The following is a 115,343-nucleotide window of genomic DNA, read 5'->3' as shown; positions in this document are numbered from 1 at the left end:
ATTCATTATCTTCGTTAAATTCTTTAGAAACTTCAATTGCGTGATCATTTCTAGCCCAGTTACGTCTAGCAACACCACTCATTACGTCCCAAGTAAGTGAAAGTTTGATGATTTCGTCAACCATTTCAGATCCGTCAAGTACTAGACCAAATCCACCATTGATTGATTTACCAATACCAACTCCACCACCGTTGTGAAGAGCAACAAGAGACATACCTCTTGCACAGTTACCTGCGAAACATTGAGTAGCCATGTCAGCCATTACATTAGATCCATCTTTAATGTTAGATGTTTCTCTGAATGGTGAGTCTGTACCAGATACATCGTGGTGGTCACGACCCATCATAACAGGACCAATCTTTCCTTCTCTAACAAGTTCGTTGAATTTAAGAGCAATGTCAACTCTACCCTTAGCATCTTGGTAAAGAATTCTTGCTTGAGTACCAACAACTAATTGGTTCTTTTCAGCGTCTCTGATCCAGATATAGTTATCCATATCTTGGTATCTTCTGTCTTTATCTATACATTCCATTGCAGCGTGGTCAGTTGCAATTAAGTCTTCGTGTTTACCACTTAGGCAAACCCATCTGAATGGTCCATATCCATAGTCAAATAGAAGTGGTCCCATGATGTCTTCTACATAAGAAGGCCAAATGAATCCGTCTTTGTCGTCTTTACCGTTCTTAGAAACTTCTTTAACTCCAGCATCGTAGATAGCCTTTAAGAAAGAGTTACCATAGTCGAAGAAGTAAGTTCCCTTAGAAGTAAGGCTCTTGATAACATCAAAGTGTTGTTTAAGAGTTTCATCAACAAGTTCACGGAATTTCTTGATGTCAGTTCTTAAAAGTTCAGTTCTTTCTTCAAAAGTAATTCCTACTGGACAGTAACCACCATTGTATGCGTTGTGGCAAGAAGTTTGGTCAGAAAGTAGGTCAATATGGATGTCATTTTTGTCCATATAGTGAAGAAGATCAACGATATTACCGTGGAAGGCAATAGAAAGAGCTTCTTTCTTTTCAAGAGCATCTTGAGCAAGCTTAACAGCTTCTTCAGGAGTTTCAGCAAGTTTCTTGATCCATCCTTGTTCAAGTCTAGTTTCAATTCTTGAAATATCAACTTCAGCGATGATAGAAACAGCACCTGCGATATCTCCGGCTTTACCTTGAGCACCACTCATTCCACCAAGTCCAGATGAAACGAATAATTTACCAGCTAAGTTATCTTTTTCGCCAAGACCAAGTTTTAATCTACCAGCGTTAAGAATAGTGTTGTAAGTTCCGTGAACAATACCTTGTGGTCCAATGTACATCCAACCACCAGCAGTCATTTGTCCGTAGTTAGCAACTCCCATTTCTTCTGCAATTTCCCAATCGTCAAGATTGTCATAAAGACCAACCATTAGACCGTTAGTGATAATAACTCTTGGAGCATTTTTTCTTGATTTAAATAGTCCAAGTGGGTGACCAGATTCCATAACAAGAGTTTCATCATCGTGCATAATTTCAAGATATTGTTTGATTAAGTTGTATTGCATCCAGTCGTGACAAACTGAACCAGTTTCTCCATAAGTTACAAGTTCATATGGATATAAAGCAACTTCAAAGTCTAAGTTGTTGTCAATCATTACTTGGAAAGCTTTTCCGGCTAAGCAATTTCCCTTGTATTCATCAATTGGTTTACCGTAAATTCTTCCTTCTGGTCTGAATCTGTATCCGTAGATTCTTCCTCTAGTAGTAAGTTCTTCTAAAAATTCAGGAATTAATTCTTCATGATATTCTTCTGGGATATATCTTAGAGCATTTCTAAGAGCAATTTTAGTTTGATCCTTTGAAAGTCTAAATCCTCTATCAGGAGCTCTTCTAATTCCTTGTTCAAAAGATTTTTTTTCTGGAAGGTTTTTGATTTGTACCTTCATAATCTTTTGAACGTCTGCGTTATGATTATTTATCACTTTTATCAACCTCCATTTATTAGACATTATAAATTAAAACTTTTAAAAAGTAAATACAAAGGGAAATTAATTTCCTGATTTTTTTATTTTTATTTATAAATGTTTTGTAAAAAAGTAAAAAGAATGTGATATTTGCTAAATATAGAGCAAGTATCACAATTATAGATGATTGATTTATCACGATAACTCATGAAATGAATCGTTTTCAAAAATTCCATATAATTATATAAAAATTAAAAAAATTATGTCATTTTAGGAAAATTTAGTATGAAAACTGAATAAAAATTTGTGATAGAATAAGAAAAAGAAGTAATTTTTTATAATTTATAAAGGAGTATAAATGGAATTATATGAAATATTTTTTTAAAATTCTCGTCTTTTTATTTGCAGCTTTTTTGATCGGTGTATGTCTAGACTATTTATTTGTTATCCAAATTTTTTCAAAAAACACTATAGAAGTAACTTTAATAGTTTTTTTTGTAATTATAATTGAGAAATTAAATAAAGTCTTGGAAAAACTTGAGAAAAATGAAAAGTATAAAGAAGACAAAGATAATGATTATAGAGACCCTAGTAAATAAAAAAAATAGTTAAATATAATTATATATCAAATAGTTTATAAACAATTAACATAATTTAAAACAAGGATTTTTGAAATTTTATTTTAGTGTTTTTTCTTTATTTTAAAATTTTCTTGGGTATAATGAAAATATAATGGATGTAAAAATTAAGGAGGAAATATGAAAGCGGATAAAATTTTAGTTAATCTTGATCAAGTTTTTTCACCTAAGGATATAGGTAGACCTCTAAGAGGCGAAGAAATGAATGAAGCCGAAATTTTAGAAAATGCTTATATCGCAATTAAAGATGGCAAAATTCTAGAAGTTGGCGAAGGAAATGGCTACGAAAATCTAAAAGATGACAATACAGAAATAGTTGATCTTACTGGAAAAGTTGCAACTCCAGGTCTTATAGATGCTCACACTCACCTAGTATATGGTGGAAGTCGTGAAAATGAATTTGCAATGAAGCTTAACGGTATGGAATATCTTGAAATTCTTGAAGCTGGTGGAGGAATTCTTTCTACATTAAAAGCTACTGAATCTGCAAGTTTTGATGAACTTTATGACAAGACAAGAGATCTTCTTGAACACATGCTTGTTCACGGTGTGACTACTGTTGAAGCTAAGAGTGGTTATGGTATTACTCTTGAAACAGAACTTAAAGAACTTGAAGTTCTTGAAAAATTAAATAAAGATTTTCCAACAGAACTTGTGAGAACTTTTATGGCAGCTCACGTAATTCATGAAAAATATAAAGACAATTCTGATGAATATGTGGACATTGTAATTGACATGATGCCAGAAGTTGCAAAGAGAAATCTTGCAGAATTCTGTGACGTATTCTGTGAAAAGGGAGTATTTACAGCAGAACAATCTGAAAGAATTTTGACAGCTGCAAAAGAACATGGCTTTAAACTAAGAATTCACTCTGATGAAATTGAAAACATTGGTGGTGTTGATGTAGCTGCAAAAGTCGGTGCAGTTTCAGCAGAACACTTAATGGTAGTAGATCAAGAAGAAATTGAAACTCTATCAAAGGCAAATGTAATTGGAAACTTACTTCCTGGAACAACTTTCTCATTAATGCTAGACACATATGCTCCAGCAAGAAAGATGCTTGAAAAGGGAATGGCAATTACACTTTGTACAGATTCAAACCCAGGATCTTGTCCAACAGCAAATCTTCAATTTATCATGCAACTTGGATGTCTTGAAATGAAGCTTACTCCAATTGAAGTTTACAATGCAGTAACTATTAACGCTGCTTATTCAGTTGATAGAGCTGAAACTATTGGATCTTTTGACAAGGGCAAGAGAGCAAATATTACAATTTTTGATGCCCACAATATTGATTACACACTTTACTTCTTTGGCACAAACCTATGTAAACAAGTTTATGTTGATGGAGAATTAGTGGTTGAAGACAGAAAATTAGTAAAATAATTTCAGGAAAATAATATAGAAATTGAAATAAGGGAGCTCCAAGCTCCTTTATTTTTTTACAAAGCTAATCTAAATTTAAAATATATTTAAAAGAAAATAATAGCTAGATGAAATTATTAAATAGAAAAATAATAATTCACCAATTAAAAAAATGTATTATGAAAACTTTATCCTAAAGAATTTATCTTAATAATGAAGAAAAAATATCTTTTAGAATAATCGGAGCATAAAAAAGAATGTAGTTTTATTGTAAATAGCATATTAAAAAAACATTATAAAATACAATTTTTCATCGCTTTTAACTAAGACCAAATAAGAGGTAAAGCATACTCTATGGCAAAGCTAGACATCCACAATACTGTATTAAATTAGCATGTAATCAAGTTAAGTTATTGTATAAAATTAAGTGTAAGATAAAATTCTTTATAAAATATAGTTGACTTATATCTTCCAGTAGAGTAAGATTAGCTTAGAAAACATTTTCAGCGATACAAAAATTTCACATAATGTATCGCCGGCATATTAAATTTTTTATGGTATGCTCGACAATATGTTTTAAGGAGGTAATTATATGAAGAACGACGGTCAAAAAGCTGTTAGACTACCTAGTTTTTTCGAAGCAATACTACCTATTATAACAATGGTAGCTCTAATGGTATATGTTTTCAAATTCAGTGATGAGGCTTATGACGCAGCTCACATGCCACTAATCATAGCACTTATAGTTACTGTAACTATTGGTGTAATTTGCGGACATACTTTTGAAGAAATGTTGTCTGGTATTATTGACAGAATAACAGCGACATTGGATGCAATTTTAATTTTACTTACTGTAGGTCTATTGGTATCATCTTTCATGATTTCAGGTACAATTCCAGCTCTTATCTATTATGGACTTGACTTTTTATCACCACAAACATTCCTACCAGTTGGTTGCTTACTTTGTGCAGTAGTTGGTTGTGCATGTGGTTCATCTTGGACTGCAACAGCAACTGTAGGTATTGCATTTATGACAATTGGTACTGGTCTTGGAATTAACCCTGCATTAACAGCAGGTATGGTAATATCTGGAGCATATGTTGGAGATAAATTCTCTCCACTATCTGATACTACTAACCTTGCAGCAGGTGTTGCTGGAACAGGTCTATTTGACCACGTTGCAGCTATGGTTTCTACAACTGGTCCTGTTTTCTTAATATCTCTTATTATTTATACTGTTTTAGGTATGAATATTGCAGGCGCTGGATATGATCCAACAATTGCTGATGGTATTAGAGAAGCAATCGCAGGTAACTTCAACGTTAACCCACTAGTTTTACTTCCAATTCTAGTTATTGTTTTAATCATGGTTCTTAGAATTCCTGGTCTTCCAGGCGTACTTGGTTCAGTTGCAGTTGGTATTATATTTGCTCTTATCTTCCAACAAAGATATTCAGTAGCAGATTTATTCTCAATCCTTCACTATGGTCCATCAATTGAAACAGGAAATGAATTCCTTGATGGTGCTCTTGCTAAAGGTGGTATGGATAACCAAATGTGGACAATCAACCTTATTATTCTTGCAGTATCCTTTGGTGGTGCTCTTGAAAAATGTGGTATCGTTGAAAAATTATTTGGTGGAATTAAGACTAAAATCAACTCTGTTGGTGGAATCGTTCTTGCTACAATGCTTACATCTATCTTCTGTGACGCAGCAATGTGTGACCAATTCCTAGGAATCGGTGTTCCTGCTCCTCTATATGATACAAAATATGATGAACTTGGTCTTGCAAGAAACATGTTATCAAGAACACTTGAAGATGCTGGTACTCTTTGGGCAGTAATGTTCCCATGGACAGCTTGTGGTGCTTACCAATTTAGAACACTTGGTGTTAACCCACTTGCATTCTTCCCATTTGCATTTGTTAACTTACTAAACCCAATTTACGCTTGCGTAACAGCATTTGCTGGTAAAAATATATTCTGGGCTGACGGATCTTATACAAATCTATTTGGTAAGACTACAATGAAGAAACAAGCTAAATCTCCAGAAGCAGCTAGAGAAATAGCTATGGCAGCTCTTGAAAGAAGAAGAGCAGAAGGAAAAGCTCCAAAACTTAGTGCTTAATTAAACTTTCCTCACTAATATTTATAGAAAGAAGTGATTATGTGTCAGAGATAAAATTGCCTTGGGATGATGACAGCGAAGCGATTAAATACGAATATGTAAATCCAAGAAAAACATTTTCTGAAAAATATGCCTATGTAGTCACTTCCGTATTAATTATTTTGGGTATTTTCACACAGTATAAGCTAACTCTTCTCTTGGCACTCTTATTATTGCTCTCACTACTTACAAAAAAGTATGTTGCAGTAACAAGTAAGGGTCTTGAGATGTGTAATGATATGAAGATCACAAAGACCAACGAAATTTGGGAATGGTCAAAAATCGATGCAATTACTTATGAGAAAAAACCTGCTGAGCCAGGTAAAATTCTTCTTTATTTTACTAAGGGAGATTTGACAAGAAGATTCTTCTTTAAAGAAGAAGATAAAGAAAGAGTTTTTGATCTAGCTCACAAATACAACAAAAAAATAAAGATTTACGATGCCCATGAATACAAAGAAAATCTAAAGAATTTCAAAAAAGAATTGAAAAAAACTAAGAGAAGATGGCAAAAGTAAATTAAATTTTTAAGAGGTTTCATTATGAAGCCTCTTTTTTGTTTGTAATTTTTTGAGAAAGAAATATATATTAAATTTAAGTTAAGATAATTATTGTAAAAGAAATTATTAAAATAAATCTAGATAAAAAATTTGACCTTTCTATTTAAAAATTCTAAATGTTGAATTATTTACTAATTAATTATAGAATTATCTTTGTTAAGAGCATTTTATTTCTAATAAAAAGCTGAGTTAAAATAAAATTTATTGAGAGAAATTTAAATAATTGTGAGATTATTATTTTAAATATAAATATTAGACAACTGGATTTTTAAAATTAAGAACATTTTTAGCAATTTTATTAATAAGAAGTTGATTTATTGAGAGAATTTGATTTATAGAAATTTTTAATCTCTTTTAATTTTTAATCTTTTTTAAAGACTTAGACACTACTTTTATGTAAAGACAGAGGATGATTTTATGAAATTTAATTACAATGACTATCCTTATCCTTCAACAAGAAGAGTTATTTTTGGTAAGAATGGAATGGTTGCCACATCTTCAGCTTATGCTACAAGTGCAGGAGCAAAAATTCTTTTAGAAGGTGGAAATGCCATTGATGCAGCTCTAGCTACTTCTATTAGCTTGCCAGTAGTTGAGCCAACAGGAAATGGACTTGGATCCGATATGTTTGCTTTAATTTATTTTGAAGGAAAGCTTTATGGCATAAATGCTAGTGGAAGAAGTCCTGAAAATATTTCTATTGAAAGATTAAGGGAAAAGGGCTATGATAAAATGCCTAGCTGTGGAGTGAATGTAATTAACACACCTGGATTTATTGGCGGTTTCATGAAAATTTACAAGGACTTTGCCACTGTGGGTCTTGATAAAATTTTTGAATCTGCAATTTCTTATGCAGAAGAGGGTTTTGCAGTTACTCCGCAAATTGCCAAACTTTGGGGAGAAAGTGTAGACAAATATAAAAAATTAAATAGAAGTGAATTTGATGAGTTTTTTAAAACTTTTACTATGAATGGAAGAGCTCCAAAGGCAGGAGAAGTTTTTAAATGTCCTGACATGGCAGAAACTCTTAGAGAAATAAGAGATAGCAAGGGAGAATCTTTTTATAAGGGAAATCTGGGACAAAAAATTGCAAAAGAAGTTGAAAGACTTGGAGGTTTTTTAAGTTTAAAAGATTTAAAAAATTATGAAGCGAGATATGTCAAGCCAATTTCTACTAATTATAGGGGAATAGATATTTGGGAAATCCCACCTAATGGGCATGGGATTTCTGTCTTGATGGCATTAAATATTTTATCTGAAATGGATTTAAAGGATAGAAATGATCCACAGACTCTTCATAAAATTATTGAAGCTATAAAATTATCTTTAACTGATGCAAAATCTTATGTGGCAGATCCAGAAAAGATGAAAATAAAAATTCAAGAACTTTTATCAGATGAATATGCGGATAAAAGAAGAAGTGAAATTAAGGATTTTGCAATTCTTCCAGAGCCTTACAAGATAAATTCTTCTGACACAGTTTATTTTGCCACTGCAGATAAATATGGAAATATGGTTTCCATGATTCAGTCAAACTATGCTGGATTTGGATCTGGTATTGTTGTGCCAGGAACTGGGATTTCTTTAAATAATAGGATAGAAAATTTTTATTTTGAAGGTGGACTTGTAAATTCACTTGAAGGAGGAAAACTTCCTTATCACACAATAATCCCTGGATTTATGACTAAGGATAAGGAGGCTCTTGGAGCCTTTGGCATTATGGGTGCCTTTATGCAGCCTCAAGCTCATGTTCAAGTTTTGACTAATATGATAGATTTTAATTTAAATCCTCAAGCAGCCCTTGATGCTCCGAGAATTATGTGGACTGAAGGCAAAAAAATTCAAGTAGAAGCTGACTTTGACCCTAAAATAATAGCTGAACTTAAAAATTTTGGTCATAATGTTGAAATAGTAAATGATTACAAAAGCATGGGTAGAGGTCAAATTATTTTGAAGAAAGACGACGTTTATATTGGTGGAACAGAAAAGAGAACGGACTCCAATATTTTTTCTTTTTAGTAGGTGATTATGTGAAATTTAAAATTCATTCAGAATATAAACCCACAGGGGATCAACCTCAGGCTATTGAAAAATTAGCTGAAGGTATAAAAAAAGGCTACAAGCATCAAAATCTTTTAGGTGTAACTGGTTCTGGAAAGACTTTTACTATGGCAAATGTTATAGAAAAAGTTCAAAAACCAACTCTTGTTATTGCCCACAACAAGACTCTTGCTTATCAATTGTGTTCAGAGTTAAAAGAATTTTTCCCAGAAAATGCTGTGGAATTTTTTGTATCTTATTATGATTATTATCAACCAGAAGCCTATGTTCCTGGGACTGATACTTTTATAGAAAAAGATTCTTCAATCAATGATGAAATAGATAAACTGCGCCACTCTGCGACTATGTCACTTTTTGAGAGAAAGGACGTAATTATTGTTGCTTCAGTTTCTTGTATCTATGGTTTAGGAGACCCAATTGACTATGAAAAATTGGCGATTTCTCTTAGACCTGGCATGATTAAGGATAGAAATGATGTCATGAGCAAATTAGTTGACATCCAATATGTGAGAAATGATTATGAATTTAAACGTGGAACTTTTAGAGTTCGTGGAGATATTTTAGAAATTTTCCCAGCTTCATCATCAGAAAATTCTATTCGTGTAGAATTTTTTGGAGATGAAATAGATAGGATAACAGAAGTAAATGCCTTGACAGGGCAAGTTTTAAATTATCTAAATCACGCCTATATAACTCCTGCGTCCCACTTTGCAACGTCAGAAGAAAAGGTAAAGAGGGCTATTGTGACAATAGAAGAAGAACTTGAAGAAAGATTAAAAGTTTTAAAGGATCAAGAAAAACTTTTGGAAGCTCAAAGACTTGAACAGAGAACGAGATATGATTTAGAAATGCTATCTGAAATGGGATTTTGTTCTGGAATCGAAAATTATTCTAGACACTTGTCTGGAAGAGAGCCAGGTTCAAGACCTTATACTCTTATAGATTATTTTCCAAAAGATTTTCTCACTATAATAGATGAATCTCACCAAACAATTCCACAAATTAGAGGTATGTATAATGGAGATAGAGCTCGTAAAGAAACTCTTGTGGATTATGGATTTAGACTGCCATCAGCCTTAGATAATAGACCACTTAGGTTTAATGAGTTTGAAGACATGATGAACCAATGCGTCTATGTTTCAGCAACGCCAGGACCTTATGAATTAGAACATACAGAACAAGAAGTTGAACAAATTATTAGACCTACTGGACTTCTCGATCCAGTAATTGAAGTTAGACCAATTAAAAATCAAATTGATGATATTATAAATGAAATTAATGGAGCAATTGAAAGAGAAGAGAGAGTTTTAATCACAACCCTTACAAAGAGAATGTCAGAAGATTTATCAAGACATTTAAAAGAAATTGGGTATAAAGTAACTTACATGCACTCTGATGTAGATACTTTGGAAAGAATGAAAATAATAAGAGATCTTAGACTTGGAAAAGTCGATGTACTTGTTGGGATAAACCTCTTGAGAGAGGGGCTGGATTTGCCAGAGGTTTCTAGGGTTTGCATTTTAGATGCAGACAAGGAAGGTTTCCTTCGTTCTGTCACATCACTTATTCAAACTGCAGGACGTGCAGCGAGAAATGCTGAGGGAAAAGTTATTATGTATGCAGATACAATAACTCCTTCTATGAAAGTAACTATTGACGAAACTTCTAGGAGAAGGAAAATCCAAGAAGAATACAATAAGGAACATAATATTACTCCAAAAACTATAGTTAAAAGTGTTCGTGAGGTAATAAATACCGCCATTGCTGCAGAAGATAGCATAGACTTTGAAGATATAAAAGACGAAGAAAATGAATTTACTAAAGATGAAATTAACGAAATGATAAATGCCCTAAAACCTGAAATGTATAGGGCAGCAGAAGAACTTGATTTTGAAAAAGCTGCTGAAATTAGGGACAAGATAAAGGATTTAAGAGAGAAGAAAAAATCTGCAATCCTTTAAAGAGGTGTTATATTGAAAGACGAAATAATAGTAAAGGGAGCTAGGGTCAACAACTTAAAAAATGTTGATCTTAATATTCCTAGAAATAAATTTGTAGTTTTTACAGGACTTTCTGGATCGGGCAAGTCTTCCCTTGCCTTCGATACAATTTATGCAGAAGGTCAAAGAAGGTATGTTGAATCACTTTCTTCCTATGCAAGACAATTCTTGGGACAAATGGATAAACCAGAAGTTGACTATATCGAAGGTATGAGTCCATCTATTTCTATTGATCAAAAAACCACATCAAAAAACCCAAGGTCAACTGTAGGGACAGTTACAGAAATTTATGATTATCTAAGACTTTTGTATGCAAGAGTCGGTCATGCCTTCTGTCCAGAATGTGGAAAAGAAATTTCTTCTTATACCATAGATCAAATGGTAGATGAAATTATGAAACTAGATGAGAGGACGAAAATTCAAATTCTATCTCCTCTTGTAAGGCATAGAAAGGGTCAACACAAAAAAGTTTTTGAAAAAATAAAAAAAGAAGGCTTTTTGAGAATTGTAGTTGATGGAGAAATGCGTGATATTGGCGAAGAAATTGAACTTGAAAAAAATAAGTATCACGATATTGATATTGTAATAGATAGAATTATTATAAAGGAAAAAATAGAATCCAGACTTGCTGACTCCTTAGAAATTGCCACAAATTTAAGTGATGGAATAGCTAAAGTAAATGTAATTGATGGGGATGACATGATTTTTTCTACAAAATTCGCCTGTCCTCATTGCAATATAATTATAGAAGAAGTTACTCCAAGATCATTTTCCTTTAATTCTCCTATGGGAGCCTGTGAGGAATGTAAGGGTTTGGGATTTTCTAAAGAAGTTTCAAAAGATTTAGTTATTCCAAACAAGGAACTTTCAATAGATGAAGGTGCCATTGCCTGCTATTCTAACTCTAAGGGAACTTATTATTATGAAATAATTTCTCAAATTGCTAAAAAATTTAATTTCTCAACTAAGGAGCCTATAAAAAATGCACCAGAAGAATTTTTGAATGCAATTTTTAATGGCTATAAGGGAAAGTTAAACTTTTCTTTTAATTCTTATTTTTCTGGAGAAAAAAAATATTCAGGAGGATTTGAAGGAATTTTAAAAAATCTAAAGAGGAGATACACTGAATCAAGTTCTGACAGAATGCTAGATAAAATTGACGAATTTATGGAAGAAGTTCCTTGTCCAAAGTGTCATGGATCAAGACTTAGAGATTCATCTCTTGCCATAAAAGTTGGAGGATTAAATATTTTTGAGTTGACAGAACTTTCTATAGATAAATCCCTTGAGTTTTTTAACAACTTAGAATTTACAAAAAATGAAATGATAATTGCAGAAGAACTTTTAAAGGAAATAAAATCTAGACTTGAATTTTTAGTAAATGTGGGTCTTGAATATCTTTCCCTATCTAGAATGGCTGGGACCTTATCTGGTGGAGAAGCACAGAGAATTAGACTTGCAACTCAAATTGGTTCTCAACTTGTTGGTGTAATCTATGTTCTCGATGAACCAAGTATTGGACTTCATCAAAGGGACAATGCAAAACTTCTTGAATCACTTAGAAATCTTACTGATATTGGAAATACACTAATTGTTGTTGAACATGACGAAGACACAATGTTTGCTGCTGATGAAATTGTGGATATTGGACCTCTTGCCGGTGTAGGTGGTGGAAGGATTGTTGCACAAGGAACTGCAGAAGAAATTATGGATGTTCAGGAATCCATTACTGGAGCATATTTAAGTGGAAGAAAGAAAATTGAAGTTCCCAAAAAAAGAAGAGATTATACTGGTAAATCTATAAAAGTTATAGGAGCTAGTGAAAATAATTTAAAAAATGTTGATGTAGAATTTCCTCTTGGACAATTTGTATGTGTAACTGGTGTTTCTGGATCAGGTAAGTCCTCTCTTGTAAATGAAATTTTATACAAGAGCCTTGCTCAAAAAATAAATAAATCTAGGATAAAACCAGGGAAACACAAGGCCATAGAAGGCTTAGATAATATTGATAAAATAGTTGATATAGATCAATCTCCAATTGGAAGAACTCCAAGATCAAATCCTGCCACATACACAGGAGCTTTTGATATAATAAGAGATGTCTTTGCAAATACTAATGAAGCAAAGATGCGTGGCTATAAAAAGGGAAGATTTTCTTTTAACGTCAAGGGTGGAAGATGTGAAGCCTGCAAGGGTGATGGAATCTTAAAAGTTGAAATGCACTTTTTATCTGATGTCTATGTGCCTTGCGAAGTTTGTCACGGAAAGAGATACAATCGTGAAACCCTTGAAGTTAAATACAAGGGCAAAAATATTTACGATGTTTTAGATATGACAGTGGAAGAGGCAATTGACTTTTTCCAAAATCATGAGAGAGTTCTTAGAAAATTAGAAACCCTAAGAGATGTTGGACTTTCATATATAAAACTAGGTCAAAGTTCTACACTTTTATCTGGTGGAGAAGCTCAAAGAATAAAACTTGCAACAGAACTTTCTAAGAGAGCAACAGGTAGAACTCTTTATATTCTAGATGAACCAACTACTGGACTTCATTCAGAAGATGTAAATAAATTAATAAAAGTCTTGGAAGAACTTGTAGACAGGGGAAACACAGTCATTACAATTGAGCATAATCTCGATGTAATAAAATGTGCCGATCATATTATTGATCTTGGACCTGAAGGTGGAGAAGGTGGAGGACAAATTTTATTCACTGGAAGACCTGAAGAAATAGTTAAGTGCAAGAATTCTTATACAGGACAATTTTTAAAGGATAAATTGGAGGGCTAATTTGAATAAAATAAAAAAAATAGGAGTTTTTATTTTGGCTGCAAGTCTTTTGCCAAATTTTGTTTTTGCCAAAGGCTTTGTAAGACAAAATAATTTTATGGATAAAGCTGGAGTCGAGAGAAGAGATGAGTTAAAAAGATGGCAGGCTAAGATGAATCTTCCTGTAACTGGTGATTTAAATGAAAAGACAAATCAAGCTCTTCATACAGAAAATTATGAAGTTTATGATATGGTCACAAATCCACCAACTAAGGGAAACTGGATTGTTGTAAATAAATCTAGAAGAACCCTAACTCTTTACAAGGGAGATAAGTCTATTGGAAAGTACCCTGTAACTCTTGGGACAAATGCAACACCAACACCATCTGGAAAGGGAAAAATTCAAAACAAACACAAAAATCCCGCTTGGGGTGGCATGGGAGGAAAGTACACCCCAGTTGCAGCAGATGATCCAAAAAATCCACTTGGCGAAAGATGGATGGGAATAAGATTAAGTGGTTTTAACGGATATGGAATTCATGGAAATATAAAACCTCATCAAATTGGAGGCTACTATTCCAATGGTTGTATTAGACTATTTAACTACGATGTGGAAAATTATGTTTTTCCAAATGTAAATGTTGGAAATCCAGTTTGGCTTGGAACAGATAATGAACTTGAATCTTGGGGAGTTTATCAATATTCAAGAGTAAAGAAAAATAACCCTCCTGAAGTTAATAAAGCTCTTCCAAAAGAAAAACCGGCTGAAGAAAAAATTATAAATCCAATAGAAGAAACTCCAGCAGAGGATCTTTTAGAATTTTAATTTAATAAAGTGGACTTAAAACATTGAAATTCGTTGTTTTTTGAGTTATAATGTTTTTTAAAATTAACGAAAAAGTTATAGAGAGCTACTTTTGTTAAAATAGGAGGAAATTATGAAAAAGAAATTTTTAAATATTGCTATTATTGCAATAACAGCCCTGTTATTATTTGGCTGTGGTAAAAAAGAAGAAAAGGCAGATGAATCTGCTAAAGAAGCTGTTAAAGTAGAAGTTAAAACTACTGGACCTACAATTGACGCTATTAAAGAAAAAGGAAAATTAGTTCTTGGAACATCAGCAGACTTCCCACCAATGGAATGGACATCTTTCCAATCAGGTAAAGAAGAATTTACAGGTGTTGATATAGCACTTGCACAAGCAATTGCTGATTCACTTGGAGTTGAACTTGAAGTTAAGAACATGGCTTTCGAAGGACTTCTTGGTTCTCTTAAAGCAGGCGACGTTGACATAGTTCTTGCAGGAATGGGTGCTGACGAAGAAAGAAAGAAACAAGTTGATTTCTCTGAAGAGTATTCACAAGGTAAACAAGTTCTACTTGTAACAGAAGAAAATAAAGACAAGTACAAAACTTTTGATGACCTTAATGGAAAAATAATTGGTACACAACTTGGATCACTTCAACACAAGTTTGCAACAGAAAAATTTGGTGATAACTGCAAGGGATTTGACCTAAACAATGTTATAATCGAACAACTTAAAAACAAATCAATTGATGCAGCTTTCTTATCAGAACTTCCTGCTAAACAATTTGCTTCAATCACTGAAGGATTTGTTATTTTAGAAGACTTAGGAATTCCAGATGAAAGTGGATTTGCAGTAGCAGTTAAAAAAGGTAACGACGACTTGACAGCAGCTGTCAATGAAGTTGTCAAAGGATTAAAAGATTCAGGCCAAGTAGAAAAATGGTTTGATGAGTATATTGAATTATCTAATAAAGAGGCAATGAAATAATTAAATATTCCCTACATTAAAATGTGGGGAATTTTTATTTTATAAAATTAAAAAATAAGGGGAAAAAATGGGAATTATGAATCAATTTGCTTTCTTGGAGAGATACCTTCCAACTTACTTAAATGGAGCCATAACAACTATTGAACTTTCAATAATTGGTGTCATTTTAGGTTTTACACTTGGGGTTATCCTTGCTCTAATGAAAACATCAAAATTAAAAATATTAAATATCTTATCAAGTGTTTATATAGAAATCGTAAGAGGAACACCAATGCTTGTTCAAATAATGATTGTGTATTTTGGACTTAAAAAAATTATTCCAGAACAATTTACACTTTTAACTGCACCAATGTTCTTGTGTTCTCTTTCCATATCTTTAAACTCTGCAGCCTACATTGCAGAAATTATAAGATCAGGAATATCTTCAGTTGACTTTGGACAAATGGAAGCAGCAAGATCTCTTGGACTAAACCAAAAACAAGCAATGAAAAAAGTTATTATGCCTCAAGCTATAAAAAATATTCTTCCAGCTCTAGTAAATGAATTTATTACACTTATAAAGGAATCTTCAATTACTTATACAGTGGGAGTTGGAGAATTGATGTATGCCGGAAAAACTATTTCTTCAGGTACTTATCAACTAGTAAAACCCTTTATATTTGTAGCTGTAATTTATTTCATTATGACCTTTAGCCTTTCAAAGGCTTTGGGACTTTTAGAAAGGAGACTTTCAAATGATTAAGGTAGAAAATCTTACAAAATCCTTTGGTGAATTAGAAGTCCTAAAGGGAATAAATCAAGAAATAAAAGATGGAGAAGTTGTTGTTGTAATTGGACCGTCAGGGTCTGGTAAATCAACATTTTTGAGATGCTTAAATCTTTTGGAAACTCCAACAAGTGGCAAGATTTATGTGGACGATGAAGAAATAACATCTAAGGAAATTGACATAAATAAGGTTCGTGAAGAAATGGGAATGGTATTCCAATCCTTTAACTTATTTAACAATTTAAATATCTTGGATAATATTACTCTCGCTCCAACACTTGTTAAGAAAATGGAAAAAGAAAAAGCAGAAACAAGGGCAAAAGAATTACTTGAAAGAGTTGGACTTCCAGACAAGGCTGAGTCTTTTCCAAAATCACTCTCTGGCGGACAAAAACAAAGAATTGCAATAGCAAGAGCTCTTGCAATGAATCCAAAGGTTATGCTCTTTGACGAACCAACATCAGCTCTTGATCCAGAAATGGTAGGAGAAGTCCTTGACATAATGAAGGACCTTGCAAAGGAAGGAATGACTATGGTAGTTGTAACTCACGAAATGGGATTTGCAAGAGAAGTTGGCGACAGAATTTTATTTATGGATGGCGGCTATATTGTAGAAGAAGGAAGTCCAGAAGAAATTTTTGGAAATCCACAAAATGAAAGAACAAAAGACTTTTTAGCTAAAGTTCTTTGATTTAAATATTTTTATAGAGATGGCTTAGGAAACTAAGTCATTTTTTATTGCAGTTTTTTATCGTGTATAATATTTTTTAATGATATAATTCCTTTAAGGAGTAAGCGTGATGAAGCCACAAATAAAAAAATTAATTATCCTTTTTGCGATTATATTTTTACTTCTAATATTCTTTGGGAAAAGTAGCTTCAAGTCCTACAGTGATATACCAAAAGCTTTAGATCAAGAAGAAGTAAATATTGATAATGAAAATTACGAATCCAATAAAAATTTTAGAATTTTAGAAGTAGCCAGTGACAAGAAGAAACAAATGGAAGAGAGTCTTGGTTATGAAATAGCAGAAATAAAACATATAAGACTTATTGATGAGGATGACTACGCAAAAAAAGAAGTGGCCAATAAAGAAGCATATACAATTGAAAATATTTCAGAAGTTAAAAATGCAATAGAATTTAGTGGAAGAGATGTCTGGGAGTTAAACTATAAGAACAAAGAGTATAAAAAAGCTGGAATTAAAATAGGAAATAAAATTTTAAAAAATGATTATATGGTGGATCTTCCCATGGACCCAAAATTAATTTCCAATGCCTTAGTCTTCGATGTGGAGAAGAAAAATAAAATTGACTTAAATCTTGAAATAAAAGTTGAAGGAAAAACTTTTGCCACAGTTAGCCTTTTTCCTGAAATAAATTACTATGAATTTGAAATACATAAAGAGAAAGAAGAGAAGTCAGTAGGAAGTGCTAAAAAAGTTGTGGGAGCTTATTTAATAGTAAGAAAGGAGCAAATAAATGAAATCTAGAGACAAGTATATTATAACTGGCGTGGTCTTAACTGTTTTATTAATAATATTTTTACACTTCATGCCACTTTTGGACCTAAAAGTTACATCATCTTATAAAAATCATTTAATTGATTATGTGAAGGGTGACTTTACAATGACAATTGCCTTTGCTATTTCTGTAGGACTTATTGTCTATGGACTAATAAAGAAAGATTAAGATAAATTTTATGACTTAGGGGACTAAGTCATTTTTTTATGTAAACTTTATTCTTAAAAGAACAAGATAAGGTTAATATAGATTAAAATGAATAACTAGAAAAAATATGAATTTTTGTAAATAAATATTAAAAATTTTAATAAATTTGTAAAATTATAATAAGTTACTGTAAATTGTAAAATCAGACAAACATGTTATCAAGAAAACGTATTAAAACATTGTATTTTTTTAGTGAATAGAGTTTTATTTTCTCTAAAATTATTGACAATGATTTATATTTAGAATAAAATCTAGTTAGAAAACATTTGCAAAGTTATTTAACTAGCAAGTGCAGGAAAATTTTTTAGCAACTACTTTTCAAAGGATGACATGATGTTTCATCTTTATAATATTCTTTTGAATTAGTATGTTAGATGTAATGAATTAAAAGAAAGGGAGTACAATTATGAACAAAGTAGTATTAACAGGTAATGATCTAGACCTTGAACAATTAGTAGCTGTAACAAGAAATCACGTAAAAGCAGAAATTGATGAAAAGGCAATAGCTGACGTAAACAAATCAAGAGAATATGTAGAAGAAATCGTTGAAGAAGAAAGAGTTGTTTACGGAATCAACACAGGATTTGGTTCTCTATCAAGAGTAAGTATCTCTAAAGAAGATTCAGCTCAATTACAAGAAAATATCATCAGAACTCACGCTTCTGGTTTTGGTAACCCACTTCCTGAAGATGAAGTAAGAGCAGTTATGCTTATTAGAATTAATTCACTTTTAAAGGGAGTTTCTGGTATCAGACTTTCTACTATTGAATTACTTCTTGAAATGTTAAATAGAAACGTAGTTCCATTTATTCCAGAAAAAGGATCTCTTGGAGCATCTGGAGACTTAGCACCACTTGCACACATGGTTCTTCCAATGCTTGGACTTGGAAAAGCTTACTATGAAGGAGAACTTCTTCCAGGTAAAGAAGCTATGGAAAAAGCAGGACTTAAACCAATCGCACTTGCAGCTAAAGAAGGACTTGCACTAATTAACGGTACAACAGTTCTTACAGCAACTGGAGCACTTGCAACTTATGATGCACTTCAACTTTCTAAGATTGCTGATATCGCAGGAGCTATGGCTTGTGAATCTTCAAGAGGAATCATTGACGCATTCTGGGAAGAACTTCACACAATTAGACCACACGCTGGATCACTAAAGACTGCTGAAAATCTAAGAAATATTCTTGAAGGTTCAACTTATGTAACTCACACAGCAGAACTTAGAGTACAAGATGCTTACACATTTAGATGTATGCCACAAATTCACGGAGCTTCCAAAGATACTCTTGAATATGTAAAAGAAAAAGTTGAAATCGAACTTAACTCTGCAACTGATAACCCAATTATCACTCACGACGGTAAAGTAATTTCTGGTGGTAACTTCCACGGAGAATTAATGGCTCAACCATTTGACTTCTTAGCAATTGCAGTTTCTGAACTAGGTAATGTTTCTGAAAGAAGAATTGAAAGAATGGTTAACACTACACTTTCTGGAATGCCTTCATTCCTAGTAAAACACCCTGGTCTAAACTCAGGTTTCATGATCACTCAATACGCTGCAGCTGCATTAGCATCTGAAAACAAAACTTTATCTCACCCAGCAAGTGTTGACTCTATAACATCTTGTGAAAACCAAGAAGACTTCGTATCAATGGGTAACTGGGCTTCTAGAAAAGTTAGAGAAGTTGTTAAAAACACTGCAAGAATTTTAACTACTGAACTTATGATAGCTGCTCAAGCTCTTGACTTTAGAATGGAAATGGAAGAAAACAAATTTGAACTTGGTAAAGGTACAAAAGCTGCTCACGATGTAATTAGAAACCAAGTAGCATTTATCGAAGAAGATAAGAATATCGAAATTTACGAAGAACTTGAAAAAGCTCAAGAATTAATAAGCACTGGAAAACTTCTTGAAGAAGTAGAAAAAGTTGTTGAACTTTAAAAAAAACGTAAAATAATATATAATGTAAGAGGAAAGAAAGTAATTAAGTAATCTATATTAGGAGGAAAATCAATTGAAAAGAGTAATGTGTATTCCTAACTATTCTGAAGGTAGAGACCTTGAGAAAGTTGAAAAAATCACAGAATGTTTTAGAGCAAAAGAAAATATTAAGTTAATTGACTACCAACCAGATGCTGACCACAACAGACTAGTTGTTGAAGTTATTGGTGAACCAGAAGCTGTTATCGATGCAGTTTTAGAATCTGTTAAGGTTGCTTCTGAAATAATTGATATGTCTACACACAAGGGTGCTCACCCAAGAATGGGAGCAGTTGACGTTATTCCATTTGTTCCAGTAACAGAATGTACAACTGAAGAATGTGTTGAATACGCTAAAAGAGTTGGTAAAGCAATAGGAGATATGGGAATTCCTGTTTACCTATATGAAGATGCTGCTTCAACTCCAGCAAGAAAGAACCTTGCAAAAGTTAGAAAAGGACAATACGAAGGATTCTTCGAAAAAATCAAAGAAGAAGAATGGAAACCAGACTTTGGTCCTCAAGAAATGAATGTTAAATCAGGAGCTACTGCTGTTGCAGCAAGATTCCACCTAGTTGCATTTAACGTAAACTTAAACACTAGCGATTTAACTATTGCAGATACAATTGCAAAGAAAGTTCGTCACATCGGTGGAGGACTAAGATTTGTTAAGGCTATTGGTCTTGAACTTGAAGAAAAAGGTCAAACTCAAGTATCAATGAACCTTGTAAACTTTGAAAAAACTGCAATTTATCAAGCTCTTGAAATGATTAAATCAGAAGCTAAGAGATATGGCGTAACTGTTGTTAACACTGAACTTATTGGACTTCTTCCACTACAAGCTCTAGTTGATTCAGCAGCTTACTATATGCAAATTGAAGGATTAAAATCAGAACAAGTTCTTGAAACACTATTAATTGAGGAGTAATTTAATATATGGCATTTAAAACAGATATACAAATAGCTGACGAAGCTACAATGCTTCCTATTGAAGAAGTTGCTGCAAAAGTAGGCTTCGAAAAAGACGATCTTGAACAATATGGTAAATATAAAACTAAGATTTCTTGGGATGCAATTAAGAGAATTGAAGAAAACAACGAAAATGGTAAATTAATTCTTGTTTCTGCTATCTCTCCAACACCAGCAGGTGAAGGTAAATCAACAGTTTCTATTGGTCTTACTCAAGGTCTTAATAGAATTGGAAAGAAATCTGCAGTAGCACTTCGTGAACCATCTCTTGGACCAGTTTTTGGTGTTAAGGGTGGAGCTGCAGGTGGTGGATACTCACAAGTAGTTCCTATGGAAGATATTAACCTTCACTTCACAGGAGATCTTCACGCAATGACAGCTGCAAATAACCTTATTTCTGCAGCTATCGATAACCACATTCACCAAGGAAATGCTCTAAGAATTGATTGTCGTCAAATCACTTGGAAAAGAGTACTTGACATGAACGATAGAGCTCTTAGAAATGTTGTTATTTCTCTTGGTAAAAAAGCTGATGGATTCCCTAGAGAAGACCACTTCATGATTACAGTTGCTTCTGAAATCATGGCAGTTCTTTGTCTATCAGAAAACATCGAAGACTTAAAGAACAGACTAGCTAAAATGGTTATTGGATACAATCTTGATGGAGGTCCTGTAACTGTTGCTGATCTTGAAATCCAAGGTGCAGTAGCAATGCTTCTTAAAGATGCATTAAAACCAAACATGGTACAAACTCTTGAAAATACACCAGCATTTATTCACGGTGGACCTTTCGCTAACATTGCTCATGGATGTAACTCAATCCTAGCTACTAAACTTGCACTTGCAACAAGCGATTATGCAGTTACAGAAGCTGGTTTCGGTGCTGATCTTGGTGCTGAAAAATTCATGGACATCAAATGTAGAAAAGCAGGTCTTGCTCCAGATGCAGTTGTAATTGTTGCTACAATTAGAGCTCTTAAAATGCACGGTGGAGTAGATAAAAAAGAATTAAAAGCTGAAAACATTGAAGCTCTTGAAAAAGGATTTGCTAACTTAAGACGTCACGTTGAAAATGTTAGAAAATTCGGAGTTCCAGCAATTGTTGCAATCAATAGATTCGCAGACGATACTGAAGGCGAAATTGCAAAATTAGAAGAACTTTGTGCTGAACTAGGCGTTAAGATTTCACTTTGTGAATGTTTCGCTAAGGGTGGCGAAGGTGCTGAAGATCTTGCACATAAAGTTGTTGAACTTATTGATGAAGAAGAATCTAACTTCAAGCCTATTTATGATGAAAATGACAGCATCGTTGATAAAGTAAACACAATTGTTAGAGAAATCTACAGAGGTAGACAAGCTAACTTCACAACAGCTGCTAAAAAACAAGTTAAGAAAATAGAAGAAATGGGTCTTGACAAACTTCCTATCTGTATTGCTAAGACACAATTCTCATTCACTGATGATAAGAATATAGTTGGAGCACCTACAGACTTTGATATTGAAATTCAAGATGTAAGAGTTTCTGCAGGAGCAGGATTTATAGTAGTTCAAACATCTAACATCATGGTTATGCCAGGACTTCCAAAAGTACCAGCTGCTAACAAGATGGATATCGATAATGACGGAGTTATCACTGGATTATTCTAATTCACAGGAGGAAAAATGCTTAAAGATTTAAATATAGTAGAATTCGCTGACGAAACTGCTTCAAATTCACCAGCACCTGGTGGTGGATCAATTGCTGCACTAAACGCATCAATGGCAGCTTCACTTCTTGCAATGGTTGCAGGTCTAACTATTGGCAAGAAAAAATATATGGACGTTTCTGACAGAATGGAAGAACTTCAAGCTGAACTTTTAAAATATAAAGATGCTTTTGTTGATGGTATTGATAGAGACGCTAACTCTTTTAACGGAGTTATGGACGCTATGAAACTTCCAAAAGAAACTGAAGAAGAAAAAGCTAAAAGATCCGAAAAGATTCAAGAAGGTTACAGAAATGCAATTGATGTGCCTCTAGGACTTGGAACTAAGGTTACTGAACTTTATGATTATGCAAGAGAACTTGCAGAAAAAGGTAACTCAAATGCAATTACAGACGTTGCAGTAGCTTTACTAAATATTGAAGCTGCAGTTCACGGAGCTTTCTTAAATGTAATCATTAACCTAAACTCTCTTAAAGATCAAGATTACAGACATGAACTTGAAGAAAAAATGGAAGCTACAAGAAAGATTGTAGAAAAAAATCACGCAGAAATTATGAAAATAGTAGATGAAAAACTAGCATGATTTATCTTTTAGTCGATGTTGGATCAACTTATACAAAATTACATTTAGTGGATACAGATGAGAATGTGATTTTGGCTAGTGCTTCAAGTTACACTACTGTGGAGACTGATGTGAGAGAGGGCTTTAATAAAGCTTATAAAAAATTAAGAGAAATCTCTGATGTCGAATATGATAAAATACTAGGTTGTTCTTCAGCATCAGGAGGGCTAAAGGTAATTGCAATAGGTTTTTCAAAAAATCTAACTACTGACGCTGCAAGACTTGCGTCATTATCAAGTGGAGCCAGAATATTAAATGTTTATTCCTTTGAACTTAAAGACGAAGAAGTTGAAGAAATAAATAATTCTGGAGCCGATATCATAGTTTTGTGTGGTGGAACTGACCACGGCAACAAGGAAAATATAATCTACAATGCAAAAAAACTTGCAAAGGGATCGGTAAAAATTCCAGTTGTTGTGGCTGGTAACATTGATACTCATGAAGAAATAAGGGACATCTTTTTAAAAGCAGATGTCCCTTGTGACTTCACAGAAAATGTTATGCCAACGACAAACACGATAAATTATAGACCTCTCAGGGAAACAATAGGAAATCTTTTTATAAAGACTATTGCCCACGCTAAGGGAATAGATAAATTGAGTCAAGATTTTGAAATACTTCTTCCAACTCCAGTTGCAGTCCAAAAAGCCATGTCTGTCTATGCAAAATATCTTGATAAAGTTATTTTATCAGTAGATATTGGTGGAGCAACAACAGATATTCACTCAATAGGCAAGACTTATTATGGAGAAGAAAATGTCATCTCACCTCCCATTGATGAGCCTTATGAAAAGAGAACTGTTGAGGGCGACATGGGAATGAGATATTCTGCCACTGCTCTTTATGAGTCAGTTGGGGAAGAAGCTTTTTTAGACTTTGGAATCAAGGATGCTAAAGAAAAAACAGACTTTCGTTATAATCACACAAATTATATTCCAGACAATGAAGAAGATTTGTATTTTGACAATGTCTTGTGCTATATTGCAACTCATACTTCCCTTATGAGGCATATTGGTCACATTAAAAAAATTAAAACAGCTACTAGAACGATTTATGAACAGTATGGAAAAGATTTGAGACCAGCAGAAATGTTTATTGGGACTGGAGGATCTCTCATTAATTCTAATGAACCTAAAAAAATTCTCTCAGCCATAAAAGATTTAGAAGATAAATATTTGATAAATAGAGATGTAAAATGCTATTTAGATAGCGATTATATCCTATCTTCTGCCGGTTTAATTTCTACTGTTGATGAAGAAGCTTCCTACAAATTATTAAATAAATATTTAAAAGAACTATAAATTTAAAAGAAGTTGCCATTAGTTTGACAACTTCTTTTTTTATATTTAATATTAAATAATTTTGAGGAAAAAATATTTTAAATTAAAAATACAAGAAAAATTTAAAAATTAGTAAGAATAATAAAATTGAAAAATTATTTGTAAAGTTGTATTATCAAAATAGATAAGTTTAAAAAGGAGAGATGACATGAAAATAAAAAAGATACTTTTATTGACTATCTTATTTGCACTTCTTCCATGTTTTGTTTTTGCAGAAGATTTTAAGAGTATTAAAATTGATGCCACAATTGATAAAAATGGAATTGCAAAAGTAAATGAAGTTTGGCAAATTGATGAGGACAATAAGGATTACACTGAAAGATATAAACTAATAAACAATTTGCAGGGTATAAAAATTGAAGATTTTTCTGTCAATGCTCTTGGAAGGGACTTTACAGAAATTAGTCCATGGAATATAGATTCAAGCTTTGAAGAAAAAGCCTATCACTATGGCCGAATTGATAGAGAAGACGAAGTTGAACTTACTTGGGGAATTAGTGAATTTGCTGATAACACTTATAACTTATCTTACACAATAAATCCAATAGTAGTGGGATTAAATGACAGCGATATGTTATTTTTTAAATTTGTTGGAGATAACTTTGATCCAAAACCTAAAAATGTAGATATAATTATTAAAGGCTTTGAAGATTTTAATGACGTAAAAATGTGGGGTTTTGGCATGGAAGGAGAAATCCACAATGTAGATGGAGTAATCCAAATGAAATCCTCTGGCTATGTTGATTATGCAAGTGTCATGCTAAAATTCCCAAAGGGATATTTTAATACAGCTTATAAAATTGATAAAAACTTTGATGATTATGCAAATATGGCGGCTGAGGGCTCTCATTGGGAAAATAGAGAAGGAGAAGCTTACGAAAAGCCTATGTCTACAGGAGAAAAAACTGCCCTAGGAGGAATTTTTGCAGCAGTAGTGGCAGTAGTTTATTTTGTAGCAAGGGCTGTAGGTCTATCCTTTAATAAGAGAAAAATCCAAAATAAAAAGATTCTTCCAAAAACAAAGGATTTAAAAGGAGAGTACTATAAAGAAATTCCTTATGAGGGACCTATGGAAGACTTGGCATATTTTATAGCTGAAGCTTATCTAGTCACAGGAGATTTAGTTGGAAATTATATAAATGCCTTTATTTTAAAGTGGAATTTAGAAGGAGCCATAGAATTTGTAGAAGAAGGAAAGGGCTATTCTAACAATAAGATAAAAATTTTAAAAAGCCCTGAAAACATGGGACCAATGGAAGAAGAACTCTTTGATATGATTTCTGCAGCCAAAGAAGAAAATGATAAAGAATACATCACAGCAAAAGATTTCAAAAAATATGTGAGAAAACATAGAAAAGAAATGGAAAATTATTACGAAGAATTCCAAACATCTTCTATTAGAAATCTTAGAGAAAGAGGATACTTAGAGGACTATGTCTATGAAAAGAAATTCCTAGGATCAAGAAGAACTGGCAAAGAACTTCGAGTAACTGAAAAGGGAAAAGTTCTCTACGAAAATCTAATTAAGTTTAAAAATTATCTAAAAGACAATCTAGAGCAAGTTACAGAAGAAGTGGAATTTGAGAAGTGGGAAGAATATCTAATTTATTCATCAATCTTCTTCTTAGACAAGGAGTTTGTAGAAGGAGCAAAGGCATATCCAGCTTATGTCAATAACTACGCACTTTATAACACACATATATTGGCAACGAGAAATTTCTCCAAAAAAATCAATCAATCTTATCAAAGCGGATCTGGATTCACTAACGGAGGAGTTGGAGGCTCAACTTCTGTAGGAGGTGGAGGAGGATCCTTTGGTGGAGGCGGCGGTGGCGGTCGCTAATAATATTCATCTCTAATATAAAAAGAAAGACAGTTTCATTATAGAAGCTGTCTTTTTTTATAGAAATATATTTAATTGAAATATTAATATTTTATCTAAAAATAAAGAAATACACTAAATAAAAATATTCAATATAAATAATTACTTGTAAGAATATAAATGTGTATAGTTTGTTTTTGGAATAAGTCGTAATTTGTTTAAAATTATATATATTCATTGCAAAGTATACTAGGCTAGTTAAAAGAATTAAATACATATAAATGTTAGGAGAAAATATATTTGCAAATTCCAAGTGGTATTTATCTGGAATTAAAAATACCATGGGAGTTAATACAATGGCAGATATCATGTATAGAAAGATTCCCTTATCGCTCTTTTTTTCTTCATCATAAAAATAATAAAAAATCATAAATAATATAAGCGTTAAAATTAATAAATAGGACTTATCAAAACAAAATGCCAAGGTAAACATTACAAAATCTATATTTTTAAGTGTTTTTGATCTATAGTTAGAATCACTTTTTTCTCTTTCTGTTAAAAAATTGAATATAATAAATCCAAGAATAAATAGTAATAATATAGTTAATTCGGGATTCATAATTAATCACTTCCTTAAATTTATAAGATTAGTAGATTCCTATCATAATTAAAATTATTTATAAGCTCCTTATATGTAGTGATAAATACCTGATATAGGAAAAACTAAAATTTCATTAAATCTTCTACAAATATTGTAAAAAAGAAAAAATACCCTTGTCAAGAAAATAAGAAAAAATATTTATTATTCTATTTATCTACAGATTACGATAAAGTATAAAAACAATAGTAAAAGCACATAAAAGACTGCTATTTTCTGGATTTTTTAGAAATTTTTATTATTTTTTGGATTTTCTAAATATAAATTATCAAGTTTTCATAAACAAGTTTTTATAAATTTAGTGAAAAAGCTTTTTAATGCATTGAGTAGATGTACACTTTTTGGGTAATTAAAAAGTAGGCTATAATTTTGTAATTATTTTTTTAGGAGGTATAAAATGGCAGACGATAAGAAAAAAATGGACCCAACAGCTAAGAATAAGGCCGGAGATCCAATGCCAAGTAGAAATCAAAATGTAAATGATGATCCTACACTTAGACGTGCAGGTGGACAAGTAGTTGATAATGACGAAGATTCCATGACTGCAGGTATGGATGGTCACCTTTCAGTCCAAGATTTGTGGTTATTTGAAAAACACGCTCACTTTAATAGGGAAGTCATTCCTGAAAGAAGAATGCACGCCAAGGGCTGGGGTGCTTGGGGTGAATTTACTGTAACTCACGACATCACAAAATACACTAAGGCAAAACTTTTTAGCAAGGTTGGAAATAAGTGTAAGGTATTTTCAAGAATGTCAACAGTTGCTGGAGAACGTGGAGCAGCTGATGCAGAACGTGATATTCGTGGATTTGCAGTTAGATTTTATACAGAAGATGGAAACTGGGATGTAGTTGGAAATAATACTCCCGTATTTTTCTTCAGAGATCCAATGAAGTTTATTGATTTAAACCACGCTGTCAAGAGAGATCCAAAGACTCACCTAAGAAGTCCAAACACAAACTTTGATTATTGGTCATCTCTTCCAGAATCTTTACTACAAACAACTATCATAAACAGTGATAGAGGTATACCTTCTTCCTTTAGATATATGCACGGTTTTGGTTCTCATACTTATTCTATGTATAATGAAGAAGGCACAAGAGTTTGGGTTAAGTTCCACTTTAGAAGTCAACAAGGTATTTTAAATTATACTGACCAAGAAGCTGAAATGGTAAATGGTAAGGACAGAGAATCTTCAGGTCGTGACCTTTATACAGCTATTGAAAATGGAAATTATCCAAAGTGGAAATTATATATCCAAGTTATGACTGAAGAAGAAGCTGAAAAACATCCGACAAATCCTTTTGACCTTACAAAAATGTGGTTAAAGAAAGATTATCCACTTATTCCTGTGGGAGAATATGTTTTAAATAAAGTTCCAGATAACTTCTTCCAAGATGTTGAACAAGCTGGTTTTTCTCCTGCAAATATAGTTCCAGGAATTGCACTTTCTCCAGATAGAGTTCTTCAAGCTAGAGCTTTCTTCTATTCAGATGCACAAAGATATAGACTTGGAGTTAACCATCACCAAATTCCTGTAAACTCACCACTTGGTGTAAAACATCCTCATGATTTCCACAGAGATGGACAAATGAGAGTTGATGGAAATAAGGGTGCAGAACTTCACTATAGACCAAATTCTTATGGCGGATGGCAAGATGATCCAAGCCTAGAAATACCACATGATAAAGGTGGAGAAACTAAGAGATACGATTATAGGGCTGATGATCACGACTACTTCACACAACCTGGCATGTTATTTAATAGGATGACTGATGAACAAAAATTAGTTTTATTTGAAAATACTGCTAGAAACTTAGGCGACTCAACTATGCAAATTAAGCACAGATATATAAGAAATTGCTATGCAGCTGATCCTGAATATGGAAAGGGCGTGGCAAAGGCTCTTGGCATAGATATTGATACAGTTGACTTAGAAATGCATGAAGCTAAATCTCGTGAAGAATTGGAAAAATTAAATGCAAGGGATCAAGATCTTAATTATCCAACAGAAGCTGCAGAACCAGAATCTGCTAAGGACCTTCCACCAGAAGGAAGAGATACAAATGCCAAAGATCCGACAACATTAATTGCTTGGGAAGATGACCCATACCTACTTTGATAAGGAAATAAATTAAATAATATTAGAATTGCCTCTTTTATGAGGCAATTTCTTTAGGAGGTTATAGGAAAAATGAAAATTGTATCTTATAATGTTACAAAAAAATGCAACCTCTATTGTGAACATTGCTATAGGAATTCTAAAGAAGATGTGGATTTGTCAGATGAGCTATCTACTGAAGAGGCAAAGGAAGTCTTTAGAGATATAAAAAAAGCTGGCTTTAATATGCTTAAATTAAGTGGTGGAGAACCTTTAATGAGGGAGGATATTTTTGAACTTGCAGAATTTGCATCCAGCCTTGGTCTTTATACCTGTATGGGAACTAATGGGACTCTCATAGATGAAGAAAATATAGGACTTATAAAAAAGTATATAAAATCCCTTGCCATTTCTATAGATTCGAGAGACAAAAATATTCACGATTTCTTTAGAGGATATGAGGGAGCCTTTGAAAAAACCATGAGAGGTATAGAGATTTTAAAAGAAAATGATGTTAAGTTTCAGATAAACACCACTATCTCTAAAATTAATTTAAAGGAAATAAAAAGCCTTTTAGATTTTGCAAGTGAGCTAGGAGCATCTTCAGTACATGTTTTATTCTTAGTTATGACAGGTAGGGGAAAAAACTTAGAAAATGTCTACCTAACAAAAGAAGAATATACAGAAGCTATTAAGGAAGTTTTGGAGTACGAGTCAGACTTATTTATAAAGCCTACTTGTGCACCCCAGTCAACAGTCATGGCAAAGAAATTAGATTTAGATCCAAGAGTAAAAAAGTCATGCATAGCAGGTACAAGTTATTGTAGCTTGGTATACGACGGCAGGGTGAATATTTGTCCCTATGCAGAAGTAGAGGCTGGCAATGTGAAAGAGGATTCTTTTTATAACATTTGGAATAATAGCGAGGTCTTTCAAAAACTTAGGGACCCTTCATATTATAAGGGAAAGTGTAGAACTTGTAATTTTAATAATATTTGCGGTGGATGCAGGGCAAGGGCCTATGCAAATACTGGAGATTATTTAGAATTTGATAATTATTGTGTTTTAGGTGATTAGATGAAAAAATTTAGACTGAAAGATTGGGTTTTGATGGGTCTTTCTCTGGCAATGATGATTGTTGTTGGTAAAATCCTTTATACTATATCCTTGAGTTTACCAATACCTTCTTCAAGAGTCCTTATGACGGCGCCCGCTTTCTCCTTTATATATACAGCAACAATTTTAAAAACTAGAAAAATTGGAACTGTATCCTTAATTTCTTTGTGCTATGCGATTTATATGCTTAGGTTTTCTGTTTTTGGAGCCTTGGCTGGACTAGTCAGCGGAGTATTAAGTGATATTTTGACTTTGATAATCTTTAAAAATTATGATAAAGATAGTAATATATTTTATTCTGTACCAACAAAAAGTGCTTTTGGCGTTTGGACTTCCTTTTTCATAGTAAAGTTATTTGTACCACAATCAAGATTTGTGCAAGCAGGGATTATTCCAACTATTATAGTCACAATTATAATATATTTTATTGGATATCTTGCCTCTAGATATACTTTAGAAATCTTTTCAAAAAGGATTGTTAGGGCATGAAGAATTTAAAAGTAATCGAAAAAGATTGTGCAAAAGATTTAGAATTAAAGAAAAGAAAATACATACTTTCTCATGATGATGAAACAGGAGAACTTTTTGTTGAAATAGTGGATAATCTAGATGATTTTACAATGAGTGAAGAAAAGGATGAAGTTTTTGGATATTGGGAAGATAAATACTTTGTATTCCAATGCTTCCTAGACAATGAGAATTCCAAATTTTCTACAAAGGCAAGGTTTATAATTTTCAAAGAACATTTACAAAACTCACTTCTTGCAATTGTACAAGCTGAGAGAAAATTAAATTTTTCTGATACAGATATTTATGTGAAGGAAATTTATAAGTCCAAAGATGAAAAATTTAATATAAGGCTTGTAGAGAAAACTCTAAGAGATTATGTCTATAAAGATGATAGATCCTATGTAGAATATAGAAGAGGATTTGATTATAAGTCTTTAAAAAATATTTAAGATAAAGTGGAATAAAATTTCCACTTTTTTATTTTGTAAAAAATTCTTATTAATAAATAGTAGATTTTAATTAAATAAAGTTTTCATAATCTTTAAAAAACACTATAAATAGTGTAAAATAACTGTAAGGAGTTTTGTCGTGGAATATTGGGATGTTTATAATAAAAATGGAAAATGGAAAAGACGTGTCATTAGAAAAGGCGAGCGTCTTAAAAACAGCGATTACCATTTAATAGTAGAGGGATGGATTTTAAGGGACGACGGACAATTTATTATCCAAAGAAGAGCTCTTGAGAAAAAATCTTTTGCTGGAATGTGGTATTGTTCTGCTGGTGGCTCTGTCATTTCTAGAGAGACCCCAAAAGAAGGTATGGTTCGTGAATTTAAGGAAGAACTTGGAGTTGACATAAGAGAAGAAGAACTCAAGTTAAAAAGAATTATTACTGAAAAAAACACAATATTCTATATCTTTTTAGTGAGAAAAAATATTTCTCTTGATGAAATTGTAATGCAAGAGGAAGAAGTCATGGATGTTGATCTTGCAAGCGTGGAAAAGATTCAAAAAATGATTAATGACAAAACTTTTATAGGACTTGATTACTACGAAAAATTTTTCAGAAGTATATTTAAATAATCGTCTCTATTGAGGCGTTTTTTTATAGGAGGATTTATGAAATTATACAATACTCTAACGAGAAAAAAAGAAGACTTTGTGCCAATTAAAGAAGGAGAAGTTGGTATATATAATTGTGGCCCAACTGTCTACAATTTTATTCATGTTGGAAATGCAAGACCTCTCGTTGTATTTGACACTTTGAGAAGGTATTTTGAATATAAGGGAATGAAAGTTAAATTTGTAGTTAACTTTACAGACATAGATGACAAAATGATAAACAAGGCAAATGATGAAGGTGTTGAAGTTTCTGATATTGCCAAGAGATATATAAAAGAATTTAAAAAGGATGCAGTTGGACTTCACCTATATGATTATGAAACCTTAAACCCTAGAGCAACAGAACACATAAATGAAATTATTGATTTTGTACAAACTCTAATTGACAAGGGTGCTGCCTATGTATCTAATGGAGATGTTTATTTTGACATCAGCCATGCAAAGGACTATGGCAAACTTTCAAAGAAAAATATTGAAGATTTAATTTCTGGTCACAGAGTTGATATCAATGACAACAAGAAAAATCCAAGTGACTTTGCACTTTGGAAAAATAAAAAAGAAGGGGAACCTTTCTGGCAAGCACCTTGGGGTGAAGGAAGACCAGGTTGGCACATTGAATGTTCAGTTATGGCAAAGACACTTATTGGCGATAACATTGACATTCATACAGGTGGAGAAGATTTACAATTCCCTCACCACGAAAATGAAATTGCTCAATCAGAAACATGTAACGACGTTCCTTTTGCCAATTATTGGTTACACAATGGAATGATAACTGTGGACAATGAAAAAATGTCAAAATCTAAGGGAAACTTCTTCACAGTTAGAGAAATTTCTGAAGAATTTGACCTGGAAGTTTTAAGATTTTTCCTTTTGACAACTCAATATCGTTCACCAATTAACTTCTCAAGAGAAGTAATGGAACAAACAAAGAATTCTAGCAAAAGACTTTATAATGCCAAGTACAAACTTGAAGATGCAATAGAAAAAACTGAAATAGAAAAAATCACAGAAGATGAAGAAAAATTATTTAAGTCCTTTGACAGACACGTTGAAAAATTTGAATCTGCCATGGAAGATGATTTAAACACAGCTGATGCAATCACAGCTATATTTGATTTAGTAAAAGATATAAACTTAAATCTTGATGAAAATTCTTCTAAAGAAGTTCTAGAAAAAGCCCTAGATCTTTTAAAGAAACTTACAAGAGTTCTTGGAATTATGGAAGAAGAAAGAGAAGAAATTTCAGACGATATTGAAGAGCTCATCAAGGAAAGAAATGAAGCTAGAAAAAATAAAGATTTCGCCAGAGCAGATGAAATCAGAGATGAGTTAAAGAATATGGGAATTGAAATTGAAGATACGAGAAGTGGAACAACTTGGAAGAGAATTTAAATTTTTTAGAAATTAAAGATTATAGTGAAGCTGAAGTAAGAGAACTAAGCCCTTTGACTCTAGCTTATATAGGCGATGCTGCCTTTGAGATTTTAGTCAGAAGTAAAATTTTAGACCTTAGAAAAAATCCAAACAAGCTTCACAGAGAGAGCATAAGATATGTAAGGGCAAAGGGTCAAAGAGAACTATTTGAAAAGATAGAAAATCAATTGACAGAAGAAGAATATAAAATATTTAAAAGAGGTAGAAATGCAAAATCTCACACTGTTCCCAAAAATGCAGATCCCATTGATTATAGGATTGCAACAGGAGTGGAGGCTCTCTTTGGTTATCTCTACCTCTTAAAGAGATATGAAAGAATTAGGGATTTATTTAAGGAGATGACTAAATGAAGGTAAAGATTATTTCGCACACAATGGATCCAGACAAGACCATTGCAGCAGCAGCAAAACTTTGTTATTCAAGAGTAGGTGTAGAAGAAATAACAGAAAACTTGACAGAAGAATCTACTGAAAAGTTTCTAAATAGACTCATGTCTTTTTCTCATCTTTCACCCCTTGAACACGTCAGCTTTACCTTTGCCATAGAAGGAGTTTCAAGGACTCTTACTCATCAGTTAGTAAGACACAGACTTGCATCCTATTCTCAACAATCACAAAGGTATGTAAAATTAGATTCTTTTGAGTACATTATCCCACCTCAAATTGAAAAAAATGAAGAAGCTAAAAGAATATTCATAGAAGCTATGAAAAGAGATCAAGAAGACTATGACAAATTAGTTGATATTTTAGTAGAAGAAAATGCAAGACCTTTAATCCAAGAAGGAATGGATGAAGAAAAGGCGAAGAAGGCAGTGGAAAAAATGTCCATAGAAGATGCGAGATATGTATTTCCAAATGCTTGCGAAACAAAAATTGTTGTTACAATGAATGTCAGAACTTTGAGACACTTCTTTACAGTTAGATGTTGTGAAAGAGCTCAATGGGAAATAAGAGAACTCGCAACTGAAATGCTAAGACAAGTTAAGGAAGTTGCTCCACTTTTATTTAAAGACCAAGGTCCAGCTTGCGTATCAGGTCCATGCCCCGAAGGCAAAATGACTTGTGGCAAGGCAAAAGAAATTAGAGAGAAGTTTAAGAATTTATAATGAAATATATTTATGGAAGAGGCCCCGTTATGGAGGCCATAAAAAATGAAGAAGTAGAAAAAATTTATGTAGGAAAAAATGCCAGTGGATCTATAAAAAAGATTCTTGGCATGGCAAGAGATGCAAAAATCCCTGCGGTCACTAGTGACAATGAAAAATTGGAAGAACTTGCTGGCACGAAAAACCACCAAGCAGTAGTTGCCCTAGTAAGTGATTTTGAATATATTGAACTTGAGGATTTAATCAAAAAGTTAAAGGATAAAGATGATGCCAAAATATTTATCCTAGATAAAATAGAAGATCCTCACAATTTTGGAGCAATTGCAAGAAGTTCTAATTTCTTTGGAGTTGATGCAATAATTTTTCCAAATAGAAGGGCTGCTACTGTGAATGACACTGTTGTAAAATCTTCTGCAGGTGCAATTTATGATATTGATGTAGCCAAAGTTTCAAATATTTCACAATCAATGGACAAATTAAAGGAAGCAGGATTTTGGATTTATGCGACAGACCTTGAAGGCGAGGACATTAGACAGTGTGACTTTTCTGGAAAGACAGCCATAGTTATAGGTAATGAAGGAAAGGGAGTTTCAAAAAATGTTTTGAAAAACTCTGATAAGATTATAACTATTCCAAATTTTTCTGATTTTGATTCTTTAAATGCCTCAGTTGCAGCGGCAATTGTCATGTATGAGATGAAAAGATAAAAAATATTAGATAGAGAAGAAGAATGAGAAGGCGGATAAGTAGATATAGGAGAGATACAAATTATCTCTTTGTTGATGGATACAATATTATAAATTCCTGGCAAAATTTGATAGATTTAAAAATTATATCTCTTGAAGATGCGAGAAATGAATTAATAGATATTATGATAGAATTTTCTCACACGACAAAAGAGCATATTATCCTAGTCTTTGATGCCTACTTAGTAAAAAAATCTGGAGGCAAGACCTATAAGAAAGATGGGATTGATATTATTTTTACTAAGGAATTTGAAACTGCAGACCACTATATTGAAAGGCAATTAGATAATATTGGCAAGCTAACCAATGTTCGTGTTGCCACTTCTGATAATGTGGAGCAACAAATTATTTTATCGCGTGGGGGAACAAGGATTTCTGCAAGAGAACTTGAAGCTGAGGTAAATAATTCAAAAAATAAAGTAAATCACATGGCAAAAAAATTAAAAGAAGAAAAAGTAACTGCTCTTGATGATGATATAATTCATAAACTCAAGATTTTAAGGCAGGATATATCTAATAAAAAATAGTTAGGAGGTTTTTAAATGAGATGTAAAAATTGTGGACAAGAAAACTCTGACGAATCTCTATTTTGTATGAAATGTGGTCACGATTTGAGAGAAGATGATGATTTTTCTAAAACTAAAAAAATTCATAATGATCACGATTATTATAGGGAAGATGATGAAAATATTGTTAAAAACAATTCCTTTAAAGATGATTCTATGGGCTTGAAACAAAAGGGACTTGTCTTCGGTCTAGTAATTGTTGGCTTAATAGCTTTTTCTTTAATATTTAATTTTGGATTTAGTAAGTACAAGTATAGCAAGTTGGAAAATTCTGCAAAAGCAAATTTAGAAGCCAAAAATTATAAAGAAGCTAGGGAAAAATACAGCCAACTTTATGAAAAATCTTCTGATAAAAAGTACTTAGATGAAATTAATAAAATTGATAGTGCCATCCAAAATAAAGAGCTTTTAAATAAGGCAAATCAAAATTATGAAGCAAAGGATTTTGAAAGTTCCCTTGCAAAGTTAAAAGAAATTAAAATTGATGAAGATGATGATGAATTAAGTGAAAAGGTAAATTCTTTAATTCAAAAAAATTATGCTGGAATTAAATCTGAAATTTCGCAACTTAAATCTAGCAAAAATTATGAAGGAGCAATTAACAGATTGAATTCTTATATTTCTGTTGATCCTGACAATTCAGAATTTAAGAAAATGATTGAAGATATAAATTTAGAGAAGACAAATAGCGATAAAAAAGCAGCAGAAGAAAGTGAAGCAACAAAGCAAAAAGCAAGAGCAGATGAATTGGAAGCACAAATTGCAAGATTAAGGAATTCTGAAGCATCTAATTTAATTGGAACTTACCAATATGTAACTTCAAGTAAGGCAAATGTAAGAAGTGGACCAGGATTTGCTTATGGAGTTTCTTTTGTCTTATACAAGGGCGATGCAGTTTATGTATATGACACAAGAAGAGCAAATGGAAGAACCTGGTGTAATGTTGGAAATGGTTGGATAAGTTATAGAACTTTAAATGGTGAAGCAAATTGAAAATTTTGAGGCAGTCCCAGGACTGCTTTTTTTATGAAATAAATCTTAATAGGATTTTATTTTAAGTTTAAAAATTTTCGTATAAAGGCAAAAAAAATCTACTGAAAAACTCAGTAGATTTCTATAAGTATGGAGGCGACAACCGGATTTGAACCGGTGATAAGGGTGTTGCAGACCCGTGCCTTACCACTTGGCTATGTCGCCATAACAACATTAGTATAGCAGACTATAAAAAAAATTACAAGTAAAAATATATAATTTTATGAAAATAGTGAAGTTGCTTTTGAAAAAATCCTTTGAATAGTTGAGTTTCTAGGATATTATAAGTGTAGAAGGATTTTTCTTAAAATTTGAAGGAGGAAAAATGAAATTACTTATTTTAGTTGATAATAAAAATGCCATTGCAAAGGATGGAGAACAAATATTATTTGTGGATAATGATCTTCACATGTTTAGAGATTATACAACAAATAATATTATTGTAATGGGTAGACACACTTTTGATAGCATCGGGAAGCAACTTCCAAATAGGATTTCTGTGGTATTTACACGTTCTGATAGAAAGGACAAAAAGGATCTATTCTATGTTGATTCTATAGAAAAGTTAGAAAATATTATGAAAAAATATCCAGAAAAAGATGTTTTTGTAATTGGTGGAGCTGAAATTGTAAAACTTTTATGGGACAGAATAGATGAACTTATTGTGACAAGAGTTGACACTGTAGTTGAGGGAGCAGACACCTTCATTCCGGAATTTGATGATTTTAAGTTAGTTGATAAAACTGAAATATCTGACCCAAATTATAAAGTTTATCATGAAAAGTGGATTAGAGAAAAATGAAAATTTTAGTTGTAGAAGATGAAGAAAAACTTCTTCAGTCGATAAAGGAAGGTCTTGTTCATTCAGGTTATTTAGTTGACATATCATCAGATGGTGACGAGGCTTCTTTTATGGCATTTAGTAATGATTATGATTTAATTATTCTAGATATAAATCTTCCAGGGAAAAATGGTTTTGAAATTTTAAAGGAAATAAGAAAGAGAGATAGTGAAGTTAATATTATAATGCTAACTGCCCTTTCAGATATTGACGACAGAGTTCGTGGACTTGATCTTGGAGCTAATGATTATATTGTAAAGCCCTTTCACTTTGATGAACTCAAGGCGAGAATCAGATCGCTTCTCAGGAGAAAAACTTCTATAAGAGATTCTATAATTAGGTCAAATGGAGTAGAGTTTGACACAGTGAAAAGATCTTTTTACATTGATAAAGAGCCTTTAAAATTGACAGCAAAAGAAGCTGGAATTTTGGAATATTTATTTTTTAACTTGGGAAGATATGTAACTGCAGAAGAGTTGATGGAACATGTCTGGAACGATGAAGTTGACTTGTTTTCCAATGTGGTGAGAGTTCATATGTCTGCCCTTAGAAAAAAGTTAAAGAATAAGCTGGGAAATAACATAATAAGAAATGAAATTGGGAAAGGCTACATTATTGATGACTTGGATGAAAAAAATTAAAAATTTGAGAAAGACACTTGTCTTTAAACTTATTTTTTCCATTATTTTAATTTTTATAATAATGACTGCCACATCAAATTATATTATTGGAAAGTACCAAGAGAAAAGAATTCTTGATATTGGCGAGCAAATTATTGTTGAAGAAAATAAAAAAACTGCAAAAGAAGATTATTTTATTGTCCTTGAAGATGCAAAATTAAAATCCACAAGAGAAATAAAAAATTTTTCCTTAATAGTTATTGGCATGACAATTTGTCTGGGATCTCTTTTTTATTATTTTCTACTTACAAAACTCCTTGGACCTCTTTCTGATTTGAAAAATAGGGTTCTTGAAGTGGATATAGATAACATCAAGGCAAAAGAGTCAATTTATATGGAAGGAGAATCTCAGGAGATTGAGGACTTGTCACTTGCTTTTGAGAAATCTCTTGATAAGATCTATTCTAGTTATGAAAGGGAAAAATCTCTTTCCTCATCTATAGCTCATGAGCTAAATACACCAGTTGCCGTTATGAAATCATCTCTTGAAATTTATCTTATGAAAAACAAGGTGGATGATCTTGAGCTTCATGAACTTTTGGAAAATTTTGATGAGAATATAGATAGGATTTCAAAAATTATTGAATCTCTTTTATTTTTAAATAGAAGAGAAAATGCAGTTTTGAGAAAGTTTGACATAAAAGATTTAGTGGATGAAATTGTTTTTGACCTAGAAGATATGGCAGAAGAAAAAAATGTAGAAATTATTTCGAGAGTAGACAATAATATTATCTATTCCAGCGACATCTTGCTTGAAAGAGTTCTTTATAATCTTGGCAAAAATGGAATAATTTACAATAAAGATGGTGGAAGTCTTGTTTTTGATTTTTATGAAGATGATAAAAATTATTTCATTAAGATTAGTGACACTGGCATTGGAATAAGTGATGAAGATAAGGAAAAAATCTTTGATTTATTTTATAGAGTTGATGGATCTAGGAGCAGAAAGACTGGTGGCTATGGCATTGGTCTAAATCTAGTGAAAAATATTATGGAAAAATTAAAGGGTGAAATAAGAGTAAGGGATAATATTTCTGAAGATAAGGAAAAAATTGGAAGTGTAATTGAAATTATTTTGCCAAAGATAAAAGAAGAGACCCTGTGAGGTCTCTATTTTTGTTTAGTCTATTTGATTTATAAATTTTTTGGAATTTAAAGGAAAAATTCTATAAAAGGGATGGGACCTTATGCTTTTAAACTTAATAGGACCAAAATATCTTGAGTCTACAGACCCTCCAGGATTTCTGTTGTCGCCAAGTACAAACACTTCATCATCTTTTATTTCGAAAGATGAAGTAGGAGATAAGGTGTAGGGTTTTTCTGCAAAATATTTTTCTTCTAAAACTTCTCTGTTTATATAAATAGAACCATCATAAATTTCAACTTTTTCACCAGGAAGTCCAACAATTCTTTTTATATACATCTTATTTTCAGAGGGAGCTTTAAAGACAACAATATCTCCCCTTTTAAAATCCTTTTTAAATCTATAAAGGGAGCTAGATAAAATTATGTCATTGGGTTTTACTGTGGGATACATTGAAGTTTGCTGAACTCTAACTATATTAAAAAGAAAAGTTCTTATTATAAGGGCAAGTAGGATTGCAATAATTATTACTTTTATGTAAGATAAATCTTTTTTCACTATTTTCCTCCTTTTTTCATAAATTTTTATTTTATTATAGCATTCTCCACAAATTTATGTAAGATGAGCTTTTCGTGTTATAATGTTTTTGGTGAAAAAATGATAATTTTAAGAAATATAAAAGTTCCCTATGATAAAGATCAAAGCTTTTTGAGGGAAAAAATTGAAAAAGAAATTAATAAAAAAGATTTTTCTTATAAGATTTATAAAAAATCTCTTGATGCCAGAAAGGATTTGAGTTTTGTCTATCAAGTCTTAATTGATTTAGAATTAAAGGATATTGACAAAAAGACTCAAAAGAGATTAAAAAATAATATTGCCGAATTTCATGAAGAAAAACTAAATGCTAAAAATAAAAACAATATAAAAACTGCAGTTATAGTTGGAACTGGACCTGCAGGACTTTTTGCCGCCTATTTACTTTCAAAAAATGGCGTAAAAGTTACCCTGATTGAAAGGGGAAAGCCCGTAGATGAGAGAGTAAAAGATATTGATATGCTTCACGAAAAAGGGATTTTAAATGAAGAATCCAATGTCCAGTTTGGCGAAGGAGGAGCAGGGACTTTTTCTGATGGAAAATTAACTTCTCGCTCAAAGGACAAGAGAGTTTCTCAAATTTTTGATATTTTTGTGGAAAATGGTGCGCCAGAAGAAATTCTTTATGAGCAAAAGCCACACATTGGGACAGACATCTTGCGTGGCGTCATAAAAAATATGAGGCGTGAAATTGAAAATTACGGTGGGAAATATAAGTTTCAGGAAAAATTCTTAGATTTTGAAATTGATAATGGTAAAATCAAAAAAATTATCACAAATAAAGAAAGTTACACTGCTGATGCCTATATTTTTGCAATAGGAAATTCTGCAAGAGATACTTTTGTGACTCTTGATAAGTATTCTCTAATTGAAGACAAACCCTTTGCCCTTGGATTTAGGATTGAACATCTGAGAAAAAATATTGAACTTGCCCAATATGGATTACTTTCAGAAAAACTGCCAGCAGCCAGCTACCAATTAAATGTTACAGATAAGGATGAAGAACATTCAGTTTATACTTTTTGTATGTGTCCAGGTGGCTATGTTGTAAATTCATCTTCTATAAATAATCAGCTTTGTGTAAATGGCATGTCTTACCATGATAGAGATGGAAAAAATTCTAATTCTGCTGTTGTTGCAAGTGTTGATGAGAAAATTTATGGAAAGGGAAATTTGGCAGGCATGGATTTTCAAAATAAAATTGAGAAAAAAGCTTATGAAATGGGTTCTGGCAAGGCACCAGTTCAAAGAGTAAAGGACTATTTAGAGGGAAAAGTCACAGAAGAATTAGGTGAAGTTGTGCCGACTTTTAAACCGGGCTATGTTTTTGCTGATTTAAACGAAATATATCCTGATTCAATTAATCATGCCATAAAAAATGCTTTAAAGATTATGGACAAGAGAGTCCACGGTTTTGCAGCTGATGATGCAATTTTAACTGGTGTGGAAACAAGGACGTCTTCTCCGATTCGAATTGTGAGAGAAAATTATAGAAGTAAAAAATTAAAAAACCTGTATCCCATTGGAGAAGGAGCAGGCTACTCTGGTGGAATAGTTTCATCTGCCCTTGATGGAATTAAGTGTGCCATAGAGATTTTGGAAGGAGATAAAAAATGTTAAATATAGTATTTTATGAACCGGAAATTCCCTTTAACACAGGTGCTATTGCAAGAACTTGTGGACTTACAAAGACAAGACTTCATCTTATAAAGCCTCTTGGATTTGAAGTTGATGACAAACATCTAAAAAGAGCGGGATTAGATTATTGGCATCTTGTGGACATAAATTATTATGATTCCTATGATGAACTTTTAGAAAAATATCCAGATGGAAATTTTTATCTTGCCAGCACTAAGGCAAAGAAAAAATACACAGATGTTAATTTTAAGGATGAAGATTTTATAGTTTTTGGTCCAGAAACTCGTGGTTTACCAGAAGATTTGATTTTTTCAAATTACGATATGGCAATAAGGATTCCCATGTTAAAGGATTATGGCAGAAGTTTAAATTTGTCAAATTCTGCAAATATAATTTTATTTGAAGCTTTAAGACAACTTGATTTTTTAGACTTGGAATAAATTTTATTAGCTTAGTTAAAAAAGTCAAAGTAGAAAGGATTTATTGTGAAAGAAGTAAAGATCTCCGTAAGAAATTTAATAGAATTTGTCAAAAGATCTGGCGACATAGACAGGAGATTTTTTTCCAATAAAAGGGCAGTAGAGGGAATAAAGGCTCATCAAAAGGTGCAAAGAGAATACTCAAAGGATTTTTTAACAGAAGTTTTTTTGAGAACTCATGAAGAAATTGAAGGCATAAATTTCACTGTGGAAGGTCGAGCTGACGGAATCCAAGTGAGTGATGAAGTTACTGTTGATGAAATTAAGTCAACTACAAGAGAACTCGAGGACTTGAAAAAGGAAGAAAATATAATGCACTGGGCACAGGCAAAGTGCTACGCATATATTTATGCAAAAGATCATGAACTTGATGAAATAAATGTAATGCTAACATATTTTCAACTTGAAACAGAAGAAACCCTAAATATTAAAAAGACTTTTAATTTTGGTGAACTTAGAGATTTTTTCATGGGAACTCTCGTGGAATATCTTGAGTTTTCCAAGAGAATTGTGGAGTGGAAGGACACAAGAGATGAGTCTATAAAAAAATTAAAATTCCCCTTTAAGTCTTTTAGGAAGGGACAAAGAGAACTTTCGGTTGCTGTCTATAACACAATTGACAATGAAAACAAATTATTTGTGGAAGCACCAACAGGTATTGGAAAATCAATCTCTACAATTTTTCCAGCAATAAAGGCAATGGGAGAAGACAAAATCGACAAAGCCTTTTATCTTGTGGCAAGGTCAACGGGGAAAAATGCCGCAAAAGATGCACTGGAAAAATTGTTAAATAAAAAATTGAGATTAAAAGTTACAATTGTCACAGCAAAAGACAAAATTTGTTTAAATGACAAGCTAGCCTGCAATCCCAAAGATTGTCCCTATGCCAAGGGGCACTTTGATAGAGTCAATGATGCAATAATAGATATTTTTGATGCCTGTGACAATTTCACAAGAGAAAATATAGAAAAATTTGCAAGACTACACATGGTTTGCCCCTTTGAATATCAACTTGACCTCTTAGATTTTTCTGATTTTATAGTATGCGATTACAATTATATATTTGATCCAACAGTTTATCTAAAGAGATTTTTCGAAAACTCTATGTTAAGATTTAGTCTTTTAGTGGATGAGAGCCACAATCTTTTGGAAAGAGGCAGAGAAATGTACTCTGCAGAAGTTTCTATTGAAGAACTTGAAAAATTAAGAGGACTAATCCCCAAAAAGAGGAAAGCTGCGAGAAGACACTTGGCAAATGCCATAGATGAGTTTTACAAACTTGACAAGAGAAAAATTTTTTATTCCTACGATTCTTTTCTTGCATTTAATGGAGAAATTGAAAAAGCTGTTTTTTCTATGAACGACTTTTTAACTAAGGATAAGGAAGAAGAGTCCTATGAAGATGCCCTTGATATTTATTTTTCTCTCTTTAATTACATAAAAATTTTGGAATACTACAACAAGGATTTTGTTTCCATAAAAGAAGAAAATCTAATAAAAATAAAATCCCTTGACATTGCACCAATTTTTAAAAATATTTTAAGAACGCCTAGGTCTTCTGTTTTCTTTTCTGCAACCTTAAATCCCATAAAATATTATGGAAAACTTTTGGGAGCAGATGAAGAAACTTCTTACTATAAAATAGATTCTCCCTTTGATCCAGAAAATCTTTTAGTTTTGAGAAATAATAAAATTTCCACAGTATATAGAGATAGAGAAGATTCCATCGAAGAAATAATAGAAAATTTAAAGGATTTTTCAGATGATGATGGAAATTACATTTTTTTCTTCCCCTCATATTCTTATATGGAAGCAGTTTACGAAAAATATGTAGAAATTGATAGAGATGTAATTAAACAAGAAAGAGAAATGACCGAATTTGAAAGAGAAGAATTTTTAAATAATTTTACTTTCTCATCTTCTACAAGAGCCTTTGCTGTTATGGGTGGGGTTTTCTCTGAAGGAATAGATTTAATTGGTGAGAGATTAAGAGGTGTTGCTATAATAAGCGTTGGTTTACCTGGACTTTCTTACGAGAGAAACATTTTAAAATCACATTTTCAAAAGAAATATTCCATGGGTTATGAGTACGCTTACATTTATCCCGGCATGATAAAGGTAATTCAGTCAGCTGGAAGAGTTATAAGAACAGAAGATGACAGGGGCAAAATTTTATTAATAGACAAGAGATTTTCAAGACAAGATTATAATTATTTGTTGCCAAATCATTGGAGGATTTTTGACTTTTGCGACTTAAAGGAAATGGAAAAAATTATAGATAATTTCGAAGAGGGTCAAAAGCTTAAAAATTAGAGAAAATTTATAATAAATAACTTTACAAAGTTTGACATTTGTGATAGTATTACTTAGTAAATTAGAAGGAGCCAAAGGCGGCTCTTTTTTTTAGCACTGGAGGTGTTTTTATGGCAGATAGAGTAGTACTTGAGTGCACACAATGTAAAAACAGAAATTATGTGACATATAAGAACAAGAAAAATACTACTGAAAGATTGGAACTAAAGAAGTATTGTAAATTCTGTAAAGAACATACAACTCACAAAGAAACTAAGTAAGGAGGATTTATGGCTACTAAAGCTACAGCTAAGACTGAAGAAAAAAAAGGCGGTCTAGGTAGATATTTTAGAGGTGTGAAATCTGAATTCAAGAAAGTTGTATGGCCTTCTAAGGATACTGTAATCAAATATTCTATAATAGTAATTGTAGCAGTTATACTGTCATCACTATTACTATTAGCATATGATAAAATTATAATGTTTTTATTTGGTTTTATTTATTGATTGGAGTGTTATAGTTGGATACACAAGAGCTTAACAACAATGAAGCTTCAAAATGGTATGTAATACACACTTATTCAGGTTATGAAAAAAAGGTAAAGGCAAATATGGAAGCCATGGTTCACAATCGAAATATGGAAGATGTCATCTTTGATATTAGGATTCCTATGGAAGACTATGTTGAAACAAAAGACGGTGTTTCCAAAGCTAAGGAAAGAAAGATGTTTCCATCTTATGTCCTTGTAAATATGATTATGAACGACGAAACATGGTATCTTGTTAGAAATACAAGAGGAGTAACAGGTTTTGTTGGTCCAGCATCTAAGCCTGTGCCACTAACTGATGAAGAAGTGTTACTACTTGGAGTTACTGATAACAAAGAGTTATTTGATAATTACGAGATAGGGGAGTTAGTCAAAGTTATAAATGGACCTTTCAAAGATTTGGTAGGCAAAATTGACGACTTCAATTACGACAAAGCAAAAGTTAAAGTTTGTATCTCAATGTTTGGAAGAGATACGATTGTTGAATTAGATTTCAATCAAATTATTAAAGAGTAAGATATGTGTGGGAGGGTAAACCCGCATTACCACAAGGAGGAAATAAAATGGCAAAAAAAGTCATAGCATTAGTAAAATTACAAATTCCTGCTGGGAAAGCTACACCAGCTCCACCAGTTGGTACAGCACTAGGACCTCATGGTGTAAACATCATGCAGTTCACAAAGGAATTTAACGCAAAGACTCAAGATCAAGCAGGTATGATTATTCCTGTTGTTCTTACAGTTTATCAAGATCGTTCTTTCACTTTTATCACTAAGACTCCACCAGCTGCAGTTCTTATTAAGAAAGCTCTTAATATGTCTAAAGCAAGTGGTGAACCTAACAAGAAAAAAGTTGGAAAATTGACAAAGGCTCAAGTTGAAGAAATAGCTAAAACTAAAATGCCAGATCTTAACGCAGCAAGCATTGAAGCTGCTATGGAAATGGTCGCTGGTACAGCTAGAAGTATGGGTATAGAAGTAGAAAGATAAGTGGGAGGCTAAGCCGTAGGTACCACGAAGGAGGTAAATATGCCAAAAAGAGGTAAAAAATATCAAGATAGCGCTAAGCTAGTAGATAGATCAAATTTATATGACGTTAACGAAGCTCTTGACTTAGTTACAAAAACTGCTAAGGCAAACTTTGATGAAACAGTGGAACTTGCAGTAAGACTTGGTGTTGATCCAAGACATGCTGACCAACAAGTTAGAGGTACTGTAGTACTTCCTAACGGAACAGGTAAAGAAGTTAAAGTACTTGTTCTTGCTAAGGGAGAAAAAATTAAAGAAGCTGAAGCAGCAGGAGCTGACTACGCAGGTGGGGAAGAATACGTAGAAAAAATCCAAAATGAAAACTGGTTTGATTTCGACGTAATTATTGCAACTCCAGACATGATGGGTGTAGTTGGTAAAATCGGTAGAGTTCTTGGACCAAAGGGACTTATGCCAAACCCTAAATCAGGTACAGTTACATTTGATGTAGAACAAGCTGTTAAAGAAGTTAAAGCTGGTAAGGTTGAATATAGAGTTGACAAAGCTGCTATAATCAATGTTCCAATAGGAAAAGTTTCCTTTGGAGTAGATAAACTTGCTGAAAACTTCAAGACTATTTCAGATGCTATTATTAAAGCAAAACCAGCAGCTGCAAAGGGTCGTTATTTAAAATCAGTAACAGTTTCATCAACAATGGGACCTGGAATCAAAGTTAATGGTTCAAAATTAATGGAAAAATAAAAACACCAAATATAAATAAAACCCCTCAACTTCTCATGAAGCGAGGGGTTTTTTTAGGACTTAAGTTTGTAAACTTAGGTTTTTTTATGAGAAATAAAAAGAATGGTAAAAAATTAAGGGATTTTAATTTCAAAAAATACTTGCAATTTGTAGAATAAAAACTTATAATATTGAAGTTGATTTAAGTATTTTACGGTGGTTACCGAAATTTTCAGGTAGTTTTTATCTGATGCTAAAGTTTACGACTAAGAGCCTTTTATATGCCTGATGTGGCAGATAAAAAGCGAAAAAGTAACTATTACGCTCAGAGTTTTTACAAGAAAAAATCAGCAAATAAAAAGCATCAACACCACGAGATTGCAAAAGTACGAAGGTTATCCTTACGACCGACAGCAGTCTTTTTTGTTGGTCGGATACCCTTCTAATATTGCAAAATATTAAGGAGGTGTTAAAATGCTAAATCAAAAGCTGACTTGGTTTAAATTAACAAGAGCAGGATTAATTAGTATTATTTTAGGATCTATGATTGAGGCTTTTACAGTTGTAAACATTCATATCCCATCTCAAATTACAGAAGGTGGAATCCTAGGACTGACCTTATTATCATATAAGACTTTTGGTATAAACCCATCAATCCTAAGTCCAATAATGGATGTTATTTGTATTATTATTGGAATAAATATTTTTGGAAAGGCATTTTTAAGAAAGACCTTATTAGCTTCCATATTATTTGCTGTTTTTTATAAAATATTTTCCCTTATGGGACCAATAATCCCTAATCTTTACAGCTGTCCACTTTTGGCAGCTATAGTTGGAGGTATTGGCATTGGACTAGGTTGTGGACTTGTAGTATCTCAAGGAGGAGCCACAGGTGGAGACGATGCCCTGGCCCTTGTAGTGTCAAATAAGACTAAGATGAATATTTCTTACGCCTACTTACTAATGGATGTAATAGTCTTAGTAATGTCATTAACTTATATTCCATTTACTAGATTAATTTACTCGCTAATTACTACAACAGTATCATCTGTTTTAGTAGGTCAATTTGAGATTAATCTTAGTAACTCGGTAGAAAAAACAAATCTTTCCGTTTAAAAATTTATTTTAAAAGAGTGTTTTCCAAGTTTATATAAAAAAGTGGCTTGACTACTTTTAATAACATAAATAGTGCATGATTGGAAGTAATTTCTATCTTGCACTAATTTTTATTGTAATTAACTAAGATGCCGAAGTTCTTTTGGGTTTAAAATTTATGAAAAATTAAGTCTTAAAAGTTGAAATGTTTGTAAGATTGTGGGTGAGACTATAAAAAAGAAAGAATTTTTCGAATTCGTATTCCTAAACAAATTCTTAAGATTTATTATAGAGGAATAATAAAGTCAAAAGTTGAGAAAAATATTTTAAAGTATTATTAAAAATAAAAACACCAAATATAAATAAAACCCCTCAACTTCTCATGAAGCGAGGGGTTTTTTAAGGACTTAAGTTTATAAACTTAGGTCCTTTTTTAATATAAATTTTTATAGCTTTTGTAGGTCACGAGTTAAGAACTTTCTCAATAGGAATATTACAAAAACTGTAACAGCAAAATCAATAGATAGAAATGATGCGTTGTAAGTTATAGAATAAATCCAAGAGTTCATTCCAGCGGGTGTGTATTGACTAAAGAATACTACACCTGATAGGACGTGACATACAAATCTTCCTAAAATTCCTACAAAAGATCCAAGCAAAATAGTTTTAATAGAATGAGTTTTTTGGAATTCATCTTTAAAAAGACCTGCAAGGCCTAAAAATCCATAAGCTAAAGGATAATCTAAGATAGCTTGAACGGGATGGTAAATACTGCCACCTAGTACAATGGAAAGAACTCCATAAACTGCACCAACAACAAAACCCTTAATAGGTCCATATCTTAGGGCAAAAATAATTAAGGGAATCATCTTGCCTGGAGTGATGGATCCACCATTGGGTAGTTGGTAAAGTTTAATAGTTCTTAGAATTAGTGCAAGAGCTATGCAGACAGCTCCTTCAACTAACATTTTCGTTGTCCAATTTTTTGTTTTTTGCATAAAAAAATACCTCCTTTGCACATACTTAAAGAGGTTTAGACACTTCCCTCCACAAGCATTACCTTGATTGGTTTAAGGGTATAATCTCAGCCGCATGGCACCCCTAGTGCACATTCCATTATATGATATTAAAAAAAGTATGTAAAGGAGAAAGGAACTTATAATATTTATAGTAGAAAAAAAGAAGACAAAAAAAATCTGAAAAAAATAAAAAAAATATTGACAAAGCACAAAAGACTATATATAATACTTATGTTACTAAGCCGCAGACAGTAGGTGGCAATGCCATAAATCCTACCGAGGTTTGAAATTCGGATTTATTTGATTTTCACATCTCACGGCGGCGTGAGATTTTTTTATTTTGGGGGTGACAAATTGAAAGAAGAAAAATTACAATCAAAACAAGCCCTAGTTGATGAAATTAAAGAAAAGATTCAAGGAGCACAATCTATAGTTCTTGTAAACTACAGAGGATTAACAGTTGAAGAAGTAACTGAACTTAGAAAAAAATTCAGAGAAGCAAATGTTGATTACAGAGTATACAAAAACACAATGATGAGACGTGCTTTTGAAGAATTAGAAGTTACTGGTCTTGAAGAATTCTTAAAAGGACCAAGTGCTATTGCTTTCGGAATGGAAGATCCTGCATCAGCAGCAAAAATTTCATCTGAGTTTGCAGAAGAACATGAAGCATTAGAAATCAAAGCAGGATATGTTGATGGAAAAGTATTATCACTTCCAGAAATCGACGCACTTGCTAAATTACCATCTAAGGAAGTACTTGTTGCACAAGTTCTTGGCGGCTTAAATGCTCCAATCCAAGGATTCGCAAATGTACTAAATGGTACTCTATCAGGTTTTGCAAGAGTTATTGCACAAATCGCAGACAAGAAAGAAAACGAAGCAGCATAATGGTATGCTAAAAAATTAGAATTATTAAATTTACGGAGGAATAAAATGTCAGAAAAAGTAGAAAAATTAATTGAAGAAGTTAAAGAACTTACAGTATTAGAACTTTCAGAAGTAGTTAAAGCTCTTGAAGAAGAATTCGGAGTATCAGCAGCAGCTCCAGCAGCAGTAGCAGCAGCTCCAGCAGCAGCAGGTGCAGCTCCAGCAGCAGCTGAAGAAAAAACTGAATTTGATGTAATCCTTGCTGAAGCAGGACAAGAAAAAGTTAAAGTAATCAAAGTTGTAAAAGACATTACTGGACTTGGACTTAAAGATGCAAAAGCAGTTGTAGACGGAGCTCCTAAAGCAGTTAAAGAAGGCGCTTCTAAAGAAGAAGCTGACGAAATCAAAGCTAAACTTGAAGAAGTTGGAGCAACTGTAGAAGTAAAATAATTTAACTAAGTTAAATTTTAAAGAGACTGTCCCTCAGGGGACAGTTTTTTTGTAATTAGAATACCCCTGGTTAGACCAGGGGTTCAATTTAGCTTTAGCGATGAAAAACTAATAAAAAAAGACCTCCATGTTAAAATAAATTGTGGTTTACCAGAACACAAAAATAACAGGAGGTTTTTTATGAATTTAAATCATACACATAGTCTATCACATACAAAATGGAATTGTAAATATCATGTAGTGTTCGCTCCGAAATATAGAAGAAAAGTATTTTACGGAAGCAAAAGATTAGAAATAGGTGCAATATTAAGAGAGCTTTGCAACTGGAAAGGAGTTAACATAATAGAAGCAGAAGTTTGTCCAGATCACGTGCACATGTTGTTAGAAATACCACCAAAATTGAGTATATCTAGTTTTATGGGATTTTTAAAAGGCAAAAGCAGTATTATGATATACGATAAGTGGGGTAGCTTAAAATACAAATACAGAGGAAGGCAATTTTGGTGCCGAGGATACTATGTAGATACAGCAGGAAAAAATACAAAAGCAATAAAAGAGTATATTCATAACCAACTTAAAGAGGATGAATTAAGTGGTCAGATAACAATGGACAACACAGACCCCTTTAGGGGTTAGCTAGTAGTAATTGCAAGTGGTAAACCACAAGCGTCCTTGAGACGCAGCTAGCAAAAAAGGTCCTTTGGACCGCAAAAGCAAAACCACCGGCTACGCCGGTGGATTTTTATTATGCAATTTTTTATGATATTTCATCCTACATTAGGATAATTTTTTGCTTCTGATAGTTATCTGCTATTCTCATGAGAAAGAAAATTATTTTATACATAATTTTTATAATAAATTTTTACACTAAAAAACCTGCCAAAAGGCAGGTTTAAACTTTATTAATTATTTTCTTTTAATTGATCTTTTTCAAAATCCCATTTGCCCTTGGGATCGGCATATCTTATAAAGATTGATCCAATTGCAAAAAGTGCTAAAATTGCTTGGTACCAAAGGAAGGGAATAATTTCCATTGGTGCCACAGACATTTCTCCCAGTTCCTTTGTAAGTCCTGCAGCAATTAATATTTGTGCTCCATAGGGTATTACACCTTGCATAACGCAGGAGAAAGTGTCAAGAAGAGCGGCTGATCTTCTTGGATCGATTTCAAAATCATTTGAAATTTCTTTTGCAACTGGTCCGTCTATTATTATTGCAACAGTATTATTGGCAGTTGCTGCATCAGTTAAGATTGTAAGTAGGGCTATGGATATTTCGGCGGATCTTCTTCCTCTGGCAAAGTTTCTTATTTTTTCTACAAGCCATTCTATTCCACCATTTTTTGAAACCATATATGAAAGTCCACCAGTTAGCATTGACAATAAAAATATTTCAAACATTCCTTCGAAACCTGTGAATATATTTTGGGCAAAGGTCATTAAAGTTAGACCACCACAAGCTATTCCAATTATTCCTGAAAGTATAATTCCGCTTGTCAAAACTAAAAAAACATTCATGCCAGATATTGCTGATATTAAAACAAATAAATAAGGGATAATTAAGATAATATTATATGGCAGTTCATCCATTGTAGGAAGTTCATCGGGTTTCCCGACGATTAATAAAATAATAAAAGTTATTATTGCGGCAGGGAGTGCCATTTTTATGTTTGCTCTAAACTTATCTTTCATTTCAACATTTTGTGTCCTAGTTGCTGCAATAGTTGTATCAGATATTACTGATAAATTATCGCCAAACATTGCTCCTCCTACTAAAGATCCAAGGACTAAGGCAAGTGGAAGATTTCCCTTTTGAGCAAGTCCAACTGCTATAGGACCAACAGCAGATATTGTTCCCACAGATGTTCCAGTTGATATTGATATAAAACAGCCTATTAAAAAGATTCCACCAGTGATAAATTGTAGTGGAATTATTGATAGGGCAAAGTTGACGACAGAGTCAACACCACCTGATGCCTTGGACACTGTGGCAAAAGCACCTGCTAGAACATAGATAAGACACATTATTATTATATTTTCGTCGCCACAACCTCTTACAAAGTCGTTAAATTTATCGTCGACGCTTCCCTTGAACATAATAAAACTAAGTATAATTGCTGGCAAAATACAGACTGGAGCTGGCACTTGATAGAAAGCCATTTTAACTCCCATGGCATTTAGAATTGAGCCTGTTGCCATATAAACCAAGACAAAAACTGCAAAAGGAAGTAGAGCTGCACCATTTGCCTTAGTTTTTTTATTGTTGCTATCCATTTTTCCTCCTAATTAAATTTTATGTAAATTTCACATATAAGATATAAATAAACAAAGATAATTATAATATTAATAAATTCTTTTGTGAAGTCTTTTAGGGTATTTTAAGGGCTTTTTGATGAAATCTCATAAAACTTCTCTGACAAACTTTTTTTAATTTATTTCTTACTATATAATAAAAAATGTTACTCTAATAGTAATTTTTAAAATTTAAATAAAACATTAGATGGGATTGTGATTTTTTGAAGAAAAATAAAAACTTAAAAGCAATAGCAGCTGTGGCACTCACCCTAATTGGTTTTTTATTTGGACAAGATCAACTAAAGAGTTTTGACAAAAACTACAGTGGAGAATTTTTAAATAAATTAGAAGAATTATTAGATATATTTGGAAATAAGTATGAAGTAAAAAATTCTAGCATCTATTATAAAATTGATAAAAATCCACCACAATTTACTGAAGAAGATTTAAAAATGGGACCAGATTATTCTAAATTTTCTGAATTAGATGAATTAAATAGGGTTGGTCCTGCCAATGCTTTAATAAGTAGGGATTCAATGCCTAGAGAAGCCAGAGGAGATATTTCTAAGGTTTATCCAAGCGGTTGGCACCAAAAATTTTATAAATTTGTAGATGGTGAGGCTGTTTACAATAGATGTCATTTAATTGGATATCAACTTACAGGAGAAAATGCCAACTGGAAGAATTTAATGACAGGGACTAGATCTTTTAATGCTAAGGGAATGCTTCCCTTTGAAAATATAGTTGTGGCATACATAAAAGATACAGGAAAGAAAGTTAGATATAGGGTTACACCGGTTTTTGTGAATGATGAATTAGTCGCAAGAGGTGTCATTATGGAAGCTTACAGTATAGAAGATGGTGGAAAAAAGATTAATTTCAGGGTTTTCGTCAAGAATATTGAAGAGGGAGTCCAAATAGATTATAAAACTGGAAGGACAAGATTAGCTAAAAATAAAGGATTAAATTAAATTTCAAGATAGGGAAATTTAAAATTCTTCTAGTAATAATAAAACTTAATAAAAGTTTTTGAAAAGCCAAATTTTTATGGCTTTTTATTTTTGTAAAAAATATTAAAAGAAAATAATAAACTTATTGACACATATATAACTTATGTTATAATTCCTTAGGACAAAAAGGAGAATGAAATGAGACTTAGAAAAAAACATTTTGCAATACCTGAAATGAATGAAAATCCCTATGTCTATTTTAATGGACAAGAAAATAAGGGTAAATGGAAAGAAATATTTCAAAATGACAATCCCATCTATTTAGAAATCGGAGCTGGGAAAGGTACATTTACAATAGAATCAGCAAAAAGAAATAAAGATATAAATTATATAATGGTAGATATAGAAACCAATGCGCTTATTTATGCTACTAGAAAAATTCTAGATGAAAAGTTAACAAATGTGAGGGCAATGCCAATAAATGCAGAAAACATCTTAGATTATTTTGAAAAAGATGAACTCGATAGAATATACATTAACTTTTGCAATCCTTGGCCAAAATTGAGACACAAAAAGAGAAGGTTGACTTATCCAAGATTTTTGGAAAAATACAAGATAATCTTAAAACCAAAATCTCAAATTTACTTTAAGACAGACGATTTAGAATTATTTGAAGAAAGTTTAGATTATTTTAAGGATTCTGGATTTTCCACATTAATAGAAGACTTTGATATGAAGTTGGAAGAATATCCACAAAACATAGTTACTGAATACGAAAGCAAATTTAGAGGTCTAGGTGAAAAAATTAAATTTGGCGTATTCGAACATTATGTTAACTAAAATTTAAATAGCATTGACAATAAAACTCTTGAAATATATAATGAATTTCAGGAGTTGAAGAAATGGATATAAATGAAATAAAAGAAAAAGTAAAAAATGGCTATGAGATCACAAGAGATGAAGCAATAGAAATTTACAAGTCAGATTACGAAGAATTAACTGAGGCTGCAGACGAACTTAGGAAACATTTTTGTGGAAATGACTTTGATATATGTACAATAATAAACGCAAAGAGTGGAAAATGTTCTGAAAATTGTAAATTTTGTGCCCAATCAGCCCACTATAACACACATGTCAAAGAATATGACCTATTGGATAAAGAAACAATTGTAAATGATGCCTTGGACAAATACAAAAGAGGTATCCCAAGATATTCAATGGTAGCAAGTGGAAAGTCACTTACAGATGAAGACATAAATAACATTTGTGATATAACAAGAGAAATATACGAAAAAGCACCTGGAATAAGAGTGTGTCTATCTGGAGGTTTGATTTCTGAAGAAGGATTTGAAAAACTAAAGGATGCAGGTATTAAGAGAGTACATAATAACTTAGAATCATCAAGAAACTACTTTAAAGAAATATGTACTACTCACACATACGATCAAAAGATTAATACAATTAAGGCAGCTCAAGAAGCTGGCATGGAAATTTGTTCGGGTGGATTAATTGGATTGGGAGAAAGCTTTGAAGATAGAATAGATATGGCAATGGAATTAAGAGAACTTGGAGTAAAATCTGTTCCAGTAAATCTTTTGAATCCAATAAAGAATACACCCTTAGAAAATATGGAAAAACTATCTATGGAAGAAGTTAATAGAACTTGTGCCACATTTAGATTTATATTAAAAGATGCCTTCATAAGGCTTGCAGGTGGAAGAGCCTTAATGGAAGAATATGGTAAATCTGCCTTTAAGAGTGGGGCAAATGCTACAATATCTGGAGTATTATTGACAACTGAGGGTCCATCTATAGAAGATGACATAGAAACACTAAGAGAATTGAATTACGAAATAAAGGCAATGTAAAAAGAAATAAGAAGTGTAAAAAAACTTTTAAAAATTCTTTATAAAGTATTGACAAAGAAATCTAAAAATAGTAATATAAAACAGCTGTAACAAATGCAGCTGTTTTTAATTTTTTAAAGACAAAAAAGATTTAAAAAATATAAAAAAACAGTTGACAGATAAAGATCAAGATGATAATATATAGAAGTTGTCACTTGAGAGGGCAGCAAGATTACTGTGAAAGTTAAGTAAAAACAATTTAAAAAAATTGTAAAAATTACTTGACAAAGAAAAATCACGGTAGTATAATAAACAAGCTACTTCAAAAGTAGCGATTGAAACTTGATAATTAAATAGTGTGAAGATAAACAATTCGTGATTAGAATCACAGATTCTTAATATTAAGAATCACAAGCAAACCAGATATTCGTTTAGTTTTGAGAAAACTAATGAGTCATACAAATTTTTTAATTGAGAGTTTGATCCTGGCTCAGGACGAACGCTGGCGGCGCGCTTAACACATGCAAGTCGAGCGATGAAACTTTAACAGATCCCTTCGGGGTGAAGATAAAGTGGATTAGCGGCGGACGGGTGAGTAACACGTGAGTAACCTGCCTCGGACATTGGGATAGCCTCGGGAAACCGGGATTAATACCAAATGAAATCAAAGATACACATGTATCAATGATCAAAACTCCGGTGGTCTGAGATGGACTCGCGTCCCATTAGCTAGTTGGTAAGGTAACGGCCTACCAAGGCGACGATGGGTAGCCGGCCTGAGAGGGTGAACGGCCACATTGGAACTGAGAAACGGTCCAAACTCCTACGGGAGGCAGCAGTGGGGAATATTGCACAATGGAGGAAACTCTGATGCAGCGACGCCGCGTGAACGAAGAAGGCTTTCGAGTCGTAAAGTTCTTTTATATGGGAAGATAATGACGGTACCATAAGAAAAAGCCCCGGCTAACTACGTGCCAGCAGCCGCGGTAATACGTAGGGGGCTAGCGTTGTCCGGAATCACTGGGCGTAAAGGGTTCGCAGGCGGAAATGCAAGTCAGATGTAAAAGGCAGTAGCTTAACTACTGTAAGCATTTGAAACTGCATATCTTGAGAAGAGTAGAGGTAAGTGGAATTTTTAGTGTAGCGGTGAAATGCGTAGATATTAAAAAGAATACCGGTGGCGAAGGCGACTTACTGGGCTCATTCTGACGCTGAGGAACGAAAGCGTGGGTAGCAAACAGGATTAGATACCCTGGTAGTCCACGCTGTAAACGATGAGTGCTAGGTATCGGAAGAATTCGGTGCCGCAGTTAACACATTAAGCACTCCGCCTGGGGAGTACGTGCGCAAGCATGAAACTCAAAGGAATTGACGGGGACCCGCACAAGCAGCGGAGCATGTGGTTTAATTCGAAGCAACGCGAAGAACCTTACCAGGGCTTGACATATAGAGGACCTACTTAGAGATAAGTACTCTTCTTCGGAAGCCTCTATACAGGTGGTGCATGGTTGTCGTCAGCTCGTGTCGTGAGATGTTGGGTTAAGTCCCGCAACGAGCGCAACCCCTATCTTTAGTTGCCAGCATTTCGGATGGGAACTCTAAAGAGACTGCCGATGATAAATCGGAGGAAGGTGGGGATGACGTCAAATCATCATGCCCTATATGCCCTGGGCTACACACGTGCTACAATGGAAGGTACAAAGGGAAGCGAAATAGTGATATTAAGCAAACCTCAAAAAGCCTTTCTCAGTTCGGATTGTACTCTGCAACTCGAGTACATGAAGATGGAGTTGCTAGTAATCGCAGATCAGAATGCTGCGGTGAATGCGTTCCCGGGTCTTGTACACACCGCCCGTCACACCATGGAAGCTTGTAATACCCGAAGCCTGCGAGCGAACCGTAAGGAAGCAGCAGTCGAAGGTAGGATAGGTGACTGGGGTGAAGTCGTAACAAGGTAGCCGTATCGGAAGGTGCGGCTGGATCACCTCCTTTCTAAGGAAAAAAATCTTCACACTATTTTAATTATATATGGGGGTATAGCTCAGTTGGGAGAGCGCCTGCCTTGCAAGCAGGAGGTCAGGAGTTCGAATCTCCTTATCTCCACCAAACCGACACGCTAAAAGCGTTAAGGTTTAACAAGAATCGCAAAAGCGATTTGAACCATAACAACTTAAAAACTAATCAAAATTTCTTAAACAAACAATTAAACTGGAAATAAACAGAAATGTTTATTAACAAAGGTCAAGTTAAAAAGAGCACTAGGTGAATGCCTAGGCACCAAGAGGCGAAGAAGGACGTGACAAGCTGCGAAAAGCTGCGGGAAGGAGCAAATATCCAATGACCCGTAGATATCCGAATGGGGAAACCCACCGTAAGGTATCCTATAGCCAATCCATAACTATAGGAGGCGAACCAGGTGAACTGAAACATCTAAGTAACCTGAGGAAAAGAAAGAAAACTCGATTCCCTGAGTAGCGGCGAGCGAACGGGGAAGAGCCCGAAGTGTAAAAAGAGACAATAGCCAGCCGAATAATCTGGGAAGACTAACCAAAGAAGGTAAAAGTCCTGTAGGCGAAAGCGAAGATATCCGACACAAAAGAGTACCACGGAACACGAGAAATTCAGTGGGAATATGGGGGGACCACCCCCTAAGGCTAAATACTACTTGGTGACCGATAGCGAACAAGTACCGTGAGGGAAAGGTGAAAAGAACCCCGGAAGGGGAGTGAAATAGAATCTGAAACCTAGTGTTTACAAGCAGCGAAAGTGGTAAACATCACGATCGTGTACTTTTTGTAGAACGGGCCAGCGAGTTACGATTATTAGCAAGGTTAAGCATTACAGATGCGGAGCCGAAGCGAAAGCGAGTCTAAATAGGGCGAAAGTTAGTAGTTGTAGACCCGAAACCGTGTGATCTATCCATGAGCAGAGTGAAGTTGAAGTAAAATTCAATGGAGGCTCGAACCGGGTAACGTTTAAAAGTTATCGGATGACTTGTGGATAGGGGTGAAAAGCCAAACGAACACGGAGATAGCTGGTTCTCCTCGAAATAGCTTTAGGGCTAGCCTCTAGTTAACGTGAAAAGGGGGTAGAGCACTGATTGGTCAAGGGGCATGCATATGTTACCAAGACCTATCAAACTCCGAATACCATATCATGAACTAGGGAGTCAGACTATGTGGGATGAGCTTCATAGTCGAAAGGGAAAGAGCCCAGACCATCAGCTAAGGTCCCAAAATTATAGTTAAGTGGGAAAGGATGTGGAGTTACTGAGACAACTAGGATGTTGGCTTAGAAGCAGCCACTCATTTAAAGAGTGCGTAATAGCTCACTAGTCAAGTGACTCTGCGCCGAAGATAACCGGGGCTAAACTATATACCGAAGCTATGGAACGTCTAACGTTGGTAGAGGAGCAATGTATGAAGGATGAAGCAGAAGTCGTAAGGCACTGTGGACATCATACAAGAGAGAATGCTGGCATGAGTAGCGAGAGGTGAGTGAGAATCTCACCCGTCGAAAACCCAAGGATTCCTGAGCAAGGCTCGTCCACTCAGGGTAAGTCGGGACCTAAGGCGAGGCTGAAAAGCGTAGTCGATGGACAACAGGTTGAAATTCCTGTACCGATACAATCATTAAAGGAAGTGGGGACGCAGAAGGATAATAAGAGCGCCCAGTTGGTGAGGCGTGCAAGCGCAAAGTCTGGAAAGTAGGCAAATCCGCTTTCCGAGAAGGATGAAGCGTAATGCGGATCGAAAACAAGTAGAGAAGCTTATGACTCCACACTGCCGAGAAAAGCCACTACAAGAGAAGTATCGCCCGTACCGTAAACCGACACAGGTAGGTGAGGAGAGAATCCTAAGACGAGCGGAAAAACCTTTGTTAAGGAACTCGGCAAAATGACCCCGTAACTTCGGGAGAAGGGGAGCCCCTGTAAAAGGGGGCCGCAGTGAAAAGGCCCAAGCGACTGTTTACCAAAAACACAAGTTTCTGCTAAGTCGAAAGACGAAGTATAGGAGCTGACACCTGCCCGGTGCTGGAAGGTTAAGGGAAAAAGTTAGCGCAAGCGAAGCTTAGAACTGAAGCCCCAGTAAACGGCGGCCGTAACTATAACGGTCCTAAGGTAGCGAAATTCCTTGTCGGGTAAGTTCCGACCCGCACGAAAGGTGTAACGATTTGGGCACTGTCTCAACAAAGGATCCGGTGAAATTGTAGTAGCGGTAAAGATGCCGCTTACCCACGACAGGACGGAAAGACCCCGTGGAGCTTTACTGTAGGCTGAGATTGAATTTTGGGATTAAATGTACAGGATAGGTGGGAGACAAAGAATTAGGTACGCCAGTATCTAAGGAGTCGCCATTGGGATACCACTCTTTTAATGCTAGAATTCTAACCTAACCCCATGAACCTGGGGAAGGGACACTCTCAGTTGGACAGTTTGACTGGGGCGGTCGCCTCCGAAAGAGTAACGGAGGCGTTCAAAGGTTCCCTCAGCACGGATGGAAATCGTGCGAAGAGTATAAAGGCAGAAGGGAGCTTAACTGCGAGACCAACAAGTCGAGCAGATGCGAAAGCAGGACTTAGTGATCCGGTGGTACCGAGTGGAAGGGCCATCGCTCAACGGATAAAAGCTACCCCGGGGATAACAGGCTTATCTCCCCCAAGAGTCCACATCGACGGGGAGGTTTGGCACCTCGATGTCGGCTCGTCTCATCCTGGGGCTGAAGTAGGTCCCAAGGGTTGGGCTGTTCGCCCATTAAAGAGGCACGCGAGCTGGGTTCAGAACGTCGCGAGACAGTTCGGTCCCTATCCGTCGTGGGCGTAGGAAATTTGAGAGGAGCTGTCCTTAGTACGAGAGGACCGGGATGGACAAACCGCTGGTGTACCAGTTGTACTGCCAAGTGCATAGCTGGGAAGCTAAGTTTGGAAGGGATAAGAGCTGAAGGCATCTAAGCCCGAAGCCCCCCTCGAGATGAGATTTCCCTCGAAAGATAAGACCCCTTGAAGAAAACGAGGTAGATAGGCTCAAGGTGTAAGCACAGTAATGTGTTCAGCTAGCGAGTACTAATAGGTCGAAGACTTGACCAAGAGAGTTAAGGAAGATTAGTTTTTAAGTGAAATCTGGTGAGAATAGGACAATGGACACACCTGTAACCATACCGAACACAGAAGTTAAGCATTAGTCCGCTGATGGTACTTGGTTGGCAACGACCTGGGAGAGTAAGTTATCGCCAGTAAGGGACAAAAGTCCCCAATAGTCTTAGGTAGCTCAATGGTGGAGCAACCGGCTGTTAACCGGTAGGCTGTGGGTTCGAGTCCCACCCTGAGAGCCATAAAAAAGATAAGCCGGGGTGGCGGAACTGGCAGACGCACAGGACTTAAAATCCTGCGGTGGTTAAACACCGTATCGGTTCGATTCCGATTCTCGGCACCAAAAATAATAGTAGCCGGGTAAAAATGACGCGGGATGGAGCAGTTTGGTAGCTCGTCGGGCTCATAACCCGAAGGTCGGAGGTTCAAATCCTTCTCCCGCTACCATAAAAATTTATAAGGCCCTGTGGTCAAGCGGTTAAGACACCACCCTTTCACGGTGGTATCCCGAGTTCGATTCTCGGCAGGGTCACCAAAAAACGGACGCATAGCTCAGTTGGGAGAGCATCTGCCTTACAAGCAGGGGGTCATAGGTTCGAGCCCTATTGTGTCCACCAAATTGGGCCTGGTAGTTCAGTTGGTTAGAATGCCAGCCTGTCACGCTGGAGGTCGTCGGTTCGAACCCGATCCAGGTCGCCAATTAAATTTTTATAGCAAATTTTTATAAAATGTGTTATATTAATTAATAACTAATTAAGCTGGTGTAGCTCAATTGGTAGAGCAACTGACTTGTAATCAGTAGGTTAGGGGTTCAAGTCCTCCCACCAGCTCCAAAAAAACTTATAGGGACTTACATGGAGGAGTTCCCGAGTTGGCCAAAGGGGACGGACTGTAAATCCGTTAGTTTAACTTTCAGTGGTTCAAATCCACTCTCCTCCACCAAAATTTAATAAATATTTACTTATGCGGATGTGGCTCAGTGGTAGAGCATCGCCTTGCCAAGGCGAGGGTCGCGAGTTCGAATCTCGTCATCCGCTCCATTTTTTTATATGTATCCTTAGCTCAGCTGGATAGAGCGTCTGGCTACGGACCAGAAGGCCGGGGGTTCGAATCCTCTAGGATACGCCAACAAAAAAACTTGTAATTTTTATTACAAGCTTTTTTTTACCTTATATTTATGCAGGAGTGCTGGAATTGGCAGACAGGCATGTTTGAGGGGCATGTGCGAGAAATCGCGTGAGGGTTCAAGTCCCTCTTTCTGCACCACAATTTTTAAAATACCCAAGTTAAATTGTATTTCCTAGAAATAGGATAAAATGGCAATTCAACTTGGGTGTTTTTTATTTATTTTAAATTGAAAATCTATATTTTTATTATTTCCTAAAATTTTTACACCAATTTTACACCATTTAACTTATATAAAAATAATTAAATGGCATTTAAAACGTGAAAATATTTTATTTTAAATATATGAAAAACTGACCCCATAAGTTGAGATTTAAGCAACTTAAAGTGGTCAGTTCATTTTGATTGTAATTAATAAAGTACATCTTTTAATTAATAAGTTTCATCTTTTAATTATATTTTGCCTACTTAATTCTAATTCTAATATTTTTTTACACAATTCTTTTTGATTTTCAAAGATATGATCTCTATAATATAAAATTAAAATCTTGGAAGGACTTTTTATTTCGCTTTTATTATTTATTTCAAAGGGTAATTCTTTTTTTAATAAATAAAAGCATTTATTATTTTCATCGTAAAGTCCATCATCTGTATTTATTTTTAGGGTAAAAGTTTTAGTATATTTTTCTAAATTAATGAAAGATTCTTCATTAGTTTGATTTAGTATTTCAAGAGTATAAATACTATTTGTCGCAAAATAATCTTTATTATAGGATGTTTTTCCACTAATCTCTATTATATTTCCCAAGATTTTAAAATTTTCCATAAAAAATACTGAATCTGAGATATCTATTCTTATTTTATTTTTTAAATCTTCTCTAAAGCTCTCATCAAGTTTTACTAAATTATCAATGCTGTTAAAACTGTATTCAATAATTTTTCTCATAGCATTTTTATCGCCTTCTATATAATTTTTAAAAAGGCTTTTTATTTTTATTCCTTGGTATTCTTTTTTATTGTTGTCAGATTCTTTTATAAATTCTTTAAGCAAGTTTTTATTTGAATGAGAAGGGAGTTTATATATAAAGTTGTATTTTTTTGATATTTCTTGTAAGTCAATTAGTTCTAGATTAACTTTTTTTGAAAAATAAAAGTCATATTTTGTTTTTAAAAAAGGTAAATCAAAGGATTTACCTGAATAAGTCACAAAGTTTTTACCTTCAATAAAAGGGACAGCTTCCTTTAATAATTTTTCCTCGTCCTTAAAGTTTTCCACATAAAAAATTTTAGCTATTTTAGAATTTTTTTCGAAAATAGTTATACTTATAATTGAATCAAGTTCTTTTGAAAGTCCTGATGTTTCTATTTTTAAATAATTTCTTTTAGGGGGAGAAATTTCTCTTTCTAAAATTTTCACATTATCACCAATATAAGTATATCATTAAAATTTTAAGTTTATTATTTTTTTATCTATAAATGGCGTCTTTGTTAGAAATAGACTTATAAATCATGTTATAATATAAAATTAGTAGAAAAGTTTAAAATAGATAGAAGGAAGATATATGATTTATTTAGATAATTGTGCTACGACAAAACCAGATAAAGAAGTTGTTGAAGTAATGATGAAGGCTCTTACTGATGATTTTGCCAATCCATCATCTTTACATAGTTTTGGTTTAAAAGTTGAAAAGGAAATAGATATTGCAAGGAAAAATGCTGCCGATTTAATTGGAGCTCAAAGTGACGAAATTTATTTTACTTCAGGAGGAACTGAGAGCAACAATATTGCTGTTCACGGAGCTATTGAAAAAAATAAGAGGAGAGGAAAGAAGATAATCACTTCTTCTATTGAACACGCCTCTATTGATGATCAGTTTAAACATTACAAAGAACTTGGTTATGAAGTTGTATATCTAGATGTAGATAAAACTGGTGCTGTGGATATTGAAAAGTTCAAAAAAGAGATGAATGAAGATACTATTTTAGTTTCTATAATTTATGTACACAATGAGCTTGGCACTGTAAATAATGTAAAAGAAATTTTTGAAATTGCAAAATCAGTTAATAAAAATGTTTTTTGCCATGTTGATGGAGTACAGTCTGTTGGGAAAATCCCAGTAAATGTAAAGGAAATTGGATGCGACACTTTTTCTTTTTCATCTCATAAGATATATGGACCAAAAGGCATGGGTGGTCTATATAAAAAAAGAGATGTAAATATTGACAGCCTTGTTATTGGTGGGGGTCAAGAAAAGGGACTTAGATCTGGAACTGAAAATGTGCCAGGAATACTTGGATTTGGAAAAGCTTGCGAACTTACAAAAAGAGATCTGGAAAAAAGACTTGATCACGCAAGAGAAATTAAAGAATATCTTTTAGAAAAGCTAAATAATAATTTAGAAGATTATAAGATAAATACTCCAGAAAATGCTACAAATTTCATAGTTTCTCTTTCAATATTGGATATTAGGGCTGAAGTTCTTCTTCACTACTTAGAAGGTGATGAAATTTATATTTCAACTGCCTCTGCCTGCACGTCCAATGGAACACACAAGTCAACAACTTTAAAACAAATTGGTTTAGATGATAAGTATGCTGAGGGAACAATAAGAATTTGTACTTCCAAAGATACCACAAAAGAAGATATTGATGTTTTTGTGGATAAATTAGTTGAGTACGTCGATGAAATTAGAAAGATAATGAGATAGGTGATTGAATGAAAAAAGTTATGGCACTTTCTCTTGGGGAAGTTATTCTAAAGGGAAAAAACAGACATAGATTTATTGAAAAATTGATTTCATCCATAAAAAGAAATTTGAGAAATTTAGATCATGGAAAAGTATATCACAATATGGGAAAAATCTATGTGGAAGTTACAAGTGACAATGAAGAAAAATTGATAAGTAGATTAAAACACGTTTTTGGTATAGTCTACATTGCTCCAAGTTATCTTGTAGAAACTGACTGGGATAAAATCGAAGAAGCAGTTTTAAAAGTTGTTGATGAAAGCTTAAAGAAAAATCCAGAGTTTAAAACTTTTAAGGTAAAGACAAATAGAGGAGATAAAAAGTTTCCTCTTAATTCTATGGAAATTTCTGCAAAGATTGGTGGCATGGTATTAAAAAATTTTGACATTAAGGTTGATGTTCACAACCCAGACTTTTATGTTTATTGTGATTTGAAAAAGGATACCTATATCTATGTAGATAAAATTAAAGCTCATGGTGGACTTCCAACAGGAACAAATGGAAGAGGTCTTCTTTTACTATCAGGTGGAATAGATTCTCCAGTAGCTGGATTTTTAATGGCAAAAAGAGGCGTTCTTGTGGACTGCCTTCATTTCCATTCTTATCCATTTACTTCTGAGAGAGCTGAAGAAAAGGTAAAAAAACTTGCAGAGGATATTTCAAATTTCTCTGGAGATTTGACTTTTTATTCTGTAAACCTCTTGGATATTCAAAAGGAAATAAATATTAATTGTCCTGAAGACGAGATGACTATTATATCAAGAAGATTTATGATGAGAATTGCAGATAAAATTGCAAGAGAAAATGATTATGATTGTATCATTACAGGTGAAAATCTTGGTCAAGTTGCATCACAAACTATTGACGGCTTAAAGGTAACTAATGATATAACAGATAAACTTGTATTTAGACCACTTATTGGCATGGACAAGGTTAATATAATTGATATTGCTAAGGATATTGATACTTATGAAACATCAATCCTTCCTTTTGAAGATTGCTGCACAGTATTTTTACCAAAACATCCACTTTTGACACCAAGTGTTGAGGGAATAGAGAAATCAGAAGAACCACTTGACTGTGATAAACTTGTTGAAGAAACTATAGCTAAAATGAAAGTTAAAAAAATAGGAGGAAGCGATGAAGAATAAAAATAGGGGCGCTGTCGGTATAGTTGCAGTAATAGCCATAGTTGTTGTAATTGCAATTTTCTTCGGCGGTCAATGGAACAATCTAGTTAAGCTAGATGAAGATGTTAACGGTGCTTGGGCACAAGTTCAAAACCAAGTAAAAAGAAGAGCTGACTTAATTCCTAACATTGTAGAAACTGTAAAGGGATATGCAAGTCACGAAAAAGATACTTTCACAGAAATAACAAAAGCTCGTGCAGGAGTTTCAGAAGCAAATACACCAAAAGAACTTGCTGAAGCTAATGACAATTTGACAGAAGCTATTGGAAAATTAAATGTAGTTGTTGAAAATTATCCAGAATTAAAGGCAAATCAAAATTTCTTAGACCTACAAGCTCAACTTGAAGGAACAGAAAATAGAATTGCCACTGAAAGAATGAGATACAACGACACAGTTAAACTTTACAATCAAAAAGTTAGAAGGTTTCCAACAAATATTATTGCAAAGATTTTAGGATTTGGACCAAGAGATTATTTTGAAGTTTCAGAAAAGGACAATCAAGTACCAGAAGTTAAATTTTAGGTGATAGCTATGAAAAAATTGTTAGCTACAATTTTATTTGTATTCACCCTAGTCTTTAATGTCTATGCCTTTGACAAAAGTGAGATGTCTTACAATGTCTATGACGAAACAAATACTTTAAGCCAGGAGTCAATTGATTATCTCAACAAGACCACTTATGATTTAAAAAAGAAAACTGGTGGGGAAATTGCCATTGTTATAGTCAAGGATTTGGAAGGCTATTCACTAGAAGAGTACGGCACAAAGATTTTTAATGACATAAAAGTTGGCGACAAGGATAAGGACAATGGTGTTCTCATGCTTGTGGCACTTTTAGATGAAAACAATAGATTTGTAAGAATTGAGACTGGTTATGGATCTGAAGGTTTTATACCCGATGCCTATGCCTCAAGAATTATAAGGCAAATGGGAAAAGTTGTCTCAGAAAATGAAAATGACAGACCCTTTGAGAAGGCAGTCCTTGAAGGTTATGCTCAGCTAATAAAATTATATCAAGGGGAATATAATGTTGATATTGTGGCAAGAGAGCCGCAAGAAGAAATTGATTATTCATCTGATGAAGGTGAAGGTAATCTATTTACATCAATTTTTCCTATATTGAGAATATTGAGAATGATTTTAACTCTTTTTATAATTTATTTAATTTTTAGAAATAATAATGATGGTGGATCTGGTGGAAATGGACCAGGAAGCAGGAGAAGAAGACAAAGACCAGTGATTTTCTGGGGACCAGGATCCTTTGGAGGCTACGGCGGCTTTGGTGGATCTGGTGGTTTCGGTGGATCATCTGGCGGCTTTGGTGGCGGAGGCTTTGGAGGCTTCGGCGGAGGAGGTTCCTCTGGTGGCGGAGGTGCCAGCGGAAGAATTTAATCAAAAACCAAAGATAAGAGAAAAAATTCCAATCAAAATTATTTGATGGAGAAAATAAATCAAAAGAGAATGCCTGCCCATAATATTGATAATATTGTGGGAGGCTTCTTTTTTCGTAAATTTTACAAAATCAAAGAGAAAATAGCCCATGTAGAATAAAAATATCCATGGAATAAGAGGAAAATAATCTCCAGATGAAAAATTTTCGCTAGGAAGACCAAGAACAAATAAATTCAAATCGTATAAAAATTGGGGAGGCTTAATTTTTCCAAAAAAAATACTTCCATAATAAATATTTTTAAGACAAATAAATAAAATAGAATTTACAATAAGTCCAAATTTTGGATTTATTTTTTTTATATAATCTTTTATGAGAAGATGAATTAATGTTGCTCCTGCAAAAAAGTGAATTATTCCAAAATAAATTGCATCTTCTTTAGAAAAAATATAGGATCCAAGAGTTATTAAAAGTGAAAGTCCTGTCAAAATCAAAAATTTTTTCTTAAAATTACTGGAAAAATGTGTTGAGTAACCAGAAATTAAGATAAAGGAAATACATATATACTGTTGAAAATAATAAAAATTGTGATTTAAATCAAATCCATAAAAATTCTCTAGATCAAAAATTCCATGATAAATTATCATGCTTATAATAGTAAAGCCACGCAAAAAATCTATAGCATTGTATCTTTTCTTAATAGTATCCATATAACACCTCTGGAAAAATTATAACACAATATAGATTTTAAAATTTTATTAAAGTTATATGGCATATATTTTTGTTGAATAATTTTAGATTTTAAAATAAGAAATTTCTCGTAAAAAAAAGAAAAATTTTAAATCAAAATAGATAAATTAAAAAAGCTTATAAAAAGCAAGAAGAACTAAAAACTTAAAAATGTTCTTAGTAAATTATATTTGACAAAAAATTTACTTTATTAAATAGGACTAATCTATTGACTTTATTACACTTAACACTTATACTCTAATGAGTTTAATAATTTAAGTAATTTGTTTAATATTATAGGTGATGCAATGGATATTGGAAATAAAATAAAAGAAATGAGAATTGAAAAAGGTCTTACCCAAGAAGAACTTGCTGATAGGTCTGAACTCACAAAGGGTTTTATTTCTCAAATTGAAAGAAATTTGACGTCGCCATCAGTTGATTCTCTTTTGGATATCTTGGAAGCCCTTGGGACCAACCCCAGTCTTTTTTTTAAAAAAGATGAAAATGAAAAAATAACCTTTAAAGAAGAAGATTTTTTCGAAAGTGAAAATGATGAAATGGGTTATATTTTGGATTGGGTTGTTCCAAATGCTCAAAAAAATGAGATGGAACCTATGAGGATAAAAATAAAAGCTGGTGGAAGATCAAAGGATATTCAACCCTATGAGGGTGAAGAATTTGGTTTTGTCCTAAGAGGAAGTGTCAATCTTATTTATGGGAATGAGGAATACAAGGTAAAAAAAGGAGAAAGTTTTTATTTTAAGGCTAACAGGTCTCATTATTTAAAAAATGAAGGAAAGTGTGAAACTGAGATTTTGTGGATATCATCTCCACCAAATTTTTAGGCGGTGAAATATGGAAAATTATGTAATTGAATTAAAAAATATAACAAAAAGTTTTGGGGATAATATAATTTTAAAGAATTTTGACTTTAAAGTTAAAAAAGATGAATTTTTAACTATTTTAGGACCATCAGGTTGTGGTAAAACTACAATTTTAAGACTTATTGGTGGTTTTGAAGAGCCTGATGAAGGACAAATTCTCTTTAACGGAGAAGATATTACAAATAAAGAAGCTTATGAGAGAAAAATTAACACTGTTTTTCAAAAATATGCACTTTTTCCTCATATGAATGTCTTTGATAATATTGCCTTTGGTCTCAAGATAAAGAAGATGGATAAAAATTTAATAAAAGAAAAGGTTAAAGAAGTTTTAAAACTTGTTAATCTTGCGGGTTTTGAAAATAGAGAAATTGAATCTCTTTCTGGTGGTCAACAACAGAGAATTGCAATTGCAAGAGCTCTTGTAAATGAACCAGAAGTTCTCTTGCTTGATGAACCACTAGGTGCACTTGATTTAAAATTAAGACAAGCTATGCAAATAGAATTAAAGAGAATCCAAAAAAGTGTTGGAATTACTTTTATTTATGTTACTCATGATCAAGAAGAAGCTCTTTCCATGAGTGATACAGTTGTGGTTTTAAATAATGGTGAAATTCAACAAATGGACAGTCCAATAAATATCTACAATGAACCAAAAAATGCCTTTGTAGCAGACTTTATTGGAGAGTCAAATATAATTAAGGCAAAAATGCTGGAAGATTATAAAGTTAGATTTTTAAATTATGATTTTCCATGTGTAGACAAGGGATTTAATAAAAATGAAGATGTAGAAGTGGTAATAAGACCTGAAGATGTACTTTTGGTAGATGAAAATTATCAAATTGAAGGAAGAGTGACAAGTCTTGTCTTCAAGGGTGTTCACTATGAAATGACTGTGGATGTAGATGGTTACTCTATGCTTGTTCAGTCAACTGAAAAAAGAGAAGTGGGAGAAAAAACAGGCATATTTATAAAAGATGATTTGATTCACGTAATGAGGTTGATATGAAAAAATTTTCATTAGTCTATTTATTTTGGGGCTTAGTATTCATTGTACTCCCACTATTTTTAATACTTGCCCACTCACTTTCTGCCAACACAGATTTGTCAGATTTTGCCTTTACTTTAGATAATTTTTCAAGATTTTTTGAACCCTTATATTTGAAAATCTTAGTTATGTCTTTAGTTTTAGCTGGCCTTTCAACTATTTTTTGTCTATTAATTGGATATCCAGTAGCTTATATAATTTCTAGAATGAATGAAAAGCTAAGGAACAATATGATTTTAATTTTTATTATTCCTATGTGGATGAATTTCCTTTTAAGGACTTATGCTTGGTTAACTTTACTAGGAAATAAGGGTTTAATTAATAAATTTATTGGAATTTTTGGACTTGGACCCTGGGACCTTATGTACAATTCAAAGGCAATTATGATAGGTATGGTTTACAACTTTTTACCTTTTATGGTGCTTCCAATTTACACTGTCCTTCTTAAAATGGATCATAAGCTAATTGAAGCAGCTAAGGACTTGGGAGCAAATGACTTTGAAGTTTTCACAAAAGTTATATTTCCATTGTCACTTCCAGGTATTTACACAGGCATAACTATGGTATTTATACCAGCAATTTCAACTTTTGTTGTACCAAATTTATTAGGTGGAAATAATTTCTACTTAATAGGTAACTTAATTGAAAAACAATTTACTTTTACAGGAGATTGGGGATTTGGATCTGCAATTTCTATGATTTTAATTTTAATAATGCTTTTGATTTTAGTTCTTCCAAAGCTATTTAATAAAAAAATTAAAACTGGAGAAATAGAAGGAGGCTTATCTTGAAAAAAATAATTGATAGAATTTATTTATTTTTAATATTTTTGTTCCTCTATGCTCCAATTATTATATTAGTTGTCTTTAGTTTTAATAATTCAAAACTTAGAGGATCTTGGGCAGGTTTTACCTTAAAATGGTATAAAAATTTATTCTCTGACCCAGCAATTTTATCATCTTTATGGACAACAATAATAGTAGCAGTGATAGCAACTATTATATCCACAGTGGTTGGTACAATTTCTGCCATAGCAATAAATGAACTTAGGGGCTTTAAAAGAGATGCCATCCTAAATATAAATTATTTACCAGTAATTAATCCAGACATTGTTACAGCAGTTGCTCTTATGGGACTTTTTGGACTTTTTAACATAAGAATGGGATACACAACAATGATTATTTCACATATTGTATTTTGCATTCCCTATGTTATACTGTCAATTCTTCCAAAACTAAATCAGTTGCAAAAAAATACAGTAGAAGCAGCTTTAGACTTAGGAGCTACACCAACTTATGCAATATTAAATGTGGTAATTCCACAAATAAAACCTGCAATTCTTACTGGAGCTTTAATGGCGTTTACTCTTTCAATAGATGATTTTGTAATATCCTTTTTCAATACTGGACAGGGAGTTTCAAACCTATCCATAACAATTTATTCTATGGCTAGAAAGGGAATTAATCCGTCAATAAATGCAGTATCAACACTAATGTTAGTAGCACTTTTAATTCTTCTTGTTATAATTAACAAGAGAAGTGATAAAATGAAAAAAATTGAGGTGAACCTATGAAACACATGAAAAAAATAATTTTAGCTCTTTCTTTATTAATGCTTATTGGACTTACAGGATGTGGCAAAGAAGAAACAGCAAAAGAAGAAATTTATGTTTATAACTGGGGAGAATATATTGACCCACAAATTTTAAAAGATTTCCAAAAGGAAACAGGTATTAAGGTAAATTACGATACTTACGCGTCAAACGAAGACCTTTATATTAAAATGACTCAATCACAAGACAAATACGATGTAGTTGTTCCTAGTGATTATATGATTGAAAGACTTACAAATGAAGGACTTTTAAGAGAAATTAACTTTAAAAATATTCCAAACTTTGAAAATGTTGAAGATTTATTAAAAAACCCTAGCTTTGATCCAGAAAACAAATACTCTGTGCCATACTTCTGGGGAACTGTAGGAATTGTCTACAACAAGGCAGAAGTAAAAGATGTGGTTGATTCTTGGAATATACTTTGGAATGAAAAATACAAGGACCAAATAATTATGTATAATTCTCAAAGAGATACACTTGGAATAGCTTTAAAGAGATTGGGTTACTCATTAAATTCAAAAAATGAAAATGAATTACAAGAAGCTAAAAAATCATTAATTGAACAAAAACCTTTAGTTTATGCTTACCTTGATGATGATGGACGTGATGTTGTAGTTCAAGGAGATGCAAACCTATCTGTAATGTATTCAGGAGATGCTCTTCTAATGATTGGGCAAAATGAAGATCTTGATTATGTTGTGCCAAAGGAAGGTTCAAATATTTGGTATGACTCAATGGTAATTCCAAAGAACGCACAAAATGTTGAAGGAGCAGAAAAATTTATAAATTATATGCTTGAAAAAGAAGTACAAGCAAAAAATGCAGAATACTGTGTTGGATATACTTCACCTGTTAAGGGAGTAAAAGAACTTCTTCCAGATGAAATTAAAAACTCAAAAGTTGCTTATCCAGACTTTGACAAACTTCCAGAACTTGAATCCTTTAGAGATTTAGGAGACTTTATAAAAGTTTACGACAGAATTTGGACAGAAATAAATGCTTCCAATCTTTAATATGCTAATAAATTTGTTTATTTTAAGACCTTCATGTGATATCATGTAATATATGCGAAATGTTTTCATAATGGAGGTTTAAAATGAACGAGAGAATAAAAAAGCTTGTGGTATTTGCAATTTTTTTATTAGTACTTATGTTAGCTTCTCTAACTGCTTTTTTCAGTAAGTCTCTTTTGTGGCCAAATTCTAATGTTAATAGAGAATTTGACGGAATTCTTTTTAACAATGCTGATGGAGTAGAAAATCTTCAAGTAACAAGATCAGTGGAAAAAGAAGGCAATGAAAGTCTTATAAAATATGACATAAAGTTTAATTACACAGGCGAAGATACAACTGCTAGAATATTGGGAACTCCTAATAGACAAATTTACTTTGACGAAGGAGTTACTTTTGGAAAATCTAAGGTCAATCTAAGAGGTGACTTTGACAAGATTAACAAATCCCTATTTGAAGAAAAATTAAGATTAAAAGTAAAAGATTTTTATAATAAGACTGACAATAAAGAATTTAAAGCAGTAAGCGAAGTAAAATTAAGTCTAAAGGAAAAAGTTGGAGAATATGAATTCCAAGTTTACTACAAACCAAATCCACTATATTTCTCTGGCGGACAAAAGGTTGAAGATGCATCAGTTTTTGTAACAAATGCAAAAGTAGAAAATTGGACAGAAACTACTAAGTCAACAAATAGTGTAAAAGAAGCTTATACTAACTCAGGCTACTATGTAAATAAATTAGAATTAATTAACCAATCCTTGATTAATAAAATTTCACTTATAAATACAATTTCCACAGTTGTATTATTAGTAATATCACTTGGTGTAATTTCTCTAATTTGGTTTGACAGAGGAAATTTCCAAATATATCTTGGAGCCTTTTTCATTATGATACCTGCTTTTTACAGATTTATGGACAAGGGAACAAGCAATCTTGGAGTTTTAATTGCCTATCCAATTTTAGGATGCATAGGGTCTATTGCAGCTAGATATATTGGAACAGAAGGAGAATTTAAATTTGGAACTAAAGAAATGAAACAATCTGTGGCATTTTTATTAAGCTACTTTGTTTTCTCAGTTGTTTTCTTCATGATTCCAAGAGTATTTATTGGATAATTAAATATTTTTATGATAAGGGTTCAATTTTTATATTGGACCTTTTTTAATATAATTTTACATATAGTTTATATAAATTTTTAATAAATCATGAAAATTAAAATTTGTAAAAATTATTTAATATAAATTACTATTATGAAAACTTTTTTATAAAAATTGAAATAAAATCCATAATAATATATAATTTAATTAAATATCTATAGGAGGATTTTTAAATGAAGAAGAAAATTACATTACTTTCAGTGTTATTGATAGCAATGACACTTGTTGCTTGTGGTGGCGGCAACAAAAAAGAAGCAAATGAAAATGCTGAAAACGCTACTAAAGAAACAACTGAAGCTAAAGCAGAAGACATCAATGTTGGTTTTGTAACTGACGAAGGTGGAGTTAACGATCAATCTTTTAACCAAGGTGTTTGGGAAGGACTACAAAAAGCTAAGGATGAACTTGGAATTAATGCTGACTACGTTGAATCTAAGGACACTAAGGACTACACTCCTAACCTAGAAACTTTTGCTGACCAAGAAAAGAATTTAATTGTTGGTGCAGGTTTCAAAATGGGTGGAGCAATAGCTGAAGCTGCTGCAATGTATCCTGAAACTAACTATGCAATAGTTGACGTTGATGTTACAGTTGATAAAGATGGAAACAAAATTGAAGCTCCAACAAACCTACTTGGAATTATGTTTAGAGCACAAGAACCTTCTTTCTTAGTTGGTTACATTGCTGGTATGACTACTGAAACTAACAAGGTTGGTTTCGTTGGTGGCCAAGAAGGTAACATTATTTGGGGATTCGAATATGGTTACAAGGCTGGTGTTGATTACGCAGCTAAAGAAAAGGGAACTGACATAGAAGTTCTTAGCCAATATGTTGGAGACTTCTCTGACGCACAAAAAGGTAAATCAATCACTGCTACAATGTATCAAAATGGTGCTGACGTAGTATTCCACGCAGCTGGTGGAGCAGGCGAAGGTGTTATCGAAGCTGCTAAAGAAGCTGACAAATGGGTAATTGGTGTTGATAGAGACCAAAGCGACAGAGCTCCTGAAAATGTATTAACTTCTGCAATGAAAAACGGCGATGTTGCTGTTTACCAAGTTGTAAAAGATATGCAAGAAGGCAAATTTGAAGGTGGAAAAACTATTGAATTAGGTCTAGCAGATGGTGGAGCAGTAGGTATTGCACCAACTTCTGATAAGAATGTTAAACCTGAAATATTAAAAGCAGTTGATGAAATCTCAGAAAAAATTATTTCTGGAGAAATTAAAGTTCCTTACAACGAAGAAACTTACAACCAAAGTAAATAATTTTATTTGCCATCTCTTTTTGAGTCATCTCATGGAGATGGCTTTTTTTATTGTAAATTATTTTAAAATTATCTTAATCTTTGGTATAATTTATTTAACATAAAAAAGGAGCGTTTGTATTGGAAATTGATAATAAAGATTTAGTCGTAAGGATGGAAAAAATCACCAAAAAATTTGGCGATTTCATCGCAAACGACGAGATTGATCTTGATATTAGAAGAGGAGAGATTCATTCTCTTCTTGGAGAAAATGGTGCCGGCAAGACGACTCTTATGAATATGCTATATGGCATGAGTTCTCCAACTTCAGGTGAAATTTATATTAATAATGAAAAAAAAGAATTTAAAGATCCCAACGATGCTATAAAAGCTGGACTTGGTATGGTTCACCAACACTTTATGCTTATTGAACCCTTCACTGTTGTCGAAAATATTGTTCTTGGTATGGAGCCTATGAATGGAATTAAGGTGGATATAAAAAAGGCAAGGGAAGATGTTATCGCTCTTTCAAAAAGATATGGTTTTAAGATTGATCCCGATGCAAAAATCCAAGATATTTCTGTGGGAACTCAACAAAAAGTTGAAATACTTAAAGTTCTATACAGGGGCGCCGACATTTTAATTTTTGACGAGCCTACTGCAGTTTTAACTCCACAAGAAATTACTGAATTAATTGAAATAATAAAGAATCTTGCCAAAGAAGGCAAGTCAATTATAATCATCACCCACAAGCTAAAGGAAATTAAGCAAATGGCAAATAGATGTACTATTATTAGACGCGGAAAGAAAATTGACACAGTAAATGTTTCTGATGTGAGTGAATCCGAACTTGCCGATATGATGGTGGGAAGGGCAGTTCATCTTGATGTTAATAAGTGCGATGCCAATCCAGGAGATACTATCTTAGAAATTAAAGACCTTTGTGCAAGAGATATTAGAAATGTCAAAAAGCTAGATAATTTAAATTTAGATATCAAGGCTGGAGAAATTCATGGAATTGCTGGTGTTGATGGAAATGGTCAATCTGAACTCATTGAAACTATAACAGGTCTTAAAAAAGCTGAATCTGGTTCTGTGATTTTTAAGGGTGAAGAAATTTTAAATTTAAGCCCAAGGGATATTATAGAAAGAGGATTAAATTCAATCCCTGAAGACAGACAACTTCGTGGTCTTGTCTTAGATTTTTCTGTTGCAGAAAATATTATTTTAAAAGAATATTACAAAGAAAAGTTTTCTAAAAAGGGAATTTTAGATTTTCCTAATATCGAAAAAAATGCAAAAGACCTTTCAGAAGATTATGACATTAGACCTAGAAATATAGAGCAACTTGCTGGGGCTTTATCTGGTGGTAATCAACAAAAAGTTATTATAGCTAGAGAAATTTCTGGTGACCCAGATTTATTAATTGCAGCTCAACCTACTAGGGGTCTTGATGTTGGTGCAATTGAATATATTAGAAACTTTTTAATAAAACAAAGAGATAAGGGAAAAGCAGTCTTACTTATTTCCTTTGAGTTAGATGAAATCATGGCACTGTCTGATAGAATTTCTGTTATTTATAATGGAAAAATCTTAAAGACTTTAGATGCTAAGACTACAAATGAGAGAGAAATTGGACTTTATATGGCAGGAGGTAAAAATGAAGAGGAATAGATTTTTATATACAGTTCTTGCCATTGTACTAGGTATTTTAATTGGTTCTATAATTCTTTTACTTAGTGGGACTAATCCAGTGGAAGCCTACAAAGTTATATTTTTGGGAGCTTTTGGAAAGCCTAAGTATATTTCTTGGACAATTGTAAGAGCAGTTCCACTTATTTTAACTGGACTTTCTGTTGCTTTTGCATTTAACACTGGACTTTTTAATATTGGGGCAGAAGGACAATATATTGTAGGCTCTATTGGAGCTCTTGTTGTTGGACTTTTGTTAGATCTTCCACCAGTAATTCACGGACTTGTTGCTCTATTAGCAGGTGCTTTGTGTGGATATATTTGGGGAGCTTTAGTTGGTATATTAAAGGCAAAATTTGAAGTTAATGAAGTTATTTCATCTATAATGATGAACTGGATTGCATTTTACCTAAGTAATTATCTTTTGAGTTTTCCAATTTTAAGAAGCATTGAATCAGATAACTCTTACGAAATAAAACAAAGTGCAAGTATAAAAATTGCTGGAGTTTGGAAGATGAGTAAGGAAGGTAGAGCATATCTTTTGGACCATAAATTCTTAAAAGATATTTTAAATCCGCCACTAAATTTTGGCATAATAATTGCCATTATAGCTGCCATTGTAGTTTGGTATATTTTAAAGAAAACTACTCTTGGCTATGAACTTAGAGCAGTTGGTTTCAACGAAAAAGCTGCTGAATACGGTGGAATTAATATTAACAAATCTATTGTAAAATCCATGGGTATTGCAGGAATATTAGCAGGTCTTGCTGGAGCTATAACAGTTCTTGGAGTTTCTGGTGATATAGGAATTATGGCAGCCCAAGAAGGATATGGATTTGACGGTATGGCTGTTGCCCTTATAGCAGGTAACAACCCATTGGGAACAATTCCAGCAGCTTTTCTCTATGCAGGTTTAATTTATGGAGGAGGAAAGTTAACTACAATAGGAACTTATTCAGAAGTTGTAAATATAATTATTGGTATTATGATTTTATTTATAGCAATGCCAAAACTTTTGGATATGATAAAATTCTTCTTCACTAAGTGGTCAAAGAAGGATAATAAAAATATAGAAAAAGGAGGAGCAAATGAATAATTCACTATTAAGTTTAGCTAGTATTTTATCGATTACACTTTTGTATTCTGCTCCCCTTATTTATACAGCACTTGGTGGAGTATTATCTGAAAACGCTGGAGTTGTAAATATTGGTCTTGAAGGTATGATGTCCATTGGAGCAGTCGTTGGTTCTATTGTTGGATTTTATATAGGAAATCCTTGGCTTGCATTTTTGTGCGGAGGTCTTGGGGGAATGCTAATTGCACTTCTACATGCCATTGCCACAATAAATTTTGCTGCAGACCATGTTGTAAGTGGTATAGCCATAAATTTAATTGGACCTGGACTTTCACTTTTCTTGTGTAGACTTTTCTTTGATGGAGCAGCAATGTCCAAATCAATTCCTTATGAAAATAAACTTCCAATTTTATTTGGAAAAGTATTTAAGTCTGATGCAGGAGCAAAGGGTATAAGCAGATTCTTTGATATAGTTTTTTCACAATACGCTTCAGTCTATATTGCCTTTATAATTGTTTTTATAGTTTATTTTATTTTATACAAAACAAGATTGGGTCTTAGAATAAGAGCGGTTGGAGAATATCCAAAAGCAGCAGAAACTCTTGGAGTTGACGCCTACAAGATCAAATACATTTGTGTTCTTGCATCTGGATTTTTGGCAGGACTAGGCGGTGCATCAATGTCACTTGCTGTTGTTTCAAATTACAGAGAAACTCTTATATCAGGTCAAGGCTTCATAGCCCTTGCAGCAGTAATTTTTGGTGGATGGAAACCTCAAGGAGCAATGCTTGCTTGCTTATTATTTGGTTTTGCCCAAGGACTTTCAGTTTTTCTAGGATCTATTGGCATAAAAATTGATACAAACCTACTTTCAATGATTCCTTATGCAATAACTCTTATAGTTTTAATAGCTTTTGTAAAGGGGTCAAGAGCACCATCCTCAGATGGTCTTCCTTATGAAAGAAATAATTAAAATAAAATTTGTCTCAGCTTTGGCTGGGACCTTTTTTATGCATATTTGACTCATTAAATTTTCTAAATTATTTAGAGATTTATATAACAGAGAATAGAAAAAATTCTTTAAGAATATTCACATAATAAAATTGGTTTCTGTTTTTCTTTAAAACTCTCTACTATGCGTGTTATACTAAATTGTAAAGGAGATGAAGATATGACTGATACAATGATTTACTTTTTAGTCTTTTTAGTTACTTCTATATTAGTTACTTATATTTTAAAAAGAGAAGAAAAAGTAGGGAAAAGAGACAGTGATAATGACCTTGTATTTGGATTTATAATCACGAGTTATATGCTTTTACAATTGGGATTTAGAATGTATCAAGGAGTTGTAACTATAATTGCATTTGCTTTTATAATGTTTATAGCATGGGGAGTTTTAACTCTTTTCACTCAATCCAAGAGAGGAAGTCAACTATTAAACAATAAAAATCTAATAAAATATGAGTTAATTTTCACTTCTATTTTATTAATAGTAATTGAAATAATTTCTTTTATTGATACTTTTGGTATAGGGACTATTTATTCCTATAGTCAAAGTGATTTTAGAAACATATTAATAATAAACATTTTCTTCTTATCCTATATTACATATATTTTTACAAAGAGGACTGTGAAATTTATTTTTGTAGAAAATGATTTATGGAGAAAGATTTTTATTATAAGTCTGATAATTTTTATTGTAATATTTATTTTGGGGACTTTATATAACATAATAAATATTGATAGATTTGATTTTTATGTAGAAAGAGAAAATTATCAAGAAATGTCAGGAGAGGAATTATGGAATCATTAATTTTATTATTTTTTATACCAGCCATACTTATATCTTCAATAATTCCATTAACTTATAGATATAAAGAAAAAAGAGGAATAGAAACTGAAAGTAGCGTTATAGTGGAAAACTACATATATGCTTTTACTATGTTGCCTCTTTGGATTGGCATTGTTTTTAGTCAAAATAAGCCATATATATATTTAGCAGTTTTTGGTCTTGTGGCATATTTTGTTTATAGAACTTACACAGAAGATATTATGAAAAATAAGTACAAAGACGACCCAAGACTTTATAAAATTACAATTATAATTTCTCAAGTTGTATTTATAATTTATCAACTAATATTTTTTATAAGTCTTGAAGATGGTCATAAAATCGATTCCTTTAAAAAAAGTGAATTTTCAATTGTTTTGCCATGCTTTATTTTAGTTATCTTGTGGCTTAGCTATTATTTATCAAAAAAGTTATTATCTAAAATTTTTGTGAAAAAGGACACTTACAATAAGATTTTTATAATTTTACAAATTTTATATGTATTAATTTTTGTTGGATTTATAACCCATAACTTCATAAACATAAATAGATTTGATTTTTATCTAGATAGGATGTAAAAATTTTTTAGTTAAAGGAGAGAGAAATGACAGGCAAAATTCAAGTAATACTTTTTGGAACTTTTTTAGCCATATTATTTTTTATAATCATTAGAAAATTATCTAAGAAGAAAGTTAAAAAAAATTCTATCAAAGAAGATAAACTTTTAGATTCTTACCTAGCTTACACAATATTAACAAGCTGTTGGCTTAGTTCAATTTATTCGAGAACAAAGGTAATCTTATTTTATTTTGGATGTTATCTTGTTATATATATTTTATTGAAAATATTAGATTTCGACTCAAAAATTTATAAGAATGAAAAATATTTAAAGCTAATAGTTATAATAAATTGTCTAATTTTTACAATTTATCAGTTTGTATTTTTCTTAACACTAAAAAATGGAAATGTTATAAAAAATTTTAACAAATCAGCTTATGTTAACACTGCGATTTATTTGTTAATAGGATGTTTTATGGTTAATCTATATTTTTTAATAAAGAATCTTAGGACAATTTTTACAAAGAAAGATCTTTATAGAATAGTTTTTACTATATTAGATATAATTTTTATCATTTCTCAAATTTTCTTTATAATTTATAATCTAATAAAGGCAGACAGGTTTGTTTTTTGGTGAATAAACTTATGTAAATTTAATTAAAAATAATAGATAATGAAAAAATATGAAGAATTCGCCGATTTCTCATATTTTTTATTGACTTAATGATTATCTAATGATAAAATTGATGAGTATTTGAGACGGAAAGACTACCTAAGACTGGGTAGTCTTTGAAATGTCTGATACTATTAATAAAACAGGAGGTGCAATTAATGCCTACAATTAACCAATTAGTAAGAAATGGTAGAAAGAAAATTCACAGTAAATCTAAATCACCAGCTCTTGATGTAAACTATGACACACTTAAAAAAGTTGAAACAGAAGTTAACTCTCCACAAAAAAGAGGAGTTTGTGTTGCAGTAAGAACAGTAACACCTAAAAAACCGAATTCAGCTCTTAGAAAAGTTGCCAGAGTTCGTTTAACAAACGGATATGAAGTTATGGCTTACATTCCAGGAATCGGACACAACCTACAAGAACACAGTGTTGTTTTAATCCGTGGTGGAAGAGTAAAGGATTTACCAGGTGTTAGATACCATATCGTAAGAGGTACTCTTGATACAGCTGGAGTTACAGATAGAAAGCAATCAAGATCTAAGTATGGTACTAAGAAACCTAAAAATTGATAGAATTTTTTGATGAGATTTTATAGATTTTTGGCTTACGGGCTCAACCTGAGTACCAATGAATCGACTGAAAAATAGTTAAGGAGGGAAGTTATGCCAAGAAAAGGACATATCCAAAAACGTGAAGTTATGGCTGATCCAGTTTACAGTGATGTAGTTATCACTAAGCTTATAAACAATGTTATGCTTGACGGTAAAAAAGGTACTGCTCAAAGAATTGTTTATGGAGCACTTGAAACTATAGCAGAACAAACTGGAGAAGACGCACTTGAAGTATTTTACAAGGCACTTAACAATGTAATGCCTGTACTTGAAGTAAAGGGAAGAAGAATAGGCGGTGCTACTTACCAAGTACCAATGGAAGTAAGACCGGAAAGACGCCAAACTCTAGGCCTAAGATGGTTAGTTAAATATGCAAGAGCTAGAGGCGAAAAGACAATGCACGAAAGACTTGCAAAAGAAATACTTGACGCATCTAATGGTTTAGGCGGAAGTGTTAAGAGAAAAGATGAAATGCATAGAACAGCAGAAGCTAACAAGGCATTTGCTCACTATAGATGGTAATAAGGGGAGGAATTTATGGCTCGCGAAATACCATTAGAAAAATATAGAAATATAGGTATTATGGCCCATATTGATGCTGGAAAGACTACTACAACAGAACGTATTCTTTTTTACTCCGGCAAGATTCACAAAATCGGTGAAACTCATGACGGTGGAGCTCAAATGGACTGGATGGAACAAGAACAAGAAAGAGGTATTACAATTACTTCTGCAGCTACTACAGCTCACTGGAAAGGCTACAGACTTAATATCATCGATACTCCGGGACACGTTGACTTCACAGTTGAAGTAGAAAGATCTCTTAGAGTACTTGATGGTGCTGTTGCACTTTTTGATGCAAAAAGTGGTGTAGAACCTCAATCTGAAACTGTTTGGAGACAAGCAGATAAATATCACGTTCCAAGAATCGCACATATCAACAAGATGGACGTTACAGGTGCAGACTTCTTTAGATCAGTTGACACAATCGACAAGAAACTAAAGGGTAACCCAGTTCCAATTCAAGTACCAATGGGTGCAGAAGATAACTTCATTGGAATGATTGACCTTGTTGAAATGAAAGCAGAAATTTACAAAGATGAACTTGGTAAGGAAATCGAAATTACTGATGTTCCTGAAGAGTACATGGATATTGCAAATAAATATAGAGAAAACTTAATTGAAGTCGCATCTGAATTTGATGAAGACCTAATGATGGCTTATCTTGAAGGAGAAGAAATCGACAAGGAACTTCTTAAAAAAGCTATCAGAAGAGGAACTCTTGATGTTAAGATTACTCCAGTATCTTGTGGTTCTTCTTACAAGAACAAAGGTGTTCAACTTCTACTTGATGCAATAATTGACTATCTTCCATCTCCAATAGATGTACCTGCTATTGTTGGTACTGATGAAGACGGAAATGAAGTAAAAAGACATTCATCTGATGATGAACCATTCTCAGCTCTTGCATTTAAAATTGTAACTGACCCATATGTAGGTAAGCTTGCATACTTTAGAGTTTACTCTGGAGTTTTAAAAGCAGGTTCTTACGTTATGAACAGTGCTAAAGGTAAGAGAGAAAGAATCGGAAGAATTCTTCAAATGCACGCTAACAAGAGAGAAGAAATCGAAGAAATCCATGCAGGAGAAATCGCTGCAGCTGTTGGTCTAAAAGATACATCAACTGGTGATACTCTTTGTGATGAAAAGAGTCATGTTATTCTTGAAAACATGGAATTCCCAGAACCAGTTATCTCTGTAGCAATTGAACCTAAGACTAAGGCTTCTCAAGACAAGATGGCTCTTGCATTAGCAAAACTTGCTGAAGAAGATCCAACATTCAGAACACATACTGATGAAGAAACTGGTCAAACTATTATCTCTGGTATGGGTGAACTTCATCTTGATATCATCGTTGATAGACTTTTAAGAGAATTTAAAGTTGAAGCTAATATTGGTAACCCACAAGTATCATATAGAGAAGGTATTAGAAAAGCTGCTGAAGGCGAAGCTAAATACGCTCGTCAATCAGGTGGCCGTGGACAATATGGTCACGCTAAAATTAGAATCGAACCAAACGAACCAGGTGCAGGCTTTGTATTTGAAAATGCTATCGTTGGTGGTGCTATTCCTAAGGAATTTATTGGACCAACTCAACAAGGTATTGAAGAAGCACTTAAATCAGGTATTGTTGGTGGATACGAAGTTCTTGATGTTAAAGTAACTCTTTATGATGGTTCTTATCACGAAGTCGACTCTTCAGAAATGGCATTTAAGATTGCTGGATCAATGGCAACAAGAGATGCTCTTGCAAAAGCAGACTCAGTACTTCTTGAACCAATGATGAAAGTTGAAGTTACAACTCCAGAAGAATACATGGGAGATGTAATTGGCGACATTAACTCAAGACGTGGAAGAATGGAAGGTATGGAACTAGTAGCTGGAGCTCAAATTGTTACAGCTTATGTACCACTAGCAGAAATGTTTGGTTACGCAACTAGTCTTCGTTCAAATACACAAGGAAGAGCAACACACTCAATGATATTTGATCATTACGAAGAAGTACCTGCATCAATAGCAGAAGAAGTAGTTGGAGATAAAAATAAAAACTAATAAATAGGAGGATTATAATGGGAAAGGCAAAATTTGAAAGAAATAAACCACACGTAAACATTGGAACAATTGGTCACGTTGACCACGGTAAAACAACTCTTACAGCAGCAATCACACTTGTAATGAACAAGAGATTTGGCGGCGGAGAATTCGTAGATTACGCAAACATTGACAAGGCACCAGAAGAAAGAGAAAGAGGAATCACAATCTCAACTTCTCACGTAGAATACGAAACAGAAAAAAGACACTACGCACACGTTGACTGCCCAGGACACGCTGACTATGTTAAGAACATGATTACAGGAGCAGCACAAATGGACGGAGCAATCCTAGTAGTATCAGCAGCAGACGGTCCAATGCCACAAACAAGAGAACACATCCTACTTGCAAGACAAGTTGGTGTACCAAAGATTGTAGTATTCCTAAACAAAGAAGACCAAGTAGACGATCCAGAACTAATTGAATTAGTAGAAATGGAAGTAAGAGATCTACTAAGTGAATACGACTTTGACGGAGACAACACACCAATCGTAGTAGGATCAGCACTAAAAGCCCTAGAAGATCCAGACGGAGAATGGGGAGACAAAGTAGCAAAACTAATGGAAGAAGTAGACGAATACATTCCAACACCAGCAAGAGACACAGAACACCCATTCCTAATGCCAATCGAAGACATCTTCTCAATCACAGGAAGAGGAACAGTAGCAACAGGAAGAGTAGAACAAGGTGTAGTAAAAGTAGGAGACACAGTAGAACTAGTTGGCTTAACAGACGAAATGAGACAAGTAGTAGTAACAGGTGTAGAAATGTTTAGAAAACAACTAGACCAAGCAGAAGCTGGAGACAACATTGGAGCCCTACTAAGAGGTGTACAAAGAGAAGAAATCCAAAGAGGACAAGTACTAGCAGCACCAGGAACAATTCACCCACACACAAAATTTGAAGCAGAAGTGTATGTACTAACAAAAGAAGAAGGAGGAAGACACACTCCATTCTTTAACGGATACAGACCACAATTCTACTTCAGAACAACAGACGTAACAGGAGATATCCAATTAGCAGAAGGCGTAGAAATGGTAATGCCAGGAGATAACTCAACATTTACAGTAACACTAATCACACCAATCGCAATGGACGAAGGATTAAGATTCGCTATTCGTGAAGGTGGAAGAACTGTAGCATCAGGAGTAGTATCAAAGATTATTGACTAATCCTTTGGATTACAATCTTAATAAATAAAAAATTAGAGGGAGTTTATGCTCCCTCTTTTTTGATGTAAATTTTTGGACTTAAAATTTGATGAGCATGGAGGACTTAATCATCGTGACAATTTTTATATTCTTATGTCAGTGATAAAATAATGTTTACTGAATTAATAAAAAGATTTACTATTGGCTAGATTTATGACTGTTATGGGTTTATAATCAAGATATAGAATCGTCCAAACAAATAAAGGAAGGAAGGTATATATGAAAAAAATTATAAATAGGTTTATTCATCTTTTTACTTTATTTATTATAAATTTTTCTTTAAATTATAATGGAGTGCGTGTATTTGGTGGAACTGGATCTCTCTATAGTAAATGGATAGGTTATAATCGTATAAAAGCTATAAGAGGAGTTTCACAAAGCTCAATTAGAGAAGCCTTTATATTTATGCTACTAACTTTGATTGTGGACATTTTTATTATTAGGGATATTTATATAATCTTAAAAGAATTGAAAAAAGATTATAAAAATTGATTTTTATTAGGATGGCTCGGGAGTATCTATATTTCAGTGTTATTTTAAAATCTTATTTTCATATTTATATACTTATTCTATATTTCTTATATAAATTTAAACAAAAAACTTCTGTAATATTTCATACAGAAGTTTTTTAGCATAAATATAATAAAAACTTATATTAATTTTGAAATTTTTTCATCTATAATATCCATTTTAGCTGTGGGTTCAAATCTTTCTACTACATTTCCATCTCTATCAACTAAGAATTTTGTGAAATTCCATTTTATATCAGGATTGTTTTTATAATCTTTGTCAATTGATTTTAAAAGAGTTGACATTGCAAGAGCCTTTGGACCCTTTCCAAAACCTTCAAAATCTTTTTGAGACTTTAAAAACTTGTAAAGTTCAAGTTCATTTTCACCATTTACCTCAGTCTTTTTCATTTGTGGAAATTCTATATTGTAATTAACTTGGCAAAAATTTGTGATCTCTTCATCGCTTTCTGGGGCTTGTTCCTTAAATTGATTGCAAGGTATGTCGATTATTTCTAACCCTTTTTCATGATATTTTTCATATAAATTTTCTAAATCTTCATATTGGGGTGTAAAGCCGCATCTTGTAGCAGTATTAACAATTAGAATAACTTTTCCTTTTAAGTCAGCTAAGTCTAAAAAACTACCGTCTTGTTTTTCTAGTTTATAATCATAAATCATTTTAATTCCTCCTATTATATATAGATTACCCATAAAAAGAAAATTAAAAAAATTTTGATTTATTATTATAAAAAATAAGAGATGGAATCTACCATCTCTAAAAAATTTAATCTTGTCTCATAAAAATTTTAATTTAAAAAATTATTTATTTTCTTCAAGTAATTTATCAATTGTAGCAGCAATTGATTCCTTATCTTGTTGACCTACAAAACCTCCAAGGACTTTTCCTTCAGAATTAACAAAGAAAGTAGTTGGCATTGCAGTTATATTTACAAGACTGTCTTCAGTTGTTGGATTTGGCATAATATTTGTATAATTAACTCCAGAATCCTTTATAATTTTTTGTGCTTCTTCAACATTAGAATCCATGCTTGCATTAGTGTCTACAACAACTCCAAGAAAGTTTACCTTATCTTTATATTCTTCGTGTAATTTTCCTAAGTCTGGCATCTCTTCCTTGCATGGACCACAGAATGTTCCCCAAACATTTACAAGTGTAAGATTTTTTTCCTTATAAAAATCTTCAGATTTTACAACATTTCCTTCCATGATTTCCATTGTGTGAAAGTCAAATCTTTCAATTGGCATTTTACTTAATTCAATAGCTGAAGCAGTTTTTGTTTCAACTTCTTTTGGCTCATTTGTCTTAGTATTAGTATCACTTTTCTTATTGCAGGCAAAAAGACTAAGTGCCACTGCAAATAAAATTAGAATTTTAAATAGTTTTTTCATTTAATCACTCCAGTGTAAAAATTTTTAATTTTGCCTAAGTCAATTATACTTCATGGCTAAAAACTTGTCTATTTTTAAAAAATAAGGTATAATTTATTTCACTTGTTCGGGAACTCCAAGTATAAAAAACTAATTGTTCTCCAAAGAAATGGAGGTTATTTATGAAAAAAATTATTATTGATGCTGATCCCGGGATAGATGATTCCATTGCTATAATGCTTGCAAATAGCATTGAGGAATATGATATTCTTGGGATTTCTTTAGTTTCAGGAAATGTTCATGTCAATAAGGGAAGAAAAAATATCTTGAGACTAGAAAAATTTTTAAAAAAAGATTTTAATGTTCACATAGGAAGTGAAAGTCCTCTTTGTAAGGATTTTATAAATGCAGAGGACACTCATGGTGAAGATGGGCTTGGTGAAACTTATTTATCTTATGATGAAAAAGACTGTCAGTCAGATGCAATAGATTTCTTGATAGAAGAAGCAAAAAAGAAAGATCTCACAATTTTTGTCTTAGGACCACTGACAAATCTTGCCAAAGCTATTGAAAAAGACAGAGAAGCTTTTGAAGACACAAGGATTATTGTAATGGGAGGAAGTTTCAGAAGCCATGGAAATATGAGTCCTGTGGCAGAATTTAATTTTTATGTTGATCCTGATGCAGCAGATTATGTTATTAAAAATGCACCAAGAAAAATTGAAATAGTGCCACTTGATGTAACCAGAAAATTTGTCCTAAGTCCAAGTATTCTTGCTTATATTAAAAGACTTAATCCAGAAGTGGGAAATTTTATAGAAAAAATTACAAATTTTTATATGGATTTTCATTGGGAATATGAAAAAATCATTGGTTCAGTTATAAATGATCCTCTTACAATATTATTGGAGAGAAATAAAGACCTTTTTAAGTCCAACACTTACAATGTGGAGTGTGTAACTGATGGACCAGCCAGAGGAATGCTTATGGTTGACGAAATGGATTTTATGAAGAGAGAAAAAAATATAATAATTTATGAAGATTTAGACCTTTATAAAGTTTGGAAATTTTTTATAGAAAAGATAACAGGAGAAGAAATTGATGAAAGAATTTTGAGGGATTTACTATGAAAATCTCTACAAAAAAAATAACACTCCTGGGACTTTGTATTGCCATAAATATGGTAGGTGCATGGATTGGTGTTGTTTTAAAACTTCCAATATACCTTGATTCTATAGGAACTATAATGGCAGGATTTACCTTTGGACCAATATTTGGTCTTCTGACTGGAGTAATTACAGCCTTTGTAAACACTATAGGAGACCCCATTGCTCTTTACTTTATGCCAACTCAACTTATAGTTGGCTTTACTGCAGGATATTTTAAATTTCTAAAAAAGGATGATTATATTTCAAAGTTTTATTTAACTCCTTTTATGTCAATACCTGCAGCTATATCATCTGCACTTATTGCGACTTATCTTTTTGGGACTGTGACAACAGCGGGTTCATCTTATATTGTCCAAGCCCTACGTGCAGTGATGGATTTGCCAGATTTTGTAATTGTATTTGTAATTCAAATTATAACTGACTACGCTGACAAACTAATTTCTATATTATTAATATCAAAAGTATACAATATGGGAGCTTTCCAAAATATATTAAAAAAATAAAAATTATCAAAACCACTTAAAATGTGGTTTTTTATTTTGGAAAAATTGATTTAATTTGTTAAAATATTAATAGGATTGTTGTTACCTTTTTTATTATAAACAGGAAATATTTTACTTTTTTGTATTATTTTAAATAAAGTTGTTTTACTAGGGTAATAATAAAATATGTACAAATTAAAAATATAAACATTGTGGTTAAATAATATTTTAACAAGTGATATAATTAATTTGTGAATAGATTTTACACTGGAGGTGATTTAGTGTCAGATGATGCAGTAAAAAAAGTTAAAGACACTGAAGCTGAGGCAAAAAAAATAATTGACGATGCTGAAGTTAAGGCCAAAGAAATTATTGAAGAGGCAAGATATGAAGCTGAAAAGGCTTATCGAGCTATTGTTGATGAAGCTAGAGACCGAAAGGATGCCTATGTAAGTAAGGCTAGAGAAGAAGCAGAGGAATCTGTCAAGCCTATAGGTAAGGATTCAGAAATGAAGATTGCTGATATTTCAAAAATTTCTAAAAGCAGGGAAGCTGAAGTTGTAAAGTCAGTGGTAGAGAGGATTGTGAATAATGGCAATAGTTAAGATGAAAAAATTCAAACTCTTTATCTTTGATGAGAACAGAGAAAATTTGATAAATAAATTTCAAAAATTCAACTATGTTCATATTGACGAGTCTGATTTTGATGAAGATGATTTTTCAGAGGATGATTTTACAAGACCTAAATCTTCAGAAGATTTAATTGAAATTGATGACAAAATCAAGAGATCCAAAGAGGATATTGATCTTTTACTTAAATTTAAGGATAAGGAAAATCCTATAAAAGCCATGAAAGATGGGGTTAGCAATATAACTCTTGAAGAACTTACGGCTAGAGCTATGACTTTTCCCTTTGAAAAAATTGATGGGGAAATAAAAAGTCTAGTTGATAAGAAAGAAAAGAACAAGAGTAAGATTCAAAATATCGATTCTAAAATTGCTGAACTTAAACCGTGGCAAGAGCTCTCATCTTCTTTAAAAGGTGTAAATAGGATGGACTCTGTAAACATTTACACAGGAACTGTCTCATCAAATCATGCTGAAGACTTTGAGGGAGAATTTATAAAAAACGATCTTGCTTACCTTGAAAGAGTCTCAAAAGATAAAAACTTTAATTATTATTTAATAATAGTTGAAAAATCTATTGATGATGAAATTAAAGGTCTAATGACAAGTTACGGTTTCACTCCTATAAATATCAAGGCAGATGGAAAAGTTAGGGACAAGATAAGTTCCTATGAAAAAGATAAAGATTTATTATTCGAAAAAAATAAAGAAATTGAAGAAGAATTAAAAACATATTTGAAATATTTAGAAGACTTTAAATATTCTTATGAACATTATCGAAATGAAAAAGTTAAGATAATGTCAGAGAGAAAATTTTTAAAGACTACTGAACTTAATCTTATAGAAGGTTATGTTCCAGAAGATAAACTTGAAGATTTGGAAAATGAAATCCAAAAAGTTTGCAAGGATAATTACTATCTAAGGGCTGAAGATGCCAATAAGGATTCTCAAGAAGTTCCAATTCTACTAAAGAATAACTCTTTTGTAAGTCCTTTTGAAATTATGACAGAAATGTATTCAATGCCAAGATACAATGAAATTGACCCAACACCTTTCTTTGCACCTTTCTATTTTATATTTGCAGGGATAATGGTTGGAGATTTCGGCTATGGTCTACTAGTATTTTTGGGAACACTTTTCGCTCTCAAAAAGTTTAAGCTAACGGACAAGAAGAGAAGGTTTATTAAATTTTTTAATTACCTATCTATTTCAACTATTATATTTGGACTTATATTCGGTTCCTTCTTTGGAGGAATAATTGAACTTCCAAGTTTAATAGATCCAGCAGAAGATTCAACTCTATTGGTAATAATTTCTTTGATACTAGGTGGAATTCACATATTCTTTGCTCTTGGAATAAAGGCCTATATGAATATTCGTGATGGAAAACCAAAGGATGCACTATATGATGTTGGTTTCTGGTATATGGCAGTATTGGGAGCAATTGGATTTATTCTAAGCAAATTTCTTGAGCCAGTTCAAGCTTTTGGAAAAGTGTTCTTAGTTGTAATGTTACTTGGAATGGTAGGTATAGTTGCAACTGGTGGTAGAGAAGAAAAGTCCACTGGTGCAAAGATTGGATGGGGAGTTTATTCTCTTTATGGAATTACATCCTATCTTGGTGACTTTGTATCTTATCTAAGATTAATGGCACTTGTTTTATCAGGTTCTTTCTTAGGACTTGCTATTAACATGATTGCAGGAATGCTTTTTGAATCAAATATACTTGGAAAGTTATTTGCAATAGTAATTTTTGTAGTATTTCAATTGTTTAATGCCTTTCTTTCTTATTTGTCAGCTTATGTTCATACAGCAAGGCTAACTTATGTAGAAATGTTTAATAAGTTTTATGAAGGTGGAGGCATACCTTTCAAAAAAATGATAGAAAATTCAGATTACTTTAATATAGACTAGGAGGAAAATTATGTTAAATGGATTAATGGGAGAATATGGCGGATTGATTTTAGGATCTATTGGGATCTTTTTAGCAGTAGCTCTTGCAGGTGCAGGGTCTGCTAAGGGTGTTGGTTTAGCAGGTGAAGCTGCAGCAGGCGTTGTAATTGATGAACCAGAAAAATTTGGTAAATCACTTGTATTACAACTTTTACCAGGTACACAAGGTCTTTACGGTTTTGTAATTGGACTATTTATCTTATTCAGACTTTCTGCTGATACACCAGTTAACACTGGATTTATGTATCTAGCAAGTGGTGCCGTTATTGGTTTAGCTGGACTTGTATCTGCAATTGCACAAGGTAAAGTTTCTGTTGCTGGTATAAATATCTTAGCAAAAAATGAAGAACAACAAGCAAAAGGTATTATCTTTGCAGTAATGGTTGAACTTTATGCTATTCTTGCTTTTGCAATCTCATTCTTTATCCTATTTAGAGCCTAGGTGATACTATGGCAGGACTTGAAAATATTTTAAATAAAATAATTAAGGATGCAGAAGATAAAGCCCAAAGTATAATAAAAGATGCTGAGGAAAAAAGAATTAGCATTGTAGAAAATAGAAAAGAAGATGGAAAATATCTGGCAAATAAGATAGACGAAATTTCTAAAAGAGAAAGAGAAGACATCTTAAAGAGAAGTAAATCATCAGCAGAATTAAAATCTAGAGATGACATTCTAGCTGAAAAAAATAGGATAATAGACGAAGTTCTTGAAAAAGTTATAAGGGAACTTGAGAATTTATCTGAAGATGATTATGTAAAATTCGTAAAAAATAATTTAAAAGATGTAGATATAAAGGGTGGCACAATTGATGTTCCTAAAAAATATAGGGATGCAATAAAAAATGCCAATCTAGGATTTGATATATCTGACAAAGATATAGATAGTGGTTTTGTCCTAAATAAGGATAATTTAGTTTACAATGGAGACTTTAGGTCTCTAGTAAAATCTGAGAGAGAAGATTTGGAAAAATATCTAGCTGAAAAACTATTCAGTTAAGAGGAAAAGGTGATTTAATGGATAGAAATAAATTTATCCAAAGTTCCACAAGGCTTAGAGTTTTGGAAAAGGAACTTTTAAAAAGTGAAAACTTTGTAAGGATTTCTGAACAAGATAGTCTGGAAGACGCACTTAGATCTCTATCTGATACAGTTTACAACAAGTATATAAATAAAATATCTTCTCCTACAGAATATGAAGTAATTTTAAAAGAGGAACTCACAAGATTTTACAAGGATGCATATGAAATATCTCCTTCCAAAATTCCTGTTGATTTAGTTGCTTTAAAATATTTTTATCACAATCTAAAAGTTTTAATTAAGGAAAAGATTAGCGAAAAAGATTTAAAGAATATCTATATGAACATAGGTGATTTTGACCTAAAGGAATATAGAGATGGACTTCTAAAGGGAAGCAAGAGAAATAAATATTTTGAACTTATAGGAAAAATTTTGGATGCTTATGAAGAAAAGAAGGATCCACAAATAATTGATATTTATCTTGATAATGCATATTTTAAAGATTTGCTTGACCTTGCAGAAGAATCTAAAGTTGATTTATTCATTAATTATGCTAAAAATTTAATTGATTTTACAAATATTAGGACTCTTTTGAGGGCAAAAAAGCAGGAAAAAGATGTAGAATTTTTAAAGCAAATTATTGTTCCTGGTGGCAAGCTAAGAGAAGAAGCCTATTTTGATCTATTAAATAGGGATCTTAGTTCAGATACTGATGCTTTTAAAAGACTTGATATTTATAAATATATTAAGGATGCCCTTGATGATTTCAAGGAAAAGGGAACTCTGTCTGATTTTGAAAGAGAGATGGATAATTACTTTATAGACCTTATTAAAGATGTAAAATATGTAACCTATGGTCCAGAAGTTGTTTTTGCTAATGTTTTGGCAAAGGAAATGGAAATAAAAAATTTGAGAATTATTTTAGTTTCTAAATTAAATGGACTAGATAGTGAATTTATTAGAGAAAAGTTGCGTGATAGTTATGTATAAAATTGCAGTTATTGGAGACAAAGACTCCGTTCTATCTTTTAAGGCAATTGGAATTGATGTTTTTGTTGCATACGAAGATAGAGATGCGAGAAGCCAGGTAGACAGTCTTGCAAAAAAAGATTATGGTGTAATTTATATTACAGAAGATCTTGCAGCAAAAATACCAAATACAATAGAAAGATACAATGAAAAATTAATACCAGCCATTATCGTAATCCCATCAAATAAGGGTACTCTTGGCATTGGTATGAAGAATTTAAATAAAAATGTCGAAAAGGCAGTTGGAGCTAACATATTAGGTGATTAGTCACCTTTTTATAAAGGAGGAGCTTTATTGAAATCAGGAAAGATAATTAAAGTATCCGGACCACTAGTTGTAGCCAGTGGCATGGAAGATGCCAATGTCTATGACGTGGTAGAAGTTTCTAAAGACAAACTAATTGGTGAAGTTATTGAAATGAGAGGAGACGAGGCCTCTATTCAAGTATATGAAGAAACAACAGGAATAGGTCCTGGAGATGAAGTATATACTACAGGAGCACCTCTATCTGTCGAACTTGGACCTGGAATGATTGAGCAAATGTTTGACGGAATCCAAAGACCTCTAGTTGGACTTAGAGATGAAGCAGGAGACTTTTTAAAAAGAGGAGTTACAGTAAATCCTTTAAATAGAGATAAAAAATGGGAATTTAAAAAAGTAGCAAGCGTTGGAGATGAAGTTGAAGCTGGTGATGTTCTTGGAACTGTAGAAGAAACTCCAGTTGTAACTCACAAAATTATGGTACCTAACGGTGTAAGTGGAAAGGTAAAGGACATAAAAGAAGGGTCCTTTACAGTTGAGGAAATTGTTGCTGTTATTGAAACAGAAAAAGGCGACGAGGAACTTAACATGATTCAAAGATGGCCAGTAAGAAAGGGAAGACCTTACAAGAAAAAAATTGACCCTAAAGAACCACTTATTACAGGACAAAGAGTTATAGATACTTTCTTCCCAATAACAAAGGGTGGTACTGCTGCAATACCGGGACCTTTTGGTTCAGGAAAAACAGTTGTACAACATCAACTTGCTAAGTGGGCTGATGCACAAATAGTTGTATATGTTGGTTGTGGAGAACGTGGAAATGAAATGACAGACGTACTTATGGAATTTCCAGAACTAATGGATCCATCAACTGGTGAATCTATTATGAAGAGAACAGTTCTTATTGCAAACACTTCTAATATGCCAGTAGCAGCTCGTGAAGCATCAATTTACACAGGAATTACAATTTCTGAATACTTTAGAGATATGGGTTATTCTGTAGCCATGATGGCAGATTCAACATCACGTTGGGCAGAAGCTCTTCGTGAAATGTCTGGTCGTCTTGAAGAAATGCCTGGTGACGAAGGTTATCCAGCATATCTTGCATCAAGAATTGCAGAATTTTATGAAAGAGCTGGTCGTGTTCTTGTTAATGGTAAAGAAGAAAGAGAAGGAGCTTTATCAGTTATAGGTGCTGTTTCTCCTCCAGGTGGAGATATTTCTGAACCAGTTACACAAAATACACTTAGAATTGTAAAAATATTCTGGAAGCTTGATTATGACTTGTCATATCAAAGACACTTCCCAGCTATTAACTGGATAGATTCATATTCTCTATATCAACCAAAGATAGATGCATATTTGGATGAAAATATAGACAGAAGATTTTCTAAACTTAGAAAGAGATCAATGTCACTTTTACAAGAAGAAACTTCACTTTTAGAAGTTGTAAGACTTGTAGGTCGTGATTCACTTTCTGATGAAGATCAAATGAAATTACACACAAGTAAGTCAATTCGTGAAGACTTCTTGCAACAAAATGCCTTCCACGATGTTGATACTTTCTGTCCTTTAGAAAAACAATTTAAGATGCTTGACACAATACTTTATTTCTATGACAGAGGACAAGAAGCTCTTGAAAATGGAGCATACTTCAGTGAAATAGAAGAACTTGATGTAAAAGAAAATATTGCAAGAATGAAGTATCTTCCAAATGATGAATTAGAAAAAATTGACGAAATCAGAGATAAAATAGATAGTCAACTTAAAAAATTAGTAGAGGTCGGTGATACAGATGCTTAAAGAATATAAATCAGTAACAGAAGTTGTTGGACCTCTTATGACTGTAGAAGGTGTAGAAGGTGCAGCCTACGAAGAACTTGTTGACATCGAACTACAAACAGGGGAAAAAAGACGTGGTCGTGTAATTGAAATACATGGCGACAAGGCAATGGTACAAATCTTCGAAGGTTCTAGTGGAATTAACTTAAAAGATACTAGCGTTAGATTTTTAGGTAAGCCACTTGAACTTGGAGTTTCACCAGATATGATTGGTAGAGTATTTGATGGACTTGGAGAACCAATTGATGACGGTCCAAAAATTATTCCAGAAGAAAAAATTGACATAAATGGTACTGCAATTAACCCAGTATCAAGAGACTATCCATCAGAATTTATTCAAACAGGTGTATCTGTAATTGATGGTCTTAATACTCTAGTTAGAGGACAAAAACTTCCAATTTTCTCTGAAGCCGGACTTCCTCACAATGAACTTGCAGCTCAAATTGCAAGACAAGCAACAGTTCTTTCAGGTGGAGATTTTGCCGTAGTATTTGCAGCTATGGGTATTACCTTTGAAGAAGCACAATATTTTATTGATGACTTCACAAAAACTGGAGCCATTGACAGAGCAGTTTTATTTATGAACCTTGCCAATGACCCAGCTATAGAAAGACTTGCAACACCAAAGATGGCACTTACTGCAGCAGAATATCTAGCTTTTGAACAAGGCAAACACGTTCTTGTTATTTTGACAGATATGACAAATTACGCTGAAGCACTTAGAGAAGTTTCAGCAGCTAGAAAAGAAGTACCAGGAAGACGTGGATATCCAGGTTATCTTTATACTGACCTTGCAGGTATTTATGAAAGAGCTGGAAGAATTAAGGGTAGAGAAGGATCTATTACACAAATTCCTATCCTAACTATGCCAGAAGGAGATATCACTCACCCAATACCAGACCTTACAGGTTACATCACTGAAGGACAAATAATCCTATCAACAGAATTATTTAAACAAGGTCTTGAACCACCTATTAACGCAATCCCATCTCTATCTAGACTTAAAGATAAGGGAATTGGAAAGGGAAAAACTCGTGAAGACCATGCAGATACAATGAACCAAATTTACGCAGCCTATACTGCTGGTAAAGAAGCAAAAGAACTTTCAGCAATCTTAGGGGAAACTGCCCTATCAGAAACTGACAAAGCTTTTGCAAGATTTGCAGATTTATTTGAAAAACAATATGTATCACAAGGTTTTGAAACAAATAGGTCGATTCTTGAAACTCTAAACCTAGGCTGGGAACTTTTATCAATAATTCCTAAGACAGAACTCAAGAGAATTGATGACAAATTAATAGAAAAATATTTGGGCGATAAGGAGAATAAAGAGGAGGATTCTAAGGATCCTGAAAATTTAGAAAATGAGGGATTATAATGGCAAGACTAAATATAAACCCCACAAGGATGAATCTATCCATTCTAAAAACTAAACTTGAAACATCAAAAAGAGGACATAAACTTTTAAAAGACAAACAAGATGAACTTATGAGACAGTTCATCACTCTTATAAAAGAAAATAAAAAACTAAGACTTGAAGTAGAAGATAAACTACAAGATTCTTTTAAAGCCTTTTTAATGGCATCAGCTGCTATGAGTCCAGAGATGTTAGAAGAAGCAATCGCCCTTCCAACTACAAAGACTTTAGTAGATATAAAAAAGAAAAATGTTATGTCTGTAGATGTTCCAGAAATGGAATTTATCACTAAAAAAACATCAGAAGATGCTTCAAGATACCCTTATGGATATGCACAAACAACATCTGACCTTGACTCAGCCATAGATAATCTTACAGAAGTAATGGAAGAGTTATTGACTCTTACTCAAAAAGAAAAGGCATCACAACTTCTTGCCAATGAAATAGAAAAGACGAGAAGAAGAGTAAATGCACTTGAATATAAAACTATTCCAGACTTAGAAGATACTATTAAGTATATTCGTTCAAAGCTTGATGAAAGTGAAAGAGCGAATATAACAAGACTCATGAAGGTCAAGGATATAATCTCAAAAGATGAGATGAAGGAAGAAAAATCAGAAAAAGTAAATGCAGAACTTATGTCTTAAAAAGTTTAAAGAATTAAAGGAGATATTAACAATGAAAAAAATAAATATAGTAATTTTTATATCAATAATTACTATATTTATTTTTAATATAAATGTTTTTGCATACCAAGAAACGAATGAGGATAAAGAACATACAACTTTTAAAATATATGATAGTATAGATCAGTATGAAGAAGATTAGTATGAAGAAGATCAGTATGAGATTGTACCTTACTCAATCGGAAAAATATCGGCATTAAGCCCTGTATTTATTAGGCTAAATAATGAGACAGATTTAGTTGAAGTCTATTTTAAATATGTGGGTTCAAACCGAACTAATCTTTTAGAAGTAAATAATTTTATTGTTAAAGATTCTAATTTTTTAAATCAAAAAATACTAGCAGAAATACCCCATGCATTCGTTAGGGAGCCTACAGATACAAAGGTATATTTTAAAATAGGAAAAATAAATTTACCCAAAAAGTTTGATAAAGTCAGAGTAGATTGTGCTCAAATTAAAATATATATATTAGATTTTGGATGGTATGTGGGTAGCGATCCAATAGGAACATGGGAAATAAAGAAATGAATCAAGCTGAAAATATAAAAGAAAAATATAAAAAATTCAAATTACCTAGAAAAAAGTCATCTGATGAGATTTTAAATTGGATAGAAGACAGATATAATGCTTACAAAATTAGCTTTTCAGAATATATAAAGGACAATAATAGAGTAAGATTTAATTTTATTTTAATAAATCTTATAAACCATCTATGCACTTATGAATTTTCTGATAAAATTTTGGAAATTCTTATATATAAAATACCTAGAAATGAAAAGACAGAAATTTATTTTTTAGGAAATGAAAATTATAATAAAGTAGATTATTTTTATCTTGTATTCGAAAAAAATACACAGTATTTTAGCATAGATCAACATATTATTTTTGGAGAAATTTTTCTTTTTAGTGGAATATCAGAATATGATAGAAAAAAAGATTCAATTAACTATTTAGAATATCTTACAAATATTGATTTATTTTATAACAACCTATAATATTGAAATATCTATTGATTAGTAAAATTTTCAATAGATATTTTTTTGTTTCTTTGAGTATAACTTATAAAGTGAGGTATAAATAAATTGGAGGGATGTTATGAAATTTTTACACACAATGATTAGGGTAAAGGACCTAGAAAAATCTGAAAAGTTTTATAAAGAAAATCTTGGTTTTGTAGAATCAAGACGCAAGGACTTTCCAGAAGATGAATTTACACTAGTATATTTAAAGCTGGAAGATTCACCCTATGAATTAGAATTAACTTACAATTACGACGGAAGAGATTATACAATGGGCGATGGTTACGGTCACATTGCAATCTCACATCCTGATATAAAATCCTTTAGGGAAGAATTAAAAGAAAAGGGTTGCGATGTAACAGAACTTAAAGCCCTTTCAGACAATTCAGACTCTTATTTCTTTGTAAAGGATCCAGACGGATACAAGATAGAAGTTATTGGTGAAAAATAAATAAACAATAAAATTATTTTAGAAATCAGTATGTAGCCTCTTTACTATATAAATTAGTAAAGAGGTTATTTATTTGAAATGCAAACTAATCAAGCAAAATTCCCTTTAAAATTGCGTGAATAAGATGGTCGCCATTTTCGTCATAGACATCTGAAGTTATATCAATAAAATTTTTGCCCTTTTTATTTTCGATATTGTCAACGACATTAATGCTTTTGATTTTTCTTCCTGTATAAGCTTTTTTCAAAAAATCAAAATCCATTTTATACATCAAAATATCGTAATCGCCGCCAATTTTATTAGTAAGACTTGCTGTTAAAAGCCCTTGCAAAAGGTACTCGCCCTTGTCGTTTGGGTTTTCGTGGTGCTTACCCCAAAAGTTTGCATTTTCTGCATAGTCATATAGGTCTTTTTTAGTAAAAACTCTCTCATAAATTATTTCATCACCTTTATTTAATCTCAAAAAATCACCTCATTAAACATATACCCAATAAATAAAAAATTTTTGGGTAAAATAATTAAGAGGTGTTAAAGTGAAAAAAATATTATTATACGGACTTGACAGTGAAAAGACAAAAATTACTGAAAAAGTTGCAAAGGAATTTGATATTGAACTAAATAAAATAAATAAAGAAAATTTGGAAGAAAAAGTTGGAAATTTATTTGAAAAAAATTTAAAAGAAAATAATTCTGTGGAAGATGAAAACAAACTTATGGTATTTTCTGACTTTGACAGAAATATTTTGCGTGATTTTTTAATTGCTCTTAAAAATGAAGGTGTAATGATAGACAACAAGTGCGTATTGACAAAAACAAATGCAGAATGGACCTTTGGATTTTTAATGGGTCATATAGCTGATGAACACAGAGCTGTAATGAAATTTAGAGAACTTGGTGGTCTAGTTAGAATAGCTTTAGATAAGCTTGAAAGAGAAATGGACCCTGAACTAATGGATCTTGTGGATAGGGCAATAGAAAATAAAAATAAAGAACTTGACGAAGAAAGACTAGATAAAGACATAAAAGATTTAAAATATAAATTAAATATCAAGTAAAATTTATAAAAATTTAAATTTTTAACTATAACCGATGAAATATTGCATCGGTTTTTTTATTGCATTTATAAATTAAAAAAATAATTGAAGAATTAAGAGAATATTTATATAAATAATATAAAATAGAAAAATGCAAAAAAGGATGCATTTCTGCATCCTCTAAAAATTTAATATTTAATTTTTATTAAAATTCTGAAATATCATATATATCCATGTTTTCTTCATGGAATTTTTTATTTTTAACAGCAACTCTTGCTGCTAGGGTATCAAGGCTTGTGACAATGTCAATGCCATATTCTGTTGCCATTCTTCTAATTTTGAAGCCATCTCTTGTGGAGTCGCCACCCTTTGTTGGAGTGTTAACTACAAGGTCGATTTCTCCATTTCTTATTACATCAAGAATATTTGGTCTTGGATCGTTAATTTTTCCAATTTCTTTTGCATTTATACCAACTTCTCTTAGAAGTTTGCAAGTTCCTTTTGTTGCAATAATTTTGTAGCCCATTTCATTCATTGTTTTTGCAATTTCAACAAATTCTTCTTTGTCGTTGTCATTAACTGTTGCTAAGACTCTAGCTGACTTATCTTCTATTGCAGATCCAGCTGCCAAGAATCCCTTGAAAAGTGCTTCATCTATATTTTTTCCAACTCCAAGAACTTCTCCTGTTGATTTCATTTCAGGTCCAAGAGAAATTTCTACTCTGTTGAGTTTTGACATTGAAAATACTGGTACTTTAACTGCCATTAATTTTGGTTCTTTATAAATTCCAGTGCCATATCCCAAATCAGATAATTTTTCTCCAAGCATTGTTTTTGTTGCCAAATCAACTATTGGAACTCCAGAAACTTTTGAGATGTAAGGAACAGTTCTTGATGCACGAGGGTTAACTTCAATTATATAAAGGTCATTTTTATATTCTATGAATTGAATATTTATCATACCCTTAACGTGAAGAGCCTTGGCAATTTTCTTTGTGTAGTCTAAAATCTTTTCTTTGATTTCACTTGAAATATTAATGCTTGGATAGATTGTTATTGAATCTCCAGAGTGAACTCCAGCTCTTTCAAGGTGTTCCATTATTCCTGGTATCAATACATCTTCTCCGTCAGATATTGCGTCAACTTCAATTTCACGACCAACTAAATATTTGTCAATTAAAACTGGGTTGTCCCTATCTCTTTCGAAAGCTCCCTTTAGATAAGTCAAAAGACTTTTTTCATCATAAGTTATTTGCATACCTTGACCACCAAGTACATAGGATGGTCTAACAAGTAGGGGATAACCAAGTTCCTTTGCAACTTCAAGACCTTCTTTTATAGTGAAGACTCCATGTCCCTTTGGTCTATTGATTTTTAATTCTTCAAGCATTTCATCAAATTTTTCTCTATCTTCAGCTCTGTCAATATCTTCAAAGTCTGTTCCAAAGATATTAACTTTTTGATCGTGAAGATATTTAGCAAGTTTAATTGCTGTTTGACCACCAAATGCTAGTATAACTCCCATTGGTTTTTCTGTTTCAATTATTGATTTAACTTCTTCTTCTGTAAGTGGTTCAAAGTAAAGTTTGTCAGATGTGTCAAAGTCAGTTGAAACTGTTTCTGGGTTGTTATTAATTGTTATTGTTTCTATGTCCATGTTTATCAATGATTTAATGGCATGAACGCTGCAATAGTCAAATTCAATACCTTGACCTATTCTTATTGGTCCTGATCCTATTACAATTATTTTTTTATTTTCAGAAACTATATTTTCGTCTGTCTTTTCGTAAGTTGAATAGTAGTAAGCTCCGTTTTTTCTAAATGGAGAAGTGTCTACTCTTCTATAATTTGGAAGGATATTGTGTTTTTGACGAAGTTCTACAATTGCATCAATGTCTACACCAAGTGCAGAAGCTATAGTTTTATCAGAAAATCCTAATTTCTTTAAACTATGAAGTTCATCTGATGTAATTGTATCTAGACTTAATTTTTTTAAGTTTTCTTCTTGATGAACTATGTTTTCAATTTTTTCTAAGAAATATAAGTCTATGCCAGTAATTTCGTGGATCATTTCTATGGAAAGTCCACGTCTAATAATTTCTGCAACGTCAAATAGTCTTTCATCATCAGGGAATTTAATTCTCTTTTTAAGTTCTTCTGTAGTTCTTTCTTCAGAGAATTTAGATTCAAGAGAGAACTTAGAAATTTCAAGAGATCTTATACCTTTTAGAAGTGCTTCTTCAAAAGATGAACCAATGGACATTATTTCTCCAGTTGCCATCATTTTTGTTCCAAGTTTTCTATTCGCAAATTTAAATTTATCAAAAGGCCACTTAGGAATTTTAACAACTACATAGTTACATTTTGGTTCATAATTTTCTATGGTTTCGCCAGTAGTTTCGTTTTCGATTTCATTTAAGTTAAGTCCAAGAGCAATTTTTGTTGCAATTCTTGCAATAGGGTATCCTGTTGCCTTTGATGCAAGGGCAGATGAACGAGAAACTCTAGGATTGATTTCTATTATTGCGTAGTCAAGAGTTTCTGGATTAAGAGCAAGTTGTACATTACAAGCACCAACAACATTTACATTTTCTACAATATTTAAAGCAGAATTTTTTAATTTTTGTAAAACATCTTTATCAAGACTTTGACAAGGAGCAACAACTATGGAGTCGCCAGTGTGAACGCCAACGGGATCCACATTTTCCATGTCACATACGATTATTTTTTCTCCAGCTGAGTCTCTTATTACTTCAAATTCAATTTCTAACCAACCACGGATAGATTTTTCAAGAAGACATTCATTTACTGGGCTAAGACTTAGTCCGTGTGATAAAACTTCTTCCAGTTCTTCTTCATCATAGGCAAAGCCTCCGCCTGTTCCACCTAAAGTATAAGCAGGTCTAACAACTAATGGGTAGCCAATTTTTTTTGCAAGTTCTTTTCCTTCTTCTAAAGTTGTTGCAATTTCTGAATCAATAATTGGTTCGCCAATTTCTTGCATTGTTCTTCTAAAGATGTCTCTGTCTTCGCCTCTTTTAATGGCTTCGATATCGGTTCCAATTATTTTTATGCCGTACTTATCAAGAATTCCGCGCTTATCTAGTTCAAGTGTCATGTTAAGACCAGTTTGTCCGCCCATACCAGCTATTAATGAGTCAGGTCTTTCCTTCTCAATAATTTTTTCTATAAAAGAAATAGTAATTGGTTCTATATAAATTTTGTCAGCAACACCTTTATCGGTCATTATAGTAGCAGGATTTGAGTTAACCAGAACAGTTTCAACTCCATTTTTTTTCAAAGTCTCACAAGCTTGTGTTCCTGAGTAATCAAACTCTGCAGCTTGTCCTATAACAATAGGACCAGATCCTATTACTAGTGTCTTCTTAATCGAATTATCTCTTGGCATTTTTTTCTCCTTTTCCAAATAAAAGATCAAACATTCTTAAAAATGGGCAAAAAAAATTTAAGGTATTAAATTTGCTCAAAAAAAAATCATGCGCAAGGACATGATTTTACTCAGTCCTTGGACTGACTTTCTATTTTTTTATCTTTATTATTAAATCATTTTTTAGTGATAAATGCAAGGACTTTTTTACTATTTTTTAAATTAAATTTTAAAGGGACTTTAAAATCATTTGCTACTATAAAAATTATTATAAATCATAAGGTCTAGGTCAATTAATAAAAACTGTTAAAATAATATTAAATATATTGTATAATAAACAAGATAAGGAGGAGAAGACATGACAAAAGTTCTCCATTTAATTAGTGGCGGCGATACAGGTGGTGCGAAAACACACATCTTTACTCTAATGAAGGGTCTTAGGGGTAGAGTCGAAACCAAAATCATTTGCTTTATAAAAGATACTTTTTATGATGAAGCAAAGGATAGAGGCATAGACATAGAAGTTTACCCACAAGAAAAAAGATGGGACCTTTCCGTCGTTTCTAAATTAAGTGATGAAATAAAAAATGGAAATTATGATTTAGTACACGCACATGGAGCGAGAGCTAATTTTATTTGCATGTTTTTAAAAAAGAAAATTAATGTCCCAATGGTCACAACGGTCCATTCAGACTATATGCTTGACTTTAAGGATTCTTTTTACAAAAATTTAATTTATACTACATTAAATAAGATGTCTCTAAAAAAATTTGATCACTATATTTGTGTAAGTGACAATTTTAAAAAAATGCTAGAGAATAGGGGCTTTAATAAAGAGAAGATTCACGTTTTATATAATGGAATAGACATTGATGAAAAAATTCTTTACATTCCAAAGACAGCCTTTCTTGAGAAATATAAAATTAATTACAACGGCGAACTCTTAGTTGGAATTGCTGCAAGACTTGATAAGGTTAAGGATCACGAAACTTTTATAAGGGCTGCAAAGGAAGCACTTGATGTAAATCCAGACATATTATTTTTAATTGCAGGAGAAGGCGACGAAAAGAAAAAGCTAGAAGAAATGGTAAAAAGCTATGGAATAGAAAAAAATATTTATTTTTTAGGCTTTGTTAAAGACAAGTATTCTTTCTTTAATGCTATTGATTTAAATGTTTTGACAAGTATTTCCGAGTCATTTCCCTATGTAATCTTGGAAGCAGCTCTATTAAATGTGCCAACTGTATCCACAAAAACTGGTGGTATTCCTGAAATAATAAAGGATGATTATACGGGATATTTATTTAAAGTTGGAAAAGAAAAACAGCTTGCAAGAAATATATTAAGTCTTTATGATGATAGGGATAAATTAAAGAATCTTGGTGAAAACATAAAGAAAGAAGTAGTGGAAAGATATTCTCACATATCCATGGGAGAAAGACAGACTGAAATTTATGAAGAAATATTGAGGGGAGAAAAAAATGAAAGTAATTGACAAAAAGGGAAGACTTTTTGGACTAATTAATATTGTTGATTTACTAGTTATTATTTTAATAGTAGCTTTAGTGGCAACAGGAGTAAAAAGATTTGGTTCAAAGTCAGCAGTAGGAGAAGTTTCAACTAAAAAGGGAGTTATATCCGCAGAAGTCAAGGATGTAAGAGATGTAACTGCAAATAATATAAAAGTTGGGGACCCAATCTACGATTATGATAAGGGAACTTACTTAGGTAAAATTGCATCAGTTGATGTGGAAGCTTACAGGGATAAGACAGAATACCAAGGTAAATTTTATAATGCAGAAGTGCCTGAAAAATACAGGGTTCTTATGACTATCGATGCTGACATAAAGGATACTCAAGATTTTTATCAAGTTGGCACAGAACAAGTGAGAATCGGTGCAGAAATGAGGATTAAAAACAAATCTATTACAACATTTATGACAATTCTTGGAATAGAAGTAAAGAACTAGGTGATTACTATTAACTCATTAACTATAAGATTTTTAAATAAAATCTACAGGGTTTTCTCGGATTCTTATAAAGATTCCTTTACAAAAAAATCTTGGGACTTTATAAAAAATCCAATAGAAAGAAATTTTCAAAATTCAAAAACAAGAGAAGTTCTTGCTGGAGAAAAAGTTTTATTTGAAAATACTTTTATCTATAAAATTTATAGTAAATTATTTAATTTAATAGAGAGATTTATGAAGTTTTTGGGAAGAATTTTTTTGCCAATGATAAAAAATTCATTTTTCTTAGGAGGAGCTTATAAGTCTCTCAATTCCTTTGATGAAATTGCAGGACTTATTTCAAATATCATGTTCTATTCTGGGATTTTAACTCTTATAATTTCTCTCATATTTAAGGGGAAAATTATTATCCCTCTTGGCTTTATTGTAATGGGACTAATTTTATCTCTTTTGAAGGGAAGATATATGGAAATAATAATGGGATCAAAATTCATAGAATTTTTTACTTCCTTATTTAAACTTGATGAAGGTGGTGAAAACTGGTGGTAAAGACAAAAAAGATAAACTTTATTTTACTTTCGGCTATTTTTCTAAGTTTAATTTATTACTTTTTAGGAAGTAAATTTTTATTGGCAGCTTTTCTCGGCATAAGTGGTTTACTTCTTGTAATTTATGACATAAAAATTGGACTATTTGCTTCAGTTTTCTTATATCCCTTTGTGCCTGATGCCTTGGGGCTTATAATGCTACTATCAATGGGATTTTTTGTTTTGCTCAGGACCTTTTTATATGGAGAAGGTTTTAAAGTAGGATCTAGGACAGTTCCTATTGCAATATTTGCCTTTATAGCAATTTTTTCAACTATTACATCAATAGATCCGTCAGGTTCAATTCGTGACCTTGCCCTAAATGCTGCAGGTATTTCATTTTTATTTGCAATGACAAATACTATTAAGACTAAGGGAGAATTAAACGCCTTTATTTCTACTCTTTTGTTGTCGGCTCTTGTGGTTGCACTTCTTGGTGTCGTCCAATATTTTACAGGAGTACAAATGAGACCAGAATGGCTTGATACTGAAAACAATACAGATATAGCAGTTAGAGTTTATTCAGTTTTCTTCAATCCAAATATTTTGGCAGAATATCTAGTTTTGATAACTCCAATAGCAGTTGGTATGACTTGGTACACAAAAAGCATGAGGAAAAAATTTCTTTTTGCAGGATCTACTGGGATTCTTCTAATTTGTATTGTCATGACTCTATCAAGAGGTGGCTGGGTAGGAATAGCCCTTGCAGCCTTGGCATTTGTTTTGTTAGTTGATAAAAGATTGTTACTTTTAGGTATACCTATGGTATTGGGTGGACTTGCCTTTCTTCCACAAAAAGTAGTTGACAGAATAACATCAATTGGTTCAACTGTGGATTCATCTAATCTATATAGAATAAAAATTTGGAATATAACAAAAGATGTAATAAGAGATAACTTTTTGGCAGGGGTTGGTTTCGGATATGTTCCTTTCAAAGAAACTTTTGAAAAATATATAAGAACTATGCCAATTTATCACGCTCACAACACTTATCTTGAAGTTGCAGCGGAAATTGGGATAATTGGATTTATCTTCTTTATCTTGTTATTATTCTCAAGTTTGAAATCAACTTATGTAAATTTAGTTAAATCAGAAGATAAATACTTTAAATATCTTGGAGCAGGTTTATTTGCTTCAATAATTGGAATAATGGGGCATGGTTTAGTAGAACACTTCCTCTATATTCCAAGAATAATTTTTACCTTCTGGATTGTTTTGGGAATAATTTTTACATCTATAAGAGTAGAAAAATTTGAAAGAGAAAAAAATCAAGAAAATTCAGCTATTGATTTTAAAAACACTAAAGATTTAGATAATAAAAAATTTGAAAAAGAAAGCATAGTAATAGAGTGATATATTATGGCAATGAAAAAAATTGTAATTTCAGGATACTTTGGCTTTGATAATTCTGGCGATGATGCCATCTTAAAGGCCATGGTAGAAGATTTTAAAAAATTAAATAGAGAAATAAAAATGACTGCTCTCTCAAATAATCCTGAGAAGACAAAAAAAGTTTACGGCATTGATGCAGTAAATAGATTTTCATTACCAGAACTTTATCGTGCTTTAAAGGATGCAGACCTTCTTTTATCTGGAGGGGGATCTCTTCTTCAGGATATAACTTCTACAAGATCTATTGTTTATTATCTGTCGGTCATTATTTTGGCAAAGATCTTGCGAAAAAAGGTTTATGTTTATGCTAATGGAATAGGACCCATTGATAAAAAATTCAATAGGATTCTTACAAAATGGGTTCTAAATAGGGTTAATTATGTAACCTTGAGAGATGATTTATCTTATAAATTTGTCAGGGATTTGGGAGTGACAAATAAATCTATAGAAGTAACTGCAGATCCAGTATTTACTTTAAAAGAAGCAGAAGATTTGAGAGTTGAAGAGATTTTAAAAAGTGAAGGAATTGAAATAACAAATAAGACTATTGGATTTTGCATTAGAGATTATAAAAAAGTAGAATCTATAAAAGACAAGTTTGCAAAGACAATTGATTTATTAATAGATGCTGGATATGACATTCTTTTAGTTCCTTTCCATACACCAAGGGACAATGTCTATTCAAAAGAAGTAGCAGAAAAATGTATTCACAAAGACAAGCTTAATCTAATAGAGAACACTTACTCAGCTGGAGAACTAATGGGGATTTTTAAAAGGTTAAAACTTTTAGCAGCTATGCGACTTCACTCTTTAGTTTATGCAGCTAGTGTAAATTTAGCTATGGTTGGAATAATCTACGATCCAAAGGTAGAAGCCATGGTAAATGAATTGGGAATAAAAGAAGCTGTAGATGTGGAAGATTTCACTCCAGAAGAACTTTATGAAAAAATATTAAAAGCCCTTGAAAATATAGAGGATAGAAAAATAATTTTGAGGGAAAACACAGAAAAGATGAGATATGAATCTAAAAGAAATGTTGAAATAACTCTTGGACTTTTAAATGAAGAAGAGTTTTAAGAAAAAAGCATTTGAATAATTTAAAATTTAATAATTTATTTCAAAATAATTTAGAAAAGAGAGGTCAATAAAATGATCTCTTTTTCTTTTTAAAAAAATTAAAAAATAAATGCCATTGTAATCACAAAATATTAGTGTCATGATATCAACTGTGTTATACTAAAATAAGCAAAATAAAGGAGGATTTTTATGGAGCAAAATATCTATTTAGATAAGGAGCGCCTGGAAAATTCCAAAGTTACAACCAAAGCTTTAGGAGAATCTTTGGAGATAGATTCTTTAAAAGAAAAAGTTGTTGAACTTAACAAAAAACAAATGGAACCAGGTTTTTGGGATGACAATGACAGTGCCCAAAAAGTTATTAGAGAAACAAATTCATATCAAAAGAAGATAGATCAATATGACAAACTAAATGAGTTAATTACAGATGCTGAAGATTTAATTACACTTATGGAAATTGAAGATGACTATTCTTCTTATTCTGATTTTCAAAAAGTAGTTGATCAAATTGAAAAAGAAGCAGCTGATTTTAAACTCAACACACTTTTAAATGGAGAGTACGATTCTCACGATGCAATTCTTTCTATCCACGCTGGTGCTGGCGGAACTGAAGCACAAGATTGGGCTAGTATGCTTTTAAGAATGTACACAAGATATGCAGAAAATAAAGGTTTCAAGGCAGAAACTCTTGACATATTAAAAGAAGATGAAGCTGGTATTAAGTCTGTTACTTTAAAAATATCTGGAGATAATGCCTATGGCTATCTAAAGGGTGAAAAGGGAGTTCACAGACTAGTTAGAATCTCACCTTTTGATTCTAACAAGAGAAGACACACATCTTTTTCTTCTGTTGATGTCTTTCCAGAACTTGATGATGATACAGAAGTTGAAATAAAAGAAGAAGAATTAAAGATAGATACTTATAGATCTTCTGGTGCAGGTGGTCAACACGTAAACACTACTGACTCAGCTGTTAGAATCACTCACATTCCTACAGGAATAGTAGTGCAATGTCAAAATGAAAGAAGTCAAATTCAAAACAGGGAAAAAGCAATGAACATGTTAAAGGCAAAACTCGTTGCTCTAGCTGAAGAAGAAAAGAAAGAAAAAATCGAAGACCTTCAAGGTAACTATTCTCAAATTGCTTGGGGTTCACAAATTAGATCCTATGTTTTCCAACCATACACTATGGTCAAAGACCACAGGACTAATGTAGATGTTGGTGATGTTGAAAAAGTTATGGACGGAGATTTAGATATATTTATTAACGCCTACTTGCAAGAAAAGGCGACTGCAGAAAGCTGAGGTTAATATGGCAAAAGATGTAATTATTGCACTGGATTTTCCAAATGGAGAAAAGGCTCTAGATTTTTTAAAAAATTTTAAAGACGAAAAAGTATATGTAAAAGTTGGAATGGAACTTTTTTACAAGGAAGGTCCAAGTATTATTAATGAGATTAAAAAGCTTGGACATAAAATATTTTTGGACTTAAAAATTCACGATATTCCAAACACTTGCAAGGGAGCAACTAATTCTCTCATTTCACTTGATGTTGACATGATTAACTATCACATAGCTGGTGGAAAGAAAATGTTAAGTGATGCTAGTGAAATTGTGAGGGATAAAAAAAGAGATCTTATTACACTTGGAGTAACTATGCTAACTTCCACAGACGAAGATGTTATGCACAATGAACTAAAAATAGAAAAATCTTTGTCACTTGATGAAGTTGTTCTTTCCTATGCAAAACTTGCAAAAGAAGCTAATCTTTCAGGGATTGTATGTTCAGCTCTTGAAGTTCCAAAAATAAAAGAAAATCTAGGAGAAGATTTTATTACAGTTACTCCTGGCATAAGAAAAGTTAAAAACACCGATGACCAAAAGAGAGTTGTAACTCCAGCTGAGGCAAGAGAACTTGGTTCTGATTACATTGTAGTTGGTAGACCAATTACTAAGGCAGAAGACCCTGTAAAAGAATATAGAGAAATTAAAAAAGACTTTTTAGGAGGAGAATAATGAGAGAAGTTGCAAAAATTTTATTAAAATTAAAGGCTGTCACACTTTCACCAGAAGATCCCTACACTTGGGCATCAGGAATAAAATCTCCAATTTATTGTGACAACAGACTTACACTTTCTTATCCAGAAGAAAGAAAGGTTGTTGAAGAAGGTCTTGTTAATTTAATTAAGGAAAAATTCCCTGATGTAGAATATATTATGGGAACTGCAACTGCAGGTATTCCTCACGCAGCTATCATCGCTGATAAGATGAGTCTTCCTATGGGTTTTGTAAGAAGTTCAAATAAAGATCACGGAAAACAAAATAAAATTGAAGGTGCAAAAATTGATGGAGCAAAAGTTGTAGTAATAGAAGACTTATTTTCAACTGGTGGATCATCAATTGAAGCCGCAAAAGCTCTAGAAGAAGTTGGCTATGAAGTTCTTGGAATTGTAAGTATTTTTACTTATAATATGAAAAATGCTGAAGAAAACTTTAAAAAAGCTAATTTTCTTCATGAATCTTTGACAAACTTTGATGAATTAATTGAAGTAGCTCATGAAATGGACTATATTAAAGAAAGCGAAATCCAAAAGTTAAAATTATTTAGAGATAATCCAAAGGATTCTTCTTGGATGAATGTATAAGATATTTTTTGGGTAAAGAAATATTGAAATTTTAACTTAGGGGGAAAAAAGTTGAATTATTATAGAACTTTAAGAAAGATGATGCCCTATGCTCATCAAGTTTTCAAAAACAAGGATAGGTTAAATAAAGTAATCCAAGAATCCATGACTAAAACTAATAAAATGGATATGTTTAAAAAAATTTCTAGAGAATTAAAACTTGCAATAGGTCTGGTTTTAGACTATTCTAAGGGAAATTATAGGGACGTGAAAAAGAAGGATATAATTTTAATAGTAGCAGGATTTTTATATTTATTAAATCCTGCAGATATTGTACCAGACTTTATTTTATTCTTTGGATTTTTTGATGATTTAAGTGTTCTTACCTATATTGTAAAAAAACTTGACAAGGAATTAGAAAAGTATGACGCATGGAAAAATGCTAGAGAGTGATTTTTTTAAACAAGATACAGTTGAAATTGCAAAAAAATTATTAGGAAAGAAAATTATCAGAAATATTTCTGGTAATTTTTTCTGTGCAAAAATAGTTGAGACAGAAGCTTATCTAGGATTGGAAGATAGAGCTTGCCATTCCTATGGAGGAAAGATTACAAATAGGAATAAAACTCTCTATCTAGATGGTGGTCACATATATGTCTATCTTATATATGGCATGTATAATCTTTTAAATATTGTGACAAGGGATGAAAATTATCCAGAAGCAGTTTTAATTCGTGCTGTCGAGCCTTTAGATAATCTAGATGTTTTCTCACAAAACAGGTTTGCTAAAAAATATAAAGATCTCACGAATTATCAAAAAAAGAATTTAAGCAATGGACCAGGCAAATTATCAATGGCACTTGGCATAGATAGAACCCTTAATGAAAAGAATTTATCTAAAGATTATCTCTATATAGCTAGTGGAGAAGATATAAGTGAAAAAGATCTTGTAACTACAAAGAGAATTGGCATTGATTACGCAGGAGAAGATGCTAAATTACCACTTAGATTTTATATAAAAAACAATCCCAATGTATCTTGTAAATAGCATGGATTTTTGTTAAGTTATAATTTATAATAGGTTAACATAAAGGTGATGAAATGATTAGTATAAAAAACTTATCTTTTAAATATGACTATGAAGATGAATCGGCAAAACAGATTTTAAAAGATATAAATTTAGAAATAAAAGAAGGCGAATTTGTTGCTCTTTTAGGACACAATGGTTCCGGTAAATCCACTCTTGCAAAATTAATAAATGGTCTTCTTCTTCCTGGAGAAGGTGACGTCCTTGTAGATGGGATGAATACCAAAAGTGAAGAAGAAATTTGGGACATTAGAAAGACTGCCGGAATGGTATTTCAAAATCCGGATAACCAATTAGTTGCAACAATAGTTGAAGATGAAGTTGCCTTTGGACCAGAAAACATGGGAGTCGAAGCAAGTGAAATAAGAAGAAGAGTTGATAAGGCTCTAGAAGATGTGGGGATGGATGAGTATAAAAAAAATGCACCCCATCTATTGTCTGGTGGACAAAAACAAAGAGTAGCAATAGCAGGAATTCTAGCTATGTCACCCAAATATATTATTTTAGATGAGCCAACTGCCATGCTCGATCCTAGTGGCAGGAGAGAAGTTATTGATACCCTAGTTAAACTAAATAAAGAAGAAAATAAAACAATAATTTTGATTACCCATTACATGGAAGAAGCTGCAATAAGTGACAGGGTTGTTGTAATGGAAGATGGAAATATGGTACTTACTGGCACTCCAAGAGAAGTGTTTTCAAGGGTCGATATGATAAAATCTCTGGGTCTTGATGTTCCACAAGTAACAGAACTTGCCTATGAACTTAAAAAGGATGGAATTGAAATTTCTACGGAAGTTTTAAATATTGAAGAAATGGTGAAGGAAATATGTCACTAATAGAAATAAACAATTTAACACATATTTACAGCGAGGGTCTTCCTTTTGAGAAAAAGGCAATTGATGATTTGACTTTAAAAATTGAAGAAAATGAATTTATTGGACTAATTGGTCACACAGGTTCAGGAAAATCAACTTTTATACAACATTTAAATGGACTTTTAAAACCAAGCTCTGGAGAAATTATTATTGATGGAACAAGAGTTGACAAGTCTGGTGCAAATTTGACAGATTTGAGAAAAAAAGTTGGTCTTGTCTTTCAATATCCAGAATATCAACTTTTTGAAGAAACTATAGAAAGAGATATAGCTTTTGGACCTGGAAATCTTGATATCACAGAAGAAGAGGTTCAAAGAAGAGTAAAATCATCAATGGAATCTGTAGGTTTAGATTATGAAACATACAAGGATAAATCACCCTTTGAACTTTCTGGTGGACTAAAGAGAAGAGTTGCAATAGCTGGAGTTCTTGCAATGGAACCAAAAGTTTTAATTCTTGACGAACCAACTGCAGGTCTTGACCCAAGAGGTCGTGATGAGATTTTAAGTGAAATAAAAGAAATCCATGAAAAGAGAAAAATAACTGTAATTTTAGTTTCTCACTCCATGGAAGATGTGGCAAAAATTGCAAATAGAATAATTGTATTTGACAAGGGCAGTGTATTTTTAGATTCTAACCCAAGAGAAATTTTTAGAAATGAAGATAAACTTCTTTCTGTGGGACTTGGCATTCCTCAAATAACATCTCTTATGAGAACTTTAAAGAAAAAGGGCTTAGATATAAATGAAGATGCCATAACTGTGGAAGAGGCTAAAGAGTCTTTAATAAAATATTTGAGAGGTGCTTCTAATGTTTAAAGATATAACAATTGGACAATATTTTCCTGGAGAAAGCCTCGTACACAAATATGACCCAAAACTAAAAATGATAACAATGATTTTATTTATAGCATCCTTGTTCTTTATAAAATCAGTATTTATGTATATTCCCGTAGTAATTTACTTACTATTAATAATAAAAATTGCAAAACTTCCTGTGGGAATGGTCCTTCGTGGACTAAAGCCCTTAAAGTGGATAATACTTGTTACATTTATAATTAATATTTTCTTCACTCCAGGAGATCCTAAATACACTCTTGGATTTTTAAAAATTTCACAAGAGGGAATTGATCTTGCAGTATTTATGGGCATAAGACTTATACTTTTAGTTCTTGGCACAAGTTTACTTACCTATACAACTTCTCCAATAGAACTAACAGATGGAATTGAATCACTTCTAAGACCCTTTAGAAAAATTGGAGTTCCAAGTCATGAAATTGCAATGATGATGACAATTGCCCTAAGATTTATACCAACACTTATTGAAGAAACAGATAAAATAATGAAGGCACAAATGGCAAGAGGTGCAGACTTTGAATCTGGAAATATAGTGAAACGTGCAAAAAATCTTGTGCCACTTCTTGTTCCCTTATTTATAAATTCTTTTAGAAGGGCAGAAGAACTTGCCACAGCCATGGAAGCAAGATGTTACAGAGGTGGCGATGGCAGAACAAAAATGAATGCATCAAAAATCGTAAAAAAAGACATAATTATTTTTCTTGGAAACCTAATATTTTTTACAATAATAGTTGTGGTATCAAAATTATGAATATATTAATAAAAATAAGCTACGATGGGACTAATTTTCATGGATTTCAAATTCAGCCAGATGAAAGGACAGTAGAGGGAGAATTAAATAAGGGTATAGAAAAAACTGTAAAACATCCTGTGAAAATTTTTTATGCAGGAAGGACTGATCGGGGAGTTCACGCTGAAGGTCAGTATGCAAACTTCTATTCAGATACTACAATTGATATTGGAAATCTTCCAAAAGTAATAAACTTTAACCTTCCCAATGACGTATCTGTAATAGATGCAAAGTATGTAGCAGATGACTTTCATGCTAGATTTGATGCTAAATTAAAAAAATACCGTTATGTGATTTATAGATCTAGATATAGAAATTCACTTTTATATAATAGAGCTTATGAATATCCCTATGAAGTGGATCCAGATAGAATGAGAAAAGCTCTATCTTACTTAATTGGAGAACATGACTTCAATTCATTTATGGGAAAGGGAGCAATTGTTAAGGATTCAATAAGAAGTATTGAAAAAATTGATGTCATAGAAGATGGACGATTTTTGTACCTTGATTTTGTTGCAAAATCTTTTTTGAAAAACATGATAAGAATTGTAACCGGAACTGCCCTTGAAATAGGTAGAGGTCAAAGAGAAATTGAATATATGAAAAATGCACTAGAGAGAAAATCTAGAAAAGCAGCTGGACCAACAGCACCTGCCTGTGGACTATACTTAGTAGATGTAAAGTATTAGCCCTCGGGCTTTTTTTATTTGATTTTTAGAGTGAATTAATATTTTAATATGCTATAATTTAATTAGTAAAACCTTTTCACAAGGAGGATAAATTGTTAAGTACTTTAAAATTAAAAATAGACACAAATTCAAAAGATATTGGATATAATTCTGGTTCTTTGTTTCAAGGAATCATAATGGAAAATATTGAAGCTGAATACGCAGAAAAATTACATAATCTAAAGATAAATCCTTATAGTCAATATGTAAACAGAACTAAAGATGGAACTTATTGGAACATATCAACTACAAATAAAGAAGCCTATGAAAAAATTATCTGCCCTATTTTGGAGTTAGATAAATTTTTCATAAATGATAAGGGTATAGAGTTAAAAATTTTGGAGAAAAATTTAAATACCATAAAAAGAGACGATTTTATAGAAAAAAATTTATTTGAGAATTTTGACTCTAGAGAATTAACATTTAATTTCTTGACACCAACTGCTTTTAGAAGAGATAACAGATATATTTTCTTACCAGAGCCTGCTCTCATATTTCAAAATTTAATTAGAAAGTTTGACTCAACAGGCG

Annotated in this window: 112 protein-coding genes, 13 tRNA genes, 3 rRNA genes and 1 other annotated feature (2 of these 129 running past the window's edge); of the genes, 116 read left to right on the top strand and 12 right to left on the bottom strand. The window is 32.6% G+C overall.

What is annotated here, in order from left to right; genetic code table 11:
• Positions 1 to 1,915 carry the 5' portion of a urocanate hydratase gene (locus tag BN3657_RS08230; protein WP_407675505.1) on the bottom strand. Its footprint begins 77 nt before the window's first position, so 1,915 of the gene's 1,992 nt are visible here — the first part of the coding sequence; it begins with the start codon at positions 1,913 to 1,915; the stop codon falls past the left edge of the window.
• A 386-nt stretch (positions 1,916 to 2,301) separates the two neighbouring features.
• On the opposite strand from BN3657_RS08230, the gene BN3657_RS08225 reads away from it, so the two are divergent.
• The 19 genes from BN3657_RS08225 (at position 2,302) to BN3657_RS08135 (ending at position 26,250) form a co-directional block, all read left to right on the top strand.
• Positions 2,302 to 2,532 (top strand): hypothetical protein, encoded by a 231-nt coding sequence (locus tag BN3657_RS08225; RefSeq protein WP_062552516.1) that lies wholly within the window; start codon positions 2,302 to 2,304, stop codon positions 2,530 to 2,532.
• A 159-nt stretch (positions 2,533 to 2,691) separates the two neighbouring features.
• The gene (gene hutI, locus BN3657_RS08220; RefSeq protein ID WP_062552515.1) at positions 2,692 to 3,957 is read left to right on the top strand and encodes an imidazolonepropionase; all 1,266 of its coding nucleotides are present in this window, start codon (positions 2,692 to 2,694) and stop codon (positions 3,955 to 3,957) included.
• A 571-nt stretch (positions 3,958 to 4,528) separates the two neighbouring features.
• Entirely contained in the window at positions 4,529 to 6,064 is a 1,536-nt protein-coding gene (gene nhaC, locus BN3657_RS08215) for a Na+/H+ antiporter NhaC (protein WP_062552514.1), read from the top strand.
• A 41-nt stretch (positions 6,065 to 6,105) separates the two neighbouring features.
• Positions 6,106 to 6,621 (top strand): hypothetical protein, encoded by a 516-nt coding sequence (locus BN3657_RS08210; protein WP_062552513.1) that lies wholly within the window; start codon positions 6,106 to 6,108, stop codon positions 6,619 to 6,621.
• A 459-nt stretch (positions 6,622 to 7,080) separates the two neighbouring features.
• The gene (locus BN3657_RS08205; RefSeq protein ID WP_062552512.1) at positions 7,081 to 8,682 is read left to right on the top strand and encodes a gamma-glutamyltransferase family protein; all 1,602 of its coding nucleotides are present in this window, start codon (positions 7,081 to 7,083) and stop codon (positions 8,680 to 8,682) included.
• An 11-nt stretch (positions 8,683 to 8,693) separates the two neighbouring features.
• Positions 8,694 to 10,685 (top strand): excinuclease ABC subunit UvrB, encoded by a 1,992-nt coding sequence (gene uvrB / locus BN3657_RS08200; RefSeq protein ID WP_062552511.1) that lies wholly within the window; start codon positions 8,694 to 8,696, stop codon positions 10,683 to 10,685.
• 12 nt (positions 10,686 to 10,697) lie between these two features.
• Positions 10,698 to 13,514 carry an excinuclease ABC subunit UvrA gene (uvrA, locus tag BN3657_RS08195; RefSeq protein WP_062552510.1) on the top strand — a complete coding sequence of 939 codons (2,817 nt, stop codon included), beginning with the start codon at positions 10,698 to 10,700 and terminating at the stop codon, positions 13,512 to 13,514.
• Between the two features lies 1 nt (position 13,515).
• Positions 13,516 to 14,319, top strand: a complete 804-nt coding sequence (locus BN3657_RS08190) for a L,D-transpeptidase (protein ID WP_062552509.1) — start codon at positions 13,516 to 13,518, stop codon at positions 14,317 to 14,319.
• Positions 14,320 to 14,431: 112 nt separating this feature from the next.
• The gene (locus BN3657_RS08185; protein WP_074017855.1) at positions 14,432 to 15,289 is read left to right on the top strand and encodes a transporter substrate-binding domain-containing protein; all 858 of its coding nucleotides are present in this window, start codon (positions 14,432 to 14,434) and stop codon (positions 15,287 to 15,289) included.
• 67 nt (positions 15,290 to 15,356) lie between these two features.
• The gene (locus BN3657_RS08180; protein WP_062552507.1) at positions 15,357 to 16,031 is read left to right on the top strand and encodes an amino acid ABC transporter permease; all 675 of its coding nucleotides are present in this window, start codon (positions 15,357 to 15,359) and stop codon (positions 16,029 to 16,031) included.
• Complete coding sequence (locus BN3657_RS08175; protein WP_062552506.1) at positions 16,024 to 16,746, top strand: amino acid ABC transporter ATP-binding protein; 723 nt, start codon at positions 16,024 to 16,026, stop codon at positions 16,744 to 16,746. The genes BN3657_RS08180 and BN3657_RS08175 overlap by 8 nt, the downstream gene beginning before the upstream one ends.
• Positions 16,747 to 16,855: 109 nt before the next feature.
• Positions 16,856 to 17,548 carry a hypothetical protein gene (locus BN3657_RS08170; protein ID WP_062552505.1) on the top strand — a complete coding sequence of 231 codons (693 nt, stop codon included), beginning with the start codon at positions 16,856 to 16,858 and terminating at the stop codon, positions 17,546 to 17,548.
• On the top strand, positions 17,538 to 17,747 hold the full coding sequence (locus tag BN3657_RS08165; protein WP_062552504.1) for a hypothetical protein: 210 nt from the start codon (positions 17,538 to 17,540) through the stop codon (positions 17,745 to 17,747). The genes BN3657_RS08170 and BN3657_RS08165 overlap by 11 nt, the downstream gene beginning before the upstream one ends.
• 445 nt (positions 17,748 to 18,192) lie before the next feature.
• Positions 18,193 to 19,731 carry a histidine ammonia-lyase gene (gene hutH / locus BN3657_RS08160; protein WP_062552503.1) on the top strand — a complete coding sequence of 513 codons (1,539 nt, stop codon included), beginning with the start codon at positions 18,193 to 18,195 and terminating at the stop codon, positions 19,729 to 19,731.
• Positions 19,732 to 19,804: 73 nt separating this feature from the next.
• Positions 19,805 to 20,698, top strand: a complete 894-nt coding sequence (gene ftcD, locus BN3657_RS08155) for a glutamate formimidoyltransferase (protein WP_062552502.1) — start codon at positions 19,805 to 19,807, stop codon at positions 20,696 to 20,698.
• 8 nt (positions 20,699 to 20,706) lie between these two features.
• The gene (locus BN3657_RS08150) at positions 20,707 to 22,386 is read left to right on the top strand and encodes a formate--tetrahydrofolate ligase (protein WP_019138838.1); all 1,680 of its coding nucleotides are present in this window, start codon (positions 20,707 to 20,709) and stop codon (positions 22,384 to 22,386) included.
• Positions 22,387 to 22,401: 15 nt separating this feature from the next.
• Positions 22,402 to 23,028: a cyclodeaminase/cyclohydrolase family protein gene (locus BN3657_RS08145; RefSeq protein WP_062552501.1), complete on the top strand. Its 627-nt coding sequence runs from the start codon at positions 22,402 to 22,404 to the stop codon at positions 23,026 to 23,028.
• A complete protein-coding gene (gene glmL, locus BN3657_RS08140; RefSeq protein WP_062552500.1) occupies positions 23,025 to 24,368 on the top strand; it encodes a methylaspartate mutase accessory protein GlmL in 1,344 nt (447 codons plus the stop codon). The genes BN3657_RS08145 and glmL overlap by 4 nt, the downstream gene beginning before the upstream one ends.
• Positions 24,369 to 24,555: 187 nt before the next feature.
• The gene (locus BN3657_RS08135; RefSeq protein ID WP_062552499.1) at positions 24,556 to 26,250 is read left to right on the top strand and encodes a DUF2207 domain-containing protein; all 1,695 of its coding nucleotides are present in this window, start codon (positions 24,556 to 24,558) and stop codon (positions 26,248 to 26,250) included.
• 91 nt (positions 26,251 to 26,341) lie between these two features.
• Here the strand turns inward: BN3657_RS08135 and BN3657_RS08130 are convergent, their stop codons facing one another.
• On the bottom strand, positions 26,342 to 26,848 hold the full coding sequence (locus tag BN3657_RS08130; RefSeq protein WP_062552498.1) for a hypothetical protein: 507 nt from the start codon (positions 26,846 to 26,848) through the stop codon (positions 26,342 to 26,344).
• A gap of 436 nt (positions 26,849 to 27,284) precedes the next feature.
• On the opposite strand from BN3657_RS08130, the gene BN3657_RS08125 reads away from it, so the two are divergent.
• From BN3657_RS08125 to BN3657_RS08075, 11 genes are all read left to right on the top strand, one after another.
• Positions 27,285 to 29,009: a catalase gene (locus tag BN3657_RS08125; RefSeq protein WP_019138835.1), complete on the top strand. Its 1,725-nt coding sequence runs from the start codon at positions 27,285 to 27,287 to the stop codon at positions 29,007 to 29,009.
• A 72-nt stretch (positions 29,010 to 29,081) separates the two neighbouring features.
• Positions 29,082 to 30,065, top strand: a complete 984-nt coding sequence (locus tag BN3657_RS08120) for a radical SAM/SPASM domain-containing protein (protein ID WP_062552497.1) — start codon at positions 29,082 to 29,084, stop codon at positions 30,063 to 30,065.
• The gene (locus tag BN3657_RS08115; protein WP_019138833.1) at positions 30,066 to 30,593 is read left to right on the top strand and encodes a hypothetical protein; all 528 of its coding nucleotides are present in this window, start codon (positions 30,066 to 30,068) and stop codon (positions 30,591 to 30,593) included.
• Positions 30,590 to 31,063, top strand: a complete 474-nt coding sequence (locus BN3657_RS08110) for a staygreen family protein (RefSeq protein WP_062552496.1) — start codon at positions 30,590 to 30,592, stop codon at positions 31,061 to 31,063. Before BN3657_RS08115 ends, BN3657_RS08110 begins: the two co-directional genes overlap by 4 nt.
• Before the next feature lie 139 nt (positions 31,064 to 31,202).
• On the top strand, positions 31,203 to 31,697 hold the full coding sequence (locus tag BN3657_RS08105) for an NUDIX hydrolase (protein WP_062552495.1): 495 nt from the start codon (positions 31,203 to 31,205) through the stop codon (positions 31,695 to 31,697).
• A gap of 36 nt (positions 31,698 to 31,733) precedes the next feature.
• A complete protein-coding gene (cysS, locus tag BN3657_RS08100; RefSeq protein ID WP_062552494.1) occupies positions 31,734 to 33,131 on the top strand; it encodes a cysteine--tRNA ligase in 1,398 nt (465 codons plus the stop codon).
• The gene (locus BN3657_RS08095) at positions 33,116 to 33,523 is read left to right on the top strand and encodes a Mini-ribonuclease 3 (RefSeq protein ID WP_062552493.1); all 408 of its coding nucleotides are present in this window, start codon (positions 33,116 to 33,118) and stop codon (positions 33,521 to 33,523) included. The genes cysS and BN3657_RS08095 overlap by 16 nt, the downstream gene beginning before the upstream one ends.
• Positions 33,520 to 34,278 (top strand): FAD-dependent thymidylate synthase, encoded by a 759-nt coding sequence (thyX, locus tag BN3657_RS08090; RefSeq protein WP_062552492.1) that lies wholly within the window; start codon positions 33,520 to 33,522, stop codon positions 34,276 to 34,278. Before BN3657_RS08095 ends, thyX begins: the two co-directional genes overlap by 4 nt.
• Complete coding sequence (gene rlmB, locus BN3657_RS08085) at positions 34,278 to 34,985, top strand: 23S rRNA (guanosine(2251)-2'-O)-methyltransferase RlmB (protein ID WP_062552491.1); 708 nt, start codon at positions 34,278 to 34,280, stop codon at positions 34,983 to 34,985. Before thyX ends, rlmB begins: the two co-directional genes overlap by 1 nt.
• A 23-nt stretch (positions 34,986 to 35,008) precedes the next feature.
• Positions 35,009 to 35,551: an NYN domain-containing protein gene (locus BN3657_RS08080; RefSeq protein WP_062552490.1), complete on the top strand. Its 543-nt coding sequence runs from the start codon at positions 35,009 to 35,011 to the stop codon at positions 35,549 to 35,551.
• 15 nt (positions 35,552 to 35,566) lie between these two features.
• Positions 35,567 to 36,583, top strand: coding sequence for a zinc-ribbon domain-containing protein (locus BN3657_RS08075; RefSeq protein WP_062552489.1), 1,017 nt, complete (start codon positions 35,567 to 35,569; stop codon positions 36,581 to 36,583).
• A gap of 130 nt (positions 36,584 to 36,713) precedes the next feature.
• On the opposite strand, the gene BN3657_RS08070 is transcribed toward BN3657_RS08075, so the two are convergent.
• A tRNA-Cys gene (locus BN3657_RS08070) sits at positions 36,714 to 36,787 on the bottom strand.
• Positions 36,788 to 36,947: 160 nt separating this feature from the next.
• Here BN3657_RS08070 and BN3657_RS08065 point away from each other — a divergent pair.
• From BN3657_RS08065 to BN3657_RS08055, 3 genes are read left to right on the top strand one after another with little or no spacing between them, the layout of a single operon-like run.
• Positions 36,948 to 37,424, top strand: coding sequence for a dihydrofolate reductase (locus tag BN3657_RS08065; RefSeq protein ID WP_019138824.1), 477 nt, complete (start codon positions 36,948 to 36,950; stop codon positions 37,422 to 37,424).
• Entirely contained in the window at positions 37,421 to 38,104 is a 684-nt protein-coding gene (locus BN3657_RS08060; RefSeq protein WP_062552488.1) for a response regulator transcription factor, read from the top strand. The genes BN3657_RS08065 and BN3657_RS08060 overlap by 4 nt, the downstream gene beginning before the upstream one ends.
• Positions 38,091 to 39,248 carry a sensor histidine kinase gene (locus BN3657_RS08055; protein WP_062552487.1) on the top strand — a complete coding sequence of 386 codons (1,158 nt, stop codon included), beginning with the start codon at positions 38,091 to 38,093 and terminating at the stop codon, positions 39,246 to 39,248. Before BN3657_RS08060 ends, BN3657_RS08055 begins: the two co-directional genes overlap by 14 nt.
• A gap of 15 nt (positions 39,249 to 39,263) precedes the next feature.
• Here the strand turns inward: BN3657_RS08055 and lepB are convergent, their stop codons facing one another.
• Positions 39,264 to 39,785 carry a signal peptidase I gene (lepB, locus tag BN3657_RS08050; protein WP_062552486.1) on the bottom strand — a complete coding sequence of 174 codons (522 nt, stop codon included), beginning with the start codon at positions 39,783 to 39,785 and terminating at the stop codon, positions 39,264 to 39,266.
• Between the two features lie 99 nt (positions 39,786 to 39,884).
• Between lepB and BN3657_RS08045 the strand changes: the two genes are divergently transcribed.
• The 9 genes from BN3657_RS08045 (at position 39,885) to BN3657_RS08005 (ending at position 47,602) form a co-directional block, all read left to right on the top strand.
• A complete protein-coding gene (locus tag BN3657_RS08045) occupies positions 39,885 to 41,441 on the top strand; it encodes an NAD(P)/FAD-dependent oxidoreductase (protein WP_062552485.1) in 1,557 nt (518 codons plus the stop codon).
• Positions 41,435 to 41,899 (top strand): tRNA (cytidine(34)-2'-O)-methyltransferase, encoded by a 465-nt coding sequence (locus BN3657_RS08040; RefSeq protein WP_062552484.1) that lies wholly within the window; start codon positions 41,435 to 41,437, stop codon positions 41,897 to 41,899. Before BN3657_RS08045 ends, BN3657_RS08040 begins: the two co-directional genes overlap by 7 nt.
• A gap of 45 nt (positions 41,900 to 41,944) precedes the next feature.
• Complete coding sequence (locus tag BN3657_RS08035; protein WP_062552483.1) at positions 41,945 to 44,251, top strand: ATP-dependent DNA helicase; 2,307 nt, start codon at positions 41,945 to 41,947, stop codon at positions 44,249 to 44,251.
• Positions 44,252 to 44,361: 110 nt separating this feature from the next.
• Positions 44,362 to 44,511, top strand: a complete 150-nt coding sequence (gene rpmG, locus BN3657_RS08030) for a 50S ribosomal protein L33 (RefSeq protein ID WP_010242627.1) — start codon at positions 44,362 to 44,364, stop codon at positions 44,509 to 44,511.
• 9 nt (positions 44,512 to 44,520) lie between these two features.
• Positions 44,521 to 44,736, top strand: coding sequence for a preprotein translocase subunit SecE (gene secE / locus BN3657_RS08025; RefSeq protein ID WP_019138819.1), 216 nt, complete (start codon positions 44,521 to 44,523; stop codon positions 44,734 to 44,736).
• A 14-nt stretch (positions 44,737 to 44,750) separates the two neighbouring features.
• Positions 44,751 to 45,293 carry a transcription termination/antitermination protein NusG gene (nusG, locus tag BN3657_RS08020; RefSeq protein ID WP_019138818.1) on the top strand — a complete coding sequence of 181 codons (543 nt, stop codon included), beginning with the start codon at positions 44,751 to 44,753 and terminating at the stop codon, positions 45,291 to 45,293.
• 47 nt (positions 45,294 to 45,340) lie between these two features.
• Positions 45,341 to 45,766 (top strand): 50S ribosomal protein L11, encoded by a 426-nt coding sequence (rplK, locus tag BN3657_RS08015; protein WP_019138817.1) that lies wholly within the window; start codon positions 45,341 to 45,343, stop codon positions 45,764 to 45,766.
• Positions 45,767 to 45,805: 39 nt separating this feature from the next.
• On the top strand, positions 45,806 to 46,507 hold the full coding sequence (gene rplA / locus BN3657_RS08010; protein WP_062552482.1) for a 50S ribosomal protein L1: 702 nt from the start codon (positions 45,806 to 45,808) through the stop codon (positions 46,505 to 46,507).
• Between the two features lie 453 nt (positions 46,508 to 46,960).
• The gene (locus BN3657_RS08005; RefSeq protein WP_062552481.1) at positions 46,961 to 47,602 is read left to right on the top strand and encodes a YitT family protein; all 642 of its coding nucleotides are present in this window, start codon (positions 46,961 to 46,963) and stop codon (positions 47,600 to 47,602) included.
• A gap of 425 nt (positions 47,603 to 48,027) precedes the next feature.
• On the opposite strand, the gene thiT is transcribed toward BN3657_RS08005, so the two are convergent.
• Positions 48,028 to 48,579 carry an energy-coupled thiamine transporter ThiT gene (gene thiT / locus BN3657_RS08000; protein ID WP_062552480.1) on the bottom strand — a complete coding sequence of 184 codons (552 nt, stop codon included), beginning with the start codon at positions 48,577 to 48,579 and terminating at the stop codon, positions 48,028 to 48,030.
• A gap of 245 nt (positions 48,580 to 48,824) precedes the next feature.
• Positions 48,825 to 48,946 (top strand) — a sequence feature (ribosomal protein L10 leader region).
• A gap of 8 nt (positions 48,947 to 48,954) precedes the next feature.
• Between thiT and rplJ the strand changes: the two genes are divergently transcribed.
• The 3 genes from rplJ (at position 48,955) to tnpA (ending at position 50,556) form a co-directional block, all read left to right on the top strand.
• Positions 48,955 to 49,491 (top strand): 50S ribosomal protein L10, encoded by a 537-nt coding sequence (gene rplJ, locus BN3657_RS07995; RefSeq protein ID WP_062552479.1) that lies wholly within the window; start codon positions 48,955 to 48,957, stop codon positions 49,489 to 49,491.
• A gap of 45 nt (positions 49,492 to 49,536) precedes the next feature.
• Positions 49,537 to 49,920, top strand: coding sequence for a 50S ribosomal protein L7/L12 (rplL, locus tag BN3657_RS07990; RefSeq protein ID WP_062552478.1), 384 nt, complete (start codon positions 49,537 to 49,539; stop codon positions 49,918 to 49,920).
• Positions 49,921 to 50,100: 180 nt separating this feature from the next.
• Positions 50,101 to 50,556 carry an IS200/IS605 family transposase gene (gene tnpA, locus BN3657_RS07985; protein WP_062551533.1) on the top strand — a complete coding sequence of 152 codons (456 nt, stop codon included), beginning with the start codon at positions 50,101 to 50,103 and terminating at the stop codon, positions 50,554 to 50,556.
• Positions 50,557 to 50,822: 266 nt separating this feature from the next.
• On the opposite strand, the gene BN3657_RS07980 is transcribed toward tnpA, so the two are convergent.
• The gene (locus tag BN3657_RS07980; RefSeq protein ID WP_062552477.1) at positions 50,823 to 52,193 is read right to left on the bottom strand and encodes a Na+/H+ antiporter NhaC family protein; all 1,371 of its coding nucleotides are present in this window, start codon (positions 52,191 to 52,193) and stop codon (positions 50,823 to 50,825) included.
• Between the two features lie 242 nt (positions 52,194 to 52,435).
• On the opposite strand from BN3657_RS07980, the gene BN3657_RS07975 reads away from it, so the two are divergent.
• The 18 genes from BN3657_RS07975 (at position 52,436) to BN3657_RS07890 (ending at position 61,365) form a co-directional block, all read left to right on the top strand.
• Positions 52,436 to 53,185 (top strand): DNA/RNA non-specific endonuclease, encoded by a 750-nt coding sequence (locus BN3657_RS07975; RefSeq protein ID WP_062552476.1) that lies wholly within the window; start codon positions 52,436 to 52,438, stop codon positions 53,183 to 53,185.
• Between the two features lie 177 nt (positions 53,186 to 53,362).
• Complete coding sequence (gene trmB / locus BN3657_RS07970) at positions 53,363 to 54,004, top strand: tRNA (guanosine(46)-N7)-methyltransferase TrmB (RefSeq protein WP_062552475.1); 642 nt, start codon at positions 53,363 to 53,365, stop codon at positions 54,002 to 54,004.
• 62 nt (positions 54,005 to 54,066) lie between these two features.
• Complete coding sequence (bioB, locus tag BN3657_RS07965; RefSeq protein WP_062552474.1) at positions 54,067 to 55,032, top strand: biotin synthase BioB; 966 nt, start codon at positions 54,067 to 54,069, stop codon at positions 55,030 to 55,032.
• A gap of 446 nt (positions 55,033 to 55,478) precedes the next feature.
• Positions 55,479 to 57,003, top strand: a 16S ribosomal RNA gene (locus BN3657_RS07960).
• 38 nt (positions 57,004 to 57,041) lie between these two features.
• Positions 57,042 to 57,117: transfer RNA gene (locus BN3657_RS07955), tRNA-Ala, on the top strand.
• A gap of 133 nt (positions 57,118 to 57,250) precedes the next feature.
• A 23S ribosomal RNA gene (locus BN3657_RS07950) occupies positions 57,251 to 60,096 on the top strand.
• Positions 60,097 to 60,128: 32 nt separating this feature from the next.
• A 5S ribosomal RNA gene (rrf, locus tag BN3657_RS07945) occupies positions 60,129 to 60,245 on the top strand.
• Together the 16S, 23S and 5S rRNA genes with 12 tRNA genes alongside form the textbook arrangement of a ribosomal RNA operon.
• Before the next feature lie 21 nt (positions 60,246 to 60,266).
• Positions 60,267 to 60,341: transfer RNA gene (locus tag BN3657_RS07940), tRNA-Asn, on the top strand.
• Positions 60,342 to 60,353: 12 nt separating this feature from the next.
• Positions 60,354 to 60,442: transfer RNA gene (locus tag BN3657_RS07935), tRNA-Leu, on the top strand.
• Positions 60,443 to 60,469: 27 nt separating this feature from the next.
• Positions 60,470 to 60,546 (top strand) — tRNA-Met (locus BN3657_RS07930).
• Positions 60,547 to 60,559: 13 nt separating this feature from the next.
• A tRNA-Glu gene (locus tag BN3657_RS07925) sits at positions 60,560 to 60,634 on the top strand.
• A gap of 6 nt (positions 60,635 to 60,640) precedes the next feature.
• Positions 60,641 to 60,716 (top strand) — tRNA-Val (locus BN3657_RS07920).
• A 5-nt stretch (positions 60,717 to 60,721) separates the two neighbouring features.
• Positions 60,722 to 60,798, top strand: a tRNA-Asp gene (locus BN3657_RS07915).
• A gap of 58 nt (positions 60,799 to 60,856) precedes the next feature.
• Positions 60,857 to 60,932, top strand: a tRNA-Thr gene (locus BN3657_RS07910).
• A gap of 23 nt (positions 60,933 to 60,955) precedes the next feature.
• Positions 60,956 to 61,041: transfer RNA gene (locus tag BN3657_RS07905), tRNA-Tyr, on the top strand.
• 23 nt (positions 61,042 to 61,064) lie between these two features.
• Positions 61,065 to 61,139 (top strand) — tRNA-Gly (locus BN3657_RS07900).
• 11 nt (positions 61,140 to 61,150) lie between these two features.
• Positions 61,151 to 61,227: transfer RNA gene (locus BN3657_RS07895), tRNA-Arg, on the top strand.
• 51 nt (positions 61,228 to 61,278) lie between these two features.
• Positions 61,279 to 61,365: transfer RNA gene (locus tag BN3657_RS07890), tRNA-Leu, on the top strand.
• A gap of 301 nt (positions 61,366 to 61,666) precedes the next feature.
• Here the strand turns inward: BN3657_RS07890 and BN3657_RS07885 are convergent.
• The gene (locus tag BN3657_RS07885; protein ID WP_062552473.1) at positions 61,667 to 62,641 is read right to left on the bottom strand and encodes a ribonuclease H-like domain-containing protein; all 975 of its coding nucleotides are present in this window, start codon (positions 62,639 to 62,641) and stop codon (positions 61,667 to 61,669) included.
• A gap of 145 nt (positions 62,642 to 62,786) precedes the next feature.
• Between BN3657_RS07885 and BN3657_RS07880 the strand changes: the two genes are divergently transcribed.
• The 4 genes from BN3657_RS07880 to BN3657_RS07865 are packed head-to-tail and all read left to right on the top strand — an operon-like array spanning position 62,787 to position 66,554.
• Positions 62,787 to 63,932, top strand: a complete 1,146-nt coding sequence (locus BN3657_RS07880; RefSeq protein WP_062552472.1) for a cysteine desulfurase family protein — start codon at positions 62,787 to 62,789, stop codon at positions 63,930 to 63,932.
• A gap of 8 nt (positions 63,933 to 63,940) precedes the next feature.
• Positions 63,941 to 65,122: a tRNA uracil 4-sulfurtransferase ThiI gene (gene thiI / locus BN3657_RS07875; RefSeq protein ID WP_062552471.1), complete on the top strand. Its 1,182-nt coding sequence runs from the start codon at positions 63,941 to 63,943 to the stop codon at positions 65,120 to 65,122.
• Positions 65,112 to 65,684: a LemA family protein gene (locus BN3657_RS07870; RefSeq protein ID WP_062552470.1), complete on the top strand. Its 573-nt coding sequence runs from the start codon at positions 65,112 to 65,114 to the stop codon at positions 65,682 to 65,684. Before thiI ends, BN3657_RS07870 begins: the two co-directional genes overlap by 11 nt.
• 9 nt (positions 65,685 to 65,693) lie before the next feature.
• Positions 65,694 to 66,554, top strand: a complete 861-nt coding sequence (locus BN3657_RS07865) for a TPM domain-containing protein (RefSeq protein WP_062552469.1) — start codon at positions 65,694 to 65,696, stop codon at positions 66,552 to 66,554.
• Here the strand turns inward: BN3657_RS07865 and BN3657_RS07860 are convergent, their stop codons facing one another.
• A complete protein-coding gene (locus BN3657_RS07860; protein WP_082676839.1) occupies positions 66,555 to 67,262 on the bottom strand; it encodes a heparan-alpha-glucosaminide N-acetyltransferase in 708 nt (235 codons plus the stop codon). It lies immediately after the preceding gene.
• A gap of 327 nt (positions 67,263 to 67,589) precedes the next feature.
• Between BN3657_RS07860 and BN3657_RS07855 the strand changes: the two genes are divergently transcribed.
• The 18 genes from BN3657_RS07855 to BN3657_RS07770 all read left to right on the top strand — a co-directional run bounded on the left by BN3657_RS07855 (position 67,590) and on the right by BN3657_RS07770 (position 85,033).
• Positions 67,590 to 68,129, top strand: a complete 540-nt coding sequence (locus tag BN3657_RS07855; protein WP_019138519.1) for a helix-turn-helix domain-containing protein — start codon at positions 67,590 to 67,592, stop codon at positions 68,127 to 68,129.
• 10 nt (positions 68,130 to 68,139) lie between these two features.
• The gene (locus BN3657_RS07850; RefSeq protein WP_062552468.1) at positions 68,140 to 69,174 is read left to right on the top strand and encodes an ABC transporter ATP-binding protein; all 1,035 of its coding nucleotides are present in this window, start codon (positions 68,140 to 68,142) and stop codon (positions 69,172 to 69,174) included.
• Entirely contained in the window at positions 69,171 to 70,004 is an 834-nt protein-coding gene (locus BN3657_RS07845; RefSeq protein ID WP_062552467.1) for an ABC transporter permease, read from the top strand. The genes BN3657_RS07850 and BN3657_RS07845 overlap by 4 nt, the downstream gene beginning before the upstream one ends.
• Positions 70,001 to 70,786 carry an ABC transporter permease gene (locus tag BN3657_RS07840; RefSeq protein ID WP_062552466.1) on the top strand — a complete coding sequence of 262 codons (786 nt, stop codon included), beginning with the start codon at positions 70,001 to 70,003 and terminating at the stop codon, positions 70,784 to 70,786. The genes BN3657_RS07845 and BN3657_RS07840 overlap by 4 nt, the downstream gene beginning before the upstream one ends.
• A 5-nt stretch (positions 70,787 to 70,791) precedes the next feature.
• Positions 70,792 to 71,838 (top strand): ABC transporter substrate-binding protein, encoded by a 1,047-nt coding sequence (locus tag BN3657_RS07835; RefSeq protein WP_062552572.1) that lies wholly within the window; start codon positions 70,792 to 70,794, stop codon positions 71,836 to 71,838.
• 83 nt (positions 71,839 to 71,921) lie between these two features.
• Positions 71,922 to 72,950, top strand: coding sequence for a hypothetical protein (locus tag BN3657_RS07830; protein WP_062552465.1), 1,029 nt, complete (start codon positions 71,922 to 71,924; stop codon positions 72,948 to 72,950).
• 215 nt (positions 72,951 to 73,165) lie between these two features.
• Positions 73,166 to 74,260, top strand: coding sequence for a BMP family ABC transporter substrate-binding protein (locus tag BN3657_RS07825; RefSeq protein ID WP_062552464.1), 1,095 nt, complete (start codon positions 73,166 to 73,168; stop codon positions 74,258 to 74,260).
• 119 nt (positions 74,261 to 74,379) lie between these two features.
• Complete coding sequence (locus BN3657_RS07820; RefSeq protein WP_062552463.1) at positions 74,380 to 75,912, top strand: ABC transporter ATP-binding protein; 1,533 nt, start codon at positions 74,380 to 74,382, stop codon at positions 75,910 to 75,912.
• Positions 75,899 to 77,026 (top strand): ABC transporter permease, encoded by a 1,128-nt coding sequence (locus BN3657_RS07815; RefSeq protein ID WP_062552462.1) that lies wholly within the window; start codon positions 75,899 to 75,901, stop codon positions 77,024 to 77,026. The genes BN3657_RS07820 and BN3657_RS07815 overlap by 14 nt, the downstream gene beginning before the upstream one ends.
• On the top strand, positions 77,019 to 77,978 hold the full coding sequence (locus BN3657_RS07810; protein ID WP_062552461.1) for an ABC transporter permease: 960 nt from the start codon (positions 77,019 to 77,021) through the stop codon (positions 77,976 to 77,978). Before BN3657_RS07815 ends, BN3657_RS07810 begins: the two co-directional genes overlap by 8 nt.
• 198 nt (positions 77,979 to 78,176) lie before the next feature.
• Positions 78,177 to 78,818 (top strand): hypothetical protein, encoded by a 642-nt coding sequence (locus BN3657_RS07805; protein WP_062552460.1) that lies wholly within the window; start codon positions 78,177 to 78,179, stop codon positions 78,816 to 78,818.
• On the top strand, positions 78,806 to 79,411 hold the full coding sequence (locus tag BN3657_RS07800) for a hypothetical protein (protein WP_062552459.1): 606 nt from the start codon (positions 78,806 to 78,808) through the stop codon (positions 79,409 to 79,411). The genes BN3657_RS07805 and BN3657_RS07800 overlap by 13 nt, the downstream gene beginning before the upstream one ends.
• A gap of 26 nt (positions 79,412 to 79,437) precedes the next feature.
• Positions 79,438 to 80,028, top strand: a complete 591-nt coding sequence (locus BN3657_RS07795; RefSeq protein WP_062552458.1) for a hypothetical protein — start codon at positions 79,438 to 79,440, stop codon at positions 80,026 to 80,028.
• A 194-nt stretch (positions 80,029 to 80,222) separates the two neighbouring features.
• Positions 80,223 to 80,636: a 30S ribosomal protein S12 gene (rpsL, locus tag BN3657_RS07790; protein WP_019124174.1), complete on the top strand. Its 414-nt coding sequence runs from the start codon at positions 80,223 to 80,225 to the stop codon at positions 80,634 to 80,636.
• A gap of 93 nt (positions 80,637 to 80,729) precedes the next feature.
• Entirely contained in the window at positions 80,730 to 81,200 is a 471-nt protein-coding gene (rpsG, locus tag BN3657_RS07785; RefSeq protein ID WP_019138507.1) for a 30S ribosomal protein S7, read from the top strand.
• 15 nt (positions 81,201 to 81,215) lie between these two features.
• Positions 81,216 to 83,291, top strand: a complete 2,076-nt coding sequence (gene fusA, locus BN3657_RS07780) for an elongation factor G (protein ID WP_019138506.1) — start codon at positions 81,216 to 81,218, stop codon at positions 83,289 to 83,291.
• Between the two features lie 17 nt (positions 83,292 to 83,308).
• Positions 83,309 to 84,502: an elongation factor Tu gene (tuf, locus tag BN3657_RS07775; RefSeq protein ID WP_062551610.1), complete on the top strand. Its 1,194-nt coding sequence runs from the start codon at positions 83,309 to 83,311 to the stop codon at positions 84,500 to 84,502.
• 258 nt (positions 84,503 to 84,760) lie between these two features.
• Positions 84,761 to 85,033 (top strand): hypothetical protein, encoded by a 273-nt coding sequence (locus tag BN3657_RS07770; protein ID WP_019138505.1) that lies wholly within the window; start codon positions 84,761 to 84,763, stop codon positions 85,031 to 85,033.
• Positions 85,034 to 85,191: 158 nt separating this feature from the next.
• Here BN3657_RS07770 and BN3657_RS07765 read toward each other — a convergent pair whose 3' ends face one another.
• Positions 85,192 to 85,731: a glutathione peroxidase gene (locus tag BN3657_RS07765; RefSeq protein WP_062552457.1), complete on the bottom strand. Its 540-nt coding sequence runs from the start codon at positions 85,729 to 85,731 to the stop codon at positions 85,192 to 85,194.
• A 141-nt stretch (positions 85,732 to 85,872) separates the two neighbouring features.
• A complete protein-coding gene (locus BN3657_RS07760; RefSeq protein WP_062552456.1) occupies positions 85,873 to 86,463 on the bottom strand; it encodes a TlpA family protein disulfide reductase in 591 nt (196 codons plus the stop codon).
• A 161-nt stretch (positions 86,464 to 86,624) separates the two neighbouring features.
• Here BN3657_RS07760 and BN3657_RS07755 point away from each other — a divergent pair, with 161 nt between their 5' ends.
• The 15 genes from BN3657_RS07755 to gloA all read left to right on the top strand — a co-directional run bounded on the left by BN3657_RS07755 (position 86,625) and on the right by gloA (position 98,399).
• Positions 86,625 to 87,572 (top strand): nucleoside hydrolase, encoded by a 948-nt coding sequence (locus tag BN3657_RS07755; RefSeq protein WP_062552455.1) that lies wholly within the window; start codon positions 86,625 to 86,627, stop codon positions 87,570 to 87,572.
• Positions 87,569 to 88,114, top strand: coding sequence for an ECF transporter S component (locus tag BN3657_RS07750; protein ID WP_062552454.1), 546 nt, complete (start codon positions 87,569 to 87,571; stop codon positions 88,112 to 88,114). Before BN3657_RS07755 ends, BN3657_RS07750 begins: the two co-directional genes overlap by 4 nt.
• 230 nt (positions 88,115 to 88,344) lie before the next feature.
• Positions 88,345 to 88,698: a hypothetical protein gene (locus BN3657_RS07745; RefSeq protein WP_230204201.1), complete on the top strand. Its 354-nt coding sequence runs from the start codon at positions 88,345 to 88,347 to the stop codon at positions 88,696 to 88,698.
• Entirely contained in the window at positions 88,685 to 90,634 is a 1,950-nt protein-coding gene (locus tag BN3657_RS07740) for a V-type ATP synthase subunit I (protein WP_062552452.1), read from the top strand. Before BN3657_RS07745 ends, BN3657_RS07740 begins: the two co-directional genes overlap by 14 nt.
• A 10-nt stretch (positions 90,635 to 90,644) precedes the next feature.
• A complete protein-coding gene (locus tag BN3657_RS07735; RefSeq protein ID WP_019138498.1) occupies positions 90,645 to 91,115 on the top strand; it encodes a V-type ATP synthase subunit K in 471 nt (156 codons plus the stop codon).
• Positions 91,116 to 91,123: 8 nt separating this feature from the next.
• Entirely contained in the window at positions 91,124 to 91,672 is a 549-nt protein-coding gene (locus BN3657_RS07730; protein WP_062552451.1) for a V-type ATP synthase subunit E, read from the top strand.
• Between the two features lie 17 nt (positions 91,673 to 91,689).
• Positions 91,690 to 92,682 (top strand): V-type ATP synthase subunit C, encoded by a 993-nt coding sequence (locus BN3657_RS07725; RefSeq protein ID WP_062552450.1) that lies wholly within the window; start codon positions 91,690 to 91,692, stop codon positions 92,680 to 92,682.
• Positions 92,675 to 92,989 (top strand): V-type ATP synthase subunit F, encoded by a 315-nt coding sequence (locus tag BN3657_RS07720; RefSeq protein ID WP_062552449.1) that lies wholly within the window; start codon positions 92,675 to 92,677, stop codon positions 92,987 to 92,989. The genes BN3657_RS07725 and BN3657_RS07720 overlap by 8 nt, the downstream gene beginning before the upstream one ends.
• 27 nt (positions 92,990 to 93,016) lie before the next feature.
• Positions 93,017 to 94,786 (top strand): V-type ATP synthase subunit A, encoded by a 1,770-nt coding sequence (locus BN3657_RS07715; protein ID WP_062552448.1) that lies wholly within the window; start codon positions 93,017 to 93,019, stop codon positions 94,784 to 94,786.
• The gene (locus BN3657_RS07710) at positions 94,779 to 96,203 is read left to right on the top strand and encodes a V-type ATP synthase subunit B (RefSeq protein WP_019138495.1); all 1,425 of its coding nucleotides are present in this window, start codon (positions 94,779 to 94,781) and stop codon (positions 96,201 to 96,203) included. The genes BN3657_RS07715 and BN3657_RS07710 overlap by 8 nt, the downstream gene beginning before the upstream one ends.
• A complete protein-coding gene (locus BN3657_RS07705; protein WP_062552447.1) occupies positions 96,203 to 96,889 on the top strand; it encodes a V-type ATP synthase subunit D in 687 nt (228 codons plus the stop codon). The genes BN3657_RS07710 and BN3657_RS07705 overlap by 1 nt, the downstream gene beginning before the upstream one ends.
• A gap of 31 nt (positions 96,890 to 96,920) precedes the next feature.
• Entirely contained in the window at positions 96,921 to 97,070 is a 150-nt protein-coding gene (locus BN3657_RS08515; protein ID WP_154664290.1) for a hypothetical protein, read from the top strand.
• A gap of 117 nt (positions 97,071 to 97,187) precedes the next feature.
• Positions 97,188 to 97,457, top strand: coding sequence for a hypothetical protein (locus BN3657_RS07700; protein WP_062552446.1), 270 nt, complete (start codon positions 97,188 to 97,190; stop codon positions 97,455 to 97,457).
• A complete protein-coding gene (locus tag BN3657_RS07695; RefSeq protein ID WP_062552445.1) occupies positions 97,439 to 97,924 on the top strand; it encodes a hypothetical protein in 486 nt (161 codons plus the stop codon). The genes BN3657_RS07700 and BN3657_RS07695 overlap by 19 nt, the downstream gene beginning before the upstream one ends.
• Before the next feature lie 100 nt (positions 97,925 to 98,024).
• Positions 98,025 to 98,399 (top strand): lactoylglutathione lyase, encoded by a 375-nt coding sequence (gene gloA / locus BN3657_RS07690; protein WP_062552444.1) that lies wholly within the window; start codon positions 98,025 to 98,027, stop codon positions 98,397 to 98,399.
• A gap of 85 nt (positions 98,400 to 98,484) precedes the next feature.
• Here gloA and BN3657_RS07685 read toward each other — a convergent pair whose 3' ends face one another.
• The gene (locus tag BN3657_RS07685; RefSeq protein WP_062552443.1) at positions 98,485 to 98,862 is read right to left on the bottom strand and encodes a hypothetical protein; all 378 of its coding nucleotides are present in this window, start codon (positions 98,860 to 98,862) and stop codon (positions 98,485 to 98,487) included.
• Between the two features lie 70 nt (positions 98,863 to 98,932).
• On the opposite strand from BN3657_RS07685, the gene BN3657_RS07680 reads away from it, so the two are divergent.
• On the top strand, positions 98,933 to 99,454 hold the full coding sequence (locus BN3657_RS07680) for a DUF3783 domain-containing protein (RefSeq protein WP_062552442.1): 522 nt from the start codon (positions 98,933 to 98,935) through the stop codon (positions 99,452 to 99,454).
• A gap of 184 nt (positions 99,455 to 99,638) precedes the next feature.
• Here the strand turns inward: BN3657_RS07680 and carB are convergent, their stop codons facing one another.
• Positions 99,639 to 102,842 (bottom strand): carbamoyl-phosphate synthase large subunit, encoded by a 3,204-nt coding sequence (gene carB, locus BN3657_RS07675; RefSeq protein WP_062552441.1) that lies wholly within the window; start codon positions 102,840 to 102,842, stop codon positions 99,639 to 99,641.
• 337 nt (positions 102,843 to 103,179) lie between these two features.
• On the opposite strand from carB, the gene BN3657_RS07670 reads away from it, so the two are divergent.
• The 15 genes from BN3657_RS07670 to cas6 all read left to right on the top strand — a co-directional run.
• Positions 103,180 to 104,316, top strand: coding sequence for a glycosyltransferase family 4 protein (locus tag BN3657_RS07670; RefSeq protein ID WP_062552440.1), 1,137 nt, complete (start codon positions 103,180 to 103,182; stop codon positions 104,314 to 104,316).
• Complete coding sequence (locus BN3657_RS07665) at positions 104,303 to 104,791, top strand: DUF4330 domain-containing protein (protein ID WP_062552439.1); 489 nt, start codon at positions 104,303 to 104,305, stop codon at positions 104,789 to 104,791. The genes BN3657_RS07670 and BN3657_RS07665 overlap by 14 nt, the downstream gene beginning before the upstream one ends.
• The gene (locus tag BN3657_RS07660; RefSeq protein WP_062552438.1) at positions 104,792 to 105,340 is read left to right on the top strand and encodes a hypothetical protein; all 549 of its coding nucleotides are present in this window, start codon (positions 104,792 to 104,794) and stop codon (positions 105,338 to 105,340) included. It abuts the gene before it with no gap.
• The gene (locus BN3657_RS07655; protein ID WP_062552437.1) at positions 105,334 to 106,731 is read left to right on the top strand and encodes an O-antigen ligase family protein; all 1,398 of its coding nucleotides are present in this window, start codon (positions 105,334 to 105,336) and stop codon (positions 106,729 to 106,731) included. The genes BN3657_RS07660 and BN3657_RS07655 overlap by 7 nt, the downstream gene beginning before the upstream one ends.
• 6 nt (positions 106,732 to 106,737) lie before the next feature.
• Positions 106,738 to 107,847, top strand: coding sequence for a polysaccharide pyruvyl transferase CsaB (gene csaB / locus BN3657_RS07650; protein ID WP_230204200.1), 1,110 nt, complete (start codon positions 106,738 to 106,740; stop codon positions 107,845 to 107,847).
• Between the two features lie 189 nt (positions 107,848 to 108,036).
• Complete coding sequence (gene prfB, locus BN3657_RS07645; RefSeq protein WP_019138481.1) at positions 108,037 to 109,152, top strand: peptide chain release factor 2; 1,116 nt, start codon at positions 108,037 to 108,039, stop codon at positions 109,150 to 109,152.
• A 7-nt stretch (positions 109,153 to 109,159) separates the two neighbouring features.
• Positions 109,160 to 109,864: an orotidine-5'-phosphate decarboxylase gene (gene pyrF / locus BN3657_RS07640; RefSeq protein WP_062552436.1), complete on the top strand. Its 705-nt coding sequence runs from the start codon at positions 109,160 to 109,162 to the stop codon at positions 109,862 to 109,864.
• Positions 109,864 to 110,493 (top strand): orotate phosphoribosyltransferase, encoded by a 630-nt coding sequence (gene pyrE, locus BN3657_RS07635; RefSeq protein ID WP_062552435.1) that lies wholly within the window; start codon positions 109,864 to 109,866, stop codon positions 110,491 to 110,493. Before pyrF ends, pyrE begins: the two co-directional genes overlap by 1 nt.
• 51 nt (positions 110,494 to 110,544) lie before the next feature.
• Entirely contained in the window at positions 110,545 to 110,925 is a 381-nt protein-coding gene (locus BN3657_RS07630) for a YkvA family protein (RefSeq protein ID WP_062552434.1), read from the top strand.
• Positions 110,912 to 111,520: a DNA-3-methyladenine glycosylase gene (locus tag BN3657_RS07625; protein WP_062552570.1), complete on the top strand. Its 609-nt coding sequence runs from the start codon at positions 110,912 to 110,914 to the stop codon at positions 111,518 to 111,520. Before BN3657_RS07630 ends, BN3657_RS07625 begins: the two co-directional genes overlap by 14 nt.
• Before the next feature lie 53 nt (positions 111,521 to 111,573).
• Positions 111,574 to 112,398: an energy-coupling factor transporter ATPase gene (locus BN3657_RS07620; RefSeq protein WP_062552433.1), complete on the top strand. Its 825-nt coding sequence runs from the start codon at positions 111,574 to 111,576 to the stop codon at positions 112,396 to 112,398.
• On the top strand, positions 112,389 to 113,255 hold the full coding sequence (locus BN3657_RS07615) for an energy-coupling factor transporter ATPase (protein WP_062552432.1): 867 nt from the start codon (positions 112,389 to 112,391) through the stop codon (positions 113,253 to 113,255). The genes BN3657_RS07620 and BN3657_RS07615 overlap by 10 nt, the downstream gene beginning before the upstream one ends.
• Positions 113,248 to 114,045, top strand: coding sequence for an energy-coupling factor transporter transmembrane component T family protein (locus BN3657_RS07610; protein WP_062552431.1), 798 nt, complete (start codon positions 113,248 to 113,250; stop codon positions 114,043 to 114,045). Before BN3657_RS07615 ends, BN3657_RS07610 begins: the two co-directional genes overlap by 8 nt.
• Complete coding sequence (gene truA, locus BN3657_RS07605) at positions 114,042 to 114,773, top strand: tRNA pseudouridine(38-40) synthase TruA (protein ID WP_062552430.1); 732 nt, start codon at positions 114,042 to 114,044, stop codon at positions 114,771 to 114,773. Before BN3657_RS07610 ends, truA begins: the two co-directional genes overlap by 4 nt.
• 92 nt (positions 114,774 to 114,865) lie before the next feature.
• On the top strand, positions 114,866 to 115,343 hold the 5' portion of the coding sequence (gene cas6, locus BN3657_RS07600; protein WP_062552429.1) for a CRISPR-associated endoribonuclease Cas6. Its footprint extends 266 nt past the window's final position; only the first 478 of its 744 coding nucleotides appear in the window; the start codon lies at positions 114,866 to 114,868; its stop codon lies off the right edge, out of view.

Origin of the sequence: Peptoniphilus phoceensis, assembly GCF_001517665.2 — a bacterium.
GTDB classification, from domain to species: domain Bacteria; phylum Bacillota; class Clostridia; order Tissierellales; family Peptoniphilaceae; genus Peptoniphilus_A; species Peptoniphilus_A timonensis.
Note: the sequence above shows the minus strand (reverse complement) of the source record. Positions and strands in the feature narration are given on the sequence as shown.

Bases quoted from the DNA above. Each gene is read 5' to 3' on its own strand.
- BN3657_RS08225 (WP_062552516.1), top strand. From the start codon at position 2,302: ATGAAATATTTTTTTAAAATTCTCGTCTTTTTATTTGCAGCTTTTTTG.
- hutI (WP_062552515.1), top strand. From the start codon at position 2,692: ATGAAAGCGGATAAAATTTTAGTTAATCTTGATCAAGTTTTTTCACCT.
- nhaC (WP_062552514.1), top strand. From the start codon at position 4,529: ATGAAGAACGACGGTCAAAAAGCTGTTAGACTACCTAGTTTTTTCGAA.
- BN3657_RS08205 (WP_062552512.1), top strand. From the start codon at position 7,081: ATGAAATTTAATTACAATGACTATCCTTATCCTTCAACAAGAAGAGTT.
- BN3657_RS08185 (WP_074017855.1), top strand. From the start codon at position 14,432: ATGAAAAAGAAATTTTTAAATATTGCTATTATTGCAATAACAGCCCTG.
- BN3657_RS08180 (WP_062552507.1), top strand. From the start codon at position 15,357: ATGGGAATTATGAATCAATTTGCTTTCTTGGAGAGATACCTTCCAACT.
- BN3657_RS08175 (WP_062552506.1), top strand. From the start codon at position 16,024: ATGATTAAGGTAGAAAATCTTACAAAATCCTTTGGTGAATTAGAAGTC.
- BN3657_RS08170 (WP_062552505.1), top strand. From the start codon at position 16,856: ATGAAGCCACAAATAAAAAAATTAATTATCCTTTTTGCGATTATATTT.
- BN3657_RS08165 (WP_062552504.1), top strand. From the start codon at position 17,538: ATGAAATCTAGAGACAAGTATATTATAACTGGCGTGGTCTTAACTGTT.
- hutH (WP_062552503.1), top strand. From the start codon at position 18,193: ATGAACAAAGTAGTATTAACAGGTAATGATCTAGACCTTGAACAATTA.
- BN3657_RS08150 (WP_019138838.1), top strand. From the start codon at position 20,707: ATGGCATTTAAAACAGATATACAAATAGCTGACGAAGCTACAATGCTT.
- BN3657_RS08145 (WP_062552501.1), top strand. From the start codon at position 22,402: ATGCTTAAAGATTTAAATATAGTAGAATTCGCTGACGAAACTGCTTCA.
- glmL (WP_062552500.1), top strand. From the start codon at position 23,025: ATGATTTATCTTTTAGTCGATGTTGGATCAACTTATACAAAATTACAT.
- BN3657_RS08135 (WP_062552499.1), top strand. From the start codon at position 24,556: ATGAAAATAAAAAAGATACTTTTATTGACTATCTTATTTGCACTTCTT.
- BN3657_RS08130 (WP_062552498.1), bottom strand. From the start codon at position 26,848: ATGAATCCCGAATTAACTATATTATTACTATTTATTCTTGGATTTATT.
- BN3657_RS08125 (WP_019138835.1), top strand. From the start codon at position 27,285: ATGGCAGACGATAAGAAAAAAATGGACCCAACAGCTAAGAATAAGGCC.
- BN3657_RS08120 (WP_062552497.1), top strand. From the start codon at position 29,082: ATGAAAATTGTATCTTATAATGTTACAAAAAAATGCAACCTCTATTGT.
- BN3657_RS08115 (WP_019138833.1), top strand. From the start codon at position 30,066: ATGAAAAAATTTAGACTGAAAGATTGGGTTTTGATGGGTCTTTCTCTG.
- BN3657_RS08110 (WP_062552496.1), top strand. From the start codon at position 30,590: ATGAAGAATTTAAAAGTAATCGAAAAAGATTGTGCAAAAGATTTAGAA.
- cysS (WP_062552494.1), top strand. From the start codon at position 31,734: ATGAAATTATACAATACTCTAACGAGAAAAAAAGAAGACTTTGTGCCA.
- thyX (WP_062552492.1), top strand. From the start codon at position 33,520: ATGAAGGTAAAGATTATTTCGCACACAATGGATCCAGACAAGACCATT.
- rlmB (WP_062552491.1), top strand. From the start codon at position 34,278: ATGAAATATATTTATGGAAGAGGCCCCGTTATGGAGGCCATAAAAAAT.
- BN3657_RS08080 (WP_062552490.1), top strand. From the start codon at position 35,009: ATGAGAAGGCGGATAAGTAGATATAGGAGAGATACAAATTATCTCTTT.
- BN3657_RS08075 (WP_062552489.1), top strand. From the start codon at position 35,567: ATGAGATGTAAAAATTGTGGACAAGAAAACTCTGACGAATCTCTATTT.
- BN3657_RS08065 (WP_019138824.1), top strand. From the start codon at position 36,948: ATGAAATTACTTATTTTAGTTGATAATAAAAATGCCATTGCAAAGGAT.
- BN3657_RS08060 (WP_062552488.1), top strand. From the start codon at position 37,421: ATGAAAATTTTAGTTGTAGAAGATGAAGAAAAACTTCTTCAGTCGATA.
- BN3657_RS08055 (WP_062552487.1), top strand. From the start codon at position 38,091: ATGAAAAAAATTAAAAATTTGAGAAAGACACTTGTCTTTAAACTTATT.
- BN3657_RS08045 (WP_062552485.1), top strand. From the start codon at position 39,885: ATGATAATTTTAAGAAATATAAAAGTTCCCTATGATAAAGATCAAAGC.
- BN3657_RS08040 (WP_062552484.1), top strand. From the start codon at position 41,435: ATGTTAAATATAGTATTTTATGAACCGGAAATTCCCTTTAACACAGGT.
- rpmG (WP_010242627.1), top strand. From the start codon at position 44,362: ATGGCAGATAGAGTAGTACTTGAGTGCACACAATGTAAAAACAGAAAT.
- secE (WP_019138819.1), top strand. From the start codon at position 44,521: ATGGCTACTAAAGCTACAGCTAAGACTGAAGAAAAAAAAGGCGGTCTA.
- rplK (WP_019138817.1), top strand. From the start codon at position 45,341: ATGGCAAAAAAAGTCATAGCATTAGTAAAATTACAAATTCCTGCTGGG.
- rplA (WP_062552482.1), top strand. From the start codon at position 45,806: ATGCCAAAAAGAGGTAAAAAATATCAAGATAGCGCTAAGCTAGTAGAT.
- BN3657_RS08005 (WP_062552481.1), top strand. From the start codon at position 46,961: ATGCTAAATCAAAAGCTGACTTGGTTTAAATTAACAAGAGCAGGATTA.
- thiT (WP_062552480.1), bottom strand. From the start codon at position 48,579: ATGCAAAAAACAAAAAATTGGACAACGAAAATGTTAGTTGAAGGAGCT.
- rplL (WP_062552478.1), top strand. From the start codon at position 49,537: ATGTCAGAAAAAGTAGAAAAATTAATTGAAGAAGTTAAAGAACTTACA.
- tnpA (WP_062551533.1), top strand. From the start codon at position 50,101: ATGAATTTAAATCATACACATAGTCTATCACATACAAAATGGAATTGT.
- BN3657_RS07980 (WP_062552477.1), bottom strand. From the start codon at position 52,193: ATGGATAGCAACAATAAAAAAACTAAGGCAAATGGTGCAGCTCTACTT.
- trmB (WP_062552475.1), top strand. From the start codon at position 53,363: ATGAGACTTAGAAAAAAACATTTTGCAATACCTGAAATGAATGAAAAT.
- bioB (WP_062552474.1), top strand. From the start codon at position 54,067: ATGGATATAAATGAAATAAAAGAAAAAGTAAAAAATGGCTATGAGATC.
- BN3657_RS07880 (WP_062552472.1), top strand. From the start codon at position 62,787: ATGATTTATTTAGATAATTGTGCTACGACAAAACCAGATAAAGAAGTT.
- thiI (WP_062552471.1), top strand. From the start codon at position 63,941: ATGAAAAAAGTTATGGCACTTTCTCTTGGGGAAGTTATTCTAAAGGGA.
- BN3657_RS07870 (WP_062552470.1), top strand. From the start codon at position 65,112: ATGAAGAATAAAAATAGGGGCGCTGTCGGTATAGTTGCAGTAATAGCC.
- BN3657_RS07865 (WP_062552469.1), top strand. From the start codon at position 65,694: ATGAAAAAATTGTTAGCTACAATTTTATTTGTATTCACCCTAGTCTTT.
- BN3657_RS07860 (WP_082676839.1), bottom strand. From the start codon at position 67,262: ATGGATACTATTAAGAAAAGATACAATGCTATAGATTTTTTGCGTGGC.
- BN3657_RS07855 (WP_019138519.1), top strand. From the start codon at position 67,590: ATGGATATTGGAAATAAAATAAAAGAAATGAGAATTGAAAAAGGTCTT.
- BN3657_RS07850 (WP_062552468.1), top strand. From the start codon at position 68,140: ATGGAAAATTATGTAATTGAATTAAAAAATATAACAAAAAGTTTTGGG.
- BN3657_RS07845 (WP_062552467.1), top strand. From the start codon at position 69,171: ATGAAAAAATTTTCATTAGTCTATTTATTTTGGGGCTTAGTATTCATT.
- BN3657_RS07835 (WP_062552572.1), top strand. From the start codon at position 70,792: ATGAAAAAAATAATTTTAGCTCTTTCTTTATTAATGCTTATTGGACTT.
- BN3657_RS07830 (WP_062552465.1), top strand. From the start codon at position 71,922: ATGAACGAGAGAATAAAAAAGCTTGTGGTATTTGCAATTTTTTTATTA.
- BN3657_RS07825 (WP_062552464.1), top strand. From the start codon at position 73,166: ATGAAGAAGAAAATTACATTACTTTCAGTGTTATTGATAGCAATGACA.
- BN3657_RS07815 (WP_062552462.1), top strand. From the start codon at position 75,899: ATGAAGAGGAATAGATTTTTATATACAGTTCTTGCCATTGTACTAGGT.
- BN3657_RS07810 (WP_062552461.1), top strand. From the start codon at position 77,019: ATGAATAATTCACTATTAAGTTTAGCTAGTATTTTATCGATTACACTT.
- BN3657_RS07805 (WP_062552460.1), top strand. From the start codon at position 78,177: ATGACTGATACAATGATTTACTTTTTAGTCTTTTTAGTTACTTCTATA.
- BN3657_RS07800 (WP_062552459.1), top strand. From the start codon at position 78,806: ATGGAATCATTAATTTTATTATTTTTTATACCAGCCATACTTATATCT.
- BN3657_RS07795 (WP_062552458.1), top strand. From the start codon at position 79,438: ATGACAGGCAAAATTCAAGTAATACTTTTTGGAACTTTTTTAGCCATA.
- rpsL (WP_019124174.1), top strand. From the start codon at position 80,223: ATGCCTACAATTAACCAATTAGTAAGAAATGGTAGAAAGAAAATTCAC.
- rpsG (WP_019138507.1), top strand. From the start codon at position 80,730: ATGCCAAGAAAAGGACATATCCAAAAACGTGAAGTTATGGCTGATCCA.
- fusA (WP_019138506.1), top strand. From the start codon at position 81,216: ATGGCTCGCGAAATACCATTAGAAAAATATAGAAATATAGGTATTATG.
- tuf (WP_062551610.1), top strand. From the start codon at position 83,309: ATGGGAAAGGCAAAATTTGAAAGAAATAAACCACACGTAAACATTGGA.
- BN3657_RS07770 (WP_019138505.1), top strand. From the start codon at position 84,761: ATGAAAAAAATTATAAATAGGTTTATTCATCTTTTTACTTTATTTATT.
- BN3657_RS07765 (WP_062552457.1), bottom strand. From the start codon at position 85,731: ATGATTTATGATTATAAACTAGAAAAACAAGACGGTAGTTTTTTAGAC.
- BN3657_RS07760 (WP_062552456.1), bottom strand. From the start codon at position 86,463: ATGAAAAAACTATTTAAAATTCTAATTTTATTTGCAGTGGCACTTAGT.
- BN3657_RS07755 (WP_062552455.1), top strand. From the start codon at position 86,625: ATGAAAAAAATTATTATTGATGCTGATCCCGGGATAGATGATTCCATT.
- BN3657_RS07750 (WP_062552454.1), top strand. From the start codon at position 87,569: ATGAAAATCTCTACAAAAAAAATAACACTCCTGGGACTTTGTATTGCC.
- BN3657_RS07740 (WP_062552452.1), top strand. From the start codon at position 88,685: ATGGCAATAGTTAAGATGAAAAAATTCAAACTCTTTATCTTTGATGAG.
- BN3657_RS07735 (WP_019138498.1), top strand. From the start codon at position 90,645: ATGTTAAATGGATTAATGGGAGAATATGGCGGATTGATTTTAGGATCT.
- BN3657_RS07730 (WP_062552451.1), top strand. From the start codon at position 91,124: ATGGCAGGACTTGAAAATATTTTAAATAAAATAATTAAGGATGCAGAA.
- BN3657_RS07725 (WP_062552450.1), top strand. From the start codon at position 91,690: ATGGATAGAAATAAATTTATCCAAAGTTCCACAAGGCTTAGAGTTTTG.
- BN3657_RS07720 (WP_062552449.1), top strand. From the start codon at position 92,675: ATGTATAAAATTGCAGTTATTGGAGACAAAGACTCCGTTCTATCTTTT.
- BN3657_RS07710 (WP_019138495.1), top strand. From the start codon at position 94,779: ATGCTTAAAGAATATAAATCAGTAACAGAAGTTGTTGGACCTCTTATG.
- BN3657_RS07705 (WP_062552447.1), top strand. From the start codon at position 96,203: ATGGCAAGACTAAATATAAACCCCACAAGGATGAATCTATCCATTCTA.
- BN3657_RS08515 (WP_154664290.1), top strand. From the start codon at position 96,921: ATGAAAAAAATAAATATAGTAATTTTTATATCAATAATTACTATATTT.
- BN3657_RS07695 (WP_062552445.1), top strand. From the start codon at position 97,439: ATGGGAAATAAAGAAATGAATCAAGCTGAAAATATAAAAGAAAAATAT.
- gloA (WP_062552444.1), top strand. From the start codon at position 98,025: ATGAAATTTTTACACACAATGATTAGGGTAAAGGACCTAGAAAAATCT.
- carB (WP_062552441.1), bottom strand. From the start codon at position 102,842: ATGCCAAGAGATAATTCGATTAAGAAGACACTAGTAATAGGATCTGGT.
- BN3657_RS07670 (WP_062552440.1), top strand. From the start codon at position 103,180: ATGACAAAAGTTCTCCATTTAATTAGTGGCGGCGATACAGGTGGTGCG.
- BN3657_RS07665 (WP_062552439.1), top strand. From the start codon at position 104,303: ATGAAAGTAATTGACAAAAAGGGAAGACTTTTTGGACTAATTAATATT.
- csaB (WP_230204200.1), top strand. From the start codon at position 106,738: ATGGCAATGAAAAAAATTGTAATTTCAGGATACTTTGGCTTTGATAAT.
- prfB (WP_019138481.1), top strand. From the start codon at position 108,037: ATGGAGCAAAATATCTATTTAGATAAGGAGCGCCTGGAAAATTCCAAA.
- pyrF (WP_062552436.1), top strand. From the start codon at position 109,160: ATGGCAAAAGATGTAATTATTGCACTGGATTTTCCAAATGGAGAAAAG.
- pyrE (WP_062552435.1), top strand. From the start codon at position 109,864: ATGAGAGAAGTTGCAAAAATTTTATTAAAATTAAAGGCTGTCACACTT.
- BN3657_RS07625 (WP_062552570.1), top strand. From the start codon at position 110,912: ATGCTAGAGAGTGATTTTTTTAAACAAGATACAGTTGAAATTGCAAAA.
- BN3657_RS07620 (WP_062552433.1), top strand. From the start codon at position 111,574: ATGATTAGTATAAAAAACTTATCTTTTAAATATGACTATGAAGATGAA.
- BN3657_RS07615 (WP_062552432.1), top strand. From the start codon at position 112,389: ATGTCACTAATAGAAATAAACAATTTAACACATATTTACAGCGAGGGT.
- BN3657_RS07610 (WP_062552431.1), top strand. From the start codon at position 113,248: ATGTTTAAAGATATAACAATTGGACAATATTTTCCTGGAGAAAGCCTC.
- truA (WP_062552430.1), top strand. From the start codon at position 114,042: ATGAATATATTAATAAAAATAAGCTACGATGGGACTAATTTTCATGGA.